The sequence below is a fragment of the Neorhizobium sp. DAR64860/K0K1 genome, assembly GCF_050500205.1.
Taxonomy (GTDB): domain Bacteria; phylum Pseudomonadota; class Alphaproteobacteria; order Rhizobiales; family Rhizobiaceae; genus Neorhizobium; species Neorhizobium soli.
Map to the genome: position 1 here is coordinate 2,501 of NZ_CP191459.1, position 115,343 is coordinate 117,843.

Here is a 115,343-nt window from a genome sequence, read left to right on the forward strand (position 1 = left end):
TTCTGAAGAAATAAAAGTTTGCATCACTTTTAGGAGTGCTGCCTGTTCTGCAAAATTGTGAAGAGAAGATTGATCTGGATGCTTCCAGGTATTTTTGGGTTTTGACCCAAAGATGTCCGAGCCCGGTTCTGATGATACCAAGGATGACCTAGCCGGTCGGATCTGGAGGAAGAGCTGGAGTAGGTAGGAAGCATGTCACTCTGGTCGGTCGTTGTTGGTGTTTTGGGGCTTGGCCCTAAACCACCTCTGACGACTTATTGATGTCCGTTTGCTAACCGCGCGGACCCGGATTTAATCTCGAGAAGCTGGTCTTAAAGATCAGGACACAAGTGAACCGCTCGGCGTGGTTCCAATAAAGTGGCCTGATCGAACACGTTGATGGCATCATGAGAAGGTTGGGTTGTAAAAGGTAGCCCTTCCGCTTGCTCCTCTGGGGTGAGCTATATTGATGAGCATTGGCAATGAGAACGATGAAGTGTTTTAAGGGCATTTGGTGGATGCCTTGGCATGCACAGGCGAAGAAGGACGTGATACGCTGCGAAAAGCCGTGGGGAGCTGCGAATAAGCTTTGATCCATGGATCTCCGAATGGGGCAACCCACCTTAAATACCTAGAAAGTTTAAGTCGTCTTTCGGGACGGTTTAGATTTCTAGGTATTGTTAATAAGGTATCTTGTCTTGAATACATAGGGACAAGAAGCGAACTCAGGGAACTGAAACATCTAAGTACCTGAAGGAAAGGACATCAACCGAGACTCCGTAAGTAGTGGCGAGCGAACGCGGACCAGGCCAGTGGCAATGTTGAATAAAGCTGAACAGGTTGGAAAGCCTGGCTAGAGTGGGTGATAGCCCCGTAAGCGTAGAACAGACATTGTCCTTGAGTAGGGCGGGACACGTGAAATCCTGTCTGAACATGGGGAGACCACTCTCCAAGCCTAAGTACTCGTGCATGACCGATAGCGAACAAGTACCGTGAGGGAAAGGTGAAAAGCACCCCGACAAGGGGAGTGAAATAGAACCTGAAACCGGATGCCTACAAGCAGTCGGAGGGCGCTCTTTTTAGTAAGGGGCCTGACGGCGTACCTTTTGTATAATGGGTCAACGACTTAGTGTATCTAGCAAGCTTAAGCCGGTAGGTGTAGGCGCAGCGAAAGCGAGTCTGAATAGGGCGATTTAGTTAGATGCATTAGACCCGAAACCGAGTGATCTAGCCATGAGCAGGCTGAAGGTTGGGTAACACCAACTGGAGGGCCGAACCCGCATCTGTTGCAATAGATTGGGATGACTTGTGGCTAGGGGTGAAAGGCCAATCAAACTCGGAGATAGCTGGTTCTCCGCGAAATCTATTTAGGTAGAGCGTCGACCGAATACCCTCGGGGGTAGAGCACTGGATGGGCTATGGGGACTCACCGTCTTACTGATCCTAACCAAACTCCGAATACCGAGGAGTACTAGTCGGCAGACACACGGCGGGTGCTAACGTCCGTCGTGAAGAGGGCAACAACCCTGACCTCCAGCTAAGGTCCCCAAGTCATGGCTAAGTGGGAAAGGATGTGAGGATCCCAAAACAACCAGGATGTTGGCTTAGAAGCAGCCATCATTTAAAGAAAGCGTAACAGCTCACTGGTCTAAATAAGGGTCTTTGCGCCGAAAATGTAACGGGGCTAAAGCCATGCACCGAAGCTGAGGATATGCACGCAAGTGTATGTGGTAGCGGAGCGTTCCGTAAGTCTGTGAAGGAGGACCCGTGAGGGCCTCTGGAGATATCGGAAGTGCGAATGTTGACATGAGTAACGATAAAGGGGGTGAGAGACCCCCTCGCCGAAAGACCAAGGGTTCCTGCTTAAAGTTAATCTGAGCAGGGTTAGCCGGCCCCTAAGGCGAGGCAGAAATGCGTAGTCGATGGGAACCACGTTAATATTCGTGGGCCTGGTGGTAGTGACGGATCGCGTAAGTTGTACCTCCTTATTGGATTGGATGTGCAGCGGGGCGGTTCCAGGAAATAGCTCCACCGTATAGACCGTACCCGAAACCGACACAGGTGGTCAGGTAGAGCATACCAAGGCGCTTGAGAGAACTATGTTGAAGGAACTCGGCAAATTGCACGCGTAACTTCGGAAGAAGCGTGACCCCTTTTTACGCAAGTGGAAAGGGGTGGCACAGACCAGGGGGTAGCGACTGTTTATCAAAAACACAGGGCTCTGCGAAGTCGAAAGACGACGTATAGGGCCTGACGCCTGCCCGGTGCTGGAAGGTTAAAGGGAGAGGTGCAAGCTTTGAACTGAAGCCCCAGTAAACGGCGGCCGTAACTATAACGGTCCTAAGGTAGCGAAATTCCTTGTCGGGTAAGTTCCGACCTGCACGAATGGCGTAACGACTTCCCCGCTGTCTCCAACATAGACTCAGTGAAATTGAATTCCCCGTGAAGATGCGGGGTTCCTGCGGTTAGACGGAAAGACCCCGTGCACCTTTACTATAGCTTTACACTGGCATTCGTGTCGGCATGTGTAGGATAGGTGGTAGGCTTTGAAGCGGGGACGCCAGTTCTCGTGGAGCCATCCTTGAAATACCACCCTTATCGTCATGGATGTCTAACCGCGGTCCGTTATCCGGATCCGGGACAGTGTATGGTGGGTAGTTTGACTGGGGCGGTCGCCTCCGAAAGAGTAACGGAGGCGCGCGATGGTGGGCTCAGACCGGTCGGAAATCGGTCGTCGAGTGCAATGGCATAAGCCCGCCTGACTGCGAGACTGACAAGTCGAGCAGAGACGAAAGTCGGTCATAGTGATCCGGTGGTCCCGCGTGGAAGGGCCATCGCTCAACGGATAAAAGGTACGCCGGGGATAACAGGCTGATGACCCCCAAGAGTCCATATCGACGGGGTTGTTTGGCACCTCGATGTCGGCTCATCGCATCCTGGGGCTGGAGCAGGTCCCAAGGGTTTGGCTGTTCGCCAATTAAAGCGGTACGTGAGCTGGGTTCAGAACGTCGTGAGACAGTTCGGTCCCTATCTGCCGTGGGTGTAGGAATATTGACAGGATCTGTCCCTAGTACGAGAGGACCGGGATGGACATATCTCTGGTGGACCTGTTGTCGTGCCAACGGCATAGCAGGGTAGCTATATATGGAAGGGATAACCGCTGAAGGCATCTAAGCGGGAAACCCACCTGAAAACGAGTATTCCCTATCAGGGCCGTGGAAGACGACCACGTTGATAGGAGGCGTGTGGACGTGCAGTAATGCATGAAGCTTAGCCTTACTAATAGCCCGATTGGCTTCATCGTTCTCATTGACTATGCTCATCAAGGTGCTGCGCACCTCGATGATGACATCTGTTTTGTCCTGACGCGTGAAAAACGCTCCGGACGGGCCGCCGAACGTTCGGCGACGGCCTCTGGCCTTGCGGAGCTACGCTCCGACAAACCAGACGGCAAACAAAGACGTGTTCAATTAAGACAAACGGGGGTTCGCCTCCGCCAGCTTCTCGATAAAGCGTTGCAATGGTCGCCCATTGCCACGCATACATTGCCCTTAATCGACCTGGTGGTCATTGCGGGGTGGCTGCACCCGTTCCCTTTCCGAACACGGCCGTGAAACACCCCTGCGCCAATGGTACTCCGTCTTAAGACGCGGGAGAGTAGGTCGCTGCCAGGTCTATTAAAGGCAATGCCATCCATAAGGATGGACCAAACAATCTTCTCACACATAACAAACCGGCCCCTGGCCAAACCAAGGGCCGCTCCCAAAGCGGCCTTTTGTCGTTGCTGGGGTTTAACGAAATAATGGGACGTTCGGTCTGTAGCCGGTGCGTCCCTGACAGGAGACAAATCCTAAAGGATTTGCTCCGGCACAGGCATCACAGCTTCGCTGTGATGCAGACGCGAAATTTGGCAACGCCAAATTCGCTTGGCGCGGGGTGGAGCAGCCCGGTAGCTCGTCAGGCTCATAACCTGAAGGCCGCAGGTTCAAATCCTGCCCCCGCAACCAAATCATCAGTATCGAAAAACACCCGTAGCCATAAGCTGCGGGTGTTTTGCGTTTGTAGCCTGACCGAACCGCATCGACGGCCGATACGCCGTGTCCGCCAAAGACGGGTGACGCCGGATGCGATCGGGTTGTTACCAGCGTTCCGGCTGTCTCGATTGATGCCTTGCAAGGCTGGGGCGTGTTGTGGCTAACAGTCCCGCCCCTTAGACCGTATTGCCGGCACGTGTATCGCGTGTCTTCACCAAGCTCCAGATAACGCCGGAGGCGATGATCGCGAAGGTGATACCGAGCGAGAGTGAAGCGGGAAACTTTTCGAGACCCAGGAGGTCAGCGACGAAGATTTTCGAGCCGATGAAGATCAGCACGATTGCGAGCGCCGGCTTCAGGTATCGAAAGCGATGGATCATCGCGGCGAGTGCGAAATACAGTGCGCGCAGACCGAGGATCGCGAACACATTCGACGTGTAGACGATGAACGGATCGGTCGTGATCGCAAAGATCGCAGGGACGGAGTCGACCGCGAAGATCACGTCGGCGATTTCGACCATGACGAGCGCCATGAACAGCGGCGTCATGAACCAGACCACTTTGCCGGTCGTGGGATGGGGCTTCTTGACGAAGAAATCCTGACCGTGGTGCTCTTCCGTAACGTTAAACCTGCGCCGCATGAAGCCGACAATGGGATTGTTGCCGATCTCGGGTTCCTTGTCGCCGATCAACAGCATCTTGATGCCGGTGATGACGAGGAAGGCGGCAAAGAGATAGAGGACCCAGGAAAAGTTCGACACCAGCGTCGCGCCAAGTCCGATCATGATGGCGCGCAGAACGATCACACCCAGCACGCCCCAAAAGAGGACGCGGTGCTGGTATTTGCGCGGCACTGCGAAGAAAGAGAAGATGAGCGCGATCACGAAGACGTTGTCCAGCGCCAGCGTTTTCTCGACTACGAAGCCCGTTAGGTAGTTCATCCCCTGCTCACCGCCGAGCTGCCACCAGATCCAGCCGCCGAACGCAAGACCGAGCGCGATATACATCGAAGACAGGATCAGGCTCTCGCGGACACCAATCTCGCGGTTGTCGCGGTGAAGAACGCCGAGGTCCAAGGCCAAAAGGGAAACCACGATCGACAGGAAACCGAGCCACATCCAGACGGGCTTGCCCAGCCAGTCTACGAAGAAGAATGCAAAGTCCATGTGAACACTCCAGCCGGTCGTTCACGGTGGATGCGGCGTCCGACATCGCGAGAGGACCGGCAGCTCTCGCCAGAGGGGCCCGGACAGGGGCACAAGGAGTAAACCGCGGGCGCAGGACCCGCGGTAGCGGATGGAACTGGATCGCGATCAAGAGGGCTTGCGCGTTTCAGTCGGAGCGCCGCGATGGCCTTTCGAGGTCAAAGCCAGTTCCTTCTTCGACCTCCTCTTTGATCAAAGACTGAACTGGCGATCCCATCGTCATTGCGCCAATTGATTGTTGAAATCGTCTCGATAGTGATCGACTATTGAGCATGCCGTTTCGCCCCAGTCTTCGCCAACTCGAATATGTCGTCGCGCTTGCTGAATGTGGTCATTTCGGAAAGGCCGCGAAGCAATGCCATGTCTCGCAACCAACACTCTCCGTTCAAGTGGGGATCGTGGAAGAAAATCTGGGAGTCCAGCTGTTTGAGCGGACGTCGGCAACGGTTATCCTCACGCCGGTCGGGGAACGTTTTGTGCATGGTGCCCGCGTAGCGCTTGCCGCTATGGGCGATCTGCTCGAGACCGTCGCAAAGCACAGCGCAGCGCTTGGCGGCGTCATCAGGCTGGGCACGCCGCCGACTTTCGGGCCGTATTTCCTGCCCAGGTTCCTACCGTCCTTGCATAAACAATACCCCGATCTGAAGATCTACATCGTCGAAGATCGTCCTGCTGCGATCGAAACCGCTGTCGCGGAAGGAACGCTCGACTGTGGCCTCGGCCCCTTATTCGGCGAGCGGCCCCTGATGTTCGTGCCGATCGGCAGGGAGCGGCTGCTGCTGGGCGTTCCCGCTGACCATCGGCTTGCAAAACGTCGGGCTGTCTCCGTTCAAGAGCTGAAAGGCGAGCGTCTGCTGGCGCTTGGAAGCGGACACCAGTTGCTCGAGAGCGTTCAGCGACTGGCGAAGGCGTCCGGCGCGACTGTCATTGACGACTATGCCGGTACCAGCCTGGACGCGATCAGACAAATGGTGTCGATCGGCATGGGCTGCTCGCTGTTTCCCGAACTCTACGCGCAGGCGGAGTTCCGCAACGCAGAAGACGTTCATCTCCTGGAAATCGAGGGCTGGAGTGAGACCCGTCAGGTCGGCATCTGTTTCAGGTCAACCAGCGGCCGGGTGGCGCATTTTCAGGAACTTGCCAGAAGGGCGACAGACGCTGCATTGGAGCTCGGGATCGGCTGACGCGCCGGCGGTCCTTTCTGCTCAGCAAGTCATTCTATTGGCCGCGAACCTTGCAGCAGCCAGTTTAAGCTCAGGCAGAACTGCGCGCGACCAGTCGGCACTCCACCTTCAGCTGGTCGTGATTGCTGGTCAGCCCGCCAGCCATATCGGAAAGCAGCTCGACGGCCATTACGCCCATCTCGAACATCGGGAGATGGAAGGTTGTCAGCGGCGGCATCGTGAACTGGGCAATGTCTCTGTTGTCGAAGCCGACGACGGAGACATCCTCCGGGACAGACTTGCCGAGTTCGTTCAGCGCTTCGATACAGCCGAGCGCCATGAGGTCGTTCGCGCAGAATATTCCGTCCGGGGGATCCTTCAGCTTCATCAGCGCATGCGTCTTTTCGTATCCGGACGGCGGTTCCCAGTTGCCATAGTGCACGAGGTCGGGGTCGTAGGAGAGATCGTTGCTGGCAAGAGCCTGCTTGTATCCGCGCAAGCGGTCGCGCGGATTGTCGAGACCTTCCTGGCCGTTGATCAGGGCTATCCGCTTGCGCCCGGCGCTGATCAGCCGTTCCGTCGCCGCCCGGCCGCCGGCGACGTCTCCCGGCAGAATGGACGGAAGCCGACGCTCTTGATCGTAGCAGTTGACCAGCACAGAGGGGACCTTCAGAAGCGGTTCCGGCGGATCGATCTTGCGGGTCAAAATAGTGCCGAAAATGTAGCCGATAAGTGCCTGTCCGTCACAGATCGAAAAGATGCCGCCATCCGGGTCCTCGCCTTTGCGGAAGACGCCAAGTGTGACGATAATCCCGAGCTCGAGTGCCTTTTCGCGGGCACCTTCGTAGGCAAGGGCCATCCATGGATCGGTGGTCAGTTCGTCGACGGCAAAAACGATTACCTTGTTGGCGGGCGCACTGCCGGGTCCGGAACTTGCTGATGACTTGTTCGAGAGACGATAGCCCAACTGATCCGCCGCGTCGAAGACCCGCTTGCGGGTGGCTTCGGTGAACCGGGCGCCGGAACTGCCATTGAGAATGAGGGAAACGGTCGCCTGAGATACGCCTGCCAGCGCGGCCACGTCCATCATCGTCGGTTTCAAGGCATTCTCCATGTCGGACACCGTGGTTTCCGGGGTATGGTGCCGTGTCAGGATCGAAAGTGCCGGACACGGTCGAAGGCTACGGCAACCACAATGAAGGTACCTATGAACATTCCTTGCCAGAATGTCGAGATGCCGAGCAGGATCAGAGAGTTGCGAATAACTTCTATCAACAGTGCTCCAACGACCGCACCGAGCGCATTGCCTTCGCCACCGGCCAGATTGGCACCACCGATGACGGCCGCGGCAATCACTGTCAGCTCCATGCCTTGGCCGAGATTGGTGGTCACGCTGCCGAGCCATCCAGCCATCAGAATGCCGGCGAGCCCGGCGGTGAGAGCCGACACTCCATAGATACTCACCTTCATGCGCCGCACGGGGATGCCTGTCAGGATGGCGGCGTTCTCATTGCTGCCGATCGCAAGCAGATGCTGCCCCCATCGGGTCCACCTGAAGACCAGCGACATTACAAGGGCTAGCGCAGCGAGGACGTACAGGGGGTGGGGTATGCCCAGCGTCGAGCCGCCGCCGACCCAGATCAGCAGGTCGTGGTCGGGGCCGAAATTCCAGATCATCTTGTTGTCCGACAGGACCATGGCCAGGGACCGAGCGGCCGAAAGAGTGCCCAAGGTGACGACGAAGGGTGGCATTCCGGCATAGGCGACAAGCACGCCGTTCAGTACGCCCACAAGGAGGGCTGCAAGCAGCGCAAGAGGAAATGCGAGGAGGAAGGGCATGCCACCCTCCATGGTGACGCTGATCACCATGGCACTCAACACGACGGTTGAGCCGACCGACAGATCGATGCCGCCCGAGGCGATTACGGTCGTCATTCCGATCGCGATGATTCCGACGAAGGCGAAGTTGCGCGCAACATTGAAGAGATTGCGCTCCGTTGCAAAGCTGTCCGTTAGAATGCTGAGCGCGAGGCAGGCAAGGACCGCAGCGATAAAGACCCAGAACAGCTGCCGGCTCGATACGCGTGAGATCCAGCTTCGATGCTCGCTGCGGGCAATCACGTCATCCAATGTGGTCATGGCGATCTCCTTTCAAGCGGCTTCGATGGCGCCGGTGATCAATCCTGTCACTTCTTCGGGCGACGACTGATCGGCACGTTTGCTGGCGACGAGTTCGCCGCGCCGCAGCACCGCAATCTTGTCCGAAACACCGAAGACGTCGGGCATGCGGTGGCTGATGAGAATGACGCTGATGCCGTGATCACGCAGCCTGCGAATGACATCGAGAACCTCGGCCACCTGGCGGACGGAGATTGCAGCGGTCGGCTCGTCCATGATGACGATCTTGGGCTCGGATAGCAGCGTACGGGCGATCGCAACCGCCTGGCGCTGGCCACCGGACATGCGGCGCACCAAATCGCGTGGTCTCGTTTCCGATTTCAGTTGCCGGAACAGCTCCGCTGCGACGCGGTTCATCTTGGCATAGTCGATGTAGCGCAGCGGCCCGAGGCTGCGCATGGTCTCTCGCCCCAGGAAGACATTGGAGGCAGCCGAGAGATTGTCGCACAGCGCAAGGTCCTGATAGACGACCTCGATGCCGTGTCGCTGTGCGTCGCGTGGGTTGTGAAAGGTCACCGGTTGGTCATCAACGCGGATCTCTCCTGTCGATGGTGGGAAGTTGCCGGCGATAATTTTGACAAGCGTCGTCTTGCCGGCGCCGTTGTCCCCCATCAGTCCCAGAACCTCCCCTGGTTCGACGGTGACACTGACACGCGACAGCGCCTGTATTGCGCCGTAACTCTTTGAAATTGAATGCAATGAAAGCCGTGACACGCTCCGCCCTCCCTCGGCTGATCCCACGATGGCATTCTGTTGGCACCATAGCCTGCAGGTTGCCGGCTCGTAAACCGGTATCAATAATGCTTGACTTAATATTATAACCAAATATTAATTATTCAACCTGAAAGCGAAAAGGGGGCGGTGATGCGGTTGCTCGTGACGGGCGCCACCGGAAAGGTGGGCCAAGCCTTCCTTCCCGCCTTCCTTTCCAATCCGCGCTTTGCGAAATGGAATGTCGTCGCGCTCTGCAACAACCGCGCCCTGGAACCCGGTCCCCGTGTCTCCGTCGTGAAGGGGTCCATGGCAGATCCGCAGATTGTCGGGAAGGCGCTCGGAGGTGTGACGCATGTGCTGCACTTGGCTGCCGTGAAAGAGAAGCCCGATCAGGCCATCGATGTTGCTCTCAAGGGGCTCTACCTCCTGCTGGAGGGTTTCAGCCGTTCGGCTGCGAAACAGCAGTTCATGCTGCTGAGCGGTGATTGTGTCGTTGGGCACATTTTTCATGGTTACAGCGCACCGATCACGGAGCAGTCGCCGAGGCGAGCCTATCGCGGTGTCTATGCCCTGACCAAGGTGCTGGAAGAGACCATGGTGGAACAGTTCGGGATCCAGGAGGGTCTCAACTGGACCACGCTTCGCGCTCCGTGGATCATGGAAAAGGACGACTTCCGCTACGCAATGGAGGTCGGTCCTGATCAGTTCGGCGGGCCGCCGTGGTCGGCGATGATGGGAGCGGATGATCTCGACGCGCTCGGGAAGAACCGGGCCGTACCTGCCATGCGGGATGGTCGCGGCGCCTATCTCAAGCGCAGCTTTCTTCATGTCGATGATCTCGTCAACGCGATGATCGTCGCGCTGGACAATCCGGCCGCGTATGGAGAGCTGTTCAACGTCGCCATGGACCAGCCGGTCGACTACGGCGCGCTGGCCGATATCCTGGAGGCTTCCGGCGATCGGCAGCGCCGCGACATCCCGACACCGTTTCACAGCAACTGGCTCGACAATTCAAAGGCCCGGATGGTTCTCGGCTGGCAACCGGAAATCGATGTCGAAGGACTTGTCGAGCGTGCCTGGAGCTACAGGCGTGCAGGAAATGATCCGCGCATCATTTGGTATCCCGGCTGAGCAGGAGGGTTTCGCCGGCGATTTAGAGGAGGAGAAAGGCAATGAAAACAAGATATTTGGCATTCACTGCAATACCTATTCTCATGTTGCTGGCCGGCGAGAGCGCTGCGGAGAGCAAAAAGACACTCGCCATCGTCGTCAAAGGACTCGACAATCCGTTCTTCGAACAGATCAATCTGGGCTGCAAGAAGTGGCTGACGGAAAATCCGAAGAGCGAATACGAGTGCCTCTATACGGGACCGGCCTCTTCGGCCGACGAAGCGGGTGAGGTCCAGATTGTCGACGATCTGCTGACGCGCGGTGTTGCAGCGATTGCAATCTCGCCGTCGAACGCGCCGGCCATGGCGAACCGCGTGCGCCAGATCGCGCCGCAAATTCCCGTCATGACCGTCGATGCGGACTTCCTCGAGAAAGACCATGATCTGCGCAAGACCTATCTCGGCACCGACAACTATCTGATGGGTGTGAAGATGGCCGAGCAGACGAAGAAGCTGAAGGCGAAGGGTGGCACGGTGTGTCTGCAACTCGGCAATGTTGGTGCCGCCAACATCAATGCGCGTGCCCAGGGTTTCCGTGACACGATTGCGGGAGCCAAGGACGTGAAGCGGCTGAGCGGACAGAACGGCTGGACTGAAATCGAGGGATGCCCCGTCTATACCAACGACCAGGCGGACCTAGCCAATCAGCAGATGTCGGATGTCTTTACAGCCCATCCCAAGCTCGATGCCTTCATCCTGATCGGCGGGTGGGCACAGTTCGCGCCACAGGCCTATACCCAGGTCACCGACCAGGTCATGAGCAAGCTGAAGTCGAAGGAACTGGTGATCGTGGCGGGGGATACGCTGCCACCGCAGACCCAGGCTTTCCGCGAGGGCCGCAGCCATGCGCAGATCGGTCAACGGCCCTTCGAGATGGGCTACAAGGCACCCGACGTGATGATCAAGCTGATCAAGGGCACGAAGGTGGATGATCCGCTGTTTACCGGCCTCGACATCTGCAACGGCGAAGATCCCGGTTTCTGCAAGACCAACTGACGGCGCCGTGGCGCCCATGGCGCAGCCGCTGAAACGGACCCGATAACCGGGCTGAGAGGCTTTGCATGGCTCGGTTGTCGCCCTTCAACCTGGAGCAGCCCTGGAGGAGTGGGTTGCGGGAGGACAAGATGAAAAGGATTACGATCACGGCCCTCGTGGCCATGGCGACCATGGTGGCTATGCCAGCGGTCGCTGCAGAGAAAAAGGCTCTCGCCTTCGTTGTCAATGCCGCTTCCGATTTCTGGAAGCTGGCCGAGGCAGGGGTCAAGGCGGCGCAGACCGAGCTTCCGGATTTCGAGTTGCAGTTCCGTTATCCCACGCAGGGCACGGCTGCACTGCAGAACGCCCTGATGGATGACCTCGTGGCTGCGGGGACCGACGCAATCATGATCTCGTCGGCTGACCCGAAGAATTCCGTCGATGCCTTCAACCGCATCGCAGCGCAGGTTCCGCTCTTTACGACGGACAGCGATGCGCCGCAGTCGAAGCGCATCGCCTATCTGGGTTCGTCCAATACCCAGGCCGGCATCCAGGCGGGGGAAATCGCGGTCAAGGCGTTGCCCAAGGGTGGTAAATGTATGGGTTTTGTCGGCTTCCTTGGCGCTGATAACGCCAGGGAGCGGATCGACGGTTTTCGCCAGGCCGTGAAGGGCAAGTCGATCGAACTCGTCGATGTGCGGGGCGATGACGTCGATTTCGCCCGCGCGCGGTCCAATGTCGACGATGTCCTCGCGGCAAATCCGGACATTACCTGCATGGTGGGCTTTTATTCCTACAATCCACCAAAGATCTATGAAGCGTTGAAAGCGGCCGGAAAGCTCGGAAACATCACGGTCATCGCTTTCGATGAAGATCCGATCACGCTCGGAGCCGTGCGGCAAGGCCAGTTTGCAGGCACGGTCGTTCAGGACCCCTATCAATGGGGCTACCAGGGGATGAAGCTGATGGCGGCGTACCTGGAGGGCGACAAGTCGAAAGTGCCGGCAGATGGATTGATCATCGTGCCGACCAAAGTCATCGACAAGGCGAATGTCGATGCGTTCGAAAAGCAGCTCAAGGCGCGGATGGGCGGGTAATACGCGCCTTGACGCGGCCAGCGCGGATCTTTCGGGCTGCGCGCTGGCCCTCAACGCATTCGAGGTTCACGCCAGATGATAGCTGCCGCCCGCATATCTCTTGATCTCATCGGCATCACCAAGGTCTATCCAAGCGCTGTGGCGCTCAATCAGGTGTCGCTCGGCATCCGGGGCGGTGAAGTTGTCGGGTTGATCGGCGAAAACGGTGCTGGAAAATCCACGCTCATGAAGGTGCTTGGGGGCACGATCGTGCCCGATGAAGGTGAGATCGTCATCGATGGGAAGACGGCGTCCCATCTGACACCCTCCGAGGCCTTGGCCCGTGGCATCGCGTTCGTGCACCAGGAGCTCAACCCATTTTTCAATCTCGATGTGGCGGGCAACGTTCTCCTGGGCCGTGAGCCGCGTAGCCGCCGCTTCGGTTTTATCGACCATGCGGCCATGGCCGAGCGGGTGAAACCACTGCTCGACATGCTGGGCGCTCGCTTTCAGCCATCCACCCAGGCTTCGGAACTTTCGCTGGCGGACCAGCAGCTGATGGAAATCGCCAAGGCGCTCTCGACCAATGTCCGCCTTCTGATCCTCGACGAACCGACATCGAGCCTCACGCTTGCGGAAACCCAACGGTTGCTCGATGTGGTGCGCCGGTTGCGGGCAGATGGAGTGGCCATCCTGTTTATTACCCATCGCCTCGCTGAAGTCGAAGCCGTCGCAGACCGGGTGGTCGGGCTCAGGGACGGTCGAAATGCCGGGGAGCTCCGAAGCGGCAGCATCAATCGAGATGCCATGGTGCGATTGATGATCGGCCGCGATGTGACGCAATTCTACACGCCCCCGCATGTAAGGCAGGGGCCGGTGGTGCTTCGGACACGAAATCTCAGAACCGAAGCCTATCCGCAGGCCCCGGTCGATCTCGAGGTTCGAGGCGGGGAAATTCTCGGCCTTGCCGGTCTGGTCGGCGCAGGTCGGACGGAACTTGCGCGCGCGATCTTTGGCATCGATCCCGTCCAGGGCGGTCGTGTCGAGATGAACGACAAGCCGATCGCATCCGGGTCGGTGCCGGCAGCAATCGCCGCCGGCGTCTGTTTGGTGCCGGAAGACCGCAAGGGTGAGGGACTGTTCCTCGACTTCTCTCTTTCTGAAAACGTGGTGATGCCGAACCTTTCGGCGATCGCGACCGCTGGCTTCGTCGATCGCGGGGCCGAAATGGAGATCGCCGATCGATCCCGCAGCCGGCTATCGATCCGTGCGCCGCGGCTCGACCGTGCGGTCAGCGAATTGTCGGGCGGCAACCAGCAGAAGGTCGTTCTGGCAAAGTGGCTCGGTCTCGATCCCAGGCTCATCATTCTCGACGAGCCGACGAGAGGCATCGATGTCGGAGCGAAGGCTGAGGTTTACCGCCTCATGCGCGATCTCGCGGAGGGCGGAGCCGCGGTGCTGATGATCTCGTCCGATATGGAGGAAGTCATCGGTGTCTCGACGCGCGTGGCGGTGATGCGGCGCGGGGCCATTGCCGGCATCCTGTCGCGGGCGGATCTGTCCGAAGAAGCGATCCTCAGTCTGGCGGTCGGATAGGAGATTGGCATGCACAAGAAAGACATCGGCCTTGCCGTCCTCGTTCTGACCGTGGGCGCCATCGTGACACTGGTCAATCCGCGTTTCATTTCACCGGTCAATCTTGCCAACACAGCCAATCTGATTGGACTGTTCGGGCTGTTTTCGATTGCCGAGGCCTTCGTCATCGTCACCGCAGGGATCGAGCTTTCGATCGGCTCCGTCATCGCCCTTCTCGGCGTCATCTTCATCGACCTGATCGCCTCGCATGGCGTTCCCTGGCCTGTCGCCTTTGCGATCGTGCTTGTCCTGTCGGTTGTGATCGGATTGTTGCATGGCTGGCTCATTACACGGCTCAAGCTGCAGCCCTTCGTCGTCACACTCTGCGGTCTGCTGATCTACCGAGGCATAGCGCGCTTCTATACGAGGGACGGGACGGCCGGCTTTACCTTCGGGACGGATCTTCCCATGCTCGAATATCTGTTCGTCGGACGAACAGCGGGCGTTCCCCATTCCGTCATGGCTTTTGCCGTGTTTGCGGTGCTTGCATGGTTTCTCCTGCATCGAACCGTTTTCGGACGTCATCTTCTGGCCGTCGGAAAGAACGAGGAGGCGGCTCGTTATTGCGGGATCAATACAAAGCGCGTGATCGTCACGGCCTATGTTCTCTGTGCCTTTCTGACAGGCGTCTCGGCCATTTTCTTCGCCATGTACACTAAGTCCGTCCAGCCCTCGTCGCATGGGAATTTTTACGAGCTCTATGCCATCGCGGCTGCGGTCCTCGGCGGATTTTCCCTGCGGGGTGGGGAAGGCTCGATCGTCGGGGTGGTGCTCGGGGTCGTGTTGCTTCAGGTCCTCCAGAACCTCGTCAACCTGCTCGGCATTCCCTCATCGCTCAATTTCGCGGTCATGGGTGCGGTCATTCTCGTGGGTGTTATTGCCGATACGCAGTTCCATGCCTATCGGCAAAGGCGACATCATCAGGCGACCCGCTCTGCCTTGGCCGAGGTTTCCCGCATCCCGTCGGCAAACGGATGACGGATAGGTCGTCGACGATCGACACAGAGCTGGTCCCGGATGCTGGAAATGATCAGGATGGCAGGAGCCTGAAGTCCGCGCCTTCCGGCAGGAGCTGCCCGCCATCGACGACGATGGTGGTGCCGGTCACATAGCTCGCATCGTCGGAGGCGAGAAACAGGAAGGCATTGGCAACGTCGCGCGGCGAGCCGAGGCGGGCGAGCGGAATTGCGTCCTCCATGTTCTTGATGAAGGCGGCGCTACGATGCAGCTGGATCGCTTCCGTCAATATGTTGCCGGGCTCGACGCCATTGACATTGATGCCATAGGACGAGAACTCCAGCGCCGCTGAGCGAATGAAGCCGTTGATGCCAGCCTTGCTCGCCGCGTAGTGGCCGTGGCCCGGGCTTGTAACATGCGGGCCGGTGATGGATGACGTAAACAGGATCCGCCCCGAGCCCTGCTTTTTCATCGGCGTCAGCGCGGCGCGTGCGGCGTTGAAGCATCCACGCAGATTTACCCCCATCACGCTGTCCCAGTCTTCCGGAGACGTATTCTCGATGAGCTGCCACGGATAGATGCCGGCGTTCTGGACGATGATGTCGAGCCGCCCGTGACGTTCGAGTGTGAACTCGACCGCGGCAACGGCGTCTTCCATCTTCGAGATGTCGGTGCGGACGAAGTCGATGCCGAGATCATCGGCTGCCGCCTTGCCGTCGTCGGCCTCGGAATCAGCCAGCACCAGCTTTGCGCCTTCCTCCTGGAAGCGGACGGCGATTGCCTTGCCGATGCCGCGCGATGCGCCGATGACCAGCGCCACCTTGTCTTTCAATCTGTCTGTCATGCGAGCCTCTGGCGGAGCCTTTGTTTGAACGTATCGAGTAGAACCGCTGCAAGCACCAGGAAGCCGTGGATGACCTGGGTATAGTTTGCCGGCAGACCCATCAGGTTGATGGCGGTGTTGATGGACGAGAGGAGCAGCACTCCGGCGTAGACGCCGGGCAGCGCACCGACACCGCCCTTGAGGCTGACACCACCGATGACGACTGCCGCAAAGGCGTTGAACAGCAGCCCAACGCCGAGGTTTGCCGTGGCGCCTGATGTGCGTATGGCAAGCAGCCATCCAGCCAGGCCGGCAATGGCGCCTGCAAGTACAAAGGCGATGATCAAGTTGCGGGTGACGCGAATGCCGGCGCGGTAAGCGGCGGTCTCGTTCCCGCCGATCATTACCAGGTGCCGGCCGAATGGCGTCTTGGCCATCAGCACCGAAAAGACCACGAAACAGGCAATCGCAATCCAGGCTGACAGCGGAATGCCAGCCACGCGCTCGATGGCGAACCAGCGGATGGCCGGATCCAGATCCTGGGCGGAGCGCCCGCCGGAAACCGCCAGCACGATGCCGCGCACCCAAATGAAGGAGGCAAGCGTGATGATGAAGGCGCTCATCTTCAGTTTCACGACAAGGAAGCCGTTGAAGAGACCGATCAAAGCGCCGATCCCGCAGGCAACGAGCAGTGACGCTGGGATCATCAGCCATTGCGGTGAGAGCTTGATCCCCATGCCGATCCCTGCCGAGCAGAAAAGGATGCCGACCGCCATGGCCGCCAAAGCGGCAACGGATTCTACCGAAAGGTCCATATGGCCGGCGATGATCACCAGAGCCAGGCCGATCGACATCACGCCCAGCACGCTCGACGCTTCGATGATGTTTGTGAAAATGCCGATCTGGAAATAGTTCGGGATCAGGGCCGAAAACAGGGCAAGCACGACGATGAGCATGAACCAGACGAGGTTATCGAGTACAGATTCTAGACTTTTGCGCGTACGGGGCTTCATGCGGCAAATCCGGACTTGAGGGAAGGAGTCCGGGGTCTTTCGACCCCGGATGAAGGGTTGTTATTCGACGGATTTGATCGAGGCTGTCGGCGCTTTCATGTTGCCCCAGAAGGCCGGGTTGTCGACATTCTCCTTGGTGATCGCCGCACCCGGGATCTTGATGTTCGGCCCCCAGGCTTCCTTCGTCACGACCCCTTTCAGGCCAAGCACGTCATAGTCGCCGGCCTTAATTTCCTGCTTGCCGACGATCTTGTCCATGAACATGGCAATGGCTGCCGCCTGGGCATAAAGCGGTTGCTCGACTTCGGTATTGAGCCAGCCCTTGCGGATCAGATCGAGGCCGACGGGAGCGCCGTTCGAGCTCATCATCATGACGTCACCTGGCTTCTTGCCGGCTGATTCCAAAGAGGCGACGGCTGCAACCGAAAGATGGGCTGCATGCAGGAAGATCAGGTTGATATCGGGATTGGCCAGCATCTGATCGGAGACGATCGTCCCTGCATTGCTGGCTTCCCACTGCATGGCGGGCACAGAGATGATGGTCACCTTCGGGAAGGCCTTCATCTTCTCTTCGAAGCCCTTCTGGATATCGAGCGTGTAGGGATCGCCAGGGTCGCCCAGAACCTGCAGGATCTTGCCCTTCACGTCGCCATTCTTCGCCTTGAGCATCGCTTCAGCCTGTTGCGCGGCAACATGGCCGATCTCGATCGTCCCGGCGACCGAGGTGAAGTCTGACACGGTCGAGGTGACCTGACGGTCGAACTCGACGACCGGAATACCGGCCGCACGGGCTGCCTCGATGGATGGTTTCAATGCGTTGAAGTCGACAGCGGCGAGGATGATCGCCGCCGGCTTCAAGGCGATGACATCGTTCATCTGCGACTGCTGTGCGTCTGTCTTGTTGTCGGCGTTAAGGGTTTTCATCTCGTAGCCGGTCTGCTTCAGAAACATTTCTAAAGCGCTGACCGAGCCGGTCTGGAATTCGTCGAGCAGTGTCGGCACAAGATAATAGACCGTACCCTTGGACTGTGCGGCCGCCGTTGTGAGCATTGAAAGGCCGAGCACCAAAACGCTCAGCAAGCTTAGCATTATTCGTCTCATGATCGTTCTCTCCAGTTTTACGCCGGACCCCTTGTCATTGTTTACCCACCGGTCCGGCGCCGGTGAGGGTTTGCCCTGTGATCATTTCGATCACTGCATCCGGGCTTGTCTTGGTTCTGTCGACATCGCCGGCGACGACGCCGTGGCGGATGACGACGATGCGGTCTGCGACCTGAAAGGCCTGCTGCATGATGTGGGTGATGATGACGACACCGATGCCCTGGCTGGCGACATGGCGGATCATGTCCAATCCCCGCCGCGTCTGTTCGACCCCAAGTGCGGCGAACGGCTCGTCCAGCAAGAGGAGCTTGCCACCCCAATGGGCAAAACGGTTGAGCTCGATCGCCTGCCGCTGGCCGCCGGACAGATGCTCGACCTTGGTGCGCATGGAGGGAATGCGGGTGCCGGCACTGGTCAGTGCCTTGGTCGTGATTTCCTCCATCGCACGCTCATCGAGGAAGGGGATGCCCGCGATCTTGCGGGTGATCTCGCGGCCCATGAAGAAATTGGCGACGACGTCCACATTGGTGCAGAGAGACAGGTCCTGGTAGACCGTCTCGATGCCGGCTGCCTTGGCCTCGGCAGGCGTCTTTGCCTCGAACTCTTCGCCTTCGAAGAGCATCTGACCTGACGTGGGTTGCAGACCACCCGAGATGATCTTCACAAGCGTGGACTTGCCTGCGCCGTTGTCGCCAAGAAGGGCGACCACTTCTCCCTTTCCGATCGAGAAACTGATGCCCTTGAGCGCTTCGATCGCGCCGAAATTCTTGCGGATATCATTCAGGACAAGCAGTTTTTCGGTCATTCGACAGTCCCCTTCTCTGAAGTCTCGAACATCTGGCCGAAGCGCGGCGACAGGACGCCGAAAACGGCTAGCGCGGCTGCGCCTCGGAGTGCCGAATGCTGGCAGTCACTGGCGACGACGACACGTGGATGCGGGCGGTTGGTGCGGGCGGAAACCGAATTGCTCAGGCCGTCCGCCAGTGCGGCAAGCTGCTCGATCAAAGACTGCGGCGCCAGGCCACCGAGCACGACAGTCTCTGGATCGAAAAGGTTCTCGATCGTGCGGATGGCATTGCGAAAGATCGGCGCGATCTCGCGGACCCATTCGGCTTCGGGCAGGCCGCGCCGCGTGAAGGCCTCGAGCGAAAGATAGCGCTCAAGGCAGCCATTGTTGCCGCAGGGGCAGGGCTCGCCATCGGGAACGGCGGGGATATGGCCGATTTCGCCGGCATTGCCCCAGGCGCCGCGCATCACTGTCCCGTCATGCATCATCGCGCCGCCAAGGCCGACGCCGAAGAACAGGTAATAGTAATCCGAAATCTGTTGGCCGAGACCGTAGAGCTGCTCGCCGAGCGCCGCTGCCGCCATGTCGTTTTCCATAAAGGCCGGCAGACCTGTCGCCTCTGTGAGGCGGGAATTGATGTCGACGTCTTTCCAGCCGGTCATCGTTGTCGGGCCAACGAAGCTGATGGATTCCACGTCGAACGGCCCGGGCAAAGCCAGTCCGGCGCCCAGCAGGCGGCCGCGGCATGGGCTTGCCTTGAGTTCGTCCACCATCTCGCCAATCAGAGCGAAGGCTTCGTCCGGCGTCGGGTTGGACGCGCTGCGGTGGCGGCTCTCGACGACATCACCGCGCAGATTGACCAAGGCAACGTCGATGCCAAGCGGCGTCAGGTGAATGCCGACCGCATGCCCACCCTCCGGATTGACGGTCAGCTTCGAGGGCGGAATACCGCGGCCCCGAGGCTTTTCGCGCACCGAGACGATGAGCTCTTGTTCTTCGAGTTCCCGGACAATGGTAGAGACAGTCTGTACGGTGAGGTGAACCCGTTCGGCAATTTCGCCACGCGTCGTCGGACCAGTCAGGCGGATCGCTTCCAAGACGATCCGTCTGTTGTAGGGCCTTCCGGATTCCTGGTTGGTACCGCGCAGCGCCATTTCGAATGTCTCCGAATGACGAAAGTGTGTCAGCGGTCACGTATTTAGTCAAATGGTTTTCAAAAAAGAAAAATACGCGCGCGAAGGGCCCGATCGCGCTGACGTTGCAAAGGCTGATCTGACGGTTCGCGCGCGCTTTCCGCGAAACTCTTAAAGAGTTCGCCTCACCCTCGGAGCCAGGAATCATGACCAGCGCCTGATCAACTTGAGCACGAAAGCGGCATCCTCCGCCGGTAGGTCGCGCTACGTCACGGGGGTCATACCCGCAAGCCGGCCGGGTGGGCACGCCAAACGGGAGGCGTTTGGCAAAAGCCTATGCCGTCGCCTCCAACGGTGGAGCGAGAGGCGAGAATATCGCCCGGCTGCGATCGACCATGTATGACGCTGTATGGGAAGGGGCATCCCGGGCAAGTTGGATCACCGCTTCGAGGATGAACCTGACTTTTTCCTCGGAATGGAGAACGCTCAGATTGAGCCGGGTGAAACCCGGTTTCTCGATTTCGTTGCCGTTCCGGATCGATTGCCTGATCCGCTCCGAATGCTCGTCATCGATCGACAGAAGCCGGTGGACATAGGGGCCGGCGCAGGCGCAGCCGCCGCGTGCCTGTATGCCGAAGCGATCGGAAAGCATGCGGGTGATCAGCTGCTGATGCACATAGCCACCCTTTCCATCCCTGAGGCGAAACGAAAAGATCGGCAGTCTCGACATGCTCATCGAGCCCAACAGCTCGATCTGGGGAATGCCCTGCCAAGCCTCGAGTGCGCGCGCGGTGAAATCCTCGTTCAGGCTCGCAATTCTCTCGAGGCCGATTGCGTGCTTGACCAAGAAGGCGAGTGCAGCGCGGATATCGCCGATGACGTTGGGGGTTCCGGCTTCTTCGCGCGCTTCGATATTGTCGCTGTAATCGTGGCCCGTCGGGGAGACGAATTTGACGGTGCCGCCGCCTGGCCAAGAGGGTTTTGTAGTGACGACTGCATCGCGTCTGACCACGAGGATACCGGAGGCACCGGGGCCACCGAGGAATTTATGGGGCGATACGACGATGGCGTCGATCTCGGCGCCTTCAGCCGGTGTCATCGTGATTGGGATATAGGGACCTGCGCCGGCGAAATCCCAGAGGATCTTTGCGCCTGCCGATTTTGCGAGCCGGGTGACCGCTTCGATATCCGTCAGGATACCGGTGATGTTCGATGCGGCCGAAAACGAGCAGATCGTCAGAACGTCCCTGCTGTCCTCAAGAGCCTTTTCCAGGAGGATGAGGTCAGGGCCTCCATCGCAACCTTCCTGAATTTCGATGATCTCAGCGCCGCTTTCCCGCCAGGGGAGGATGTTCGAATGATGCTCGTAGGGGCCGATGATGACGCGGGCGGGTTTGCCGGTAGTGACCGCATCCTCGACGCCGAGCAACTTGACCAGGCGGTTGATGCCGGCCGTTGCACCGGATCCGGCAAAGATCACCGCGTGGCGGCTGTCGGCGCCACAGCATTCGGCGATAGTGGCACGCGCTTCACGGCGCATGCGGGTCATCATCGCTCCGCAAAAGGACGCTTCCGTATGGCTGTTGGCATAGTAAGGCAGGACCTCTTCAAGAACGAAGGTTTCCACCTGCCGGAGCGCCCGTCCTGACGCCACATAATCGGCATAGATGAGATCCTTCAGGCCGTATGGCCCGTCCACCTTGGCGGACGCGCCAATCATTCCCGAGGTCAGTGCTGCAATCGGATCGGCGCCAGCCAGACTGCGACGAAATCCCTGAAGAGCAGTTTCGGGTTCGGTTCGTGGCATGCAGTCAGCCAGCTGGCGCATTGTCGATCTCCTTGACGAGTTGACTGCGATTATAAACTGAAGCAGGGTCTGAATTCTTCACCGTATTTGCGCTGATTTTGCCAGGAACTGTGTCACATGATCGATAAAGACCTGAATTTCGATGAAATCGATCTACGGATCCTCACAAGCCTGCAACGCAACTCGGCCTTGTCGCAGCGTGATTTGGCAGAGCTTGTCGGGCTTTCGCAAAATGCATGCTGGCGCAGGCTGCAGCGTCTGCAGGCCAGCGGGATCATCGGCAATTCGCGATCCGAGATCGATCTCGACCTGCTGGGGTTCGATCTGACGGTCATTGTGATGATTCGCACACGCCACCATTCCAAGGAATGGGCCGACGATTTTCGCAGTCATGTGGATCGCCTGCCGGAGGTGATCGACTTTTACAGGATCGGGGGAGATTGGGATTATCTGATCAAGGTCGTGACCCGCGGAATATCCGGGTATGACGCATTTTATCAGAAGCTCATCACGAATTTCGATCTTGCGACGGTGACGGGCTTTTTCGCGATGGAGGCGATCATTCGCAACCGTGCACTGGATCTCAGCCGAATGAACCGATGAGACCTGGTTTGGTTTCCAGCCATATTTGGCGGCACAACCGATGGATTAACCCGCAGAATGTGCCTAGCCCACCCTAAAGCAGGCTAGGCGCTTTTTATCGTCGCTTAGAGAACCGAGACGTTTTCAGCCTTCGATTTACCGGTCTTGCGATCCTGTCCGACTTCGAAGCTGACCTTGTCACCTTCGCGAAGCGAGCCGCCGCGCTGCAGAGCAGAAACGTGAACGAACACGTCCTGGCCGCCATTCTCAGGCGTGATGAAGCCGAAGCCCTTGTCGTCGTTGAAGAATTTAACCGTACCTGTCGCCATGAGAAACCTGTTTCCTATGTAATCCGCGAAATTGCGATGGGCAAACTATAGCGCCACCGCTTCACTATCAACCCCAGCACCATGAACACCGTGATGCCCGGCCCGTATCAACGCCAAATTTTCTTGCCACCGACTACGCAAAGTATCTTAAGCATTGATATCTCTGGCGAGCAAGCCTGCCGCGACACCTAACTCCGTTATCTTGATCGGATATTGGTCGCATAGCGGGCAATAAGCCGTATAAACCAGGGGGTTGCCGCCGACCCGACGCTGTAAACGATGCTAGAATTTGAGGAAGCCCATGACCAAAAGCACGACGGTTTTCACCAATGCCAGGCTGGCGGAGGGCGTTCTGCGCGATATTCACGTCGAGTCGGGCCGGATATCTGCGATTGAAGCAGCAGGCTCGGTTACTCCTTCTGCCGAGGTCATCGACATCGGCGGCGAGTTGCTGGTTCCGGGTCTTGTCGAAGGGCACATCCATCTGGATACGAGCTTCTACGGCGATAAATGGATGCCGCATCGGCCCTGCACCAACGGTTTCGACGTGCAGGAGCGGGTCACCTTCCAGGCGGAGAACATGGCTGCCGCGGCGCCGATGGACAAGCGGGCCCACGATCAGCTCGATCTCTGCATCGCCAATGGCACGCTTTCCATGCGCAGCCACGTGATGGTCGATGGTTCGGTCGGGTTAAAATCGCTGGAGACGATCCTGGCGGTTCGCGAGGACTATAGGGATGTGATCGATCTCCAGCTGGTGGCTTTTCCGCAGAGCGGCATCCTCAGGAGCCCCGGCACACCGGCGCTGCTGGACGAGGCCATCGGGCTGGGTGCCGATCTGGTCGGCGGTCTCGATCCAGCCAGTTTCGATCGTGACGTCACCGGCCATCTCGATGTGGTCTTCGGCGTTGCCGAAAAGCACGGTGTCGATATCGACATTCATCTCCACGATTCCGGCAGCATGGGCGCGTTTACCATCGAGGAGATTTGCGCCCGCACGGTGGCGCTCGGCATGCAGGGCCATGTCGCGATCAGCCATGCCTATGGGCTTGGAGATCTCGACGCTGACGCGGCGCGCAAAATTGCCGCAACGATTGCGAAAAGCGGCGTTTCGATCATGACCAATGCGCCGGGCAACCACAATTTCCCGCCGGTCGCTCTGTTGCGGCGAGAAGGCGTCACCGTGTTCAGCGGCAGCGACAATATTCGCGACAGCTGGTGGCCCTATGGCGATGGCGACATGCTGCACCGCGCGGAAATCATCGGATATCGCTCGGGCTTCTACACCGACGACGAACTGACAGCCGCCTTCGACATCGTCACTTCGGAAACAGCCAAGGCGCTGAGGATAGAGGGCTATGGCATCAAGATTGGCGCGCAGGCGGATTTTGTGACGCTTTCGGCTGCCAATATTCCGGAAGCGGTCGTCGCTTTCCCCCGCAACAGGCGTGTGTTCAAGGGTGGACGTCTCGTTGCCCAGGGTGGCAAACGGGTCTGATTCGCTTTGAGATCGGTGACGGAGGACGGCTTGAAACCGTAACTCCGCCGATCGGGATGGCGGGCATGGTGTTCTTCGTCCACATCATTATACCGGTCGAACAGCCGGAGTCGGACAGGCCTTTGCTATTACCGGAGGTCCTGACGCGAATTACCCTGCAGCTCGTTCGATACTGAGAGGAGATTTCATGACATTCAATGCCGAAACCAAGGGCGTTTACGCCATTGCCGCGACACCGTTTCATGAGGATGGTTCGATCGATTTCGATTCCGTCGATCGGCTGACCGATTTCTATGAGGAGAGCGGCTGCACCGGCATTACCATTCTCGGCATCATGGGAGAGGCGCCGAAGCTGGAGGCGGATGAAAGCCGGGCGATCATCAAGCGGGTGGTTTCCCGTGCCAAGGTGCCGATCATCGTCGGCGTGTCGGCGCCCGGTTTCGCCGCCATGCGGTCGCTCGCTCGCTCCTCCATGGACATGGGTGCCGCAGGCGTGATGATCGCGCCGGGGCAGGGCGCCAAGACCGACGACCAGACCATCAATTATTTTGCAGGCGCCGTGGAAGCGGTTGGTGAAGACGTGCCATGGGTGCTGCAGGACTATCCGCTGACGCTCAACACGGTGATCGCAACCAGCGTGGTCGCCAAGATCATCACCAACCATCCCTCCTGCCTGATGCTGAAGCATGAGGACTGGCCGGGTCTTGAAAAGATTTCCAGGCTGCGCGCGATGCAGAAGGCCGGAGAGTTGCGGCCGTTCTCCATTCTCTGCGGCAATGGCGGCATGTTCCTCGATTTCGAGCCGGAGCGCGGCGCCGATGGGGCAATGACCGGCTACGGTTTCCCGGACATGCTGACCGAGCTGATCGGGCTTTTTGCCGCTGGCAAACGCGACGAGGCGCATGACCTGTTCGACGCGCATCTGCCGCTGATCCGCTATGAGCAGCAGCTCGGCATCGGTCTCGCGGTTCGGAAGCACGTGCTCAAGCGCCGTGGCGTGATTGCCTCCGATGCGCAGCGCAAGCCCGCCCAGATGCTGACGCCGGCCGCCAAGGCAGAAGTCGATTATCTGCTCGCACGCCTCGCCAAACACGACAAGCGCGCAGCACTCTGACATCGGACGGAGCGGGATATCCCGTACCCGCTCCTTCCTCCGCCCGATTTTCCATGGATGAGGCTGGCTGCTGCCTATCGGCCGCGTTCCGTGGTAGGTCTTGAGCCCCAAGATTCGGTCAGCGACGGAAAAACAGCATGCATTGCAAACTCATCGGCGTTCCCCTTCAGGATGGAGCATCCCAGCTCGGTTGCGAGATGGGGCCGAGTGCGTTGCGCACCGCAGGCCTTGCCGGCGCGCTCGCCGACCTCGGGCATCAGGTGAGCGATCTCGGCAATCTGGCGCTGCCGCCGGTCTCTGATATCACCCATCCCAACCCGGCGGTTCGCCGACTGCCTCAGATCGTCGCCTGGGTCGAACTGCTGACCAAGATCGCCCACCGCGAAAGTGCCGAGGGCATGCCGATCTTTCTCGGCGGCGATCACGCAATGTCGGCCGGCATCGTCGCGGGCCTGGCACGCACCGCGTCGGAAAAGCAGCGCCCGCTCTTTGTTCTCTGGGTCGATGCGCATACGGATTTCCACACGCTGGAAACGACCGGCAGCGGCAACCTGCACGGCGTTCCCGTTGCCTATTTCACGGGACAACCGGGCTTTGAAGGCTATTTCCCGCCCCTGACGCATCCGGTCGATCCGGCCAATGTCTGCATGATCGGCATCCGTAGCGTCGATCCGCAGGAGCGCTCGGCGATCAACAAAAGCGACATCACGGTGCATGATATGCGCGCGATCGATGAACATGGTGTGGGTGCCGTGCTGCGCTCCTTCATTGAAAAGGTCGAGGCCGCGGGCGGCCTGCTGCATGTCAGCCTCGATGTGGATTTCCTCGATCCTTCGGTCGCTCCCGCCGTCGGAACCACGGTGCCGGGTGGCGCGACATTCCGCGAGGCGCATCTGGTGATGGAAATGCTGCATGACAGCGGTCTCGTCACGAGCCTCGATCTGGTCGAGCTCAACCCGTTCCTCGATGAACGGGGCCGTACCGCCACCCTGCTGGTGGATCTGACCGCCAGCCTGATGGGCCGCACCGTGCTTGACCGCCCGACGCGGCGGTTCTGACGGCTCGTCAGATGAGCATGCTGGCGCCACGGTCGAGATAGGTATCGAGGAACTGGTCGAGCCGCGGATGGCGGGGTTTGGCAAAAACCTCCGAGGGCGGGCCGGAAAACAGCAGCTTGCCATGGTCGAGGAACGAGATCTGCTGGCCGACGGTCGCGGCAAAACCGATCTCGTGGGTCACGACGACCATGGTCATGCCCTCTTCGGCCAGATCCCGCATCACTTTCAGCACTTCGCCCGTCAGTTCCGGGTCGAGCGCTGATGTCGCTTCGTCGAACAGCATGATCTTCGGCTCGAGTGCGAGGGCCCGGGCGATCGCGACGCGCTGCTGCTGGCCGCCGGACAATTGCGACGGGTAATGCCCGGCGCGGTTTTCCAGGCCGACCTTGCGCAGCTGCGCCATGGCCTTTTCCTCGGCGTCGGCTTTCGAGAGCTTCCGGACGATCTTCAGGGCTTCGCTGACATTGCCGAGCGCCGTCATGTGCGGCCAGAGATTGAACTGCTGGAAGACCATGCCGGTTTGGGCGCGGACAGTGCGGATCTGCGCCGGGGGCAGTCGTTCGCGCTTGCCGTCGGGCTTTTCGAAAAAGCCGAGCGCCTCGCCGTTGATGGTGATCATGCCGCTGGTTGATTCTTCCAGGAACGCCAGGCATCGCAAAAGCGTGCTCTTGCCGGAGCCGGAAGGGCCGATCAGGCAGGAAACCTTGCCCTCGGGTATTTCGAGATTGATATCCTGCAGAACGGTCGTCTCTCCGAACCGCTTGACCAGGTTGCGGATGGTGATGGCGGGTAGGGTCATGCTTTCAAAAACCTCAAACGGGAAAGCCGGTATTCGGCGGCGCGGCCAAGCCGGTCGGTCAGCTCGACAAGTGCCCAGTAGACGACAGCGAGAATGAAGATCGCCTCGAGATAGGCATATTGCTGCGAGCCGATGGCGCTGACGGTGGCCGTCAGTTCCGGCACGGTGATGATCGACAGAACGGCGGATTCCTTCAGCAGAATGACCGAAAGGTTGACCGCCGGCGGCAACACGATCAGCGCCATTTCCGGGATCTGGATGCGGCGGATCGTCTGCAGGCGTGTCATGCCAAGGCAGCCGGCGGCTTCCACATGGCCAACAGGAACGGCGGCAAAGCCGGCGCGGAAGATCTCGCTGTAATAGGCGGCACTATAGACCGTCAGACCGATGAGGCCGCAGGGGATCGGATCCAGCATCAGGCCGACGAACGGACCGCCGTAGTAGAGAAGAAAGATCTGGATCAGGAAGGGCGTGCCGCGCAGTACTTCGACAACGGAGCCCAGGACTGCGTTGGTGGCGAACCCACCGAAGCGGCGGGCGGTTGCCACGAGAAAGCCGATGACGACGCCACCGGCAATGCCGGCGATCCAGAGCAGAAGCGTGACGAACAGCCCGCTGCCGAGTTCGGGCAGCTTTTCGATGATGACCTGAGGATTGAACATCATGCGGAGGTCCTCGCCATGGATCTTTCCGCGTAGCGACCGAGAAGCGCGATCGTCGAGCAGATCACGAAATAGACCAGTCCGGCACTGAGGAAGATTGGGATCGGCTGGTAGGTGCTGGAGGCCAGATCCTGTGCCATCTTTGTCAGCTCGATGATACCGACGACAGACACAAGCGACGATGCCTTCAGGATCATGATCGATTCGTTGACCAGCGTCGGGAGGGTCAACCGAAGAGCGATTGGGACCTGGATCCGCGCAAAGATCTGAAGCGGATTGAAGCCCGTCACCTCAGCTGCCTCGATCAACCCTTTCGGCACGCTGGAGAAGCCGCCGCGCAGGTTTTCCGCCTGATAGGCCGCGGTGCAGAGCGACAAGCCGATAATCGCCGCGACGATGCTTGGCACGTTGAGGCCGATCGCCGGCAGCAGCGTGTAGATCAACAGCAGCTGGACAAGCAGCGGCACGCCGCGGAAGAAGCTGACGAACAGTCTTGCAGGAGCCGAGTAGATCGTCTTGCCGGACAGGGTCGCGGCCGAAAGCAGGATCGCGATGACGAATCCGATCGCAATCGAGACCAGGCTGATGCCGATGGTCGACACCGCCGCCTGCAGGAGAAGCGTGAATAGTTTGAACGTCATCTGTCGTCACGTCTCGCCCGGGGGATGCGGCGGGCGGATGGAGCAGTGGGTGAAGCGGGCAGGACAGGAGCTGTCCTATCCTGCCCGTTCGCAAGGTGTCTTAGAACGCAGGTTCTTTCACTTCGTCCGGCGTATCGAACGTTGTGCCGAACCACTTTTCCTGCAGCTTGGCGAGGCGCCCGTCCTTCTTCATCTTGATGACTTCGGAATTGACGTATTCGACGAGGCTCGCGCTGTCGGCGTCCTTCTTGCCGATGAAGCCGAAATAGGCCTTCTTGCCGAAGGCGGGCGTCACCACTTCGAAGACGCCGGCGCGCTGCTTTGCGACGAAGGCAATGTTCGGCAGCGAATTTGCGACGGCGACGATACGGCCGGCAGCCAGATCCGCGTAGGCGTCGTTGAAGGAAACGTATTCGCGGGCGGTCACCTTGGTCGGAAGAGTCTCGGAATATTGCTGCAGCTGAGCAAGCTGCGCGGTCGCCTTGCCGGCGCCGACGGCCTTGCCGGCAATGTCTTCAGGCTTGGTGATCGATGTATCGCCGGCTTTCTTCAGGATGGCGACGGTGGCTTCAGCGATCGGCGCGGTCATCTTGAAGCGTTCCAGGCGTGCCTTGGTGATGGTGGCAGGGCCCGCGACGAAATCGAACTTGCCGGCTTCCAGCGCCGGGAAGACGCCATCCCAGGGAAGCTCGACCCATTCGATCTTGACGCCGAGATCCTTGCCGAGTTCTGCGAAGAAATCGACGTTGAGGCCCGTATGCGTGCCGGCATCGATAAAGTCGAAAGGAGCAAAAGCGGTTTCCGTGCCGACCTTCATGACGCCGGCCGCCTTGATGCGGGCAAGCGCGTCATCTGCGGCATGGGCGGAAAACGCCGTGGTTACGAGAAGCGCGGCGCCGACGGCGGCCTTCAGCAGATGTCTCTTCAGCATTGGTGATGTCTCCACGTTATCGGCATACGCGTGCCGATTGCTGTTCCCGTTTATTGGCTCGGCGGCGTGAACCGGCCAAGCATGGAAGCAAATAGACAGAGCTTCGGAAACAGAGTCAACGCGCTTTCGCACTGCAATATAGAACCTGGGTAAGTGCGCAGATACTGATCGATCAGCCGATCGCGAGCGCGAGTTTCAAGCCGAGGCCCTGCTTTTCCTGCAGGTCGAGATCGGCTTCGATATGATCGATATGGTGCAGCATCAGAGCTGCTGCCCGTTCGCCATTGCCGTCCTTGAGGGCGTCGAGAATGGCGAAGTGCTCGTTATGGCCGCAGCTCGATACGCCCGAACGGCCGTAAAGCGCAATCACCAGTGACGAGCGGGCTATCAGTTCGTCCATGAAGCGCTGCAGAATGGAATTGCCGGCGACGGAAGCCAGCATCAGGTGGAAATCACCGGAAGCCTTGATCTCGGCGCGTCGTGCGGCCGGACCGCGCTCGGTCATGTAGCGCTCTTCTTCCTGAAGCTGGCGCCGGAACTCTTCGATGTCATCCTGGGTGATCCGCTCGAGCGCCGCCGCGACTATGCCGGGCTCGATCAGCCGGCGCGAGGCAAAGATCTGGCGTGCTTCGTCCGGCGACGGATTGGAGACGAAGGCGCCGCGGTTTCGCTCGGTCTTTACCAGGCCTTCGAAGGTCAGCATCTGCAGCGCGGCGCGGGCGACGGTGCGACTGACATCGAACAGCGAGCCGACTTCGGCTTCCGAAAGCTTGGTTCCCGGCGCCAGGCGACGGTCGATGATCGCGTTGCGCAGCGCTTCGCGTATCGCCATAGACCGGTCTTCCGGCGTCGTCTCGCTGAGAATGATCTGCTCGCTGATACTCATCACCACATCCCGTTAATCTCCATTACTCCAGACAAATAGAGATTGCCAGAACGGATGTCTTCGATCCACGGCAAGGATTGCATACGATTTGCGCATGGGATCGGCATCGATCGCATGATTTTTGCGCATTGCACGCAAACGGTTCTTTCAGCGCAAACCGATGTTCCAGTGCGGTCAAAGGGTTACCGGAACTGGCACGGCGGATGCATCTCATTTCGCAAGCAGGGAGCCACGAATGAGCAAAGCCGCCGAAATCGATATCGCCTCCGTCACCAAGACCTATGGGACGACGACAGCGGTCCATGCGATCAGTCTCAAGATCCCGGCCGGCACCTATTGCTGCCTGCTCGGTCCGTCCGGCTGCGGCAAGACCTCGACGCTGAGAATGATCGCCGGCCACGAGAGCATCACGTCGGGCGACGTGCGGCTCGGCAACACGGTGGTGACGGATCTTCCGCCGGCCAAACGCGGCACGGCGATGATGTTCCAGTCCTACGCGCTGTTTCCGCATCTCGATCTGGTCGATAACGTCGCCTTCTCCCTGAAGATGAAGGGCGTCGACAAGGATGTCCGCCGTGCCAAGGCGATGGACCTGCTGCGGCTGATGCAGATGGAAGGCTATGCGACACGCCGCCCGGCCCAGCTATCAGGCGGTCAGCAGCAGCGCGTGGCACTGGCGCGTGCGCTGATCACCGATCCCGAAGCCCTGTTGCTCGATGAGCCGCTTTCGGCGCTCGATCCGTTTTTGAAGATCCGCATGCGCGCGGAGTTGAAGAAGCTGCAGACCTCGCTCGGCATCACGTTCGTGCATGTGACGCACAGCCAGGAAGAGGCGATGGCGCTTGCCGATATCATCGTCATCATGAACGACGGCCGCATTGAGCAGGCGGCTCATCCGCGCGTCGTGTTCGAAAAGCCGGCGACGGCTTTCGTCGCGAAGTTCATGGGCGACCACAACGTCATTTCCGGTCGCGTCACGAAGAGCGATGGCCAGGAACTGATGCTGTCGGTGCCGGCCGGTGCCGATTTTCTCGCCGTCGGAGACAATGGCGACCTCACCGATCAGGCCGATATCGCCATCCGCACCGATCATGTCCGGATCGGCCAGCCGTCCGAGACGGGCCTCGGCTTTACCGGCTCGATCACCAATATTGAATATCGCGGTTCCTCGGTGAAGCTGTCGGTCAACGGCGCCGGCATCGAGGATTTTACCGCGATCCTCTCCGACACCGATTTTTTCGCCAATCCGGTCAAGGTCGGAGAGGCGATCCCCCTATGCTGGGGCCGGGAGGACGCCATTGTCCTCGGGCGCCTCAAGCACTGATCCCGCTCACAATAATCAACTAGAGGAGAACATGGGAATGACTGAAATCAAAAAGACCGCAAAGGGACTTTCGCGCCGCTCGCTGCTGAAGACCGCATCTGCCGCTGCCGGCCTTGCTGCCGGCTCAGGCGCCATTACCGGCTTCCCGACCATCTGGGCGCAGAACCCGATCACGATCCGCCAGTTCGGTACCGGCGTTTCGAACCTCAATGCGATTGCTGAAAAGTGCAAGGCCGATCTCGGCATCACGCTCGAGATGACCGCAACCGACTCGGATGCCGCGGCCCAGCGCGCCGTCACGCAGCCGAATTCCTACGACATCGCCGACATCGAATACTGGATCCTCAAGAAGGTCTATCCGGCAGGCGTCATCCAGCCGATGGATGTGAAGAAGCTGAAATATTACGACAAGGTCGTGCCGCTGTTCAAGAACGGCAAGCTGAAGCCGGACAGCGTGATCGCCCAGGGCACGGCGCCGCATACGGTCGGCTTCGTCGAAAAGGCGGGCGACAAGAAATTCGCCAAGGAAGAGACCCAGTGGTTCACCATGATGCCGACGATCTACAATGCCGATACGCTCGGCATTCGTCCGGATCTGGTCGGCCGTGAGATCACGACCTGGGCCGATATCATGGACCCGAAGTTCAAGGGCAAGACGTCGATCCTGAACATTCCGTCGATCGGCATCATGGATGCCGCGATGATCATGGAAGCCATGGGCAACATCAAGTATGCCGACAAGGGCAACATGACCAAGGCCGAGATCGATGCGACCATCGATTTCCTGATCAAGGCCAAGCAGGCTGGCCAGTTCCGCGCGTTCTGGAAGTCGTTCGACGAAAGCGTCAACCTGATGTCGTCGGGCGAAGTCATCATCCAGTCGATGTGGTCGCCGGCCGTTGCCGCTGTCCGCTCCAAGGGCATCGCCTGCAAATATCAGCCGCTCAAGGAAGGCTATCGCTCGTGGGGCGGCGGTCTCGGTCTTGCCGCGCATCTTTCCGGCGCCAAGCTCGATGCGGTCTATGAATATATCAACTGGTACACATCCGGTTGGGTCGGCGCCTACCTCAACCGCCAGGGTTACTATTCCGCCGCCATGGACACCGCCAAGGAACACATGTCGGCCGACGAGTGGGGCTACTGGATCGAAGGCAAGGCAGCCCAGGGCGATATCGTCGCGCCCGATGGCAAGGTCATGGAAAAGGCCGGTGCGGTTCGCGACGGCGGTTCCTTCGAGGAGCGCATGGGCCATGTGGCCTGCTGGAATTCGGTGATGGATGAGGACCGTTACATGGTTCGCCGCTGGAACGAGTTCATCGCGGCGTAACGGCAGGTACGACATGTCCCCTCCCCTTGTGGGGAGGGTTAGGGAGGGGCCTTTCTTCAAAACCCCTCCCGGCCTGCCGGCCACCCTCCCCACAAGGGGGAGGGGGACTTGCGGCACCGCTCCATCTTTCGACGAAGGCAGGAAACACCGATGGCGACGATCACATCCGCGGACGCGGTGAAACCGGAAATGCCCAAAGCCCGCAGCTTTCGCATCCCGCTCGGCCTCGTCTCCTATCTGCAGGCGACGCCGCTGACTCTGATCCTTGGTTTCTTTCTGGCGCTTCCGATCCTGATGATCGTGATCGTCAGTTTCTGGGATTACGATTTCGCCCAGATGTATCCCGACTTTCTGACCATGAACTATGTGGAGACGCTCGGATCCTGGGTCACCTGGAAGACCTATCTCAACACGCTGAAATTTGCGGCCATCGTCTGGGCGATCACGCTTTTCGTTGGATTCTGGGTCGCCTATTTTCTCGCCTTCCACATTCGCACCTCGGCGATGCAGATGGTGCTGTTTCTGGTCTGCACCGTTCCCTTCCTGACATCCAACATCATCAGGATGATTTCGTGGATCCCGGTTCTCGGGCGAAACGGGTTGATCAACAGCGCGCTCGTCAGTGCCGGCATCGTGCCGGAGCCGATCCAGTGGCTGCTTTATTCTGACTTTGCCGTGGTGCTTGCCATGGTGCATCTCTACACGCTGTTCATGGTGACGCCGATCTTCAACACGCTGATGCGCATTGATAAATCGCTGGTCGAAGCGGCGCGTGATGCCGGTGCCTCGTCCTTTCAGATCCTGACCAACGTCATCATTCCGCTGGCCAAACCCGGCATGGCGATCGGCACGATCTTCGTGGTGACGCTGGTGATGGCCGACTTTTCCACCGTGCAGGTCATGTCCGGTGGGCAAAGCGCGTCGGTGGCGCTGATGATGAAGAACCAGATGTCGCTGCTGCAATATCCGGCTGCTGCCGCCAACGCGGTGGTTCTTCTGGTCCTCGTTCTCTTGATGGTCGCGGGCATCCTGCGCATCGTCGATATCCGCAAAGAACTGTGAAGATGGGGGAGCTTTGAGATGCACAGCGACAAGCGCGGCCGTGAATTCTATTTCCTCGCCCTATTCTTCGCCATCTTCGTGCTGTTTCTCTACGGCCCGCTGTCTGCGGTGCTGATCCTGTCGTTCCAGGGACCGAACGGTGGCCTGACGTTCCCCTTGAACGGCGTTTCCACCCGCTGGTTCGTCAACCTGTTCGAGACCCAGGCGGTCGGCGATTTCGGCGGTTCGTTCCGCCGCTCCACAGCGCTCGGGGTGATGGTGATGATTGTCACGGTCGTCGTGGCGCTTCTGGCTGGTCTTGCCTTTCGCCGCAAGTTTGCCGGTGCGACGGCTCTCTTTTATCTGGCGGTCGCCAGTCTCGTCGTGCCGTCGATCATCGTCTCGCTCGGCATCGGTGTCGTCTTTCAGCAGTTCGGGCTCGAACCGTCCTGGTACACGTCTGCCTTCGGCGCGCATCTGACATGGACCCTGCCGTTCGGCGTGCTGATCATGTTCGCGGTGTTCAACCGCTTTTCGCCCGCCTATGAGGAGGCTGCGCGCGATCTCGGCGCCTCGTCCTGGCAGACTTTTTCCAATGTCGTGCTGCCGATGATCGCCCCCAGCCTTATCGGCGTCGGGCTGTTCGGCTTCACGCTTTCCTATGACGAGTTTGCCCGCACGCTGATGACGGCTGGCACGTACAATACGCTGCCGCTCGAGATCTACGGCATGACCACTAATGTCACGACGCCGGTGCTCTATGCGCTGGGGACGGTGACGACGGTGTTCTCGTTCCTGGTCATTGCCGGAACGCTCGGCTTGATCGTCTATATCAACCGTCGCCGCCTGCGGAGCTGATGCCACGCGATGCGCATTCTGATCGTCAACCCCAATACAACGGCCAGCATGACGGCGACCGTTGCCGACAGCGCCGCCCGCGTTGCCAATTCCGGCACGCAGATCGAGGCCGTCACATCGTCCATGGGGCCGGTGTCGATCGAGGGCTATTATGATGAGGTGTTTGCGGTCCCCGGCCTTTTGGTCGAGCTTGCCAAGGGTGAAAAGGCCGGTGCCGACGCGGCGATCATCGCCTGTTTCGATGATACGGGGCTCGATGCGGCGCGGGCTCTCGCAAACATCCCGGTTATCGGCATCTGCGAAGCGGCGCTTTCTGCCACCGCCTTTATCGCGCAACGCTTCACGATCGTGACGACCATGGAACGCTCGCGCCTGCCGCTCGAACATCTCGTCCATCGCTATGGCATGTCCGGCCGCTGCAAGGTGCGGGCCGCCGATATTCCGGTCCTGTCGCTGGAAGATCCCACATCCAATGCGCGCGAGCGCCTCCGCTTAGAAATCGCGCTAGCCTTGAAGGAAGACAAGGCCGAGGCGATCGTGCTCGGTTGCGCCGGCATGGCCGACCTTACCGCAGAGCTGCGGGCCGAATTCGGGGTGCCGGTCGTGGATGGTGTCGCGGCTGCCGTCAAACAGGCGGAAATGCTGGTGGCACTCGGCCTGTCGACAGCTAAAAACGGCGCCTATGCGACGCCGGTCAACAAGCCGTATGCGGGGCTTCTCGAGGGTTTTGCGCCTAGCAGGCTTGCGACGCGATGACAGGCTCAGCCGTCATCCGGACGCTGGCACTTTCGGAGCTCGAATGCCTTCTCGACTGGGCGAGAGCGGAAGGCTGGAACCCCGGGCTTGCCGATGCGGCGGCTTTCCATGCGGCGGACCCCGATGGTTTCTTCGGCTGTTTCGTCGATGGCGTGTTCGCATCAGGCATTTCCGCGGTGCGATACGGCAACGACTTCGGCTTTATCGGCCTCTATATCGCGCATCCCGATTTTCGCGGGCAGGGTATGGGCCGGCGTGTATGGGATGCCGGGATGGCCCATATCGAGGGCCGGACGATCGGTCTCGATGGCGTTGCGGAGCAACAGCAGAATTATCGCAGCATGGGGTTCGAGCCGTTCTACGAGACTATACGCTGGAGTGGCCGCCTCAGGGGTACCGCCGTCGCCGGCGTGACCGATGTCAGCGTCGGTAATTTGCCGGCTATCATCCACTACGATCGCAGCGTCTTCCCGCAAGTCCGCAAAGCGTTTCTTTCCGAGTGGCTGAAGCCGCCGAGGTCGACGAAGGTCCTGATCGATGATGGAGAGATCAGAGGATATGGCGTCTGTCGCAGATGTAACGACGGTTTTAAGATCGGTCCGCTTTTCGCCATGGGTACGACCGAAGCCGTCACGCTGCTGCAAAGCCTCGTCGCGGAAACCGAAGGCGAGACTGTCCATATCGATGTGCCGGCGCCGCAGCAGGGATTTTCGGACTATCTTTCAGAAGCCGGATTCCAAAAAGGTTTCACCACGGCCCGAATGTATCGCGGCCTGCCACCGAGTGCGCGGACAGCCGATATCTTCGGGGTCACGACGTTGGAACTCGGGTAGAATCCGGGAAGCGCAGCTCGGCGGTCTTGTTGCCTGGCACGTTCTCCGCAGCATCCAGCGACGTGCGGATGCGGATTTTGCCGACGTCGATCACATGACGCATCGCCGACATCGCCTTTTGCGGATCGCGGGACGCGATGGCATGGGCGATGCGCAGATGGTTGGAGGCGACTTCGTCGATCATTTCCGGCGACGCGGCCGGTGACGACAGCTGGAAGGAAATCGCCAGTGCCGCCTCGATCAAAGCGCTTGCCGAACGCATGAACGGATTGCCCGACATGCGGGCAATGGCCAGGTGGAATTCGAGATCCACGTTGGCGATCGATTCCGGCGTGTGGTTGAGATTGTCGAATTTGGCAGCGATCGCGTAAAGCGAAACGATGTCGTCGCTCGTTGCCCTCAAAGCCGCCGCCGCCGCCGCTGCCGGCTCAAGCGCGGTGCGCATTTCGGCCAGATGCTCGATGAACTCGTAGTCGAGACTCGTCTCGAAACGCCAACTCAAGACATCCGCGTCGAAGAAATTCCAGCTCGAACTGTCGAGGACGCGGGTACCGACCTTCGCCTTGGCTTCGACCAGCCGCTTGGCAGACAGCGTCTTCATCGCCTCGCGCAACACCGTGCGCGATACGCCGAACCGTGCGGAAAGCTCGGTGTCGCCGGGCAGGAGAGAGCCTTCGGGGAACGTGCCGGAAACGATCCCGCGGCCAAGCCCAGCGACCACCGTTGCGTGGTTGCTACGGCGCTTTCGCCCGTTAATCGTCGTTTCCAGCAAACTCAAACTAGATCTCCTTAAGCCGACTCTCGGCCAATCGCCGGTTTGAATACCAGATGATACCGCGCTGCAACACAATGAACACGAAAAGAAGAATGCCGATAACGATCTTCGTCCACCAGGATGACAGTGTTCCATCGAATACGATGTAGGTCTGTATCAGACCCTGGATAAGAATGCCGACGAATGTGCCGGCCACAAGCCCGACGCCGCCGGTCAAAAGCGTACCGCCAATCACGACAGCTGCAATCGCATCGAGTTCGACTCCGACGGTCGCCAGCGAGTATCCCGACGAGGTATAAAGCGTGTAGGCGATGCCGGCGAGGCCAGACAGGAAGCCTGACAGCGCATAGATGCCGATCGTCGTGGAGCCGACCGGAACGCCCATCAGTTCCGCCGACTGGATATTGCCGCCGATCGCATAGACATTCGCGCCGAACCGCGTTCTTCCGGCAATGAACCCGCCGATGATGAAGACCAGCAGCATCAGGATCGCCAGCGCCGTCAGCCGCCCGCCGCCGGGAAAGCGGAAGTAGAAGCCCTGGATCGCGTCGATCATCTCATGGCTGATCGGCACTGACGCTGTGGAAATCAGGTAGGCGGCGCCGCGTGCCAGGAACATGCCGGCCAGCGTCACGACGAAAGGCGGAATGCCGAGATAGCGGATCATCGCCCCCATCAGGCTGCCAAACAGCGTGGAGATGACAAGGACGGCTAAGAAGGCAGTCAGCGGGTGCAGGCCGAGCGAGCCGACGGCAACGGCCACGAAAACGCTTGTGAAGGCGATGACCGAGCCGATCGAGAGATCGATGCCGCCGGACAGAATGACGAAGGTCATGCCGACAGCGGCGATGCCGAGAAACGCATTGTCCGTCAGCAGATTGCCGATCACCCTCGTCGACAGCATGTTTGGAAACTGCAGGATGCAGAGCCCGTAGGCTATGACGAAGATTGCAAGCGTCGTGACAAAGGGAAGGTTGCGGGTGTGAATCATCTTGCCGCTCCTTCAACCTTGGAAACAGGTTTCTGACTGGCTTTCGGCTGCGACCTCAGGAAGCCGAGCATGGTGATCACGGCGGGGGATTGCAGTGTCAGCACAATGATGATGATGCCGGCCTTGATGATGAGGTTGAATTCCGGCGGGAAGCCGGAAACGAGAATGCCGGTGTTGATGGACTGGATGATCAGCGCGCCGATCAGCGACGCCGTGATCGAGAAGCGGCCGCCGTTCAGCGACGTGCCGCCGATGACGACCGCGAGGATCGCATCGAGTTCAAGCCAGAGGCCGGCATTGTTGGCATCGGCGCCACGGATATCGGCGGTCACGATCAGCCCGGCGACTGCAGCACAAAGGCCTGAGATTCCATAGACGAAGAACAGCAGGAAGCGGGCTTTGACGCCGGCAAGCGTTGCGGCACGCCGGTTGATGCCGGTTGCCTCGATTAGAAAGCCGAGTGCCGAGCGGCGCACGAGCAGGCCGACGAGTAGGCCGGTGCCGAGCCACAGGAAGATCGGGATCGGAATGCCGGCGAAGGAGCCGGATCCGAGCGCTGAAAACGAGTCGTCATTGAAGGTAAGGATGACGCCCTCTGTGATCAACTGGGCAATGCCGCGTCCCGCAACCATCAGGATGAGCGTCGCAATGATCGGCTGGATATCGAGGAGGGCAACGAGAATGCCGTTCCAGAGACCGCAAACGAGGCCGATGCCGAGCGATACGACGATGACGACCGGGATCGGATATCCATCGGCAATCAGCGTTGCGGCAACGGCGCCGCAGATGGCGATGACGGCGCCGATCGATAGATCGATCCCGCGGGTCGCGATGACCAGCGTCATGCCGATGGTCAGAAGGGCCACCGGTGCGGCGCGCACCAGAATGTCGATCAGGCTGCCGTAGACCCTGCCGTTCTGGACCGAGATCGTCAGGAAGCCGGGCGCTATCGCCGTGATCATCCCGAGGATGATCGCAAGCGCAATCAGCTGCGGCGCAAGTCGCTTGAGACGACGGGTTATCGGGTTCATCAGGCGGCCTCCGTCCGGTTCGGTGCGGCAATCGCCTGCATGATATTGTCGGCGTTGACGTCGCTGCCGGTGAGTTCCGCCACGTGGCGGCGGTCGGAAAGAACAATGACCCGATGGGCGATCGCTGTGAGTTCCTCAAGTTCGGAGGAAATCACCACAAGCGACATGCCTTCGGCGCACAGCCGCTCGATCATTTTCAGGATTTCCGCGTGGGCGCCGATATCAATGCCGCGGGTTGGTTCGTCGAGGATCAGAAGCCGTGGTTCCGTCGCCAGCCAGCGCGCAAGGATCGCCTTCTGCTGGTTGCCGCCGGAGAGGAACTTGATCGGACGCTCGGCGTCGGCGGGGCGAATGTCGAGAGATTTGATAAACCCTTCAGCTAGGGCCCGGCGCTCGCGCGACGAAATCGGTTTTGCCCAGCCCTGTCGGGCCTGCAGTGCCAAAGCGATATTGTCGGCCACGGAGAGATCGCCGATGATGCCGTCCGTCTTGCGTTCTTCCGGACAGAAGCCGAACCCATTCGAGATGGCCGCGACCGGCGAGGAGAGAGCAATCTCTTGGCCGTCGATGCTTGCCGTACCGCTGTCGGCACGGTCGATGCCGAAAAGGAGGAAGGCCGTTTCGCTGCGGCCAGACCCGAGAAGTCCGGCGACGCCGACGACTTCGCCTGGGCGGATGTCGAGATCGAACGGGGCGACACTGCCGCGTTTTCCGTAGCCGGCGAAACGAATGGGCGCCTCGCCGGTCGGGGCGACGGTTTCTTCGTGGGCCTGATGCTCGCGGGTGATGTGCTGCAGCTCGCGGCCGAGCATCATCGAGATGAGTTCGAGGCGAGGCAGGTCGGCCAGCGCGCGGCTTCCCACCAGTTTGCCATTGCGCAACACGGTGACCCGGTCGGCCACCGCATAGACCTGGTTCAGAAAGTGCGTGATGATGATGATGCCGAGACCTTGTTCGCGCAGCCTGCGCAGCACGACGAACAGCATTTCGACTTCCTGGCTGTCGAGACTTGCGGTCGGTTCGTCGAGAACAAGCACCTTGCCGGAAAGGTCGACGGCACGGGCAATCGCGACGATCTGGCGGATCGCGACGGAATAGGAGGAGAGAAGCGCATCGACGTCGATATCGAGGCCGTATCTCGCGAGAAGCGCTTTCGCGCGCCGACGCATCTCGCGTCGGTCGATGAAACCGAAGCGGCTTGGTTGGCGACCGAGGAACAGGTTTTCGGCCACCGTGAGGTTTTCAAGAAGATTGACTTCCTGATAGACGGTGCCGATGCCGAGTGCCTGCGCTTCCGCGACGTTGGCCGGCGTCACGTCATGGCCATCGAGCCGCATCTCGCCGCGGTCACGCGTGTAGACACCTGTCAGGATCTTGATCAACGTGGATTTGCCGGCGCCATTTTCGCCAAGCAGCGCGTGGATTTCGCCCCGCTGCAGCGTGAAGTCCACGCCCTCAAGCGCGGTGACGCCGAGAAAGGATTTGCCGATGCCCCTTGCTTCCATGAGCGGGTCATCGAGACGTTCCCGGTTTGTGGCGGAGAACGAATTTTCTGAGGAAGTCTGTATGTCTGTCATGCTCCAGCCCGCATAAGTGGAGGCCGGGACAGCTCTTGAAAAAGCTGCCCCGGTTGAAAACTGCCCGGCTCGGTCGCGAGCTAGATCGGGCGGCGGGAGATCAGTAGCCGAGGCCCTTCTTGGCTTCGTACACCTTCATCGGGTCATCAGAAGCCGTGTACAGCTTCGATTCTGTCTGGATCCACTTTGGTGGTTCCTTCTTGTCCTTCAGGTAGGCTTCGAGTGCGTCGAGCGCGGGGCCTGCCATGTTCGGCGTGAGCTCCACAGTCGCGTTTGCTTCACCCTTCGACATAGCCTGGAAAATATCCGGAACGGCGTCGATCGAGACGACCTTGATGTCGGTGCCCGGCTTCAGCCCGGCTTCCTTGATGGCCTGGATCGCGCCGACGGCCATGTCGTCATTATGAGCGTAAACGGCGCAGATGCCCTTGCCGCCGCCTTCTGCCTTGATGAAGCTTTCCATGACTTCCTTACCCTTGGTGCGGGTAAAGTCACCGGTCTGCGAACGCGCGATCTTGATGTTCGAATGCGAGGCAATAGCCTGTTCGAAACCCTTCTTGCGGTTGATGGCAGGTGAGGAACCGGTGGTTCCCTGCAGTTCCACGACCTTGCAGTCCTTGGAGCCGACATCCTTCACCAGCCAGTCGCCTGCAACCTTGCCTTCAAAGGTCTGGTCAGAGGTGACGGCCGTCAGGTAGAGATCTTTCGGTGCATCGATTTCGCGGTCGAGAAGGATGACAGGGATCTTTTCTTCCTTGGCTTCCTTCAGGACTGCGTCCCAGCCGGTGGCAACGACAGGTGCGATCAGGATCGCATCGACGCCCTGGGCGATAAAGCCGCGGATTGCCTTGATCTGGTTTTCCTGCTTCTGCTGCGCATCGGCAAACTTGAGGGTGATGCCGCGCTTTTCGGCCTGCTGCTTCGTCACTGTCGTTTCGGCAGCGCGCCAGCCGGATTCAGATCCGATCTGCGAGAAGCCGATTGTCAGGGATTTTGCGGAAACGCTCGACGCTAGGCATGCGGTAACAACGGCGGTAGCCGCCCATAGTGCTCTCTTCATCTTAAATCCTCCCAGAGATGATAAGAAAACTGACGGTCGAAGGTTTGGCATATAATCATACTTTTGCAAGACGCAAAATTGCGAAAAATCACGCTTTCGAAACGCGATTTTGCGAGATCCTCATTTATCTATATGATTCCACTCGCTATTTAGAATTCTCCCTTGTTTACGATGATGGCACTCTGAAGCCATCTCGTTCTTGACAGTACGTCCCGTTATCCAATAGTCGTATTAATGACGCATCGGATCGTGATCTGATGGGAGGGGTTGGCGCGGTTTCGGGAGACACTGCGCTTCAATATTATCAGACTTATCGGATGGCAGGGCATATGTTGCGAATTCTTCAGGTTGCGAGCTTGTCTGGCGATGTTCAGGTTGTCGCCTGGAGCGGAGATACTCCGCGCGTCGTCAATGGCGTTTCCTCAACCTACGAGCTTGCCCAGAAGGCCATTGCAGCAGGCCTTAGCCTGGCGCAGCAGATCGAAGCACTCGGGCTCGGTGATGAAGTCGACCTCGACGTTGCCGCGCAGAGCGGACGTCTTGGTCTGCCGGTCTCGCATCCCGATCCAGCCCACTTCATCGTCGCCGGCACCGGCCTCACGCATCTCGGTTCCGCCGATGGTCGCGACAAGATGCACAAGGCAGCGCAGTCGGAAGAAAAGCCGACCGACTCCATGCGCATGTTCCTGATGGGCGTCGAGGGCGGCAAGCCGAAGGACGGCGAAGTCGGTGCTCAGCCGGAATGGTTCTACAAGGGCAATGGAACGCAGCTGCGCGCAACCGGCGAAGATCTCGTTTCTCCCTCGTTCGCGCTCGATGGTGGCGAGGAGCCGGAACTGGCGGCGATCTATCTGATCGGCCCCGACGGCACGCCGTTCCGCCTCGGCTTTTGTCTCTCCAACGAATTTTCCGATCACGTGACCGAGAAGGGCAACTATCTCTGGCTTGCCCATTCCAAGCTGCGCCAGGCAGCGCTCGGACCGGAGCTTCTGGTCGGCGAACTGCCTGATCATGTCGAAGGCACGTCGCGCATCCGTCGTGGTGACGAGGTGATCTTCGAAAAGCCGTTCCTGTCGGGCGAAGCGAACATGTCGCACTCGATCGCCAACCTCGAATACCACAATTTCAAATACGACCTGTTCCGCCAGCCGGGCGACCTGCATGTCCATTTCTTCGGCACGGCGACGCTGTCGGTCTCGCATGGCATCAAGACCGAAGCCGGCGATGTGTTCGAGATCGATGCGGCGCCGTTCAAGCTGCCGCTCGTGAACCGTCTGGCTGTGGCGGCGGAAACGACTGTCGCGATCAAGGCGCTCTGAGGTGGCCATGACCCCCATTCGTCTCGCTATCGTCGGACTTGGCAAGATTGCCAGGGACCAGCATCTCGGCGCAATCGAAGCGACCGACGGGATCGATCTCGTCGCAGTCGCCAGCCGCAACGCCTCGCTCGAAAATGTCGCGTGTTTTGCCGATATTCACGAGCTGCTGGCCTCCGGCGTCGAAATCGACGCCGTCTCTCTCTGTACGCCGCCCCAGGGCCGGTTCGAGCAGGCAAAGGCGGCGCTTGAAGCCGGCAAGCATGTAATGCTCGAAAAGCCGCCGGGCGCAACGCTTTCGGAAGTCTTTGCGCTGGAAACGCTGGCGAGAGAAAAAGGCCTCAGCCTGTTTGCAACATGGCATTCCCGCGCTGCCGCGGCTGTCGAGCCTGCACGGGCGCTGATGGCCGAGCGGACGCTGAAAAGCGTTTCGGTCGAGTGGAAGGAAGATGTTCGCCACTGGCATCCGGGTCAGGCGTGGATTTGGGAACCGGGCGGTCTCGGCGTTTTCGATCCCGGCATCAATGCTCTGTCGATCGTCACGCGGATCATGCCCGAAACGTTTCATCTCGTGCGCTCCGAATTGACCTTCCCGGCCAATCGTGCCGCGCCGATCGCTGCAAGCCTTGCCTTCGAAACGAAAAGCGGCTTGCCTGTGGCGGCCGAATTCGACTGGCGTCAGACGGGGCCGCAGACCTGGGACATCCGGGTCGAGACCGAAGAGGGCACGATCGTCCTCACCCACGGCGGCAGCCGCCTGATCGTCGACGGCGAGGCGCAGATCGTCGAGGAAGATCGCGAATATCGCAATCTGTATCGGGATTTCGTGGCGCTCGTCACCAAGGGTGACAGCGATACGGATTTCTCACCGCTGGTGCATGTGGCGGATGCCTTCATGCTTGGCCGGCGCATTGAAACTGAAGCATTCGAGGACTGAAGATGAGCAATTCGGAAAACGCGCCCTCAAGTGAAATCGCCGAAACCGGAGAGCGCCGCCAGGACGCGCGCAAGCTGCGGTCGCGCGCCTGGTTCGACAATCCTGACAACGTCGACATGACCGCGCTCTATCTCGAGCGCTACATGAACTTCGGTCTCAGCCAGGCCGAACTTCAGTCGGACCGGCCGATCATCGGCATCGCCCAGACCGGTTCGGACCTGTCGCCGTGCAACCGCCACCACCTCGAGCTTGCCAACCGTCTGCGCGAAGGTATTCGCGAAGCGGGCGGCATCGCCATCGAATTTCCGGTGCATCCGATCCAGGAAACCGGCAAGCGCCCGACCGCGGGCCTTGACCGCAACCTAGCCTATCTCGGCCTCGTCGAAGTTCTCTACGGTTACCCGCTCGATGGCGTCGTGCTGACGATCGGCTGCGACAAGACCACACCAGCCTGTCTGATGGCTGCTGCCACCGTCAACATTCCAGCCATCGCCCTGTCGGTCGGCCCGATGCTGAACGGCTGGTTCCGCGGTGAACGCACCGGTTCCGGGACGATCGTCTGGAAGGCACGCGAACTTCTGGCCAAGGGCGAGATCGATTACGCGGGCTTTGTGAAGCTTGTCGCGTCTTCGGCACCATCCACCGGCTATTGCAACACAATGGGCACGGCAACGACGATGAATTCGCTGGCCGAAGCGCTGGGCATGCAGCTGCCGGGTTCGGCCGCCATCCCGGCTCCTTACCGTGACCGCCAGGAAGTCTCGTATCTCACTGGCCTTCGCATCGTCGAAATGGTCAGGGAAGACCTGAAGCCTTCGGATATTCTGACCAAGGACGCTTTCATCAACGCCATCCGCGTCAATTCCGCGATCGGCGGCTCGACCAATGCGCCGATCCATCTGAACGCGCTCGCCCGCCATACCGGCGTGGAACTGACGGTCGACGACTGGCAGACCTATGGCGAGGAAGTGCCTCTCCTGGTCAACCTGCAGCCAGCCGGCGAATATCTCGGTGAAGACTATTACCATGCCGGCGGTGTTCCGGCTGTTGTCAACCAGCTGATGACGCAGGGCCTCATCAACGAAGATGCGATGACGGTGAACGGTAAGACGATCGGCGACAACTGTCGCGGTGCGATCATCGAGGACGACAAGGTCATCAAGCGTTACGACGAACCGCTGAAGGCACGCGCCGGCTTCCGCGTTCTGCGCGGCAACCTGTTCTCTTCCGCCATCATGAAGACCAGCGTTATCTCGCCTGAGTTCCGCGAGCGTTACCTCTCCAATCCGAACGATCCGGAAGCCTTCGAAGGCCGTGCGATCGTGTTCGACGGTCCGGAGGATTATCACCACCGCATCGACGATCCATCGCTCGAGATCGACGAGCATTCGGTTCTCTTCATGCGCGGTGCCGGTCCGATCGGTTATCCGGGCGCTGCCGAAGTGGTCAACATGCGCGCTCCCGATTACCTTCTGAAACGGGGTATCAGCTCGCTCGCCTGCATCGGTGATGGACGCCAGTCCGGCACGTCGGGCAGCCCGTCGATCCTCAACGCGTCTCCGGAAGCGGCAGCAGGTGGTGGTCTTGCACTTTTGAAGACCGGCGACCGTGTGCGCATCGATCTCGGTCGCGGCGAAGCCAACATCCTGATTTCGGATGATGAGCTTGCACAACGTCGAAGCACTCTGGACGCCGAGGGCGGCTATCGCTATCCGAAGCACCAGACGCCGTGGCAGGAAATCCAGCGCGGCATCGTCGGGCAGATGGAAACCGGCGCGGTTCTCGAACCGGCTGTAAAATACCAGCGCATTGCGCAGACCGAAGGTCTGCCGCGCGACAATCACTGACCTGAAAAAGGTCGTGAGGGGAGGCGGGGAGCCTCTCCCGGATAATACGGCAGCTTAATTGTGAGCTGCTTGAAACGGAGGAGTTACTTATGAAAATTTTGAAACTCATGACCACGGTTGCAATTTTCGCAGGTGTCGCGCTCGCGTCGCCTGTGTTTGCTGCAGACAAGGGTCTCGTCGGCGTCGCGATGCCGACCAAGTCTTCTGCCCGCTGGATCGCCGATGGCGACAACATGGTCAAGGTTCTGAAAGAACGTGGCTATGACGTGGACCTTCAGTACGCTGAAGACGATATCCCGAACCAGCTGTCGCAGATTGAAAACATGGTCACCAAGGGTGCCAAGGTTCTCGTGATTGCATCGATCGACGGCACGACACTGTCCGACGTTCTGCAGCAGGCTGCCGATCAGAAGATCAAGGTCATTGCCTATGACCGCCTGATCCGCGAAACACCGAATGTCGACTATTACGCGACCTTCGACAACTTCCAGGTCGGCGTTCAGCAGGCAACCTCGCTGGTAAAGGGTCTCAAGGCCGATACCGAAAAGGGCCCGTTCAACATCGAACTGTTCGGCGGTTCGCCGGACGACAACAACGCCTTCTTCTTCTATAACGGTGCGATGAGCGTCCTTCAGCCGCTGATCGACAAGGGCACGCTCAAGGTCGGCTCCGGCCAGACCGGCATGGACAAGGTCGCGACCCTTCGTTGGGATCCGGCAACTGCCCAGTCTCGCATGGACGCCATCCTGTCCTCGACCTATTCCGACAAGAAGCTGAACGGCGTTCTGTCTCCCTATGACGGTATCTCGCTCGGCATCATCTCGTCGCTGAAGGGCGTCGGCTACGGTTCCGGCGACATGCCGATGCCGATCGTCTCCGGTCAGGATGCGGAAGTGCCTTCGGTCAAGTCGATCATCGCCGGCGAACAGTATTCGACGATCTACAAGGACACGCGCGAACTCGCGAAGGTCACCGTAGACATGGTCGATGCTGCCATGAACGGCAAGGAACCGGTTGTCACCGACACCAAGACCTATGACAACGGCAAGAAGGTCGTTCCGTCCTACCTGCTCAAGCCAGTTGTCGTCGACAAGACGAACTGGAAGGTCCTCGTCGATACCGGCTACTACCAGGAATCGCAGCTCAAGTAAGTCTCTGGCCGCGCGGCGCAAGCGTCGCGCGGCTTCCTATTCCAGGAGTTCTCATGCTTGATCCTGTATTGTCGGCGGATAAACCGCCTATTTTGGAAATGCGCGGCATTTCAAAAAGTTTTGGCGCCGTTAAGGCGCTTTCGGACGTGAGCTTTACCGTCAAGGAAGGCGAGATTCACGCCCTTGTCGGCGAAAACGGAGCCGGCAAGTCGACGCTGATGAAGGTGCTTTCGGGCGTGTACCCGCATGGTTCCTACGAAGGCTCGATCCTGTTCGACGGCGAGGAACGCCACTTCCGCGACATCAACGATTCCGAAAAGCTCGGTATCATCATCATTCACCAGGAGCTCGCGCTCATCCCGCTGATGTCGATTGCCGAGAACATCTTTCTCGCGAACGCGCCATCCAAGTACGGAGTGATCGACCGCGATGCTCGCTACATCCGCACCAAGGCCCTGCTCGCCAAGGTCGGTCTCGTTGCCGAGATGCCCGAAACCCTCATCACCAACCTCGGTGTCGGCAAGCAGCAGCTGGTCGAGATCGCCAAGGCACTGTCCAAGGACGTGCGCCTGCTGATCCTCGACGAGCCGACCGCTTCGCTCAACGAAACCGACAGCGCAGCCCTGCTCGAACTCCTCAAGGAATTCCGCCGCAACGGCATTACCTCGATCATGATCAGCCACAAGCTGAACGAGATCTCGGAAGTTGCTGATCGCATCACCGTGCTGCGCGACGGTCGTACGGTCGGCACGCTTGACTGTCACGAAGGTCCGGTCGACGAGGACGAGATCGTCCGTCGCATGGTGGACCGCGATCTCGAAAGCCGTTACCCGAAGCGCGAGCCGAAGATCGGCGAGGTGATCTTCGAGGTCGACGACTGGTCCGTCCACCATCCGCAGCATTCGAACCGCAAGGTGGTCAAGAACGTGTCCATGAAGGTCCGGGCCGGCGAAGTCGTCGGCATTTCCGGCCTGATGGGATCCGGCCGCACCGAGTTCGCGATGAGCGTGTTCGGTCGCGCCTATGGCCGCGATATTTCCGGCACCGTGAAGATCCATGGCAAGCCAGCGGATACCTCGGACGTGCACCGGGCGATCAAGGCGGGCCTTGCCTATGTCACCGAAGACCGCAAACATCTCGGGCTGATCCTGTCTGAGGACATCCGCAAGAATGTCTCGCTCGCGCATCTGGGCGGCGTTTCGTCACGCGGCGTGATCGACGACATCCGCGAAATGAAGGTTGCCCAGGAATTCCGCGACCGTATGCGGATCCGCAGCCATAACGTCTACCAGGAAACCGGCAAGCTTTCCGGCGGCAACCAGCAAAAGGTCGTGCTGTCCAAATGGCTGTTCACCAACCCGGACATCCTGATCCTGGACGAACCCACACGCGGCATCGATGTCGGCGCCAAGTACGAAATCTATTCCATCATCAACGAACTTGCGGATGCCGGTAAGGCAGTCATCGTGATCTCGTCCGAAATGCCCGAGCTCATCGGCATCTGCGACAGGATTATGGTCATGCACGAGGGCGAATTTGTCGGCGAAGTCGCCGGCGAAGAGGCAACGCAGGAAAATATCATGCGCGCTATCATGCGCCGCAAGGGGAGATAATTATGAGCACTCCGCAGGAAGCAATTACCGCTCCCAAGGCGGCGACAGGTTTCTGGAAGGAAAATCTTCGTGACTACGGGATGCTGATCTCGCTGGTCGTGATCGTCATTTTCTTCCAGGTCGCAACGGGGGGCGTTCTGCTGAAGCCGCTCAACATCACCAACATCGTTCTCCAGAACAGCTATATCGTCATCATGGCGCTCGGCATGCTGATGGTGATCGTGACCGGCCACATCGACCTTTCGGTCGGTTCGGTCGCCGGTTTCGTCGGCGCGGTCGCGGCGATGCTGATGGTGCAGTACAGCTTCGACTTTGTCACGGCGAGCATCATCTGCCTCGTGCTCGGTGGCGTGATCGGCGCAATGCAGGGCTATTTCGTCGCCTATTTCAGGATTCCGTCCTTCATCGTGACGCTTGCCGGCATGCTGGTCTTCCGCGGGTTCATGATCGCGGTCCTTAGCGGCCGATCGATCGGTCCCTTCGATCCGACCTTCCAGAAGCTTTCTTCCGGCTTCATCCCGGAACTGATCTCCTCGACGGGCGGCCTTTATCTGACGTCCTTCATCATCGGCCTGGTACTGGCCGCCCTGATGGTCTGGCAGAACTTCAGAAGCCGCGCACGGCGTGTCGAGCATGGCGTCGAATCCGAACCGATGGCTTTCTTCATCGGCAAGAACATCCTTGTCATGGCTGCCATCGGCTATGTCGCCTACCTGATCTCGTCGCACCGCGGCCTGCCCAACGTGCTGATCATCATGGCCGTGCTGATCGTCGCCTACGGCTTCTTCACCAACCGCACGATCATCGGACGGCAGATCTATGCGGTCGGTGGCAATGCCCGCGCAGCCGAACTGTCGGGCATCAAGACCGTGCGTCTGGTGTTCTGGACCTTCGTCAACATGGGTGTGCTGGCAGCGCTTGGCGGCCTCGTCGTTGCCGCTCGCCTCAACAGCGCGACCCCGAAGGCCGGCACGGGCTTCGAGCTCGACGTCATCGCGGCCTGCTTCATCGGCGGCGCCTCGGCTTACGGCGGCGTTGGCAAGGTCACGGGTGCCGTCATCGGCGCCTTCCTGATGGGCGTGATGAACAACGGCATGTCGATCCTCGGCATCGGCATCGACTATCAGCAGGTCATCAAGGGTCTGGTTCTGCTCGGCGCCGTCTGCGTCGACGTCTACAACCAGCGCCGTTGAGCCCTCATCACAGAGAGACAGCGAAAGGCGGGAGCTTCAGCTTCCGCCTTTTTTATTGCGACGCCGATGCGCTAAACCCTTATTGAAAGTAGGCGAGCGCCTACGTAATGAGGGCGGCAACACAGACATATTATTGCCGCGATCGGGTCGCCTTAGCTGCCCGGCTCGTTCGGGGAGAAATCCCCGGCAATGCTTCAACAACCGGCATGACCATTGATGTCCACAGATCAGCAGAAGACGGGCCTCCGCGAGACGTTTGAAAACTATCGCGGCTATCTCGTTCCCTTCATCATCCTCGTGGTCTTCGGCTTCACGACGTTTGCGATCTACGATCTGACGACCGAAGTCAGTTATGACGACGTGCTTGCAGCGCTTGCGGCCACGAAGGCATCGTCCATCCTTCTCGCGATCTTCTTCACCGCGCTGAGTTTTGTTGCCCTGACCGGATACGACCTCAACGCACTCTCCTATATCGGCAAGAAGCTGCCACCGGTGCCGGTCGCGATGACCGCGTTCAGCGCCTATGCGGTTGGCAACACAGCCGGTTTCGGTGCCTTGAGCGGCGGCGCGATCCGATTCCGCGGTTACTCGCGGCTGGGCCTCAGCCCCGACGACATCGGCCGCGTGATCGCCTTTGTCACGCTCGCCTTCGGGATCGGCCTGCTTGGGGTGACTGCGATCGCATCGCTTGTCACGGCGCCTCGGATCGGCAGCCTGCTCGGCATCGGCGAGGGCTGGGTGCGCGGCATTGCGGTTGCGATCATCGTGGTGCTCTCAGCGCTTGTCGTTGCCGGCTGGAATGGCCGCGAAGTGGCATTGGGCAGGCTGAAGCTGCGGCTTCCCGATACGAAAACCTCGTCGCAGCAGTTCCTGATCACGGCGCTCGATATCGCAGCCTCAGCGTCGGTTCTTTACGTGCTTCTGCCGCAGACGGATATCGGCTGGCCGTCGTTCCTGGCGATCTATGCCACAGCTGTCGGAGCCGGCGTTCTCAGCCACGTTCCGGCGGGGCTGGGCGTGTTCGAGACGATCATCGTTGCGGCGCTCGGAAGCACTGTCGATATCGATCAGGTTCTCGGCAGCCTTGTTCTCTACCGGGTCATCTATCACGTGCTGCCGCTTCTGGTCGCGACGCTGTTCGTGATCGGCATGGAGGTGCAGCAGCTTTCCAACCATCCGGTCGCCTCGACGCTGCGCAAGCTGGAATTCCGTCTGGCGCCGCTTCTGCTTGCCGCATTCGCGATGATCGCCGGTGCCATGCTGGTATTTTCGGGCGTCACGCCAACGCCGGATTCGGATCTCGATTTCCTCTATAACTATCTGCCGCTGCCGGTCGTCGAAGGTGCGCATTTTCTGTCCAGCATTCTCGGCATCGTTCTTTTTGCTTCGGCCCGCGGTGTTAGCCAGAGGCTCGACGGGGCGTGGTGGACGGCAACGGCTTGTACCGCGCTGGCTTTGCTGCTCGCCTTCGTGCGTGCGGTCGCGGTGTTTGAAGCGATCTTTCTGGTCATTCTGCTCGCCGGCCTGTTGCTCAGCGCCCGGCAGTTCACCCGTCCGGCGTCACTCCTCCGGCAGGTGCTGACGCCTGCATGGGTCGTGGCGATGCTGGTGCTGGTGGCGGCAGCGATAACAGTTCTTCTGTTCGTCTATCGCGAGGTGGATTACAGCCGCGAGCTCTGGTGGCAGTTCGAGTTTTCGGCAGAAGCGCCGCGTGGGCTTCGCGCGATCCTGGGTGTGGCGATCGTTGCGGGCACGATCGCGATTGCCAGCCTGTTGCGCCCGGCTGCGACCCGCACGGCGCACTCCACGCCGGAGGAGCTGGAGCGGGCGGTCTCGATCGTTCGGCAGCAGGACGTCGCGGACGCGAATGTCGTACGCATGGCCGACAAGCGGTTGATGTTTTCCGCAAACGGCAAGGCTTTCATCATGTACGGCATTCAGGGTCGTTCCTGGATCGCCTTGTTCGATCCGGTCGGCCCGGCAGAGGAAATCCCCGAACTGGTCTGGAGCTTCGTGGAAGAGGCGAGGGCCCAGGGCGGACGGGCCGTCTTCTACCAGATTTCGCCGGCGCTTCTGCCTTACTGCGCCGATGCCGGCATGCGAGCCGTCAAGCTCGGAGAACTGGCGATCGTCGATCTGGAGCGCTTCGATCTCAAGGGAAGTCGTCTCGCCGGTCTGCGCCAGGCCGTCAACAAGGGTCTTCGCGAAGGGCTCGAATTCGACGTGATCGAGCAGGCGGATGTGATGGGCTCGATCGAGGATCTGCGCCGCGTGTCCGATACCTGGCTCGCAGCCCATGAGACACGCGAAAAGACGTTTTCGCTCGGTGCCTTCCAGGATGCCTATGTGGCATCCCAGCCGGTGGCGGTGCTGCGCACGCAGGGAAAGATCGTCGCCTTTGCAACGCTGTCGCTGACGGAGACGAAGCAGGAGGCAACCGTCGACCTTATGCGGTTTGCGCCGGATGCGCCGAGAGGCTCGATGGATTTCCTGTTCGTCCGCTGCATGGAATATCTGCAGGCCGCCGGCTACCGGACCTTCAACCTCGGCATGGCGCCGCTTTCCGGCATGGCACAGAGGGAAGCCGCCCCTGTCTGGGACCGGATCGGTAGCGTGATCTTCGAACACGGCGAGCGGTTCTACAATTTCAAAGGCCTGAAGGCATTCAAAACCAAGTTTCACCCGCACTGGGAACCGCGCTATCTTGCGGTGGCAAGCGTCAGTCCTGCCATCGCGATGGTGGATGCGACGCTGCTGATTGGTGGGGGCTTGAGAGGAGTGGTCGGAAAATGATGATGCTGTCCCGAATTCTCGCCGTCGGCATTCTGCTGGCCGGTGCCGGTTTCGCCTCCGCTCAGCAGCCTGCTTCCGAGCAAACCGGTTCGCAGACGGATGACTACAAGACCGGCATGATCGTCTCGCCGCATATCACTCTGCCCGCCGACAAGGATCTGAAGGCGATGGTCTTCCTGATCTCGAAGGGCGCAGGCTGGGGTGCCGAGGAAGAAAGCCAGGCCAAGGCGCTTGTCGATCAGGGGGCGGCGGTGGTCGGTATCGATTACCCGTCCTACATCGCGTCGCTTGCCAAGGATGACGGCGACTGTATCTACATGGTCTCCGATATCGAAGACCTGTCGCAGCAGGTGCAGCGCCGGATCGGCAATGCCAGTTACCGGCATCCGATCATTGCCGGCATCGGGGATGGCGCAGCGCTTGCGCTCGGCATGATCGCGCAAAGCCCGTTTGCGACAATCTCGAAAGCCATCGCAGTCGATCCGACGGCCGGCATTCCGCTCGAAAAGGTTCTCTGCACCCCCGCGACCAAGGAAAAGGCCGCCGACCGGACGATCTACGGCTTTACCGATGGAAAGCTGCCGGCCGACGTGACGATCGGCTTGACCGATGCGGCCGATGCCGCCGGCAAGGACCACGCCACCAGCCTCAAGGCCGGTTGGCCGGATCTTGAGCTCAAGGACGTATCCGGGCCTGCAACTGAAGCGCTCGCAGATCTCCTCGACACGGCGATTGAAGGTGATGGCAATAGCGATCAACTCGATCTGCCAGTAACGGTCCTGGACACGAAACCGACACTCGACACGATGGCGGTTGTCTATTCCGGCGATGGCGGATGGCGTGATATCGACAGCGAGCTCGGCGGTTATCTGCAGGCCCAGGGTGTGCCTGTGGTCGGGGTGGATTCGCTGCGGTATTTCTGGAAGGAACGCACGCCGCAGGAAACGGCGGATGATCTCGTCAAGATCATCGACACGTACCGGCGCCAGTGGAACGTGAAAAACGTGGTGCTGATCGGCTATTCATTCGGAGCCGACATCCTGCCGGCGACCTTCAACGTTCTGCCGGCTGCGACCAAAGCGAGGGTGAAACAGATGTCGCTGCTGGCGCTGTCGAAAGAGGTCGATTTCGAGATCTCCGTTACCGGTTGGCTTGGTGTTGCCGGTGAGGGCAAGAACGGCGACAGCATTTCCGATATCGCCAAGATCGATCCGCATGTCGTGCAGTGCCTTTATGGTACCGACGAAGACGACGATCCGTGCCCGACGCTCAAACCGCAGGGTATCGAGACGGTCGGCATCGAAGGCGGACACCATTTCGATGAAGATTACGAGGGGCTTGGAAAGCTCATTCTTGAGAGCCTCCACAAGCGGCTGACCAAGTAGAAGCCGTTTTCCCGCGAAGAAATCACACTCCCGTGAGCTGGTTCGTGAGTTGGGGCTTGATTTCTGCGGCTCCCAAGATAAATCTCAGCGCACCAGGACCGGGCCCCTCTGGCAGTTCGAATGAACTGTGATGTCGGACTGGATTGTTCAACTTCAGGTGCCTGGTGTTTGTGGGGGTCGTCAGTCGACCTTGACGGCAATCGAATGGATAGCGGTGTAGTTCCGCCGGTAATTCGTCGCCCCTCTCCACGACATAGGTGCTCCGTATTGAAAGATCGGGTACCAAATGATGGAATTCTTTACGCCGGAGGCACTGTCCGCCCTCGCGCAAGTAATCATGATCGACCTTGTCCTGGCGGGTGACAACGCAATCGTCATCGGCCTGGCCGCTGCCGGCCTGCCCAAGGACCAGCGCGCCAAGGCGATCCTGATCGGTATCATTGCCGCCACCGTGCTGCGTATCGGCTTTGCGCTTGCCACGACCCAGCTTCTGCAGATCGTCGGCCTGCTTCTTGCCGGTGGTGTCCTGCTTCTGTGGGTCTGCTGGAAGATGTGGCGCGAGCTGCGCACCCCGCACAGCCATGAGGACGATGCCGAAAATGTCGTCTCGAAGGCCGTCGAGGAAGGCGAGAACGCGTCCGTCAGCGGTGCGCCACGCAAGACCTTCGCCCAGGCTGCCTGGCAGATCGTCATCGCCGACGTTTCCATGTCGCTCGACAACGTTCTGGCCGTTGCCGGTGCCGCACACGAACATCCCGAAGTGCTGATCTTCGGCCTCATTCTTTCGATCGCCTTGATGGGTATCGCGGCAAGCTTCATCGCCCGCCTGCTCAACAAGCATCGCTGGATTGCTTATGTCGGTCTGGTCGTCATCCTCTACGTTTCGCTGGAGATGATCTACCGCGGCGTTCTGGAAGTCATGCCTTACATCAACGGCTGAGTGCACAAGACCCTGCGGCGGTTTTTCCGCCGCGGGGTCCCTCAGGCAAAGCGGGCGCGCAGTCGCGTCAGGCTGGCCTGAACGGGCTTTGAAAGCCCAATGATCGCTTGTCTCGCGGCAGGCTCAACTGTTCTTGCGATGATCATCGCGACAGCCAACAATCCCCCAATCAACAAAGCCAGAATGGCGAAGCGATTGTCCGACGTGCCGAAATTGGCAAAGGCGGCATAGCCGATATTCTGATGCAGCAGGTAAAGCGGATAGGTGAGCCCGCCAAGCGAGATCGCGAGCCCTCTCTTGATCGGCAGTGTCGGCGCGTAGATCGCGATCGTCACGGCCGCAAGCGCCAGCGGCCCCATCGCGGCCAGGCCCGCGGTATTTCTCCCGAAACCGTACAGGGAAATGAATTCCGGCTCCGTTATGAACGGTGCAGCAATGGCCCAGCCGGCTGCGAGGCTGAGCACTGCAAAGCTTGCCCGGGAGTTTTCCAGTCGCGTCCGAAACAGCGCCAATCCGAAGGCAAAATAGCCTGAATACTGGGTGATCAGCAGTTTCTGCAGCACGACGCTTTGCAGCGCTGTCTCGTTCAGCACCGAAATGGCAAGCCAGACCGTGACGATGAGACGCCAGTGCGACTTCAACAGGCCTGTTGCGAGAGCGACGAAGATCCAGCCGTAGAAGATGATCTCGTAGGCGATCGTCCAGTATGCTCCGTCGAGGAAGGGTTGGCCGAATACGCGCGACAGGATCACGAGATGGGCCAGCCATTGCCGCACCGTCGGGGCACTGAGCGCCGGGACCGGCCAGATCGACAGGACGACGGCGGTGATGGTGGCGCAGACGACGAATGTCGGCCAGAGCCTTGCAAACCGTCCAGCGGCAAAATCAAAGGCCGATCGACCTTCTGCCGACATCATGATGACGTAGCCGGAGATGGCAAAGAAGATCAGCAGGCCGATATCGAACCACTTGGCTATCGGCGCGAGCTCCGGAAAGCCGATCCCGGCGCCTTCTCCGGTGATCCGCATGCGAAAACCGTAGTGGAAGAACAGGACGAGCAGGGCCGAGACCAGCCGGAGCAGATCGAGGTTCAAGAGCCGCACAGGCTTTGCTTCCGTCATCACAGCCTCCCGGCAACCGCAACATCGCTACAGCGTATCGCGGCCGCGTTGGGAAAGCGTGAATGAGGCCGGCTGCTCTTGCCGCTTTACCGGAATGTGGCTCCCAGCCTCTATCGGGAAGTCCGTTCTCGTCTATAACCGATTGATCGCGGTTATCCGGAGCGGGGGGCTCATGACGGTTTTTCTTTGCAATGCCTGTAGCACATCCTATCCCGATCGTGCCGAACCACCCGCATCTTGCCCGATCTGCCTCGACGACCGGCAATATGTCCCGGCTTCCGGCCAGGCGTGGGTTTCCGCTGAAAAGCTTGCGCAGGGGCATGCCAATAGCTGGCTCGAACTCGAGCCTGGCCTCCTTTCCATCCGTACCGTTCCCGCGTTTGCTATCGGCCAGCGGGCGCTTCTGGTGCAGACACCGTCCGGAAACATTCTCTGGGATTGTATCGCGCTCCTCGACGACGCGACGAAGACGCTGGTCAAATCGCTGGGCGGGTTGAGCGCCATCGCGATCTCCCATCCGCACTATTACTCAACCATGCAAGATTGGGCCGAGGCCTTCGATTGCCCGATCTATATCCACGCTCTGGACAGCCAGTGGATCCAGCGTCCGTCCGATCACGTCCGCCTGTGGGACGAGGATGCGCTCGTCCTGTCTTCTTCCGCGACGCTTGTACATGCCGGCGGTCATTTCGCTGGCGGAACTGTGATGCACTGGACAGCGCCGGATGGAACAGGCGTGCTCTTGGCCGGTGACATTGTGCAGGTGACGCCGGGGGCCGACCGGGTTTCGTTCATGTGGAGCTATCCCAACATGATGCCGCTCAGCGCAGCTGAGGTGGCGGATGTCGCGGAACGGCTGGCGGCCTGGCCGTTCGAGCGGATCTACGGAGCCTTCGCCAAACAGGATATCCGCGGCAACGGCCAGGCGATCGTCGCGCGCTCGGCAAAAGACTATATCGCGCGGATTTCAGCCAGCGCAGGTTGACGCTCGTTCATCCATTCCGCGCTGGCTCTGATACCACCCAGCGGGAAGACGTGGATCTGCTCGATCAAGCTTTGCGGGTTGCGGGCCTTGTAGTCGGCGATTTCAGTCAGGAATTCGGTCGGCTCGTAGGGTACCAGGAGTTTGGAGATGTCCATGGCCCGCTTCTGGATGACGCTGATCGACGGGCCGACACCGCAGGTGAGGGCGAATTTGATCAGCGTCTGAAGCTTGGTCGGTCCCGCGACGCCGAGATGGATCGGCATGCGGACGCCGGCTGCAGCGATCCGCTCCGCCCACAGGATCACCGGCCGCGAATCGAAGGCGAACTGGGTGACGATCGCGAGCTTCGCATCGGTGCTTTCGGAATAGATCTGCTTGAACTTCAAGGCTTCGTCGACAAGCTTGGTCGTGCCGTCGAGGTCGATATCCCTGTTGCCTTCGGGATGGCCGGCGACATGCAGGCGCTTGAAGCCGTGACGGTCGAAGATGCCGGTCTCGATCAGCTGCAGCGAACTGTTGAGAGCGCCAGCAGGACGCGACAGACCGCCGCCGAGGACGAGCGCCTGGTCCACACCTGCCTCGGTGTGATATCTGCTTACCCAGTCGTCGAGCATGGCGCGGCTCTCGATGCTGCGGGCCGGAATGTGCGGCATGACCTCGAAGCCATCTTCACGCAGCCGTTTGGCCGTCTTCACCATATCGTCGATTGGTGTGCCGTCGATATGGGCGATATAGACCCGAGTGTTTGCGGGCAGCAGCGTCGTGAAGTCGTCGATCTTGGCCGCGGTGCGCGGCATCACCTCGATCGAGTATCCCTCGACCAGGGACTTGAGCGAGGCGGGCTCCGGCGCTTTGTCCTGCTGCCTGCCTCTGAACAAGTTCAACAATGCCATGCCGCTACTCCCACCCTGCCACAATGACGCTCGCCGCTTTCCGGCGAACTGGCAGAGGTTTCTTCTTGCATGACTTCTGATGCGAGAGATTTCTCTCTGCGTCAACTTCAAGCTCAATTCCGTGCTAATGCCGACAGCTGCCGGCATTATCAGTGCATCTTAGGCGTTCAAGCGGCCGAGGCAGCCTTCTTCTTAGCAATACGAGCGCGGATCGATTCGACATCGGCGCGCGGCGTCGCCTTGAACAGGGTCTGGGTGTATTCGTGCTTCGGCGCCGAGAACACTTCTTCGCGCGTTCCGTATTCGACCGCCTCGCCGAAATACATCACCATCACCTCGTCGGCGATGTAGCGCACGACGGAAAGGTCGTGGCTGATGAAGACGTAGGTGAGGTTGAACTCGTCCTGCAGGTCGGCCAGCAGGTTAAGAACCTGTGCCTGAACCGAAAGATCGAGCGCCGAGACGGGTTCGTCGAGCACGAGAAGCTTCGGGTTCATCATCAGCGCACGGGCGATCGCTATGCGCTGGCGCTGGCCGCCGGAGAACATGTGCGGATAGCGGTTGTAATGTTCCGGACCGAGGCCGACCTTGATCAGCATCTCGGTTGCGCGGTCGCGCCGCTCGGATGCCGGCATCGACGTGTTGATCGCCAGCGGTTCGCCCAGAACGTCGCCGATCTTCTGGCGCGGGTTGAGCGAACCATAGGGGTTCTGGAACACGATCTGCACCTTCTGGCGCATTTCTGATGTCAGGTGGCCCGGACGCGTATCCATCTTCTGGCCGTCGATGATCAGTTCGCCGGCCGTCGGTTCGTCGATGAAGGTGATCATGCGGGCAAGCGTGGACTTGCCGCAGCCGCTTTCGCCGACGATTGCCAGCGTCTTGCCGCGTTCCAGCTTGAAGGAGACGCCCTTGACCGCATGGACGGTCTTTTTCGGCTTCATGAAGCCTGCCGGCAGTTCGTAGTCGCGCTTGATGTCGCGCACTTCCAGCATGATGTCGGTGTTGGTCATATCGGTCATGCATTCACTCCCGAAGGCTGGTCCGGATTGCCGTCGAAAAAGGCGGAGACGGTGGTCAGTCGGTCGCCCGTCGCGTTTTCCGGCAGGGCTGCGAGAAGCGCCTTGGTATAGTTGCTCTGCGGGTTTTCAAACAGCGAAAGCACGTCGGCTTCCTCCATCTTGCGGCCCTTGTACTGCACCACGACCCGGTCGGCGGTTTCGGCGACGACGCCCATGTCGTGGGTGATCATGATCAGGCCCATGCCAGTGCGGGTCTGCAGGTCCATGATCAAGTCGAGGATCTGCTTCTGGATGGTGACGTCGAGTGCTGTCGTCGGTTCGTCGGCGATCAACAGCTTCGGGTCGCAGGCAATCGCGATGGCGATCATCACGCGCTGACACTGGCCGCCAGACATCTGGTGCGGAAAGCTGTTCAGCCGTTCCGCGGGGTCCGGCAAGCCGACCAGCTTGAACAGTTCGATGGCGCGGGCGCGGCGGGCTTGTCTGTCGAGGCCGAGGTGGATGCGCAGCACTTCCTCGATCTGGAAGCCGACCGTGAAGCAAGGGTTGAGGCTTGCCACCGGCTCCTGGAAGATCATCGCGATATCCTTGCCGATCAGCTTGCGACGATCGGCAGGGCTCAGTTTCTGGAAGTCCTTGCCTTCAAACAGCATGCGGTCGGCGGTGATCTTCGCCGTCCACGGCAGAAGCCCCATGACGGCCAGCATCGAAACGGACTTGCCGGAGCCGCTTTCGCCGACGATGGCGAGCACTTCGCCCTTTTCGACCGTGATCGAGACGCCGTCGACGGCCCGGAACCAGCCGGTCGCGGTTTCGAACTCAACGGTGAGATTGTCGATTTGCAGAAGCGCCATGATCAGGACCTCTTCAGTTTCGGGTCAAGCGCATCGCGCAGGCCGTCGCCCATCAGGTTGATGGCAAGAACGGTGATGAGAATTGCAAGGCCGGGGAAGGTGACGACCCACCAGGCGCGCAGGATGAACTCGCGTGCTTCGGCCAGCATCGTGCCCCATTCGGGCGCCGGCGGCTGTGCGCCCATGCCGAGGAAGCCGAGTGCTGCTGCATCGAGGATCGCGTTCGAGAAGGACAAAGTCGCCTGGACGATGAGCGGTCCGGTGCAGTTCGGCAGGATGGTGCGGAACATCAGACGGATCGGACCGGCGCCGGCGATGCGGGCAGCGGTGACGTAATCCTTCGTCTTCTCTTCCATGACGGCGGCGCGGGTCAGTCGCACGAAATGCGGCTGCAGGGTGAGCGCGATGGCGATCATGCCGTTGGTGAGGCTGGGCCCGAGGATTGCGACCAGAACGAGCGCCAGAAGCAACGACGGAAACGCCAGGATGATGTCCATCAGGCGCATGATCACCGTATCGATCCAGCCGCGATAGTAGCCTGCGATCAGGCCGACGAGAATGCCGCCGAGCAGCGACAGCGTCGTCACGAACAGGCCGATGAACAGCGAATACTGCGCGCCGTAGATGAGGCGCGAAAGAATGTCGCGACCGACGGGGTCTGTTCCGAGAAGAAAGCTCCAGCTGCCGCCTTCGGCCCATACCGGCGGCCGCAGCACGGCGTCACGATACTGTTCGAACGGTGAATGCGGGGCAATCACCGGAGCGAGGACGGCTACGACCACGAGAGCGATGAAAACGAACAGGCCGATGACGGCACCGCGGTTTTCGGAAAAGTAGAACCAGAACTCCTTGAGCATCTGGCGGCGCATCTGCCCGGTCGTGACGATCTCTGGCGTCTTGGCGGTTATTGCATCTGCCATGGGATTTTTCTCCTTCTTATCTCGGCGGATCAGTGGCGGATACGGGGATTGATGAGGCCGTACATGAGGTCGACGATGAGGTTGACCGTCATGATGATCGCCGCGATCAGAAGCAGGCCACCCTGGATGACCGGGTAGTCGCGACGGAAGACGCTATCGACCATCCACTTGCCGATGCCCGGCCAGGAGAAGATCGTCTCGGTCAGGATCGCGCCCGCAAGCATGACGCCGATCTGCAAACCGATGGTGGTGATGACCGGGATCATCGCGTTGCGCAGGGCATGCACGCCGACGACGCGGAACGGCGACAGGCCCTTGGCGCGGGCTGTGCGCACGTAGTCTTCGGACAGCACTTCCAGCATGGCCGAGCGGGTCTGGCGGGCGATGACGGCAAGCGGGATGGTGGCAAGCACGATCGACGGCAGCGCCAGATGGCTGATGGCCGAGGAGAAGGCACCCTTTTGCCCGGACAGCAGCGAGTCGATCAGCATGAAGCCGGTGACCTGCGGGAAGTAGAACATAAGCGAGATGCGACCCGAAACCGGGAACCACTGCAACGTGCCGGAAAACAGAATGATCAGAAGCAGGCCCCACCAGAAGATCGGCATCGAATAGCCGACCAGCGCGATGCCCATCAGACCCTGGTCAAAGATCGAACCCCGCTTCATGGCGGCGATGACGCCGGCGGGAATGCCGAGCGCAACGGCGATGATCATTGCGCAGATGGACAGCTCGACGGTCGCTGGAAACAGCGCCCAGAACTGGTCGAGGATCGGCTTCTTGGAGACGATCGAGGAGCCGAAGTCACCCGTCAGCACGCCGCCGAGATAATCGAAATACTGGATGACCATCGGGCGGTCCATGCCAAGCTGGGCGCTGATCTGCGCATGCCGCTCGGGCGACATGACGCGCTCGCCGGACAACAGCATGACCGGATCGCCCGGCAGGAGCCGGATGAAGGAAAAGGCGATGATCGAGACCCCGAGGAAGGTCGGGATCAGCACGGCGAGGCGCCGCAGTAGCAAACCAAACATTGTAAGCCTTTGTGGAAGGGGCTCCGGTCGATTTCAGACCGTGTCAAGCCACGAACCGAGCCATTTCGGCGTCGCGCCGCATTTTTGGGCGTCTCATAAGAAAATGCCGCGGGAAACGCAACGCTCCCCGCGGCAAAAAGTTGTGATTAGGCTGGATTACTCAGCGATATCGACGGTCTCGAACGTAAAGTCGCCAAGCGGGCTCTGGGTAAAGCCGGTCACACCCTTTGCCATCGGGACGATAGCAAGCGAGTGATCGAGGGTTGCCCAAGGTGCTTCCTTCTTGAAGACGACCTGCGCCTGCTCATAAAGCTTGGTGCGCTCGGCCATGTCGGACGTGACCTTGGCCTTCTTCACCAGTTCGTCGAACTCCTTGTTGCACCACTGAGCGCGGTTGTTGCCGCCGACGGCGTCACAACCAAGCAGGGTGTCGAGGAAGTTGTCCGGGTCACCGTTGTCGCCGGTCCAGCCGAGCATGGCAGCACCGTCGCGGTCCTTTGCCTTCGAACGCTGCAGGTATTCTGCCCATTCGTAGGAAACGATCTCGACCTTGACGCCGATCTTGGCGAAATCGTCCTGGATGATTTCAGCGGCGCGGCGCGCGTTCAGCATGTAGGGACGCGAAACCGGCATCGCCCAGACCTTCATGGAGAGGTCCTTGACGCCAGCATCGGCCAGCATCTTCTTGGCGGCTTCGAGATCGTATGTGTCGTCCTTGACGGAGTTGTTGTAGGACCACATCGTCGGCGGGATCGGGTTGGTTGCAGGCGTTGCCATGCCCTGGAAGACGGCGTCGACGATCGCGTTCTTGTTGATCGCCTTGTTGAGCGCGATGCGCACTTCCGGCTTGTCGAACGGAGCCTGGGTCGTGTTGTAGGCGAGGTAGGCGATGTTGAGGCCTTCCTGCTCCAGAACCTGAAGGTTCGGGTCCGACTTCATCGACTGGACGTCAGCGGCGTTCGGGAAAGGCATCAGGTGGCATTCGCCGGCCTTGAGCTTCTGGTAACGAACGGCAGCGTCGCTGGTGATCGCGAAGACGAGGTCGTCGATCTTCGGCGCGGTGCCCCAGTAATCGGCGTTCTTCTTGAAGCGGATGATGGCATCCTGCTGGTAGGCGACGAAGGTGAACGGACCAGTGCCAACCGGGTTCTGGTTCAGCTGTTCCTTCTTGCCGTCCTTGTCGAGGCTGTCTGCGTATTCCTTCGACAGGATCGAAGCGAAAGGCATGGCCAGGTTGGCGAGGAAAGGTGCTTCCGGACGGTTCAGCGTCATCTTCACGGTCAGGTCATCGACCTTTTCGATCGACTTGATAAGCTTCGGGAAGCCCATGCCGTCGGCATATTCCCAAGAAGCGCCGTTGATGTACTTGTTCCAGGCGTTCTTCTCGTCGATCTGACGACCAATGGAGAAGATCACGTCATCGGCATTCAGCGCGCGCGTCGGGGTGAAGAATTCCGTGGTCTGGAACTTCACGTTCGGGCGCAGCTTGAATGTGTAGACGGTGCCGTCGGACGAAATGTCCCAGCTCTCGGCAAGACCGGCTTCCGGCTGCGTCGTGCCAGGCTTGAATTCGAGCAGGCGGTTGTAGATCGGGTGGGCCGAAGCGTCGAACGTCGTGCCGGCGGTGTACATGCCGGGGTCGAAGCCTTCTGGCGAACCTTCGGAGCAATACACGAAGGTCTTGGCGTTCGCAGCGCCTGCGAAAATTGTTGCCGACAGCAGGGCTGTGGCAAGGGCGAGCTTGTATTTCATATCGGTCTCCCAATGACCTTGAGCCGGCTAACTGCCAGGCTAGGCCGTGTTTTGAATTTGATGATACGCTTACGTGCGCGTCAATCCTGCTTGTGTGTCTCACCTCCTGGTCGCAAATCTTTTGTTTGCTGACCGTATTCTTCAGTCTTCGACGGATCTCCGATACCTTTTCGGCACTCAACCCATGTTTTCTCGAATTGACGACGGATTTCCAAGTATTCGGCTTTCATGAGCATGAACTCACGGCGTCGGCCTTATTTACGCAAAATTGTTATCGTCTTCTGCGGTATCCTTGGTCTTCCTGTGACGTCGGGCGCGAGCATAGCGATTATGATGCACTTGTCGAGATACCAAGTTTCACGCGTTGCGTTGCCGAGCGCAGCGTGTTGATTTTTTCAGCCGCGCTTATTTTTTAAGCTGCCGGTCCATTGTCATTGGGCGGGAAACGGTTAGGGTTTGGCGCCTTCAGGACCGAATGCTTGATCGAGGCGCATATTATGACGACCGTAAATTCCAATCTTCCCCACATCTTAACTCTTATCGACCGCAGGACCGAGGTTTTCCGGGAGCTGTCCGACCGCGTCTGGGAGACGCCGGAAACCTGCTACATGGAAACCCTGTCCGCGGCAGCGCATCGGGAAATGCTGGAAACTCAAGGGTTCCGGATCACCGATAACGTGGCCGGCATTCCGACCGCGCTGATCGGCGAGGCTGGGGAAGGTGGACCGGTGATTGCCTTTCTCGGGGAGTTCGACGCTCTTGCCGGGTTGAGCCAGAAGGCGGGCGAAACCGCTTACGATCCGATCACTGCCGGCGCAAACGGCCATGGCTGCGGCCATAATCTTCTCGGTTCCGCCTCGCTTCTTGCCGCAACGGCTCTCAAGGACTGGCTCGAAGCCAACGGAACGCCGGGACGCGTGCGCTATTACGGCTGCCCGGCGGAAGAGGGCGGGGCTGCCAAAGCGTTCATGGTGCAGTCCGGTGCGTTTGAAGATGTCGATATCGCCATCAGCTGGCACCCCAGCAATTTCGCAGGCGTCCAGCGCGAGACATCGCTTGCCAACTGCCGTGTCGATTTTACCTTTACCGGGCGTGCGGCGCATGCCGCGGCGGTTCCGGAACTTGGCCGCAGTGCGCTCGATGCCGTCGAGTTGATGAGTGTCGGCGTCAACTATATGCGCGAGCACATGCCATCCGATTGCCGGATCCACTACGCGGTTCTCGACAGCGGCGGCATTTCGCCGAACGTCGTCCAAGCGCATGCCAAGGTTCGCTACGTCATTCGTGCACCCGAATTGCCGGGCCTGCTGCCTCTGATCGAGCGGGTCAAGAAGGTCGCGGAAGGTGCGGCGCTGATGACCGAAACGAAGGTGGAAAGCACGATCCTTGCCGGCGTTTCCAACCTCGTCGTCAACACACCGCTGATGGACGCGATGCAGGATGTCTGGGAAAGCCTCGGCCCGCCGCCTTTTAATGCCGCCGACCAGGAATTTGCGGCCAAGATCCGTGCAACGCTGACGCCGGAGGATATCGCGGCGAGCTGGCGCCAGGAGCGGCTTGACGAACGCGATGTTCCGCTGGCGGATTTCGTGCTTCCAGCGCATGGCGAGCTTCGTCAGATGGGCGGCTCGACCGATGTCGGCGATGTCAGCTGGGTGGTGCCGACCGTTCAGGCCTATGGCGCAACGCTTGCCATCGGAACCCAGCTTCATACATGGCAGGTCGTCGCGCAAGGCAAGAGCGAGCTTGCTCACAAGGGCATGGTGTCCGTTGCCAAGGCGATGGCCGCCACGGGTCTTGTGGCGCTGGAAAGCGAGCAGCTGCGCGAGGCCGCCTGGGCGGATCTGAGGAAGCGGCTGAAGGGCCAGGCCTATATCAGCCCGATGCCTGCCGGTACCGAGCCGCCGGTCGCCGCAATGACGGTGAAGTGAACACGTAAGCCGTCGTGTCAACTATTTCGAACGGAGAAGTTCTTGGACAGTGTTTTGCGCTGTCCAAGATCGGCGTTTCGCCGTAAGAATACGCCAAAATCAGTCAGGTGCAGAGGAGGCCCTTCGTGACGGTACAGCCCAATTCCATGGAAGCCCGCGACAAGGCTTATCACATGCACTCCTACACGAACGCCCGCGCTCTGGAGCGCGACGGTGCGCTGGTGATGGAACGCGGCGAAGGCATCTACGTCTACGACAACAACGGCAAGAAATACATCGAAGGCATGTCCGGCCTCTGGAGCGTCGCTGTCGGCTTTGGTGAAAACCGGCTGGTCGAGGCCGCCACGCGGCAGATGAGCAAGCTGCCCTATTACCATACGTTCACATCGCGGGCGAACAGCCCGTCGATCGAGCTTGCCGAAAAGCTGGTGCAGATGGCGCCGGTGCCGATGTCGAAGGCGTTTTTCACGAATTCGGGTTCGGAAGCCAACGATACGGCCATCAAGATGATCTGGTACCGGTCGAACGCCATGGGCAAGCCGGAGAAGAAGAAGATCATCTCCCGGATCAAGGGCTATCACGGCGTGACCGCCGTTTCCGCGAGCCTGACCGGTCTGCCGAACAACCACCGGTCGTTCGATCTGCCGCTGCCCGGCATCTTCCACACATCCTGCCCGCATTACCGCGCCTTCAAGCTCGAGGGCGAGAGCGAGGCTGCCTTCGTCGAACGGTGTGCCAAGGAACTCGAGGACCTGATCCTGCGCGAAGGCCCCGAAACCGTCGCAGCCTTTATCGGCGAGCCGGTGATGGGTGCTGGCGGCGTGATCGTGCCGCCTGCCGGTTACTGGCCGGCCATCCAGGCCATCCTCAAGAAATACGACATCCTGTTCATCGCCGACGAAGTGATTTGCGGCTTTGGCCGCACCGGCAACATGTTCGGGACGCAAACCTTCGATCTGCAGCCGGATTTCATGACGCTGTCGAAGCAGATCTCCTCGTCCTACCAGCCAATCTCGGCGCTTCTCATCAACGAGAACGTCTACGCCCCGATCGCGGACGAATCCGCAAAGATCGGCACGTTCGGACACGGCGTCACCGCCGCCGGCCACCCGGTCGCGGCGGCCGTTGCGCTTGAGAATATCGCGATCATCGAAGAGCGCGATCTGGTCGGAAACGTCCGGGCGCTTGCGCCAAAATTCCAGTCGCGCCTGAAGGAACTCGAAGGTCATCCGCTGGCGATCGAAGCGCGCGGCATCGGTCTCATCGGTGCACTCGAACTTGCTCCGCGCGAAGGGTTTGCCACCGGTCAGCTCGGCCCGAAACTGTTTTCGATCATGGTCGAGAAGGGGCTGATCAGCCGTGCGATCGGCGACTCGCTGGCGCTTTGCCCACCTCTCATCATCAATGAGTCACAGCTGGACGTGCTGTTCGACACATTCGAAGCGTCGCTCGACGTGCTGAAAAAGCAGCTCGACGCCTGATGTCATCAGGAGCCGGGCTAACCTTTGTCCGGCTCCGATTGCCCAAAGCGATGGGGTGCATATATTCGCCTCATGCTTGACCTCTTCCATACCTATTGGCCGCACATCCTGTTCGTCTTTTCGCTCGTTGCCGGCACGGCGGCCGCGATCCATGCGGCCATGACGAAGGAAGAGGTGCGCTCGGCGATTGGCTGGGTCGGCATCATCGTCCTGTCGCCCATCATCGGCGCGTCGCTCTATATGCTTGCCGGCGTCAATCGCATCCGCCGAACGGTCATCAGTGACCGCCGCGCGCTGTTGCAGGGCCGCGAGTGGGCACATTTTGCCTCCTACGACGCGACAGATGCACTGATCATCAAGGATTTTGGTCACCGGTTCCGCGCGATGAAGACGCTGGGAGACCGGGTGACTTCCCATCACCTCACATCCGGAAATTCGATTCTTTCGCTGGATACCGGCGACGCCGCCTATGCCGCCATGCTGGGTGCAATCCGCAAGGCGAAGAAGAGCGTCATTCTGGAAACCTACATCTTCGATCGGGACAGGATCGGACGCCAGTTTGTCGAGGCCCTGATTGCTGCGGTAAAGCGGGGTGTGGAAGTGCGTGTGCTGATCGATGCGGTCGGCGCCCGCTACTCGGTTCCAAGCGTACTCGGCATGCTGCGCGATGGCGGCGTCGGGGTCAGCGTCTTCAACGGCAACGTCATCGTCGGCTTGCGGCTGCCTTACGCAAACCTTCGAACCCATCGCAAGATCCTGGTCGTGGATGGCCGCGTCGCGTTTACCGGCGGCATCAACATTCGCGAAAGTTTCTCGAGCGAATTCAATGGCGATGGGTTTTCGCTCGATACGCATTTTAAGGTTACCGGGCCATTGGTGGCCGACCTTTTTGCCGTTGCCGCAGCCGACTGGCAGTTCACCACGGGCGAGACATTGGAAGATGATGCGTGGGAGCTTGTCGCGCCCGCAGCGGAACCCGGCAAGGCGGTCATTGCCCGGGTCGTTTCGACCGGACCGGACCGTAGCGTCGAGACCAACCACAAGATGCTGATGGGCGCATTTTCCGTCGCCCGGTCATCGATCCGCATCGTGTCGCCCTATTTTCTGCCGGACCGGGAGCTGATTACCGCGCTGGTTACGGCGGCAAGGCGCGGTGTGCGGGTTGATATCGTCGTGCCCGGCGCGAACAACCTGACGCTTGTCGATCGGGCGATGACGGCGCAGTTCGACCAGATGCTGAAGAACTACTGCCGTATCTGGCGGGCAAGCGGCGCCTTCAATCATTCCAAGCTTCTGACCGTCGACAGCCGCTGGTCCTACGTGGGGTCTTCCAATCTCGATCCGCGTTCGCTGCGGCTGAATTTCGAGGTGGATCTGGAAGTGCTGGACGAGGCTTTTGCGCGAACTTTGGAACGAAGGATAGACTTGATGATTTCCTCTTCGACCGAGGTGACGCTTCACAGCCTGAGATCACGGCCGTTTCCCGTTCGCCTGATCGAGAAAGTTCTTTGGTTGGGATCGCCCTATCTTTAAATCGGCAAGACCGAAGCGCGATATCATGCATCAGAAACGTCCCAACCTTCCGGCCAGCATCCTGGCATCGATCAAGGCCCGCAAGAACCGCGGCGAAGGCGTTCATTCCGTGCATGACAGAGACAGCGGCATGCTGATCGCCTCCTACAACGTGCATAAATGCGTCGGCATCGACCGCAAGTTCGATCCGGCCCGTATCGCTCACGTGATCCGCGAAATCGGCGCGGATGTGATTGCTCTGCAGGAGGCGGACAGCCGGTTTGGCGAACGTCGCGGACTGCTTGATCTTGGCTGGATGGAGCGTGAAACGGGGCTGCTTCCGGTGCCGATCTCCGGCGTCGCCAAGGCGCATGGCTGGCACGGCAATGTGATCTTTTTCCGCGAAGGTCTCGTCCGCGACGTGCATCAGGTCAAACTGCCGGGGCTGGAGCCGCGCGGGGCGCTGATCACCGAACTCGAGATGAAGGATGGCAGCACACTTCGCGTGATTGCGGCGCATCTTGGTCTTCTCAACCGGTCGCGTCAGCAGCAGGCGCGCATGCTGCTCGACATCGTCGGCTCCCGCGACGAGCATCCGACAGTGCTGATGGGCGATCTCAACGAGTGGCGGCTGGGTGACCGCTCGGCGCTCAACACACTCGCTACCGTATTCGGCCTGCCGCCGGCGGTTCCAAGCTTTCCGTCGCGCCTGCCGGTGCTGGCACTCGATCGGATCATGGCGAACCGGCCGGGCCTGATTGAGAGGGTCGTGACCCATGACACGCCGCTTGCGCGGCTCGCGTCCGACCATCTTCCAATCAAGACGGTGGTGAAACTCGGTTCAACGGCTGAAGGATAGCGGCATTTGTCGGCCGTCGGCATCTTTACGCCTGCAGCATCGGCGAATAGGTTCGGGGTCTCGCCTGTTCGTCCCCAAGGATTTCCCGATGACCGATATTGCTATGATCGAAGCCGCGCGCGGCCGTCTTTCCGGCCATGCCCGCCGCACGCCGCTTCTGTCCTCGTCATTTCTGGATGACATCGCCGGGCGGCGCATCTTCGTGAAACCCGAATGCCTGCAGCAGACCGGCTCGTTCAAGTTCCGTGGCGCGTGGTCGGCAATTTCGTATCTTCCGGCGGACGTTCGCGCGAAGGGCGTTATCGCCTTTTCGTCCGGGAACCATGCGCAGGGCGTGGCGCTGGCGGCCAGGATGCATGGCATTCCGGCCGTCATCATCATGCCCGCCGATGCGCCGCGCATCAAAATTGAAAACACGCGGGCCTACGGCGCCGAAGTGGTGCTCTACGATCGCGCCAGGGAGGATCGTGACGAGATCGGCCGGCAGCTTTCGAGCGAAAGAGGCCTGACCCTCATCAAGCCATTCGACGAACCGCTTGTCATCGCCGGGCAGGGGACGGCAGGTCTGGAAATCGCCGAACAGGCTGCGGAAGAGGGGATCACGCAGGCCAGTGTTCTGGTGCCGACCGGCGGGGGCGGCTTCATATCCGGGATTTCGCTGGCGCTCGAAGCACGTGCACCAGGCTTTACCGTGCATCCCTGCGAACCTGAAGGCTTTGACGATGTGACCCGTTCGCTTGCGAGCGGAACGATCCAGAAGAACGCCACACAATCAGGTTCGCTCTGCGACGCGATCGTCACGCCGCAGCCTGGCACGATTACCTTTCCGATCATGTCGCGTCTCTGCGGCCCGGGCATAGTGGTGACGGAAGATGAAGCGCTGCATGCGGTGGCGCTTGCCTTCAACCGTCTGAAGATCGTCGTTGAACCGGGCGGCGCGGTTGCGCTGGCGGCGGCGCTTTTCCATGGCGAGAGCCTTGGCGAGACGGTGATTGCGGTCTGCTCGGGCGGCAATATCGACCCGGACGTTTTCCGCCTGGCGCTCGACAGGTTTGCCGCCTGAGGTCTCGTTTTAGGCCGCAGGCATAATAAACCGTTAACCGGCACGTTGGGGCGTTAAGAAAAAAGTATTTTCCAAGGAACGTGGTGCTCAGGAGAAAGTTATCTCTATCAGCTTGGTAGAGTTAAGCTAAACTACATGGGAAGAGACACAAAACCGGGAGGTTCGCATGCAGCCGATCCAGCATCATACTCGGGCATTCCCTCACCGCGCCCCGGGCGTCGTCAGCAGGTGGCAGTGGGTAGCATATGCAGGCCTTGTGACTGCCGCCTTCGTGTTCATCGGGGCAGTCACGCTCGGTATTCTCGCCTGACACGTTTCCGAAATTCAAGGTTTCAATAGCAACGAAGCCTTCCGATCCGCGCCCGGATCGGAAGGCTTACTGTTTCAGCCCTGTGTCGTCGGCAGATAGGCTTCTGCCAGTTCCACCCAGAAATTTGTCCCGATCGGCAAGGCGTCGTCGTTAAAGTCGAATTTCGGATGATGGAGCGGGGGATCGTTCTTGGTTCTTGCGGTGCCTAAGAAGAAATAGGTGCCTGGCCTCTCCGCAAGGAAATAACCGAAGTCCTCGGCGCCCATCATCGGCCGTTCGATTTCGGCAAGGTTTTCCGGGCCGACAACCTTCTTCGCCAGGTCCCTGACAAAGTCCGTCTCCGCTTTGTGGTTGACGGTCGCGTCGTAGCCGCGGGTATATTCGATTGTCGCTGTCATGCCGTAGCTTGCCGCCTGGCCAACTGCTACACCGCGGATCCGTTCCTCCAGCTTTTCTCGCACGGCAGGGTCGAAGGACCGGATGGTGATAACCATTTCTGCCCGCTCCGGAATGACATTGCTGGCGATGCCGGCGTTGAACGCGCCGACCGTGACGACGGCCGGATCGAGTGGATGGATGTTGCGGGAAACGACAGTCTGCAGCGCCATGATGATGCTGGCGCCGGCGACGATCGGGTCTGCGGCATCCTGCGGTTCGGCACCATGGCCGCCGCGGCCGTTGACGACGATACGGCATTCGTCGACCGCCGCCATGATAGGCCCTTCTTTGACGAAGATCTTGCCGAAGGGCAGGCTCGGGTCATTGTGCAGGCCGAAGACGGCGTCGCAGGGAAAGCGATCGAACAGTCCGTCCTCCATCATCAGCCTGGCGCCGCCGAAATTTTCTTCGGCCGGCTGGAAGATCAGATTGAGTGTGCCGTCGAAGTTTTTGCGCTGTGCGAGTATCTTTGCGGCACCCAGAAGCATGGCGGTATGGCCATCGTGACCGCAGGCATGCATGACGCCCTTGTTGAGGCTGGCGTAGTCCGCGCCGGTTTCTTCCTCGATCGGAAGCGCGTCGATATCGGCGCGAATGCCGACCGATCGATCGCTCGATCCGTTCTTCAGGGTCGCAACGATGCCGGTCTTGCCGAGGCCGCGGGTGACGGCGTAACCGAATTCCTCAAGCTTTGCCGCGATATAGTCCGAAGTGGTGAATTCTGAGAGGCCAAGTTCGGGATGCTGATGCAGAAAGTGGCGGGTTGCCACAACTTCGCTCATGTCGTTGGTAAACTTGATCGTCATCGTTCCATCACCCTATCTGCCTGCAAACGCGTCCAAGCTGCTCACTCGTATCGTTCACGTTTAGCAGTGCCATCATCGTTCAGGCAAATGAACAGCCTCGCATTCAGCATTTATTCAGGCTGTTGGCCCTAGAGCCGACAATGTCTTACTGCGTGAGCAGATGCGATAGCGATTGATCCACGATTTGCAATATAAGGATCGCTCTCTATCTCATGCTTCGCATCTTAGTTCGTGAAACGAAATTCATTCAGAAGTTCATCCATGTCCCCTGATATTCAGCCTTCGGCTTCTACCCGCGAAACGGAAAGCAAGCAGATCGATCATAACGATTCGATCCGCGCGACGTATTTTACGGCTGATGATCTTCGGCAATGTGGAGAAACGCTGGGTCGGCAAGGTGCAGCCGATCTGCCGGGCTTCATGAAATTCGAGTTTTTCACGCGCCACGCGGAAAACGAGAAGGAAATTCTGAGGGTCTATCGCGCCGCCGCGCAGGATGTCGATGCGGGTGCTTCGATCACGCCTGCCGCGGAATGGCTGCTCGACAACTATTACATTGTCGAGGAAGCGATCCAGGAAGTCCGCCGCGACTTCCCGAAGAAATTCTTCAAGCAATTGCCGACGACCAAGATCGGCAGCCAGGAAATCCCGCGCGTTCTCTCGCTGGCATGGCTTTATGTGGCGCACACCCACAGCAGCATTTCGCGCGAAACGCTGGCCGAGATGGTCGAGGGTTACCAGACCGACGAGCCGCTCGAGATCGGCGAACTCTGGGCGCTGCCATCGTTCATCCGCTTCGTTCTTATTGAGAACCTGCGTCGTATCGCCAGCCGCGTTGATCGCTCGCGCAACATGCGTCGCCGCGCCAACGATGCCGCCGACGAGATCATTCGTCTCAACGACGAGACTGCCGGTGCCGAGCTCCTGAAGAGCCTCGAAGGCCTTACCGACGACAACACGTTTACCAGCCAGTTCCTCTATCGCCTGCGCAATGCCTCGCAGAATTCCGGCTTTGCCATCGAATGGCTGGAGAAGCGGCTGGTCGCGTCCGGCAAGGCTGTCGAAACCGTGATGCAGGCGGAACAGAGCCGCTTGTCGTCCGGCAACGTGACGATGGGCAACATCATCAAGAGCCTGCGCCTGATCGACGATACGGAGTGGAGTGTCTGGTTCGAAGAGGTCTCGCAGATCGACAAGATCTTCCGCGAGCACACGGATTACGAAGCGCTCGATTTCGGCTCGCGCAATGCCTTCCGCAGCCGCATCGAAAAGATCGCCCGCGTTTCCAAGCGCAGCGAAGCCGAGGTGACCCAGGCTGCCGTTGATCTTGCGATCGCAGCACGGGCGCAAAATCCGGACGAGCGCGAAACCAATATCGGCGCCTTCATCGTCGGGCGCCGCCGCAAGGAGCTGGAAACGGCCGTCGGCTACCAGCCGCCGCTTCTGCAGCGGGCTGTGCGCGCTTACCGCAAGCTCGGCTGGTTCGCCATCGGCGGCCCGGTTATGCTTCTCACCTTTCTGGCGCTCGCCGTTACCGGCTATTTCCTCGTGGCGGCTGCCATTCCGCTGGTGGTCGTCTTCTTCCTGCTTCTGATGTTCGCGCTGCCCGCGTCGGAAGGCGCGACCGGTCTGTTCAATACGGTCGTGACCTATTTCGTCAAACCGGCCCGGCTTGTCGGATACGAATACAAGGAAGGCATTCCGGAGGAGGCGCGCACGCTGGTTGTTGTGCCTTGCCTGATCGCTGACCGCGACACGGTCGATGAACTCGTTCGCAATCTGGAAGTCCATTATTTGGCCAACCCGAAGGGCGAGATCTATTTCGCGCTCCTCAGCGACTGGCGCGATGCCAAGTTCGAGGAACAGGAAGCTGATCTTGAAATCCTCGAATATGCCAAGCGCGAGATTGCAGCGCTGAACACCCGCTACATGGAAGAGGCGGGGACGCGCTTTTACCTCCTGCACCGCCGCCGCCTGTTCAACCCGAACGAAGGCGCCTGGATGGGTTGGGAGCGCAAGCGCGGCAAGCTGCACGAACTCAATCTTCTGCTCCGCGGCGATCGTGACACGACCTATCTCCAGGGCGCCAACATGGTGCCGGAGAATGTCCAGTATGTGATGACGCTCGATGCCGACACCCGCCTGATCCGCGATGCGGTGACCAAGCTGGTCGGCAAGATGCATCACCCGATCAACCGTCCCGTCATCGATCCTGATACGCATCAGGTCGTGCGCGGCTACGGTCTGATGCAGCCGCGCGTGACGCCGTCATTGACGACCGGCAAGGAAGCCTCGGTCTTCCAGCGCGTGTTTTCGGTCGGCCGCGGTCTCGATCCCTATGTCTTTGCGGTCTCCGATGTCTATCAGGACCTGACGGCCGAAGGCTCGTTCACGGGCAAGGGCCTCTATCACGTCGACGCGTTCGAGACGTCCCTCAAGGGCCGTATCGAAGAAAACGCCGTTCTCTCGCACGACCTTCTCGAAGGCTCGTTCTCGCGCTGCGCGCTCATCACCGATGTCGAGCTGGTCGAGGATTTCCCGGTTCGCTACGAGGTCGAGGTCTCGCGCCAGCATCGCTGGGCGCGTGGCGACTGGCAGCTCCTGCCTTACATTCTTGAAGCCAAGCGGGGCGTCAGCGCCCTTGGCCGCTGGAAGATGCTCGATAACCTGCGCCGGTCGCTGACCCCGATCGCATGGTTCTTCGCCTCCATCCTCGGCTGGTACTTCATGGATCCGCTCGGTGCGCTGATCTGGCAAATTCTGCTGATCTTCTCGCTGTTCGTGGCGCCCACCATCTCGCTTCTCACCAACCTTCTGCCGCGCTCCAGCGACAATGTCACGAGCGCCCATTTCTATTCGGTCTGGTCGGATGTGCGCTCCACCAATGCGCAGGTGGCGCTCCGGATCGTGTTCATCGCCGATTCCGCTTGCATCATGACCGATGCGATCGCCCGTTCGCTCTATCGCCTGCTCGTCAGCCGCAAGCTGATGCTGGAATGGAAGACCGCGGCCTCGATCCAGTCGGGCGCCCAGGGCAGCCCTACCGATTACTACCGTGCCATGTGGCATGCGCCGGCGATTGCCGTTCTCTCGGTAATCCTTGCGGCACTGCCGGGCGACAACGCGTTCCTGGTCGGCATTCCGTTCGCCATCCTGTGGATCTTCTCGCCGCTGGTTGCCTGGTATGTCAGCCAGTCTGCCGAGACGGAAGACAAGCTGTTCGTGCCTGAGAACGTCTCGGTCGAGCTGCGCAAGATCGCGCGGCGGACCTGGCGCTATTTCGAAACCTTCGTCACGGCCGAGCAGAACTACCTGCCGCCTGACAACTACCAGGAAAAGCCAAATCCCTCGATCGCCAAGCGGACGTCACCGACCAATATCGGCGTCTATCTTCTGTCGATTGTCTCAGCACGGCATTTCGGCTGGATCTCGTTTACCGAAACGATCGAACGGATCGAGCAGACGCTTGCGACCGTCGAGCGTGCGGACAAGTTCCGCGGCCATATGTACAACTGGTATCACACCGATACCCTGAAGCCTCTGATGCCGCGCTATGTGTCGTCGGTCGACAGCGGCAATTTCGCGGGCCATCTGATCGCCATTTCGTCGGCCTGCCGTGTCTGGGCGGAAGCGCCTTCTGCGCATCTGCAGGGCAATCTCGATGGTCTCGGCGATGTCGTCGGCATTCTCGAAGAAACGCTGAAGTCGCTGCCGGACGATCGCAAGACCGTCCGTCCGCTGCGCCGCCGTCTTGAGGAGCGTATCATCGGCTTCTCAAACGCGCTCGCCGCCGTCAAGCGCGAGCACGAGTTTGCCTCGATCCGCATCATCAACCTGTCGGTGCTTGCCCGCGACATCCAGAAGCTGTCGCACAATCTCGATCATGAGGTGCGTTCCGCGCAGAGCGAGGAAGTGACCAAGTGGGCAGCGTCGCTGGTTGCCGTCTGCGAAGCGCATATCGGCGACAGCACGTTCGACAACGGCAATATCGAGGAACTGCGCGACCGTCTCGCCGTGTTGCGTGACCGTGCCCGCAAGATCGCCTTCGGAATGGACTTCAAGTTCCTGTTCCGCAAGGACCGCCGCCTTCTGTCGATCGGCTACCGGGTCGAAAGCAACGAGGTCGACGAGGCCTGCTACGACCTTCTCGCGTCCGAAGCGCGTCTCACCAGCCTGTTCGGGATCGCAAAGGGTGATCTGCCCACGGAACACTGGTACAAGCTTGGCCGTCACGTCGTGCCGATCGGCGCGCGCGGTGCGCTCGTCTCTTGGTCGGGTTCGATGTTCGAATACCTGATGCCGCCGCTCGTCATGCAGGAGCGTCAGGGTGGTATCCTCAACCAGACCAACAACCTGATCGTCAAGGAACAGATGAACCACGGCCGCCGTCTCGGCACGCCATGGGGCATTTCGGAAGCCGCGTTCAACGCGCTCGATCATCAGATGCACTATCAGTACACCAACTTCGGTGTGCCGACGCTGGGTCTGAAGCGCGGTCTCGGCCAGAATGCCGTTATCGCACCCTATGCCTCGATCCTCGCCAGCCAGTACGATCCGATCGCGGCCGTCGAAAACCTGAACGAGTTGCGCAAGCTTGGCGCGCTCGGCATCTACGGCTTCCATGATGCGGTCGACTTCACGCCGACCCGCGTGCCGGAAGGCAAGCGCTGTGCGGTCGTCTACAACTACTATGCCCACCACCATGGCATGTCGATTGCAGCCGTTGCCAACGTCGTCATGAACGGTCTGCTGCGCGAACTCTTCCACGCCGATCCTGTAATCGAAGCGGCGGAACTGCTGCTGCAGGAAAAGGCACCGCGCGATATTCCTGTGATGAGCGCCAAGCACGAGGAAAAGCCCGGCACCGGCGGCGGCGAGCTGCTGCGTCCGGAAATCCGCACGGTCACCAACCCGGCCACCAAGGACCGCGAACTGGTTCTGCTCTCCAACGGCCATTACTCGCTGATGCTGACGGCGACCGGTTCCGGCTATTCGCGCTGGAACAACCTTTCGGTTTCCCGCTGGAAGGCGGATCCGACCGAAGACCGCTGGGGGCAGTTCATCTTCCTGCGCGACACGACATCCGGCGAGTGGTGGTCCACCACGGCCGAACCGCGCCGCGCCGAAGGCGAGCAGACCAAGACGGTGTTCGGTGACGAAAAGGCCGAATTCCACAAGACGGTCGGCGAACTGACCAGCACGGTCGAAGTCATCGTCGGCACCGAACACGATGCCGAAGGCCGTCGCGTGACGTTGCTCAACATGGGCGACGAGGACCGCTTCATCGAAGTGACCTCCTACATGGAGCCTGTGATTGCCGGCGACGATGGCGACAGTGGCCATCCCGTGTTCTCGCGCATGTTTATCCGCACCGAGATCGGCAAGCGTGGCGACGTCATCCGCGCCTGGCGCAACAAGCGCGATCTCAGCGATCCCGACATGATCGTGGCACATCTTGCCGCCGACAATGCCGGGTCTTCGCGCCCGACCGAATACGAGACAGACCGTCGCAAGTTCCTCGGCCGGGGTCGCACGCTGTCGGAAGCAGCGGCTTTCGATCCGGGTGCGTCGCTGTCCAACACCGACGGCTTCACGCTCGATCCGATCCTGTCGCTGCGCCGCGCAGTTCGTGTGCCGGCGGGCAAGAAGGTCAGCGTTATCTTCTGGACGATCGCCGCGCCACGGCGCGAGGATCTCGACAAGGCGATCGAACATTATCGTCATGCCGAAACCTTCCAGAACGAACTGACCCAGGCCTGGACCCGCACGCAGGTGCAGATGCGCCATCTCGGCGTTACCTCGCAGGATGCCGCGGCCTTCCAGCATCTCGCCCGCTATCTGGTCTATCCGGACATGCAGCTTCGGGCCGATCAGCCGACGCTGAAGGCCGGCATGCAGGCACAGTCGGGGCTGTGGCCGTCGGCGGTGTCCGGCGACCTGCCGATCTTCACGCTGCGCATCAATGACGAAAACGACATGCCGGTTGCCAAGGAAGCTATCCTTGCGCAGCAGTACCTGCGCTCGCGCGGCGTTGTGTCTGATCTCGTCATCTTCAACGAGCGGGCAACCGAGGGTGCCCAGGAAGTACAGACGTCGATCGAACACATGTCTGCCCGCATGGGTCAGGAAGGTGGACGCCAGCACGTCTTCACGCTGCGCCGCGACCTGATCGAAGGTGCCGGCGCCGATGGTCTGATTGCCGCGTCCCGCGTCGTGCTTCATGCGCGCAACGGCCGCATCAGCGATCAGTTGAACCGGACCAGCACGATCTTCGCCCCGCCGAAGGATCAGGAGATCGAGGTTGATCGCCGTCCGCTGCTGAACGGCGAGATCTACGCTGCTCCCGTCGAGACCAGCGAAGGTCCGGCCGGCGTCGAATTCTGGAACGGTTTTGGCGGCTTCTCCGCTGATGGCAGCGAATATGTCGTGCGCCTCAACGGTGGTCAGTCGACGCCGCATCCGTGGATCAACGTCATCTCCAACGACAATTTCGGCTTCCACGTTTCCGCGGAAGGCGCAGGCTTTACCTGGGCGCAGAACTCGCGCGACTACCAGATGACGCCGTGGACCAACGATCTCGTCATCAACCGTCCCGGTGAAGGCTTCTACGTGGCCGATATCGACAAGGGCACCGTGGTCACGCCGTTCGCGGCTCTGTCGCGTCGTCCCGAAACCGTGTTCGAAACCCGTCACGGCCTCGGCTATTCGGTGTTCTCGACCGAGGAAGATGGCGTCAAGCTGTCGCTGACCCAGACGGTGGACCGCAACCGGTCCGCGAAGCTTTCGCATATGAAGCTTCGCAACACCGGTTCGGAAACGAAGAAGCTGCGCATCTACGGCTATGTCGAATGGCTGCTGGGCACCAATCCTGCCAAGACCTCGCCATTCATCCTGTCCAGCCGTGACGAGGCGACGGGCACGCTGTTTGCGACCAACCCGTTCAGCATCAACTTCTCGCGCTTTGCCTTCCTCGGCATGCACGAGACACCGTCGGGCTTTACGGCAAGCCGTCGGGAGTTTGTCGGCAAGTTCGGTTCGGTTCAGTTGCCGGCAGCGGTCGTTTCCGGTTCAAGCCTCAGCGGCTCGCTCGATCTCGACGGCGACCCGTGCGGAGCACTTGCCTACGACGTCGAACTGGCGCCGGGTGAAGAAACCGAAGTCACCTTCTTCCTCGGCGATGCTGCAACGAAGCAGGAGGCGGAAAGCCTTGCACTGGCGCTTCGCGGCGACCGGTTCGAGGATATCCTTTCGGAGAACCGCAGCTTCTGGAGCGGTTTCACCGGCCGCCTGAAGATCACGACACCGGACAAGTCGCTCGACAACATGGTCAATCACTGGCTGCCCTATCAGGCACTCGGTTGCCGCATCATGGCCCGTACCGCCTTCTACCAGGCATCGGGTGCCTTCGGCTTCCGCGACCAGTTGCAGGATACGCTCGCGTTCCTGCTGCATGAGCCGTCGCTTGCCCGCAAGCAGATCCTCAATGCGGCGTCGCGGCAGTTCCGCGAAGGCGATGTCATGCACTGGTGGCTTCCCAACACCGGCGCCGGTGTTCGCACGACGATCTCCGACGACGTGGTGTGGCTTGCCTACGCGATCCACCAGTATGTGTCGGTGACCGGCGATCTGTCGATGCTCGATGAGAAGCTGCCGTTCCTCACCGGACCGATGCTGGAAAAAAACAAGCACGACGCCTTTATCCAGCCGGAGATCTCCAACGAGGTCGCCGATCTGTATGAACACGCAGCGCGCGCGCTCGATCTCGCAGTTGAGCGGACCGGAGACCTGGATCTTCCGCTCATTCTCGGTGGCGACTGGAACGACGGGATGAACCGTGTCGGCATGGCCGGTCGTGGTCAGAGCGTCTGGCTCGGTTGGTTCCTGGCGGCTGCGCTTCGAAACTTCCTGCCCTATGCGGAAGCCCGCAAGGATCGTTCGCGTGCCGATCGCTGGAGCAAGCATATCGATACGCTGAAGGCTGCGCTGGAATCGGATGGCTGGGACGGTGCGTATTACCGCCGCGGTTATTTCGACGACGGTTCTCCGCTCGGCTCGGCCAAGAGCGACGAATGCCGCATCGATTCGCTCGGCCAGTCCTGGAGTGTGCTGTCTGGCGAAGGCAGGCCGGATCGTTCCGAGCAGGCTATGAACGCGGTCATGGACAAGCTCGTGGACGAGGATGCGGGTATCATCCGCCTCTTCACCCCGCCTTTCCAGGACACGCGCAGGGATCCGGGCTACATCAAGGCCTATCCACCCGGCGTGCGTGAAAACGGTGGCCAGTATACCCATGGTGCAATCTGGGTCGTGCTCGCGCTCGCCCGGCTGAAGCGCGGCGACGATGCCTGGAAGTGCTTCCAGATGCTCAACCCGATCAACCATGCGCTTGACCGGAATGCCGCCGAAACCTACCGCGTCGAACCGTACGTGGTTGCAGCCGACGTCTACGGTGCCGGCGACTATCAGAGCCGCGGCGGCTGGACCTGGTATACGGGTTCCGCCGGCTGGCTCTACCGCGCCGCGGTCGAAGGCATTCTCGGCATTCGTCGTGCCGGCGACACGCTGTATGTCGATCCGGTCCTGCCAAGCGGCTGGGATGGCTTTACCGCCGAACTTACCCTCGATGGCGTCACCCACGAGATTGTGGTCAAGGACGGCAAGGCGTCGATCGGTGGCGTCGCTGTCGATCCGGTCAACGGCTTGAACCTTGCGGCGCCAGCGACCAGCGCATTGCCGGCTCCGCCCGCAGAAAGCTGATCCCACCGGACGTCGAACGTCCTGATGGCATCCCAAACAGAAACCCCGCTTCCAGCAATGGCAGCGGGGTTTTTTGTTGGTTTGTGCCCGGTGAGGAGACGTGTCGGCCGATCCGGGGGAGGGGCGATGTCCTGCTCTGATGTCCACGTATCGTGCCAGCCGATCGGGATGCCGCTCACAATGCGCGGCATGGATCCCTGCAGGAACAGGTCGGGACCCAACCCGCGCGCCGCTCACGCGCTTTGTATGGCAAGCACTTGCAAAGCCGCGTAGGCAGAAGCTCACGCGAAAAAGCGGTGCTCCCGCATTACCTCACAAAAAACCCCCGCCTCCATTTCTGGAGGCGAGGAGTCTGATGTTCGATCGGTATAAGTGGTCGAGAGCTTAGGCGTGCTCGGCGGGTACCGGGAGCTTGTGGCCTTCCTCGTCCTCGTCGATGACGATGCCGCTGGCGGTGAGGAGCGACGTAAAGCGGCCGCCGCTGCGGCTCAGCTGGTCGTAGGTGCCCATTTCGGCAATCCGCCCACCCTCGAGGAAGATGACCTTGTTGGCGTCGCGGATGGTGGAGAGCCGGTGCGCGATGATGAACGTGGTGCGGTTCTGACGCAGCTTGTCGATCGCCGCCTTCACGCGCTGTTCCGTCTCCACATCAAGCGCCGAGGTTGCTTCGTCGAGAACGAGGATCGGTGCGTTTTTGAGGATCGCACGGGCGATGGCAATACGCTGGCGCTCTCCGCCCGACAGGCGGTTGCCACGCTCGCCGACCGTCGTGTCGTAGCCATTGAGACGCGTTTCGATGAATTCGGCCGCAGCGGCCGCTTCTGCCGCCCGGACGATGTCTTCCCACGTTGCACCTTCTCGTCCCAGCTGGATGTTGTCGCTGATCGAGCGGTTGAGCAGGCCCGCGTCTTGGAACACGGTCGCGATGGAATGGCGCAGTGACTTGCGAGTGATGGTGCCGATATCGACGCCGTCGATCAGAATCTTGCCCTGCTGCGGATCATAGACCCGCTGGAGGAGATTGATCAGCGTCGTCTTGCCGGCACCGGTCGGGCCGACGATCGCAATCGTTTCCCCCGCTTGCGCGATGAACGATACGTCGTGAACGCCCTGGCTCGTGTTGGAGAAGCCGAAGGAGACGTCGCGGAACTCCACTTCGCCCCGGACCGTATCTCCCAGATCGCGTGCATCCGTCGGTTCGGCGCGCTCCTCGACGGAATCTTCCAGAACGAAGAAATCCTCGAGCTTGGCGCGGGCTTCGAAAATCTGGGTTGCGAACTGGCGCAGAAGATCGAGGCGGCCGATCAGAAGGTTGGCGAAGCCGATAAAGGCGACGACGTCACCGACGCGGATCTTGCCCTGTTGCACCAGCATAGTGCCGATCACAAGGATCACGCCCATCGAGACCGTCGATGCCGTGCGGTTAAGGCCACCGGCCAAAGCCCACCAGTCCAGCACCGGATACTGCGCCTTCAGCAGATCCTTGGTGTAGTTCTTGAGGGCCGAAGTTTCGGCTTCGATGCGGTTGTAGCTGTGAATCACAGAGACGTTGCTGATCGAATCGCTGACATGGCTGAAAACCTGGTGGTAATGGGTTTCGACCGCGGCCTGGCCTTCCTTCGTGCGCTTCATCACGGCAACGCCGATGATCCAGTAGAAGATGCTCAGAATGAGAAGCACGATGCTGAGGCGCCAATCCATCGAGATGGCGGTCGGGATCAGCAGCAGGATTGCAACGGCGGTCGCGAGATGCGTTCGCATGAATTCCAGCCACAGACCGAACAGGCTTTCGGAGGCACGCAGCAGCGTATGTAGCGCGTTCGACGTGCCGCGCTGGTGGTGCCAGGACAGCGGCATTGAAATGATGCGTCCGAAGGCTTCCGTCAGCAGCGAAGCGCGGCGCCCGTGGGCCAGACGGTCGGCCTCGCGTGCAACGAGCACGAATGCGACGGTGTTAAAGACCCCGAAGCCTGCCCACAGAAGCAGAACGTTGGTGACGTCACTCTTGGAGGAGATCGCGTCGATGATTCGACCGAACAGAATCGGTTCGGCAATCGTGATGATGGCCAGAATAATGTTGGCGACGACGACCGCGGCGACCCGCCAGCGGTTCTTCGTCAGATATTGCAAAGCTCGGGCGTAAACTTGGAAGAGCGTCAACGGGCGCAACTCCTATTGAAGTGCAGGCATGAAACGATTGGCAGCATAGTTATGGCAAGGACAGGGCGAATCCGAGACGAACCTAGCCGGTGAACTTCTTTTCCGAAAATAATCCAGTGAGAGCAAGGGTTCGCCCGTAGTTAGGTTACCGATGCGGTATGCTGATGCCGATCCTGATCGCTGCGTCAATCACAAGATTTCGGCATGTACGTGGTATAAATGATAACTATGTTAAGCGGGCGGTCGGGTTCTATGCCGGCGTCGGTGTTTTATAAGAATAAAGCCGATCGTCGGGGAGACGGTCTGGGGGCGAATTTGAGCATCCAATTTGTTGTGCAGTTGCTTGTATTGGTTGAAGAGGCACGAACGACGAAGGAAGTGGCGAACAATCTTGCGTCACTCCTCAAAACCTACGGTTTCGAATTCTATGCAATCGTCCTGAGAAAAGGGCAAACGGATCCCGAGGGAATGACCTTGATCTCCCGCTGGCCGGACAGCTGGGTCGAGGTCTATCGCGCGCGCAAATATACCGTCATCGACCCTGTCATGCGGATGCTGAATGCGGCCCATCGCCCGTTCCGCTGGCGCGATTCGATCCTTGCCCTGAAGTCCGATCCGCATCGTTCGCGGATGGACCGGATGATGCAGGAAGCGGGCCGCCATGGTCTCGACGACGGCTACGTGTTTCCGATCCATGGACGCAACGGATTTCTCGGCAACATGATCATCGGCGGCAAACCGATCGATCTATCGCCGACCGAGATCTCACTGTTCGACACGGCCGCCAAGCGCATTTTCTGGAGACTGCTGGAGATCGCCGGCGACGCGACGGCGCTCGAGGCCTCGGCCAGACTGGATACCCAGCTCACCCGTCGCGAGATGGAAGTCATGGCGCTCCTTGCCGACGGCATGACATCGCACGAGATCGCGCGTTCGCTCGACATTTCCAACCACACGGTCGACTGGTATATCAACGGCCTCCAGGAAAAGCTGAAAGCGAAGAACCGACAGCATGTGGTGGCCATGGCATTTCGCCATGGGCTGGTGACCTGAAGCGTAAGTGACGCCGGCTATCGACTAAATAGCCCTTGCCTAATGCGGGAGATGTTGATCTCTTGCGGTGCACCATTCGAGGCACCTGGGGAGGCTTGTCTTGCCGATATCGAAAATTCTCGTCGCCAATCGCTCCGAAATCGCCATCCGAGTCTTTCGTGCCGCCAATGAGCTCGGCATCAAGACGGTGGCGATCTGGGCGGAAGAAGACAAGCTCTCGCTGCACCGGTTCAAGGCGGACGAAAGCTATCAGGTCGGTCGCGGTCCCCATCTGGACAAGGATATGGGCCCGATCGAGAGCTATCTTTCGATTGACGAGGTAATCCGGGTTGCCAAGCTCTCGGGCGCCGATGCGATCCATCCAGGTTACGGCCTTCTGTCGGAAAGCCCTGAATTCGTCGATGCCTGCGACGCGGCGGGCATCATCTTCATCGGCCCGCGTCCGGATACGATGCGCCAGCTCGGCAACAAGGTGGCGGCGCGCAATCTTGCCATTTCGGTCGGCGTGCCGGTGGTACCCGCAACCGAACCACTGCCTGACGACATGGATGTCGTGGCGAAGATGGCCGAGGAGATCGGCTATCCGGTCATGCTCAAGGCATCCTGGGGCGGCGGCGGTCGCGGCATGCGGGCCATCCGCGATCCGAAGGACCTCGCCAGGGAAGTGGTCGAGGCCAAGCGCGAAGCGAAAGCGGCCTTCGGCAAGGACGAGGTCTATCTCGAAAAGCTGGTCGAACGCGCCCGCCATGTGGAAAGCCAGATCCTTGGCGATACCCACGGCAATGTGGTGCACCTGTTCGAGCGCGACTGCTCGATCCAGCGGCGCAACCAGAAGGTCGTGGAACGCGCCCCGGCGCCTTATCTTTCCGAGGACCAGCGGGCCGAACTTGCCGCCTATTCGCTAAAGATCGCGGGCGCCACCAATTATGTCGGCGCCGGCACGGTCGAATATCTGATGGATAGCGACACCGGCAAATTCTACTTCATCGAGGTCAATCCGCGCATCCAGGTGGAACACACGGTGACCGAAGTCGTCACCGGTATCGATATCGTCAAGGCGCAGATCCACATCCTCGACGGCTTTGCCATCGGCACGCCGGAATCGGGCGTACCGGCCCAGGAGAACATCCGGCTGAACGGCCATGCGCTGCAGTGCCGCATCACCACCGAGGATCCCGAGCACAATTTCATTCCGGATTACGGCCGCATCACCGCCTATCGCTCGGCGTCGGGTTTCGGCATCCGTCTCGATGGCGGAACATCATATACGGGTGCGATCATCACCCGTTTCTACGATCCGCTGCTGGTCAAGGTCACCGCCTGGGCACCGCAGCCGCTGGAAGCGATCGCCCGCATGGACCGGGCGCTGCGCGAGTTCCGCATCCGCGGCGTCGCGACGAACCTCACCTTCCTCGAAGCGATCATTACCCACCCGAAATTCCGCGACAATTCCTATACGACGCGGTTTATTGATACGACGCCCGAACTGTTCGAACAGGTGAAGCGCGCCGACCGCGCCACCAAGCTTCTGACTTATCTTGCCGACGTCACCGTCAACGGTCATCCGGAAACCAAGGGTCGTCCGGCACCGTCGGCAAAGGCCGCAAAGCCTGTTCTGCCCTATATCAACGGCGATATTCCCGCCGGTACCAAGCAGAAGCTGGATGAGCTCGGCCCGAAGAAATTCGCCGAGTGGATGCGGGGCGAAAGCCGCGCCCTCATCACCGACACGACGATGCGTGACGGCCACCAGTCGCTGCTCGCCACCCGCATGCGGACCTATGACATCGCCCGCGTGGCCGGGGTCTACGCACGGGCTCTGCCGAACCTGTTCTCGCTGGAATGCTGGGGCGGTGCCACCTTCGACGTGTCGATGCGGTTCCTGACCGAGGACCCGTGGGAGCGGCTGGCGTTGATCCGCGAGGCGGCGCCGAACATTCTCCTGCAGATGCTGCTGCGCGGCGCAAACGGCGTCGGCTACAAGAACTATCCCGACAATGTCGTCAAATACTTCGTCCAACAGGCCGCAAAGGGCGGCATCGATGTCTTCCGTGTGTTTGACTGCCTCAACTGGGTGGACAACATGCGCGTCTCGATGGATGCGGTGAACGAGGAGAACCGGCTCTGCGAAGCCGCGATCTGCTATACCGGCGATCTCTTGAATTCGGCGCGCCCGAAATACGACCTCAAATATTACGTCGCACTGGCGGAAGAGCTCGAAAAGGCCGGCGCCCATATCATCGCGCTGAAGGATATGGCGGGCCTGCTGAAGCCTGCTGCCGCCCGCGTCCTGTTCAAGGCATTGCGCGAAGCGACCTCGCTGCCGATCCATTTCCACACGCATGACACGTCGGGCATCTCGGCTGCGACCGTGCTTGCAGCCGTCGATGCCGGCGTCGATGTCGTTGACGCGGCCATGGATGCGCTGTCGGGCAACACGTCGCAGCCCTGCCTCGGTTCGATCGTCGAAGCGCTGTCGCGAACGGACCGCGATACCGGGCTCGATCCGGAATGGATCCGCAAGATCTCGTTCTACTGGGAAGCGGTCCGCGGCCAGTATGCGGCCTTCGAGAGCGATCTCAAGGGGCCGGCCTCGGAAGTCTATCTGCACGAAATGCCGGGTGGCCAGTTTACCAACCTCAAGGAACAGGCCCGTTCGCTCGGTCTCGAGAGCAAGTGGCACAAGGTCGCCCAGACCTATGCCGACGTGAACCGGATGTTCGGCGATATCGTCAAGGTCACGCCGTCGTCCAAGGTGGTGGGCGACATGGCGCTGATGATGGTCAGCCAGGATCTGAACGTGGCCGACGTTGAAAACCCGGCCAAGGACATCGCCTTCCCGGATTCGGTCGTGTCGATGCTGAAGGGCGATCTCGGCCAGCCTCCGGGCGGATGGCCGCAGGCGCTCCAGAAAAAAGCGCTGAAGGGCGATCAGCCCTATACGGACGTTCCCGGTTCGCTGCTGGCGCCGGCTGATCTCGATGCCGAGCGCAAGACGATCGAGGACAAGCTGGAGCGCAAGGTCGACGACTTCGAGTTCGCCTCGTATCTGATGTACCCGAAAGTGTTCACCGACTTCGCCCTGGCGTCGGAGACCTACGGTCCGGTCTCCGTGTTGCCGACGCATGCCTATTTCTACGGGATCGCGGATGGCGAAGAGCTGTTTGCCGATATCGAACGCGGCAAGACGCTTGTTATCGTCAACCAGGCGACGAGTGCGCCGGATGCGCAGGGCATGGTCACCGCCTTTTTCGAACTGAACGGCCAGCCGCGCCGCATCAAGGTGCCGGACCGGGCCCATGGCGGAAGCGGTTCGGCTGTGCGGGCCAAAGCGGATATCGCCAATCCCCTGCATTTGGGCGCGCCGATGCCGGGCGTGATTTCCCGCGTCTTCGTGGCGGCGGGTCAGGCGGTCAAGGCCGGCGACGTGCTGGTGTCCATCGAAGCGATGAAGATGGAAACCGCGCTGCATGCCGAAAAGGACGGCACGCTTGCCGAAGTGCTGGTCAAGGCCGGCGACCAGATCGACGCCAAGGATCTGCTCGTCGTCTACGGGTCCTGACGGGTCAAACTCTTGACGACTCAGGCGCCCGTCGGTCCGTCTGATCCGTCCGCAGGTTGAGCGAGGCGATAGCGCCTCGCCGCCAGCCGCTCGCTGGCGACGATCAGCAGTCCGGCGCAGAAGATCAGCGCGGCACCGGCGGCGACATTGCTTGCGGGAATGTCCTGCCAAATGGCGTAGCCCAGCACGAAAGCCCATATCAGCGAGGAATATTCGAACGGTGCGAGCACGGAGACCGGCGCCCGTCGCATCGCCTCGAACAGCGTCGCCTGGGCGGTGCCGCCGAGAATGCCGACCAAAGCCAGAAGCGCGCCGCTTTTCAGATCCACCGGCTGCCATGTCAGCACGGCCATGACGAAGGTCATCACCACGAAAAACGCGTTGGTGAGGGTCATCTGGACAAGGGTCTTCTCGCTCATCGCCGTCTTGCGCAAGAGAACGCTGCCGATGGCCCAGAGGATTGCTGCAAGCAGCGCGAGACCGACCGGTACCGAAATCGTCAGCCCGGTCGGATCTGCGGCGATTACAACGCCGACGAAGCCGAGGATGATCGCCACCCAGCGGACCGCGGGCACCTTTTCGCGCAGAACCGGAATGGCAAGCAGGGTGGCGACGATCGGATTGGCGTAATAGATCGTCGTCAGTTCGGCCAATTGCAGGGACTTGGCTGCGGTGTAGAAAGAAACCCATGCGGCGAGAAGGATCACGCTGCGCACCATCATCGGCCGCACGATCGGCGAGCGGACAACGCGCGGGATGAAACCGCGTCCCCCGATGACGAGGCAGGCGATCAGAACCGTCAGGCTTCGGAAGAATATGATCTGCCAGACGCCGACATCGACCACCAGCAGCTTGATCACCGCATCATGAAGCGTGAACACGAAGTAGGAGGTACTGACGAGAAGAATGCCGCTGCCGATGCTGGATTTCAAGAAAGTCACACGCCGGATACCGACGCCTCATATCATTGCATATCCGAATGCTTAAGGCGTTCTGCAGCGATTGCAATCAGCTTCGTCGCGCTACATCCGTCGTTGCTAAGGGGTGACAAGCGTGAACCGGAGACATAAATCGTGAAACTCATGCTGAGCGCGGAAGATTGCAATCTAAATCGATTTAAATAAATCTCAGCGCCTGGAGGAAGCAACCTGATGAACGATTTGTCTTCGCCGGCGGAAGCCAAGACCCGACGTGCTTTCATCACACCGGAGCGGATCGGCGTATCGCTGCTGTTTCTGATGAACGGCTTCATGATCGGTGCCTGGGCGCCAAAGATCCCTGAATTTGCGGCACGTCTGGAGCTGAGCGAAAAGTCGCTCGGCGTGATGATCCTGATCTTCGGGCTAGGCTCCATCGTGATGATGCCGATCGCCGGCAGCCAGATCGCAAGGTTCGGATCGAGCATCGTCTCCAAGGTCACCGCGGTCCTGCTGACGCCGACGCTTCTTCTCCTGTCGCTGATTGGCAGCATCTGGAGCGGAGCGGTTGCGTTGTTTCTGTTCGGCGGCCTGATCGGCGCAATGGATGTGGCAATGAATGCCAATGCCGTTGCGACTGAAAAAGGCATGCGCCGCGCGATCATGTCATCCTGCCACGCGTTCTGGAGCCTCGGCGGTCTGCTCGGCGCCTCGACCGGTGGCTTTCTTCTTGAACGGATCGGCGTTCTTCCGCATGCGCTTTTCGTAACCGTCGTCGCCGCCGTCATGATCGCCGTCGCCTGGAAAATGGTGCTTCAGGATGCGCCGCATCCGGAGGAGAGGGCGGCCGGTGCCGGACGCCGCCTGCCGTCGTCACCGCTTCCCTGGCTGCTCGGAATCATGGCGCTGTTCTGCATGATCCCCGAGGGATCCATTCTTGATTGGGGCGCTCTCTACATGCGCAACGAGCTTTCGGCGTCGCTGACACTGTCCGGCTTTGCGTTTGCGGCTTTCTCGTTCACGATGGCGGCAATGCGTTTTGCAGGCGATCTCATCCGCGACCGGTTCGGTGCCGTCAATACGCTTCGGGTCTGCGGCGTCATCGCCATGCTGGGCATGCTGACGATCGGTTTTGCGACCAGTTCGACGATGGCCATTGCAGGCTTTGCTCTCGCCGGCATCGGCATTTCCAACATCGTGCCGATCCTGTTTTCCGCGGCCGGCAATCTGCCGGGCATGGCGGCGGGCGTCAGTTTGTCCGTGGTCACCACCATGGGCTATTCCGGAATTCTCGTTGCACCTTCGGCAATCGGCTTTATCGCTGAGCATACGGGACTTGGCAGCATTTTCGCGGGATTGTCGGTGCTGATCCTGGTGACGCTGCTTCTCTCAAGCCTTGCCCGGCACGCGGACGGAGCGCATCACTGACCCAACTATTCATGGCCGCTGGTTGACAAGCCGGCGGTCATACGCCACCTGAAAGACGGTTTATGCCCCCAGTTAGCCCCAGGGCAAAGGCAACGAGACGATCCCATGAACGCACCGATTGACTATAATCCGAAGCCCCGCCGCGCCACGGTTGCCGTCGATGTCGGCGGTGTGATCGTCGGTGGTGGTGCGCCCGTCGTCGTCCAGTCGATGACCAATACCGATACGGCGGATGTGGATGCGACCGTCGCCCAGGTCGCGGCGCTCTACAAGGCAGGCTCCGAGATCGTCCGCATCACCGTCGATCGCGACGAGAGCGCTGCTGCCGTGCCGAAGGTGCGCGAGCGTCTGCTGCGCCTTGGCCTCGACGTGCCGCTGATCGGCGATTTCCACTATATCGGCCACAAGCTTCTGGCCGATCATCCGGCCTGCGCCGAAGCGCTGGCGAAATACCGCATCAACCCAGGCAATGTCGGTTTCAAGGACAAGAAGGACAAACAGTTCGGCGACATCATCGAGATGGCGATCCGCTACGACAAGCCTGTCCGCATCGGCGTCAACTGGGGTTCGCTCGACCAGGATCTTTTGACGACGCTGATGGACCGCAATTCCGAAGCCGGTTCGCCGCTGTCTGCCCGGCAGGTGATGCATGAGGCGATCGTCCAGTCGGCGCTGATTTCGGCGGAGCTTGCCGAAAACATCGGCCTGCCGCGCAACCGTATCATTTTGTCCGCAAAGGTCAGCCAGGTGCAGGATCTGATTGCCTGCTATTCGATGCTGGCCGAGCGCTCCAACCACGCGCTGCATCTGGGCCTGACAGAGGCCGGCATGGGCACCAAGGGCATCGTCGCCTCGTCGGCTGCTATGGGCTACGTCCTGCAGCACGGCATTGGCGATACGATCCGTGTGTCGCTGACACCGGAACCGAATGGCGACCGCACCCGCGAAGTGCAGGTTGCACAGGAAATCCTTCAGGTCATGGGGTTCCGCCAGTTCATTCCGGTGGTCGCCGCTTGTCCCGGTTGCGGGCGCACCACGTCGACGGTGTTCCAGGAACTTGCCCAGAACATCCAGAACGATATCCGCAAGAACATGCCGATCTGGCGCGAAAAGTATCCGGGCGTCGAAGCCCTGAACGTCGCCGTTATGGGCTGCATCGTCAACGGTCCCGGCGAAAGCAAACATGCCGATATCGGCATCTCGCTGCCCGGCACTGGCGAGACGCCTGCCGCCCCGATCTTTATCGACGGTCAGAAGGCGATGACGCTGCGCGGCCACAATATCGCTCAGGATTTCGAAAAGCTGGTGATCGATTACATCGAGAACCGCTTCGGCCAGAAAACCGCCGCCGAGTAAGCGTCATTCCCGGATAGGGATAATTCCTTATCCCGGCTGCCGCTGCCTCTCCTCGCTATTGCCGTATTTCATGGTAAATGAGAGGTACTACGGACGACGGGGAAACTGATTCATATGTTGAAAAAAATTGCTATCGTCGCAGCTTGCGCGACGTATCTCTCTGCCTGCACGACGACCGATCCCTATACGGGTCAGCAGAAAATGTCGAACACGGCTGGTGGCGCTGCCATCGGTGCCGGTCTCGGCGCGGTCGGCGGTCTGTTGATCGGCGGCGGCAACAAGGGCCGCAATGCGCTGATCGGCGCTGCGATCGGTGGCCTCGCCGGTGGCGCCATCGGCAATTACATGGACCGCCAGGAAGCCGAACTGCGCCAGCAGCTGCAGGGAACCGGCGTATCGGTGACCCGCAACGGCGACCGCATCATTCTAAACATGCCGTCGAACATCACCTTTGCCACCGATCAGGATCAGGTGATCCCGCCGTTCTATGCCACGCTCGATTCGGTTGCGATCGTACTCAACAAGTTCGGCAAGACCTATATCGACGTCAACGGTCACACGGATTCGACCGGCAGCCTGCAGCACAACCAGGCGCTTTCGGAACGCCGTGCCGTCTCGGTCGCCAACTATCTCGGTGGTCGCGGCGTCGATCAACGCCGTGTCTCGACCATGGGCTACGGCCCGTCGCAGCCAGTCGCTTCCAACGCCTCGCCGGATGGTCGCGCCCAGAACCGCCGCGTCGAAGTCGCGATCGCGCCGATCGAGCAGGGCTGAGTTCGCTTGAAAGTAGACGAGCCGGTCAGATCCGGCTCGTCAGCAGTTTCACGCCGGCAATGCTGTAGAAGACGGCCATGGTGCCTTCGATCCAGCGCCGCGCGGCCTTGTAGCCGCGAAGCGCGTGGCGGGTCGAAAACAGAACCGCATATCCGGTGAAGATGACCAGGCTCGAGCTCGAGCAGATGCCGACGATCAGCATGATCGCCGAAGGTGGTGCATCCGCGGGCAGGCCGAGCGAAATGATCGCCAGCCAGCCGAAGATTGCCTTCGGATTGGTGACGTGGATGGCATAGCCGCGCAGCCAGAGTTGCCTTGCCGTATAGGACGTCCTGCTCTCGCTCGATGCGGTCTCGATATCCGGGGTCCGCGCCGAGCGGTATGCCTTCCAGGCGAGATAGATCAGATAGAGCCCGCCGAGAACCTTCATGATTTCGAGCGCGATCGCGTAGCTGCGCAGGACTGCGGCGAGCCCTAGTGCGGCAGCGCAGGCCCAGGTCAGCGAGCCGCAGAAGACGCCCAGTGCCAGGATCACGCCGTTGCGACGGCCATGCGAAATCGCCATCCCGATAATGGCGAAATTGGCAGGTCCGGGGCTGAGGACGGCGATGAGATAGGCGAGATAGGCTGGCCAGATATAGGGCAGGTAGGCGAATACATCCGGCATACTTTACTCCTCGGGTCTGATCCGGGAGGCTTGCCGTTTTCCCGTCTCGTCAGTTCTGACGGCTGGCGATAAAGTGCGCCGTCTGCTGCAGAATAAATGCCTTTTCGCCGTAGGGCGCAAGCAGGTCGACGGCCTCTGCCGTCAGCGCATCGAGCTTCTCTTCCGCCCAGCCTGTGCCATGCATGGCAACCAGCGTGCCCTTGCCGCGGGCGGCATCCTTGCCGGTCGCCTTGCCCATGGTCTCGGCATCGGAGGTTATGTCGAGAAGATCGTCGGCAAGCTGGAAGGCAAGACCGATGACCTGGCCGAATTTTCTGAGGCGCTGACGGTGCTCCGCGTCTGCGCCAGCGATGATCGCACCTGCCTCGCAGGCGAACCGGATCAGTGCGCCGGTCTTCATCGCCTGCAGCGTGGTGATGCCTGCCTCATCCGGTGCCGATTTTTCGGCAGCTAGATCGAGCGCCTGGCCACCCACCATGCCGCCGGAACCGGCAGCACGGGCAAGGGCCAGAACAAGTTCCGTCTTCGCGCGGTCCGGCAATGCGGTCTCAGGTGCTGCGATAATGTCGAAGGCGTAGGTCAGCAGGCTGTCGCCGGCCAAGATCGCGGTCGCCTCGTCGAATGCCCTGTGTACCGTCGGCTGGCCACGGCGAAGGTCGTCGTCGTCCATGGCGGGAAGGTCGTCGTGGATCAGCGAATAACAGTGGAGACATTCGAGCGCCGCGCCGATGCGCAGGGCAGCCTGTTCGTTGCCATCAAGCAGAAGGGCACTTTCGCGCAGCAGAAACGGCCGCAACCGCTTCCCGCCATTGAGCGAGCCGTGGCGCATCGCGGCCATCAGATGGGCCGGGCGCGTGACCTCGTCGGGCAGCGTTTCGTCCGAAAGAAGCGACACAAGCAGCGCCTCGGTGGCGACTGCGCTGTCTTTCAACCGGCTTTCGAATGCAGGATCGGTCGTGTTCATGCCGGGCTGTTTGGCATGAGGCGACGATACAGGCAATGTCGATTTACCAGCATTGCCGAAGTTTCAGCCGGTGGACTGGCCTTCGAAAGCGCCACCGGCTATGAAACTTTAAACGGGCGGGTAGAAGCACCTTGGATATCGCACCTGAACAGCATGCCGAAGAAGACGAACCCGTGAGGCCCGCACGACGGTTTCGCCTGCCTAACACCACGTGGCTCCGGCGCGTCATCCTGTTCGTCATTGCGCTGGTGGTGCTGCCCTATCTTCTCATCCCGGTCTATGCGCTGCCATTCACGCGGCCGGTGTCCACCCTCATGCTGTCGGAACTGTTTCTTCTGCGCGGGTATGACCGCCAGTGGGTTGATATCGAGGACATCTCGCCCAATCTCGTGCGGGCCGTGATGATGTCGGAGGACGGCCAGTTCTGTTTCCACGGCGGCGTCGACTGGCGCCAGATGCGCGGCGTCGTGCAGGATGCACTGGACGGCGAGGCAACGCGTGGCGCGAGCACCATTCCGATGCAGACGGCCAAAAACTTGTTTTTATGGAACGGCCGCTCCTTCATCCGTAAAGGGCTGGAACTGCCGCTGGCGCTGGCTGAGGATTTCATTTGGCCGAAATGGCGGTTGATGGAAATCTATCTCAACGTCGCAGAATGGGGACCTGGTATCTACGGGGCTGAAGCGGCGGCGCAGTATCATTTCAAGGTGCCAGCCGCCAAGCTGAGTGCCCGTCAGGCCGCGTTGCTCGCCGTCGCACTTCCCAATCCGCATACGCGGGTCGCCAGCAAGCCCGGCCGCGGAATGCAGCGGCTGGCGGGTGTCGTGGAACGGCGCGCCCGCGCATCCAGCGATTACATCAAATGCATTTATGGGTGACGTCAAAACTAAGCGTTAAACGTCCCTCATGTCATCTGTCAGTATCGACGCTGGCGTAAGAGCGCGTCGAGCACGCTTTGTGAGTGCGTTTACGCAGAAAGTGGACCGCCGATGGATGCCAGACTGATTTCGCCCGATCTCCTCAAATACTCGGCGACGCACAATCCAAAACCGCCGCCGCGGCTCGGAACGCGTTACGGACGGCGAGGCGGCTTTCTGCCCGAGCCCGGCAACACGATCGTCTGCCATCTGGAAAAAGGATCGGCAACGCAGGCGCTGCTTGTGTCGGCACGCGCGCGCTATCTCGAGATGCCGGAAGCTGAGCGTTTTCTTTTCACGCCGATCACCAGCCTGCACATGACGCTGTTCCAGGGTGTCATCGAGCATCGCCGCAAGCCTCGCTTCTGGCCGGACGATATGCCGCTCGAAACGCCGATCGAGGACATGACGGAAATCATGGCGGCTCGGCTCGAAGGTTTCTCGACGCTGGATCCGTTCCAGGTCACCGTGAAAAGCGCCAAGCCGTCGGGTCTCGTGGTCGAGGGGAGGTCCGAGAATGATTGCAGGGCGATGAAGGCCTGGCGCGATGCGCTGGCGCGGCTCCTCGGTTATCGCCATCCGGATCACGACGACTATGCGTTTCACATTACCTTTGCCTATGTGATCGAGCGCCTGTCGGATGCAGCGCTGCCGGCCTGGCAGGCGATGCTCGACGAGGTGACTGCTGAGATCAAGCGCGCGGTTCCTGTTCTGGAATTGCGGCCGCCGGCATTCTGCTCGTTCGAGGACATGAACCATTTCCACGAACTGATGATTTTCGATTCCGAGACCTGATGGAAATTGCGCCGATGGAAAAACTCGTCCTCTATATCGCAAATAAGAACTATTCGTCCTGGTCCTTCCGGCCCTGGATTGCGCTGACCGCTGCCGGCGTTCCTTTCGAGGAAGTGCTAATCCCGTTCGATTATCCGGCAGGCAATCCACGCTACAAGACGATCTCGCCCAATGCCCAGGTGCCGGTTCTGCATCATGGCGACGTGCGCGTCTGGCAGTCGCTGTCGATCATCGAATACGCAGCCGAGCTGTTTCCGGAAAGCGGGATCTGGCCGACGTCAGCTGCGGATCGTGCCGTCGCTCGCTCCATCTCGATGGAGATGCTGTCTGGCTTTCGGGCGCTGCGCAATGCCTGCCCGATGAATTTTCGCCGGCCGAAGCGCCGCATCGATCTCCCCGACGGGGTGATGGACGACGTCGCGCGGATCGAAACCATCTGGCGGGAACTGCGGGCAAAATCCGGCGGTCCGTTCCTGTTTGGCGACTTTACCGCAGCGGACGCGATGTTCGCGCCGGTCGTCAATCGCGTTGCGGTCTATGATCTGGTAGACGACGCCGACACGCTTGCGTATATGGAAGCCATGACGTCGCATCCGGCCTGGGTTTCATGGCAGGAAGCGGCCCTTCAGGAGACAGCAATCGTCGAAGAAGACGAGGCCTGAGGTGTTTCGGCGTGGTTTGCGAAAAAATCCCGCCAATATCCCTGCAGGGACTGGTCAAGTACCCGGTTGGCATGTATAAGCGCGCCAAATTTCCGAGATCGAGACATGGAATGTTCGGCCTCAGTTCCGGCCGGAAATCCCTGTTTTGCACGAAGTGGAGTAACGAAAATGGCTGTACCTAAAAGAAAAACGAGCCCGTCGAAGCGCGGTATGCGCCGCTCTGCTGACGCTCTCAAGACCCCGACATTTGTCGAGGACAAGAACTCCGGCGAACTGCGCCGTCCGCACCATATCGATCTCAAGACCGGTATGTACCGCGGCCGTCAGGTTCTGACGCCGAAGGAAAGCGCATAAGCTTTTCTGATGATTGCTTGAAAGGCCGGCTTTGCCGGCCTTTTTTGTTGCGCGCTCGGTAAGGCGCGTTTCTTCCCGCAGCAGGTGCCGTTCAGGTGCTCATGCTGTCGAGACGACCCTGAAGCGCGCGGAGCTGCTCCTTCAGTTCGTCGATGTCCTTGGCTTCCGCCTTCTTGCCCGATGGTGGGGCGGACTGGTGCGGCGTCGCGGCACCGGCAAAGGGCGCGAACATCTGCATGGCCTGACGGAACATGTCCGTATTGCGCCGCACCTGTTCTTCCATCATCTGCATCGGAAGGTGCAGGTTCTTGGCGATCGGCGTGTCGCCAAACGCACTCGTCATCTGCTCGCGCATCTGCACCTGCTGGTCCGTAAACGTCTTCATCGAGTGTTCGAGGAAGGTCGGCACCACCATCTGCATCTGGTCGCCGTAGTAGGAAATCAGCTGTCGCAAGAAGGACACCGGCAGAAGCGTGTTTCCCGTCTTGGACTCCTGCTCGAAAATGATCTGGGTCAGAACCGAGTGCGTGATGTCCTCGCCCGTCTTGGCATCCTGAACCGTAAATACCTCGCCCTTCTTGACCATTTTCGCCAAGTCTTCGAGCGTCACGTATGTGCTTGTTCCGGTGTTGTAGAGACGCCGGTTAGCGTATTTCTTGATCGTCACGTCACCTTCGGTCTTTGCCATGATTTCCCTCCACTTCGCCATTCGCGCGATTATTAGTGCTTGGCATCTTCTCCCGCCTCGAATGTAAGCTTAAATTGGCGCAACTGACAATCGATTTGTGCGCCGCGATGGATCACCATGCTGCGCAGCAAATCGATGAAAAACCGGGTGTTTCGGGCGAAAACCGGGCGTTTGACAGGGCGCTCAGGCTTTGCCAGTCTCGGTGCCAAGAAACGGAAAGAGGAGACATCATGTCCAATCCATCCATCGTTATCGCAGCCGCAGCAAGAACGGCCGTCGGCTCCTTCAACGGCGCATTTGCAAACGTGCCCGCACACGAACTTGGCGGCTCGGTAATCAAGGAGGTGCTGGCGCGCGGTGGCGTGGAGGCGGGGGAAGTGGACGAAGTCATCATGGGGCAGGTCCTGCCTGCCGGCGAGGGACAGAACCCCGCCCGCCAGGCAGCGATGAAGGCCGGGGTGCCGCAGGAGGCGACGGCCTGGGGCGTCAACCAGCTCTGCGGTTCCGGTCTTCGTGCGGTCGCACTGGGCATGCAGCAGATCGCGCTCGGCGACGCCAAAATCATCGTCGCGGGAGGCCAGGAATCCATGTCGATGGCCCCGCATTGCGCACATCTGCGCGGCGGCGTGAAGATGGGTGATTTCAAGATGATCGATACGATGATCAAGGATGGCCTGACCGACGCGTTCTACGGCTATCACATGGGCATCACCGCTGAAAACATCGCCCGACAGTGGCAGTTGTCGCGCGAGGAACAGGATCAGTTCGCGGTGTCCTCGCAAAACAAAGCGGAGGCAGCGCAGGTTGCTGGCCGCTTCAGGGACGAGATCGTTCCCTTCCTGATCCAGACCCGCAAGGGCGAGTTGCGCGTCGAGAACGACGAATACATCCGTGCCGGTGCGACTTTGGAGGGGATGGCGACGCTTCGGCCGGCCTTCGACAAGGAAGGCACAGTGACTGCCGCCAACGCATCCGGCCTTAACGATGGCGCCGCCGCAGCGTTGCTGATGACGGAGGAAGAAGCCGGTCGTCGTGGCATTGCGCCGCTCGCGCGCATCGTCTCCTGGGCCACCGCCGGCGTCGATCCGCAGATCATGGGAACCGGCCCCATCCCGGCTTCGCGTCGCGCGCTGGAAAAAGCCGGTTGGAAAATCGGCGATGTGGATCTGATCGAAGCGAATGAGGCGTTTGCCGCACAGTCCTGCGCGGTCACGCGGGATCTGGGCCTCGATCCGTCGCTCGTCAACGTCAACGGCGGAGCGATCGCCATCGGTCACCCGATCGGTGCGTCGGGTGCGCGAATTCTCAATACGCTGCTGTTCGAAATGAAGCGCCGTGGCGCGAAAAAGGGGCTTGCGACGCTCTGCATCGGGGGCGGTATGGGCGTCGCCATGTGTCTGGAAGCGCTCTAGCACTGGGTGGCAGCTGCCCACGTTATCGGCGTGAGCAGCTCCGTTACGCTGACGGCGGCGACGGTATGAAAGGAAGTTTACATGGCGCGTATCGCGTTGATTTCAGGAGGCACGCGCGGCATCGGGGCTGCGATCAGCACTGCCATGAAAGCGGCAGGCTATTCGGTCGCCGCAAATTTTGCGGGCAATACCGATAAAGCCGCTGAGTTTCACGCGGCGACGGGCATTCCGGTGTTCCAGTGGGACGTGTCGGATTACGATGCCTGCGTGAAGGGCATCGCTGAAGTCGAAACGCAGCTCGGGCCTGTCGACGTCCTCGTCAACAATGCCGGCATCACCCGAGACGGCATGTTTCACAAGATCACGCCACAGCAGTGGAAGGAGGTCATTGATACCAACCTTTCCGGCCTTTTCAACATGACCCATCCGGTGTGGCCCGGCATGCGCGAGCGCGGCTTCGGCCGCATCATCAACATCTCCTCGATCAATGGCCAGAGGGGCCAGATGGGGCAGGTGAACTATTCTGCCGCCAAGGCTGGCGATCTCGGCTTCACCAAGGCACTGGCTCAAGAGGGGGCCTCGAAGAACATCACCGTCAATGCGATCTGCCCCGGCTATATCGGAACCGACATGGTGCGTGCCATCCCGCAAAAGGTGATGGATGAAAAGATCATCCCGCAGATACCTGTCGGACGGTTGGGCGAACCGGAAGAAATCGCCCGCTGCGTGCTGTTTCTGGCCTCTGAAGAAGCCGGATTCATTACCGGGTCTACGCTCAGCGCAAATGGCGGTCAGTATTTCGCCGGGTAAGCGGATACAAAAAAACCGGCGCACATGGGACGCCGGTTTCTATTCTGCGACTAAACGCAGGACTTAGCGGCAACGCGCTTCGTATGTACGGCCATAACGGTCGCGATAGACGCAGTAACCGTTGCGCTTCTGCGATTCGCCGATAGCAGCGCCAACCAGACCGCCGCCGACAGCGCCGACTGCAGCGCCACCCCAGCTGTTGGTCACAGCGCCACCGATAACGGCGCCCGAAGCAGCACCGATTGCAGTGCCCTTTTCAGTGGATGTGCAGGATGCCAGCATTCCGACGAGAGCGCCGACGAGCAAAACTTTTTTCATGTCACTTTCCTTCCCTTGGTAACGTGCGGCTTCGCCGCTTTTAGATCCTGCCCATCAGCAGGAGGATGATGATAATCAGCACAACGAGGCCGAGACCGCCGGACGGACCATAACCCCAGTTCCGGCTGTGCCCCCAATTCGGCAGCGCGCCGATCAAAAGCAAAATCAGTACGATAAGAAGGATGGTTCCGAGCATAGGCTTGTACTCCGCTGACCTACCGGCTCGACATGTCCGGTTGGGATTGCCGAGAAAACGTAGCATGGGAACTTTTGTTCCACTCACCACTAGCTCGCCCGTGAAGTGTGGTTAACGGGTTACACTTTCGCCATGCGTCGGAAAGCCGGGTAATGTTCGAAACAGATCGAGAACGCTCCGGAATCCGCAATCGTCGCCGATTCGTTCACGTTTGTTCGAACGAAACTGGCTTGCGTATCGTACGCATATTGATCCTGGAAATCGTGGTCTCGCCTTGTCGAGGATAACATATCAGCTTGCGTTTATCGTCGAGCATGGCCATCTGATAATGCGATTGCGTTTCCGTGGAGGATCGCATCGGCGGATAAGCAGGAACTGGCTTTGCATTCTCAGCCCATGATTCTCAGCGGCCGCGGCGTCACGGCCGTGCTAGGCCCCACCAATACCGGCAAGACCCATTATGCCATCGAGCGCATGGTTGCGCACGGTTCCGGCGTGATCGGTCTGCCCCTTCGCCTGCTTGCACGCGAGGTCTATACGCGTGTCGTGGAGAAGGTCGGTTATCACAATGTCGCGCTGATCACGGGCGAGGAAAAGATCACGCCGCATATGGCGCGCTTTTCCGTCTGCACCGTCGAGGCGATGCCGCGCGAGACAAAGGCCGCCTTCGTCGCCATCGACGAGGTACAGCTGGCCGGCGATCTCGAGCGCGGGCACATCTTCACCGACCGCATCCTGCATCTTCGCGGACGCGAGGAGACGTTGCTGCTGGGCGCCGGCACCATGCGGCCGATCCTCGAACGGCTGCTTCCCGGGATCACCGTGGTCGAACGGCCGCGCCTCTCGCAGTTGTTTTATGCCGGCCAGAAAAAGATCACCCGCCTGCCGCAGCGTTCCGCCATTGTCGCCTTCTCCGCTGAAGAGGTCTATGCGATCGCAGAACTGATCCGCCGCCAGCGCGGCGGTGCGGCCGTGGTGCTTGGCGCCTTGAGCCCGCGGACCCGCAATGCACAGGTCGCTCTCTATCAGGAAGGCGATGTGGAATATCTGGTCGCAACCGATGCGATCGGCATGGGCCTCAATCTCGATGTGGATCACGTTGCCTTCGCTCAGGACCGCAAGTTCGACGGCTATCAGTTCCGCAATCTCAATCCGTCCGAACTGGCGCAGATTGCCGGGCGTGCCGGCCGCCATGTGCGCGACGGAACCTTCGGCGTGACCGGACAGGTCCAGCCTTTCGACGACGAACTGGTCGAGCGGATCGAAGGTCATCATTTCGAGCCGGTGAAAGTGCTGCAGTGGCGCACGAAAAGCGTCGACTATTCCTCGCTTGCCGCTCTGCGCGCCAGTCTCGACCGGCCGCCGACCGTGGCGGGTCTTGCCCGCGCGCTGCCGGCAATCGATATCCAGGCGCTCGACTATCTGTCGCGCTACTCAGAAATCCGCGATACGGCGACAACGCCGGAGCGGGTGGAAAAATTGTGGGAGGCCTGCGCTCTGCCGGACTATCGGCGGATTGCCCCTGCGCAACACGCAGACCTCATTTCGACTCTTTTCTCGGATCTTGTGCGCTTCGGCACGGTGAACGAGCAATTCATGGCAGAACAGGTTCGCCGGGCCGACCGGACCGACGGAGAAATCGACACCCTGTCGGCCCGAATCGCGCAGATTCGTACCTGGACCTATGTTTCGAACCGGCCTGGCTGGCTTGCCGATCCGACACACTGGCAAGAAAAGACACGGGAAATCGAGGATAGGTTGTCGGACGCGTTACATGAACGGTTGACGAAACGCTTTGTTGATCGCAGGACATCTGTGCTCATGAAGCGCCTAAGAGAGAATGCGATGCTGGAAGCTGAAATCAGTGTGAATGGGGATGTCTTCGTCGAAGGCCATCATGTGGGGCAATTGGCTGGATTCCGATTCACGCCTATAGCCGGCACGGAGGGTCCCGATGCGAAGGCCGTCCAGGGTGCCGCGCAAAAGGCGCTTGCGCTGGAGTTCGAGGCACGCGCCGCGCGGCTTTATGCATCCGGCAACAACGACCTTGCTGTCGGCTCGGACGGTTCCGTGCGCTGGCTCGGCGAACCTGTCGGCCGGCTTGCGTCAAGCGACCATATCATGCGCCCGCGCCTGATCCTGCTTGCCGACGAGCAGTTGACCGGCAATGCCCGCGAACACGTCGTTGCGCGCATCGAGCGTTTCGTGAACCATCACATTGCGACCGTGCTGAAGCCGCTGGACGATCTGTCGCGCGCTGAAGACCTGCAGGGTCTCGCCAAGGGCCTGGCCTTCCAGCTGGTCGAAAACCTCGGCGTCATGTTCCGGCGCGATGTTGCCGAAGACGTGAAGACGCTCGATCAGGATGCGCGCGCTTCGATGCGCCGCTACGGCATCCGCTTCGGCGCCTACCATGTGTTCATGCCGGCACTGCTGAAGCCTGCTCCGGCCGAGCTTATCACGCTTCTCTGGGCGCTGAAGAACGACGGCATCGACAAGCCGGGTTACGGCGATCTTATTCCGGCGCTTGCTGCCGGCCGCACATCGGTCGTCGCGGATCCTGCTTTCGAGCGTACCTTCTACAAGCTCGCCGGTTTCCGCTTCCTCGGCAAGCGTGCCGTTCGTATCGACATTCTCGAGCGTCTGGCCGATCTCATCCGTCCGCTGCTGCAGTGGAAGCCGGGCTCCAGCCCGCGTCCGGAAGGCGCCTATGACGGTCGCCGCTTCGTGACGACGACAGCCATGCTGTCGATCCTCGGCGCAACGCCTGACGATATGGAAGAAATTCTGAAAGGCCTCGGCTATCGCGCCGATGCCGTGAAGCCTGAAGAGGCGCAGGCATTCCTGGCTGGCCAAGAGCCAGCTGCGGCTGCCCCTGCCACGCCAACGGCTGCAGCAGACGAGGCCGCACCGACTGCCGAAGGCGATCAGGTCGAAGCAACTGAAGCAACCGAAGCTTCCACTGAGGTTGTGGCGCCTGCTGAGGCTGCTGCTCCTGCAGAAGACGCTGCGAGTGAAGAAGCTGCGGCGCCTGACGTCGCCGCTTCCATGGAAGCTGAAACCGTTGAGGCACCTGCAACGGCCGAGCCGGACGCTCAGGCCGAGACAGCCGCCTCGACTCAATCTGCCGCTGCCGTTGAACCCGAAGAAGCAAAGCCTGTTCTCCTGTGGCGCCCGGGTGGCGGTCGCGAGAACAGCCAGCGCCAGGGTGGTCGGCCACAGCAGGGTGATCGCCGTGGTAACGGCCAGGGTCAGCGCAATGCCGGTGCTGCCTCAGCAGGCCGCACCCAGGAAGCCCGCCCCCAGGGCGAAGCCGCTCCCAAGGAAGGCCGTCGCGATGGTCGTCGGGATGGCGAGCGCCGTGACGGTGGTCGTCCGAACCGCGACAACAACAACCGTCGGCCTGAAAACCGGGGCGATCGTCCCGAGCGCGGAGATCGTAACGATCGTCCGGACCGTAACAAGGGACCGCAGCCCGCTCGCTTTGAGGCCAAGCCACCGCGCAAGGAAAAGCCGATCGATCCGGATTCGCCCTTTGCCAAGCTTGCTGCTCTCAAGGAGCAGATGAAGAAGTAGGCGAATGGTTGAAAAAGAGCTGCATGCAGGTTCGCGACAGCGCATCGACAAGTGGCTCTTTTTCGCGCGCATGGCAAAGTCACGCTCCATCGCGCAGTCGCTGATCCAGTCCAACTGCATCCGCATAAACGGCGCGCTGGTTTCTCAACCGAGCTATCAGGTCAAGACCGGGGACCGCCTCGACATCAAGCTGGAACGGCGCGATGTGGTTCTGGTCGTCAAGTCCGGTGGTGATCGGCGGGGTCCATTCGAAGAGGCGCGGCTTCTCTACGAAGATCTGACGCCGCCTCCGGAGGAACGCCAGAAGTTGACGGCGTTCGAGCAGGCGCAACGCCTGCCGGGCTCCGGGCGTCCGACGAAGAAGGAAAGGCGTGAGACCGAACGCCTGTTTCCCGAAGCGGGCGAAAACTAGGTTTAGAAAATCCGCCCCCAAGACCCGGTTTTTACGCACGGTTTATTCTTGCGCAGTTGCAGCAAAGGCATTAGGTGACACTCGAAAAGCATGACTTCCTTGAGTGCTGAAGTCTGCCGGCTTTTCGCCTGCCGCACCTTTCGTCGGCAGCGTGCCGCAATCTGCGATATTCGGAGTTTCGCATGACATTCGTCGTGACAGACAATTGCATCCGCTGCAAATACACAGACTGTGTCGAAGTGTGCCCGGTCGATTGCTTCTACGAAGGTGAGAACTTTCTGGTCATTCACCCGGACGAATGCATCGATTGCGGCGTCTGCGAGCCTGAATGTCCGGCTGAGGCCATCAAGCCTGACACGGAACCAGGTCTCGACAAGTGGCTGAAGGTGAACTCCGACTTCGCGCAGATCTGGCCGAACATTACCGTGAAGCGGGATCCGCTTCCGGAGGCCAAGGAAATGGACGGCGAAGAAGGCAAGTATGAAAAGTACTTCTCGGCGGAGCCAGGTTCCGGCGATTAAACCTGGATGGTGACGGTGCGCCCGTCACCCGCTCGAATCAGCTGTCTTTTGGTTGGGCACTGTCCGACTGTCACGCGGCTTGCAAGAATAAAAGCAAATTATTGATTTCCGCACTTTTTTGTGGTAGAGCTTACTCACTGTTCCACAAGGTGGCACTCGCGTGCCCGAAAAACATCACGAAAGAAACAGATCGCTCCCCGCGTTCCCCGTGACATTGCAACACTTTGATGTTGTCGTCGCCGTTTCGCGAGTTGGTCTGTTTTTGCGCGCGTTGTCGGATCAGTATGGAGTGACCCGACGGTTTCCCCCGTCTCATCCGGGCCTGACAGACCCGGTTTCCCCAGACCCGATAAAACGGGTGAGTCAAAGGGAGTTTGTGAATCGAATGACGACCCAACTGAAAAAGAATTCTCCCGCACGCCAGGGCTTTAGAACTGGTGAATCGATTGTTTATCCTGCGCATGGCGTCGGCACGATCACCTCTATCGAAGAACAGGAAGTCGCGGGCATGAAGCTCGAGCTTTTCGTGATCGATTTTGAAAAGGACAAAATGCGCCTGAAGGTTCCGGTCGCCAAGGCCTTGAGCATCGGCATGCGCAAGCTCTCCGAGACGGATTTCGTCGAACGTGCATTGAAGGTGGTTCAGGGCAAGGCCCGCGTGAAGCGCACGATGTGGTCGCGTCGCGCACAGGAATATGATGCCAAGATCAATTCCGGTGATCTGATTTCCATTGCAGAAGTGGTGCGCGATCTTTTCCGCGCCGAAAACCAGCCCGAGCAGTCTTATTCCGAGCGTCAGCTGTATGAAGCGGCGCTGGATCGCATGGCGCGCGAAATTGCCGCCGTCAACAAGATGTCCGATACGGAAGCTGTTCGCCTGATCGAGGTCAACCTTGCCAAGGGTCCCAAGCGCGGCAAGACAGTCGAGGAAGATGAAGCTCAGGAAGAAGAAGCAGCCTGATTTTGTCTCTGAAAGACAACACCAAAAACCCGGCCTAGTGCCGGGTTTTTTGTTGGAACCTTTACAACACAAGCGCGTTAACCCGCCGGAACGGCGAATTTAATGCTGCATCGTGCTGCGTGTTCTCCGTCCTGACCAATAGCGGGGCGATTGCCTAACCGGTCCAAGACCTCCGCGAGACACTTGAGGGACATCGGCAGAAATTCGCAAAAATCAAGGCTGGAATATCGGTAATCCCGCAATTCAGCGTTTTTTTTGGTTCTGCCCTTTGTCGATCACGGCACCACGGAGAACACTATGACAGCCATGTCCGCAGAACGCACAATGATCAAGATAGCGATGTCGGCTCCGTATCTCGCCCGCGAGGAAGAGCGTGATCTGGCAATCCGTTGGAAAGACCGCCAGGATCAGGGCGCTCGAAACCAGATTGCACTCGCCCACATGCGTCTCGTCATCGCGATGGCGTCGAAATTCCGTGGGTTCGGTCTACCCATGAGCGATCTCGTTCAGGAAGGTTATGTGGGATTGCTCGAGGCTGCGGCAAGGTTCGAACCGGCCCGCGATGTCCGCTTTTCCACATACGCCAGCTGGTGGATCCGTGCCTCCATGCAGGACTATATCCTGCGCAACTGGTCGATCGTTCGCGGTGGTACGAGTTCAGCCCAGAAGGCGCTGTTCTTCAATCTGCGCCGCCTGCGCGCAAAACTTGCCCGCGGCGACTCCAACCTCACGGCTCAGGCCATCCATGAGGAAATTGCCGTCGCACTCGGCGTCAGCGTTTCCGACGTGCAGACCATGGATGCCCGCCTCTCCGGCAATGACTCGTCGCTTCAGGCTCCAACGATTTCCGGTGATGCCGACAGTGGCGAACGCCTCGACATGCTGGCCAGCGGCGAACCACTGCCGGACGAACAGGTCTCCGGCATGATCGATGGCGAGCGTCGGCTGAAATGGCTGCAGGGTGCTCTCACCAAGCTCAACGACCGCGAAAAGATGATCATCCGCGCCCGCAGGCTGACGGATGACGGTGCGACGCTGGAAGCGCTGGGTGCCAAGCTCGGAATTTCCAAGGAGCGTGTGCGGCAGATCGAAAGCCGCGCGATCGAGAAGCTGAAGTCGGCACTTGTCACCGCAAATCCGCAGATGGCGCTTGTGTCCTAAACACACTGTGCCCGCGCCGCTCTGGCGGTCGCGACATCTCGATACGATGCTTCAAAGCGCGCAGGCCCTTGAGACGGCCTCCGCGCTTTGAAGCTTTTATACAAGCCTCATTCGGAAATGATTTTGACCTTTTGGCCCGGTGACAATGTCGCGCCGACCGGAATGGCGTTGATCAGCTTGAACAGGTCCAGCTTGCGGTCGGTGCCCATCATCCGGCTTGACAGCGATGCCATCGTATCTTGCGGCCCGACGCTCACGACGCGGACGCGGAGCGGCTTCAGCGACGCGATTTCAGGCTGTGTCATGCGGCGGAAGCTGTTGCGCAGGATTTGCGCGGTCGTGTCGAGCGCGGGACTGCCCTTCGGAACCGCCGTCAGGAACCGGAAGATCTGATCATTGACCTTGATCACGGTCACATCGAAATCCCAGCGTTCGGCAGAGGCGCGTGCGGTTGCGGCCGGCAGGCCGTTGACGGTTGTTTCCCGCACGGTTTCCGGCTGAAGGCCGGCTACCCAGCCACTGGTCAGGTAATTCGGCAGGCTGCTGGTGTCGCCAGCGGCGACGCCGTCGAAACGGATCGCGGTCTCGCCTGGTCCCGTCGCCAACACGGCTTCGACCTTGTTGTCGATGCGGAAGTCCGGCGGAACGTCGAAGCGTATTCCAAGGCCCCCGTGCAGGAAGGTCTGGCCTCGGACATAACCCTCCTGGGGGCTGTCGCCATAAAGAAGACCGTCGATGCCGGCGAGGAAATAGTCGCGACCCTTGTCGCCGACGCCTTCCTGGCCGAAGTTGCGGGCATGCCTGCGGGCCAGGTCGACGCGCTGGGCGGAATTAGGGTGGCTGGACAGGAAGTCCAGGCTCTGGTCGCTGTCGGGATCGACAGCCGAGTAGCGCGCATAGGCCGCCATCGAATCGAGGAAGCGCGCAGCGGCGTAAGGGTCGTAGCCAGCTTCGCCCAGCATCCGCACACCGATCACGTCCGCCTGCAGTTCCTGTTGGCGGGAGAAAGCAGCGAGCCTCAGCTTGCCGCGGGCAAGCGCCTGCTTGCCGGCGATGTCGCTCGATAGAACTTCGGCAACCACCCGGCTGGCGATGACTTCGGCTTCTTCGCGCCGCTGGCGTTCGATGCCGTGGTTGGCGGTGACGTGGCCCATCTCGTGCGACAGCACGGCCGCGACTTCCGAAGCGTCGTTGGCGAGCGCCAGCAATCCGCGGGTGACATAGAGATAGCCACCGGGCAGGGCGAAGGCGTTGATCGCCGGGGAATTGAGGATAGTGATCCGGAAGGACTGCGTCGGATTTTCCGAAACGGCGGTCAGGGCGCCGGCAATCCGGGCGACCAGCCGTTCGGTCTTGGCGTCACGATATTCGCCGCCGTAGCTTGCCACGATGCGGGGATGCTCGCGCGCACCCATCTGCGCCCGCGGATCGTTCTTTTGAACTTCGTCGACGATCTGCGGCGAGTCCGATGGCGAGACGTTCGGCGTGTAGGCCTGATCGAACACGGATTGGCAGCCTGCGAGTGCTGCACTTGCGAGCAACACGACGGCAAAGCGTCTCCAACGGCGCGGTGCGCTGGTCTGCCCGGTCCTGCCGGGTGTCGCGTCCTCGCGTGTTTTGATCCGTGTCTTCTGCACCGTCAGTCCTGTTCACCTTCGCTTCGTACCGATTTTCGCATCGCATGCACAGATAAAAGAGATAGGTTCAGCCGGCGCGTTTGCAATTGACTTCTGATAAACCAAGGCGATGACATCGCCGCAAGACCAAATTGTGGCACTGCGATAACGTTGGTTTTCGCCTGTCTCTATTCGTGACGACGCTCCGTCGACTGGCCTCTAGCGGGCGTAAGGAATAGCCGTGTTTGCGGCGGAGTTGACGATGGTGCCATCGTCGACAGCGACCACCACGTCAGCAAGCTTTTGAACCTCGGCGCGGTCGTGGCTGACGATCACCACCGTATTGCCGGTTTCGCGGTGCAGGTCCAGAAGCAGCGACGCCATCGAAGACCTGAGTTCGGGATCAAGCGCCGCAAACGGCTCGTCCATCAGCAAAACGGGTCTCTTTCGCACCAGTACCCGCGCGAAGGCCGCGCGTTGCCGCTCGCCACCGGACAGCGTTCCCGGTTTGCGCGTCTCGAAGCCGGCAAGCCCGACGCGGTCGAGTGATTGCGATATCCTCATCCTGTCCTCACGCGAAAGCCTCAGGGACGGATCGACGCCCAGGCCGATATTGGTGAAGAGATCGAGATGGGCGAACAGGTTGTTGTCCTGGAATACCAGGGAGATCGGCCGCTTTGAGGGGTGCGCGTGGGTCACGTCCTCGCCGGCGATCAGGATGTGGCCCGACTCCGGTATCTCGAAACCTGCGATGAGGTTCAAGAGAGTCGATTTTCCTGAGCCCGACGGGCCGGTCACGGCGGTAATCGCGCCGTCGGTCATCGCTATATCGAAGCTGAACCGTTTGGTGCCGAGTTGCAGCGCAGTCTTTTCCAGGCGGATGCTGTCAGCCATCGTATTCCCTTCGGCGGCTCAGACTTCCGAGGATCGTGAGCGCCAGACATATCATCCCGAGAAGCAAGGCAAGCCCATCGGCGTCGTTGGTTCGGTAGCTGGAGAGCCTGCTGTAGACGAGCCAGGGCAGAGTCGTCAGTTCCGTGGAGCCGAACAGGGCGACGGCTCCGAGATCGCCGAGCGAAAGCGCCATGGCAAAGGAGAGTGCCGTCAGGACAGGGCCGATCAGGAAGGGCAGGTCGATCCGCCGCAGCCTCGAAAAGCCTGTTACGCCAAGGCTCGCTGTCAGCCGTGCCGTCTGCCGCCGATGATCCTCGATTGCCGGTTCCAGCACCCGCATCACGAAGGGCAGCGCCATCAGCATGTTGATCGCCGCGACCAGTGCTGGGGCAAAACGCGAGACATCTCCGAACGGGCGAAGCAGCAGGAACCAGCCTGTCCCGATCACGACCGGCGGCACCAGGAGCACCAGCGACGACGTAGCACCCAGCATCGCCGCCAGTCCGCGCGCCGGGATACCGGGGTGGCGGAGATCTCTGATGGCAATGCGCGCATGAATGATCGCCAATGCGACGCTGACGGCCAGAAGGCCGGACAAGAGCGCGATCGACAGGCTTGTATAGGCCGCGTTGAGGAAGGCGGGGCTGGAGGCCAGTCGCCAGAGATCGGCCTTAAGGCCGGCAATAAAGATCGAGGCGAGCGGCAGGATGAGAAACAGAGTTGCTGCGAGGATGGTTGAGCCGTCCCAAGCCCTAGCGCCCCATGTCCGTCCATCGAAGCGGCGGGTCGCGCGGCCGGCAGTGACATGCGAGCCGTCGGGGGCGGGGAGAAACGCGAGTGCCGCGAGGATCAGCCCCGTCACAGCGATCTGCAGCACCGCCAGTCCGATGGCGCGGGGCGGATCGAAGTCGAAGCGCAGCGACTGGTAGATCGCCACTTCCAGCGTCGTCGCCGCCGGCCCGCCGCCCAGGATCAGGACCAGCGTGAAACTGGTGGCGCAGAGCATGAAGATCAGCCCGGCAATGCCCGGCGCGACCCGGATCAGGGCCGGCCCCTCGATGAAGCGGAAGATCGACAGGGGCTTCATGCCGAGGCTGGACGAGAGTGGCCAGTATTCCGCCGGCTGCCGCTCGAGCGCCACGAGAAACAGCCGGGCGGCCAGCGGCAGGTTGAAGAAGACGTGCGCCAGAAGAATGCCGGTCAGCCCGTAAATGCTGATCGGCTGCTCCAGTCCCAATGTCGATAGGAGGCCGTTCACCGCGCCCTGGCGGCCCCAGATGCCGATCAGACCCAGCGCACCGATCAGAACCGGCAGGCCCATCGGCAGCGCCATCAGCCGCACGATCCAGACACGGCCCATGAAATTCGGTCGTCTTGCCAAAGCAAGTGCGACGGGCAGTGCCAGGCATACGGAGAACAGGGTCGAGAGCGCCGCTTGCCACAGCGTGAACTGCAGGATGCGGCCGGTATAGGCCGAGAACAATCGCCCCTGCGTTTCAGGGGCGTCCCAGGACAGCAGGGCCGAGACCGCGATGCCGACGAAAAGCGCGATCGCGCCGAGGCTCAGCACCCCGCCGGAAATCCCTCGTCTTCGCTCGGCAGCGGTCAGCAGCATACCCGGTTCAGCCGATCAGTTCATGCTCATGGCGTTGAGCCATTCGTCGATCCATGCCTGGCGGTTCTTCGCGACTTCGTCAGATCCCATCAGGAATGTCTTTTCCGGCTGAACCAACTTGCCGAAAGCGTCTGGCAGCGGTTGCGACGTCTTCGTCACCGGCATCATCCAGTTGGTGGTAGGGATCACATCCTGGAAGCCCTGCGACACCATGAACTTCAGGAAGTCACGGGCGAGATCCTTGTCACGGGCGCCCTTCAGCATGCCGGCCACTTCGATCTGAACGTAATGTCCCTCGGAAAAAGCAGCCGCCTGGTAACGGTTCTCGTTCTCCTCCACCATGTGGTAGGCAGGCGAGGTCGTATAGGACAGCACCATCGGCACTTCGCCCTTGGTAAACAGGCCGTAGGCTTCAGACCAGCCGGGGGTGACGGTCAGGATGCGGCCCTTCAGCTTTGCCCAGGCTTCCGGCGCCTTGTCGCCATAGACGGATTTCATCCACAAAAGCAGGCCGAGGCCGGGTGTCGAGGTGCGCGGATCTTCGATCGCGATCTTCTGCGACGGATCGCCTTCCACCAGTTCCTTCAGGCTCTTCGGCGGGTTCGTGATGGTCTTCGTGTCGTAGACGACGGCGAAATGACCGTAGTCATAGGGCAGGAACGTATCATCGGCGTAATTGCCGGGAACGCTGATGCCGCCATTCCCGGACGATGCCTGCAGTCCATGCGGTTCGAACAGGCCGGTGGCCTTGGCCTCGGAAATCAGGTTGGTGTCGAGCCCGAGCGCGATATCGGCCTTGGTCGTCTCACCCTCCAGCTTCAGCCGGGTCAGAAGTGCGACGCCATCGGCGACAGCCACGAATTCGACCTTGCAGGCGCAGGTCTTTTCGAAAGCCGCCTTCACCTTGGGGCCGGGGCCCCAGTCGGCGGTGAAGCTTTCATAGGTGTAGATGGTCAGCACCTTGTCCTCGGCCCTTGCGGCCGGTGACAGGATGATGGTGGCCGCAGCCACGGTGAGCGATAGCAAGAGTTTGCGCATCAACGCCTCCTTCAAAATCAATCTACAAGGGGAATAGGCGCTGATCGTGAGCCGTCTAATCCCTCCGCCGGTGTTAGCCGGATCAGGTTCCGCGGGTTGGCTGAAAGCCTCTCAGCCGCACGTTACCGCGCAGCACCCCGTTAGAGCGGGAGTAGATGTAACGGTGAAGGAATTGTCTGGCAAGTGGTGTCGAACCGCTGCCGTCTTGCGTTCAGGGCCAAGGACCGAGGGGCATCGTGCGATAGCAGTCTCGATAGAAAGAAAGCCGCCCGGCGTGCCGGACGGCTTTCTTGCTAGTAGTTCTTTGGCAACAAGGTTCACGCGTTGAGCGCGTAGCCTGACTGGGAGTCGTTGCGGAATATCTTGAGGTCACGCGGCACGATCGCCATGCCGCCGAGACGGTTGGCGATAGCATAGTCGATTGTCTGCTCCACCACATGCGGCATGACAGGCTTGGTCAGAACGCCGAGCGATCCCTCGACGCCGTCTTTCACGTCTTCCGGATTGGCCGTCATGAAGATGACCGTCAGGCCGTATTCGGCAGCGAGTTCGCGTCCGATTTCCGGACCGGTCCGGCCGTCGGAGAGATTGACGTCGACCAGCGCTATATCGGCGTATGCACCGAGCGACAGGGCGTGCTTGCGGGCGCTGGCAAAGCCTGCAACCTTGAGACCCATGCTCTCGACAGTCTCGGCAACATCAAGCGCGATCAGGAATTCGTCCTCGACGATCAGAACGCGCTGTTCCATTGCATCACTCGCCAGCCGACGACGCATCACATTAGTCAGCATTGGACATTCCTAACCGTTTTGTTTCCATCTGGTCGGCATGTCGGCATTCATACCGCACTACGCATTTCGACCACTTGATGGATGCCGAACGTCACCGGGGAATGTTTGTTCCGGCTCGCGACAAATAAAACGGTGGATATTTATTTATTAAGTATAGGAATTCTTTAACTATCCTTCAATCTGTTCTCGTAGCATCTCAAGCTCCAGCCATTCTTCTTCCATTTTGGCGACACGATCGCGTAGTTTTGCCGTCTCTGCGGCGAGCTTTGAAAACGCCGACGGGTCTTTGGCGAAGAGTTTGGGATCGGCCATCTTCCGTTCGGATGTAGCGATCTCGTCCTGCGCCTTGGCCATGTCCTTGGGGAGGTTTTCCAGCGCGAACTTCTGCTTGAAGGAGAGCTTGCCCTTTGCCTTGGTCGCAGCCGGAGCAGTGCTGTCCGTTTTCGCCTTTTCCGCCTTATCGGCGCGGCGCTTTTCGTCGGCCATGCCTTTGCGCTGCTGCAGCATGTCGGTATAGCCGCCTGCATATTCGATCCAGCGGCCATCAGGGGCATCCGGGTCTGTCGGGGCGATCGTCGAGGTCACGGTGCGGTCGAGAAAGTCGCGGTCATGGCTAACGAGAATGACGGTGCCGGCATAGCCCGCGACGATTTCCTGCAAGAGGTCCAGCGTCTCGATGTCGAGGTCGTTGGTCGGTTCGTCGAGGATCAGAAGGTTCGACGGCTTTGCCAGCATGCGGGCCAGCATCAGCCTTGCGCGTTCGCCACCGGAGAGGTTCTTGATCGGCGTGCGGATCTGTTCCGGCTGGAACAGGAAGTCCTTCATGTAGCCCGCGACATGCCGCTGTTCGCCGTTGACCAGCAGCGTCTCGCCGCGGCCGTCGGTCAGATAATGCGACAGCGTGTCGGCAGGATCGAGGTCCTCGCGCTTCTGGTCAAGCGTGGCAATTTCGAGATTGGTGCCGAGCTTGATCCAGCCGCTGTCGGGAGCAAGCTGACCCGTCAGCATCTTGAGAAGCGTCGTCTTACCAGCGCCATTCGGACCAACCAGGCCGATCCGGTCGCCGCGATGAATGCGGGTCGAGAATGGCGCAACGATCGGCTTGTCATAGGTCTTGGTGATGTTTTCCGCTTCCACCACCAGCTTGCCGGACTCGCGCCCTTCGGCGACGGAGGCCTGAACGGAGCCCTGCGGTCCCTTGTGGCCGCGGTAGTCGGCACGCATGCTCTGCAGCTCGCCGACGCGGCGCATGTTGCGCTTGCGCCTTGCGGTCACGCCGTAGCGCATCCAGTGTTCTTCGCGCTCGATCGCCTTGCCGAGCTTGTGCTGCTCGATCTCTTCCTCCTCGAGAACCTGATCCCGCCAGGCTTCGAAATGGGCGAAACCGCGCGACAGGCGGCGGGACGTGCCGCGGTCCAGCCAGACTGTGGCGTTGGACACCTTTTCGAGAAAGCGACGGTCATGGCTGATGACGACGAGCGCGCTGCGGGTCTTGCGCAGCTCGTCTTCCAGCCATTCGATGGTCGGCAGATCCAGATGGTTGGTCGGCTCGTCCAGCATCAGAATGTCAGGTTCCGGCGCCATGACGCGGACAAGTGCTGCGCGTCGCGCCTCGCCACCGGAAAGCCTGACCGGGTCTTCCTCTCCTGTCAGGCCGAGATGCTCCAGCAGATAGGTGACGCGGTAGAAATCGTCGCCAGGTCCAAGCCCCGCTTCCGCATAGGCCTGCACGGTTTTGTAACCAGCAAAATCCGGCGCCTGTTCGAGATAGCGGATCGTCGCATTGGGGTGCCGGAAAACCTCGCCCGACTGCGCTTCCACCATGCCGGCGGCGATCTTCATCAGCGTCGATTTGCCCGACCCGTTGCGGCCGACGAGGGAGATGCGGTCGCCGGGCTCCACCTGCAGCGCAGCTCCGTTGAGAAGCGGCGTGCCGCCGAAGGTTAGAACGATATCGTCGAGTTTCAGAATAGGCGGTGCCATGCGGCGTCTATGCTCCGGAAAAATCGTTTGGACGGGCAAGGATCATCGCCCTGCCGTCACGTAAATGGAATTGGACCGGCCCTTCTGCAACGTTGGACACGGTGCGGGAGGAACCGAAGGGCAGCGCGTAATCCTTGAGTGGATAGCGCGCGCCGAGAATGTCGAGGCCTGCAAGGCCGGTAAAACCGATGACGGAAAACAGCGCGCCCTTCGGCAGGTCGAGCGTCATCGTGCCGGTGAGAAACGGCACAGCCTCTTCCTCGCCGGATGTCAGAAGAACGTCATGGCCGCGTTCGGCAAGGCTCATCGCATGCAGAAAATGCTGGAGCGCGTGGTCGGATCGTTCGCCGCCCAGTGCGCCGATCAGGATCAACCGCGTCGCGCCGCGTTCGATCGCTTCAGCCGTCGCAATCTCGCCGTCCGTCTCGTTCTTTTCAGGCGGATAGGTCCGGCGCTCGACATCCGGAAAGCGCTCGATCAGGGCGGCGTCGGAGGAATCGAAGTCGCCCACCCAGAGCTCCGGCATCACACCCAGCGCCTCTGCATGGCGCATGCCGCTGTCGGCCGCAATGAAGCGGCTTGCGGCAACTGCCTTTTGCAGTCGGTCGGTTACGGTGAGGTCACCGCCGAGCAGGATCGTGAAGGTCGAGTTGGCCATTGCCCATGCCCATATCCTAAAGCGGCTCGCAAGGGAAAGGCGCGTGTCGCACTGTTCGTGCGAAAGCGGTCATTTTTGCTGCCATTGACGGCGGGCGTGGCAGGGATTATTTGAAAAGTCGAAATTCCGTGGTGATTTGGCCGGCCGGCTTGCAGCCACGTAAAAAAAGTCGCTAAAGGGCCGCGAGAAGAGTTTCAAAAACTTCCCACGGGCCGGCTGCGATTCTTCGTGCCGGCTTTTTGTTTTTGGGTTGAAGAGATGCCGATCAAGATCCCCGATACGCTGCCTGCCTTCAACACGCTCGTTTCCGAGGGCGTGCGCGTGATGACCGAAACGATGGCGGTCAGGC

Annotated in this window: 93 protein-coding genes, 1 tRNA gene, 2 rRNA genes and 2 riboswitches (1 of these 98 cut by a window edge); of the genes, 53 read left to right on the plus strand and 43 right to left on the minus strand. The window is 60.1% G+C overall.

Features of this window, described 5'->3' with window-relative positions; genetic code table 11:
• Positions 1–469: 469 nt before the first annotated feature.
• The 3 genes from ACQY1J_RS04665 (at position 470) to ACQY1J_RS04675 (ending at position 3,986) form a co-directional block, all read left to right on the plus strand.
• Positions 470–3,283, plus strand: a 23S ribosomal RNA gene (locus tag ACQY1J_RS04665).
• Positions 3,284–3,538: 255 nt separating this feature from the next.
• A 5S ribosomal RNA gene (gene rrf / locus ACQY1J_RS04670) occupies positions 3,539–3,653 on the plus strand.
• Between the two features lie 256 nt (positions 3,654–3,909).
• Positions 3,910–3,986, plus strand: a tRNA-Met gene (locus ACQY1J_RS04675).
• 203 nt (positions 3,987–4,189) lie between these two features.
• Here ACQY1J_RS04675 and ACQY1J_RS04680 read toward each other — a convergent pair.
• Positions 4,190–5,179, minus strand: a complete 990-nt coding sequence (locus ACQY1J_RS04680; RefSeq protein WP_430250822.1) for a TerC family protein — start codon at positions 5,177–5,179, stop codon at positions 4,190–4,192.
• A gap of 311 nt (positions 5,180–5,490) precedes the next feature.
• On the opposite strand from ACQY1J_RS04680, the gene ACQY1J_RS04685 reads away from it, so the two are divergent.
• Positions 5,491–6,402: a LysR substrate-binding domain-containing protein gene (locus ACQY1J_RS04685; protein ID WP_430250823.1), complete on the plus strand. Its 912-nt coding sequence runs from the start codon at positions 5,491–5,493 to the stop codon at positions 6,400–6,402.
• A gap of 70 nt (positions 6,403–6,472) precedes the next feature.
• On the opposite strand, the gene ACQY1J_RS04690 is transcribed toward ACQY1J_RS04685, so the two are convergent.
• The 3 genes from ACQY1J_RS04690 to ACQY1J_RS04700 are packed head-to-tail and all read right to left on the minus strand — an operon-like array spanning position 6,473 to position 9,303.
• Positions 6,473–7,495, minus strand: coding sequence for a LacI family DNA-binding transcriptional regulator (locus ACQY1J_RS04690; RefSeq protein ID WP_430251857.1), 1,023 nt, complete (start codon positions 7,493–7,495; stop codon positions 6,473–6,475).
• 35 nt (positions 7,496–7,530) lie between these two features.
• Positions 7,531–8,520 carry an ABC transporter permease gene (locus ACQY1J_RS04695; RefSeq protein WP_430250824.1) on the minus strand — a complete coding sequence of 330 codons (990 nt, stop codon included), beginning with the start codon at positions 8,518–8,520 and terminating at the stop codon, positions 7,531–7,533.
• 12 nt (positions 8,521–8,532) lie between these two features.
• Complete coding sequence (locus ACQY1J_RS04700; protein WP_371816223.1) at positions 8,533–9,303, minus strand: ATP-binding cassette domain-containing protein; 771 nt, start codon at positions 9,301–9,303, stop codon at positions 8,533–8,535.
• Positions 9,304–9,423: 120 nt separating this feature from the next.
• On the opposite strand from ACQY1J_RS04700, the gene ACQY1J_RS04705 reads away from it, so the two are divergent.
• The 5 genes from ACQY1J_RS04705 to ACQY1J_RS04725 all read left to right on the plus strand — a co-directional run bounded on the left by ACQY1J_RS04705 (position 9,424) and on the right by ACQY1J_RS04725 (position 15,106).
• On the plus strand, positions 9,424–10,404 hold the full coding sequence (locus ACQY1J_RS04705; protein WP_430250825.1) for an NAD-dependent epimerase/dehydratase family protein: 981 nt from the start codon (positions 9,424–9,426) through the stop codon (positions 10,402–10,404).
• A gap of 41 nt (positions 10,405–10,445) precedes the next feature.
• Positions 10,446–11,438 carry a sugar-binding protein gene (locus ACQY1J_RS04710; protein ID WP_430250826.1) on the plus strand — a complete coding sequence of 331 codons (993 nt, stop codon included), beginning with the start codon at positions 10,446–10,448 and terminating at the stop codon, positions 11,436–11,438.
• Between the two features lie 128 nt (positions 11,439–11,566).
• A complete protein-coding gene (locus tag ACQY1J_RS04715) occupies positions 11,567–12,514 on the plus strand; it encodes a sugar-binding protein (protein ID WP_430250827.1) in 948 nt (315 codons plus the stop codon).
• Positions 12,515–12,589: 75 nt separating this feature from the next.
• Positions 12,590–14,089 carry a sugar ABC transporter ATP-binding protein gene (locus ACQY1J_RS04720; RefSeq protein ID WP_430250828.1) on the plus strand — a complete coding sequence of 500 codons (1,500 nt, stop codon included), beginning with the start codon at positions 12,590–12,592 and terminating at the stop codon, positions 14,087–14,089.
• A gap of 9 nt (positions 14,090–14,098) precedes the next feature.
• A complete protein-coding gene (locus tag ACQY1J_RS04725; protein ID WP_430250829.1) occupies positions 14,099–15,106 on the plus strand; it encodes an ABC transporter permease in 1,008 nt (335 codons plus the stop codon).
• A gap of 52 nt (positions 15,107–15,158) precedes the next feature.
• Here ACQY1J_RS04725 and ACQY1J_RS04730 read toward each other — a convergent pair whose 3' ends face one another.
• The 6 genes from ACQY1J_RS04730 to ACQY1J_RS04755 all read right to left on the minus strand — a co-directional run bounded on the left by ACQY1J_RS04730 (position 15,159) and on the right by ACQY1J_RS04755 (position 21,770).
• Entirely contained in the window at positions 15,159–15,929 is a 771-nt protein-coding gene (locus ACQY1J_RS04730; protein WP_430241692.1) for an SDR family oxidoreductase, read from the minus strand.
• Positions 15,926–16,921 carry an ABC transporter permease gene (locus ACQY1J_RS04735; protein ID WP_192085572.1) on the minus strand — a complete coding sequence of 332 codons (996 nt, stop codon included), beginning with the start codon at positions 16,919–16,921 and terminating at the stop codon, positions 15,926–15,928. The genes ACQY1J_RS04730 and ACQY1J_RS04735 overlap by 4 nt, the downstream gene beginning before the upstream one ends.
• 60 nt (positions 16,922–16,981) lie before the next feature.
• On the minus strand, positions 16,982–18,022 hold the full coding sequence (locus tag ACQY1J_RS04740; protein WP_062581491.1) for a sugar ABC transporter substrate-binding protein: 1,041 nt from the start codon (positions 18,020–18,022) through the stop codon (positions 16,982–16,984).
• A gap of 34 nt (positions 18,023–18,056) precedes the next feature.
• Entirely contained in the window at positions 18,057–18,827 is a 771-nt protein-coding gene (locus tag ACQY1J_RS04745) for an ATP-binding cassette domain-containing protein (protein WP_062462050.1), read from the minus strand.
• Positions 18,824–19,963: an ROK family transcriptional regulator gene (locus ACQY1J_RS04750; RefSeq protein WP_209902456.1), complete on the minus strand. Its 1,140-nt coding sequence runs from the start codon at positions 19,961–19,963 to the stop codon at positions 18,824–18,826. The genes ACQY1J_RS04745 and ACQY1J_RS04750 overlap by 4 nt, the downstream gene beginning before the upstream one ends.
• Positions 19,964–20,276: 313 nt before the next feature.
• Positions 20,277–21,770, minus strand: a complete 1,494-nt coding sequence (locus ACQY1J_RS04755) for an aminotransferase class V-fold PLP-dependent enzyme (RefSeq protein ID WP_430250830.1) — start codon at positions 21,768–21,770, stop codon at positions 20,277–20,279.
• Positions 21,771–21,866: 96 nt separating this feature from the next.
• Here ACQY1J_RS04755 and ACQY1J_RS04760 point away from each other — a divergent pair, with 96 nt between their 5' ends.
• Positions 21,867–22,352 (plus strand): Lrp/AsnC family transcriptional regulator, encoded by a 486-nt coding sequence (locus ACQY1J_RS04760; RefSeq protein WP_430250831.1) that lies wholly within the window; start codon positions 21,867–21,869, stop codon positions 22,350–22,352.
• Between the two features lie 104 nt (positions 22,353–22,456).
• Here the strand turns inward: ACQY1J_RS04760 and ACQY1J_RS04765 are convergent, their stop codons facing one another.
• Positions 22,457–22,660, minus strand: a complete 204-nt coding sequence (locus ACQY1J_RS04765) for a cold-shock protein (protein ID WP_012760580.1) — start codon at positions 22,658–22,660, stop codon at positions 22,457–22,459.
• A 301-nt stretch (positions 22,661–22,961) separates the two neighbouring features.
• Here ACQY1J_RS04765 and ACQY1J_RS04770 point away from each other — a divergent pair, with 301 nt between their 5' ends.
• The 3 genes from ACQY1J_RS04770 (at position 22,962) to rocF (ending at position 26,330) form a co-directional block, all read left to right on the plus strand.
• On the plus strand, positions 22,962–24,158 hold the full coding sequence (locus tag ACQY1J_RS04770) for an amidohydrolase family protein (protein WP_430250832.1): 1,197 nt from the start codon (positions 22,962–22,964) through the stop codon (positions 24,156–24,158).
• 187 nt (positions 24,159–24,345) lie between these two features.
• Positions 24,346–25,272 carry a dihydrodipicolinate synthase family protein gene (locus ACQY1J_RS04775; protein WP_174197215.1) on the plus strand — a complete coding sequence of 309 codons (927 nt, stop codon included), beginning with the start codon at positions 24,346–24,348 and terminating at the stop codon, positions 25,270–25,272.
• 137 nt (positions 25,273–25,409) lie between these two features.
• Positions 25,410–26,330 (plus strand): arginase, encoded by a 921-nt coding sequence (gene rocF, locus ACQY1J_RS04780; RefSeq protein ID WP_430241702.1) that lies wholly within the window; start codon positions 25,410–25,412, stop codon positions 26,328–26,330.
• A gap of 7 nt (positions 26,331–26,337) precedes the next feature.
• On the opposite strand, the gene ACQY1J_RS04785 is transcribed toward rocF, so the two are convergent.
• The 5 genes from ACQY1J_RS04785 to ACQY1J_RS04805 all read right to left on the minus strand — a co-directional run bounded on the left by ACQY1J_RS04785 (position 26,338) and on the right by ACQY1J_RS04805 (position 30,249).
• On the minus strand, positions 26,338–27,129 hold the full coding sequence (locus tag ACQY1J_RS04785) for an amino acid ABC transporter ATP-binding protein (RefSeq protein WP_113165627.1): 792 nt from the start codon (positions 27,127–27,129) through the stop codon (positions 26,338–26,340).
• On the minus strand, positions 27,126–27,794 hold the full coding sequence (locus ACQY1J_RS04790; protein ID WP_209902446.1) for an amino acid ABC transporter permease: 669 nt from the start codon (positions 27,792–27,794) through the stop codon (positions 27,126–27,128). The genes ACQY1J_RS04785 and ACQY1J_RS04790 overlap by 4 nt, the downstream gene beginning before the upstream one ends.
• Positions 27,791–28,432, minus strand: a complete 642-nt coding sequence (locus ACQY1J_RS04795; RefSeq protein ID WP_062462075.1) for an amino acid ABC transporter permease — start codon at positions 28,430–28,432, stop codon at positions 27,791–27,793. The genes ACQY1J_RS04790 and ACQY1J_RS04795 overlap by 4 nt, the downstream gene beginning before the upstream one ends.
• Before the next feature lie 100 nt (positions 28,433–28,532).
• On the minus strand, positions 28,533–29,363 hold the full coding sequence (locus tag ACQY1J_RS04800) for a transporter substrate-binding domain-containing protein (protein ID WP_062581505.1): 831 nt from the start codon (positions 29,361–29,363) through the stop codon (positions 28,533–28,535).
• A 172-nt stretch (positions 29,364–29,535) separates the two neighbouring features.
• The gene (locus ACQY1J_RS04805; protein ID WP_430250833.1) at positions 29,536–30,249 is read right to left on the minus strand and encodes a GntR family transcriptional regulator; all 714 of its coding nucleotides are present in this window, start codon (positions 30,247–30,249) and stop codon (positions 29,536–29,538) included.
• A 235-nt stretch (positions 30,250–30,484) separates the two neighbouring features.
• Here ACQY1J_RS04805 and ACQY1J_RS04810 point away from each other — a divergent pair, with 235 nt between their 5' ends.
• The 6 genes from ACQY1J_RS04810 (at position 30,485) to ACQY1J_RS04835 (ending at position 36,388) form a co-directional block, all read left to right on the plus strand.
• Positions 30,485–31,573, plus strand: a complete 1,089-nt coding sequence (locus ACQY1J_RS04810; RefSeq protein WP_192077900.1) for an ABC transporter ATP-binding protein — start codon at positions 30,485–30,487, stop codon at positions 31,571–31,573.
• Between the two features lie 37 nt (positions 31,574–31,610).
• A complete protein-coding gene (locus tag ACQY1J_RS04815; RefSeq protein ID WP_430250834.1) occupies positions 31,611–32,900 on the plus strand; it encodes an ABC transporter substrate-binding protein in 1,290 nt (429 codons plus the stop codon).
• Between the two features lie 150 nt (positions 32,901–33,050).
• Positions 33,051–33,962, plus strand: coding sequence for an ABC transporter permease (locus ACQY1J_RS04820; RefSeq protein ID WP_209902442.1), 912 nt, complete (start codon positions 33,051–33,053; stop codon positions 33,960–33,962).
• An 18-nt stretch (positions 33,963–33,980) separates the two neighbouring features.
• Positions 33,981–34,799: an ABC transporter permease gene (locus ACQY1J_RS04825; protein WP_430250835.1), complete on the plus strand. Its 819-nt coding sequence runs from the start codon at positions 33,981–33,983 to the stop codon at positions 34,797–34,799.
• Positions 34,800–34,808: 9 nt separating this feature from the next.
• On the plus strand, positions 34,809–35,555 hold the full coding sequence (locus ACQY1J_RS04830; protein ID WP_430250836.1) for an aspartate/glutamate racemase family protein: 747 nt from the start codon (positions 34,809–34,811) through the stop codon (positions 35,553–35,555).
• Positions 35,552–36,388, plus strand: coding sequence for a GNAT family N-acetyltransferase (locus tag ACQY1J_RS04835; RefSeq protein ID WP_430250837.1), 837 nt, complete (start codon positions 35,552–35,554; stop codon positions 36,386–36,388). Before ACQY1J_RS04830 ends, ACQY1J_RS04835 begins: the two co-directional genes overlap by 4 nt.
• Here ACQY1J_RS04835 and ACQY1J_RS04840 read toward each other — a convergent pair.
• From ACQY1J_RS04840 to ytfQ, 5 genes are all read right to left on the minus strand, one after another.
• Positions 36,366–37,166 carry a FadR/GntR family transcriptional regulator gene (locus ACQY1J_RS04840; RefSeq protein ID WP_082471960.1) on the minus strand — a complete coding sequence of 267 codons (801 nt, stop codon included), beginning with the start codon at positions 37,164–37,166 and terminating at the stop codon, positions 36,366–36,368. The two genes, ACQY1J_RS04835 and ACQY1J_RS04840, sit on opposite strands and share 23 nt — an antisense overlap.
• Before the next feature lies 1 nt (position 37,167).
• Complete coding sequence (gene yjfF / locus ACQY1J_RS04845) at positions 37,168–38,154, minus strand: galactofuranose ABC transporter, permease protein YjfF (RefSeq protein WP_082471961.1); 987 nt, start codon at positions 38,152–38,154, stop codon at positions 37,168–37,170.
• Positions 38,151–39,185, minus strand: a complete 1,035-nt coding sequence (locus tag ACQY1J_RS04850; RefSeq protein ID WP_430250838.1) for an ABC transporter permease — start codon at positions 39,183–39,185, stop codon at positions 38,151–38,153. Before ACQY1J_RS04850 ends, yjfF begins: the two co-directional genes overlap by 4 nt.
• Positions 39,185–40,690: a sugar ABC transporter ATP-binding protein gene (locus tag ACQY1J_RS04855; protein WP_430251859.1), complete on the minus strand. Its 1,506-nt coding sequence runs from the start codon at positions 40,688–40,690 to the stop codon at positions 39,185–39,187. The genes ACQY1J_RS04850 and ACQY1J_RS04855 overlap by 1 nt, the downstream gene beginning before the upstream one ends.
• A gap of 172 nt (positions 40,691–40,862) precedes the next feature.
• The gene (ytfQ, locus tag ACQY1J_RS04860) at positions 40,863–41,822 is read right to left on the minus strand and encodes a galactofuranose ABC transporter, galactofuranose-binding protein YtfQ (protein WP_062581523.1); all 960 of its coding nucleotides are present in this window, start codon (positions 41,820–41,822) and stop codon (positions 40,863–40,865) included.
• Between the two features lie 329 nt (positions 41,823–42,151).
• Between ytfQ and araD1 the strand changes: the two genes are divergently transcribed.
• The 9 genes from araD1 (at position 42,152) to ACQY1J_RS04905 (ending at position 54,997) form a co-directional block, all read left to right on the plus strand.
• Positions 42,152–43,141, plus strand: a complete 990-nt coding sequence (gene araD1, locus ACQY1J_RS04865) for an AraD1 family protein (RefSeq protein ID WP_430250839.1) — start codon at positions 42,152–42,154, stop codon at positions 43,139–43,141.
• Position 43,142: 1 nt separating this feature from the next.
• Entirely contained in the window at positions 43,143–44,075 is a 933-nt protein-coding gene (locus ACQY1J_RS04870; RefSeq protein ID WP_156461874.1) for a Gfo/Idh/MocA family protein, read from the plus strand.
• Positions 44,076–44,077: 2 nt separating this feature from the next.
• Positions 44,078–45,922 carry an IlvD/Edd family dehydratase gene (locus tag ACQY1J_RS04875; RefSeq protein ID WP_062581527.1) on the plus strand — a complete coding sequence of 615 codons (1,845 nt, stop codon included), beginning with the start codon at positions 44,078–44,080 and terminating at the stop codon, positions 45,920–45,922.
• An 89-nt stretch (positions 45,923–46,011) separates the two neighbouring features.
• Entirely contained in the window at positions 46,012–47,073 is a 1,062-nt protein-coding gene (chvE, locus tag ACQY1J_RS04880) for a multiple monosaccharide ABC transporter substrate-binding protein (protein ID WP_062462113.1), read from the plus strand.
• Positions 47,074–47,126: 53 nt separating this feature from the next.
• Entirely contained in the window at positions 47,127–48,686 is a 1,560-nt protein-coding gene (mmsA, locus tag ACQY1J_RS04885; RefSeq protein ID WP_430250840.1) for a multiple monosaccharide ABC transporter ATP-binding protein, read from the plus strand.
• 2 nt (positions 48,687–48,688) lie between these two features.
• A complete protein-coding gene (gene mmsB / locus ACQY1J_RS04890; RefSeq protein ID WP_062462120.1) occupies positions 48,689–49,879 on the plus strand; it encodes a multiple monosaccharide ABC transporter permease in 1,191 nt (396 codons plus the stop codon).
• A 216-nt stretch (positions 49,880–50,095) separates the two neighbouring features.
• The gene (mprF, locus tag ACQY1J_RS04895; protein WP_192085610.1) at positions 50,096–52,672 is read left to right on the plus strand and encodes a bifunctional lysylphosphatidylglycerol flippase/synthetase MprF; all 2,577 of its coding nucleotides are present in this window, start codon (positions 50,096–50,098) and stop codon (positions 52,670–52,672) included.
• The gene (locus ACQY1J_RS04900; protein WP_430250841.1) at positions 52,669–54,057 is read left to right on the plus strand and encodes a virulence factor family protein; all 1,389 of its coding nucleotides are present in this window, start codon (positions 52,669–52,671) and stop codon (positions 54,055–54,057) included. Before mprF ends, ACQY1J_RS04900 begins: the two co-directional genes overlap by 4 nt.
• 286 nt (positions 54,058–54,343) lie before the next feature.
• Entirely contained in the window at positions 54,344–54,997 is a 654-nt protein-coding gene (locus ACQY1J_RS04905; RefSeq protein WP_062462125.1) for a TerC family protein, read from the plus strand.
• A gap of 41 nt (positions 54,998–55,038) precedes the next feature.
• Here the strand turns inward: ACQY1J_RS04905 and ACQY1J_RS04910 are convergent, their stop codons facing one another.
• Positions 55,039–56,118 (minus strand): acyltransferase family protein, encoded by a 1,080-nt coding sequence (locus ACQY1J_RS04910; RefSeq protein ID WP_430250842.1) that lies wholly within the window; start codon positions 56,116–56,118, stop codon positions 55,039–55,041.
• Between the two features lie 172 nt (positions 56,119–56,290).
• On the opposite strand from ACQY1J_RS04910, the gene ACQY1J_RS04915 reads away from it, so the two are divergent.
• Positions 56,291–57,103 (plus strand): hypothetical protein, encoded by an 813-nt coding sequence (locus tag ACQY1J_RS04915; protein ID WP_062581532.1) that lies wholly within the window; start codon positions 56,291–56,293, stop codon positions 57,101–57,103.
• Here the strand turns inward: ACQY1J_RS04915 and ACQY1J_RS04920 are convergent.
• The 6 genes from ACQY1J_RS04920 to ACQY1J_RS04945 all read right to left on the minus strand — a co-directional run bounded on the left by ACQY1J_RS04920 (position 57,070) and on the right by ACQY1J_RS04945 (position 63,578).
• Positions 57,070–57,996: a methylenetetrahydrofolate reductase gene (locus tag ACQY1J_RS04920; protein ID WP_430250843.1), complete on the minus strand. Its 927-nt coding sequence runs from the start codon at positions 57,994–57,996 to the stop codon at positions 57,070–57,072. The genes ACQY1J_RS04915 and ACQY1J_RS04920 overlap by 34 nt on opposite strands.
• A gap of 167 nt (positions 57,997–58,163) precedes the next feature.
• The gene (locus ACQY1J_RS04925; RefSeq protein ID WP_062462611.1) at positions 58,164–59,009 is read right to left on the minus strand and encodes a dipeptide ABC transporter ATP-binding protein; all 846 of its coding nucleotides are present in this window, start codon (positions 59,007–59,009) and stop codon (positions 58,164–58,166) included.
• Between the two features lie 5 nt (positions 59,010–59,014).
• Positions 59,015–59,872: an ABC transporter ATP-binding protein gene (locus tag ACQY1J_RS04930; RefSeq protein WP_082471963.1), complete on the minus strand. Its 858-nt coding sequence runs from the start codon at positions 59,870–59,872 to the stop codon at positions 59,015–59,017.
• Between the two features lie 2 nt (positions 59,873–59,874).
• Complete coding sequence (locus ACQY1J_RS04935) at positions 59,875–60,792, minus strand: ABC transporter permease subunit (RefSeq protein ID WP_062462138.1); 918 nt, start codon at positions 60,790–60,792, stop codon at positions 59,875–59,877.
• 29 nt (positions 60,793–60,821) lie between these two features.
• Positions 60,822–61,826, minus strand: coding sequence for an ABC transporter permease subunit (locus ACQY1J_RS04940; protein ID WP_062462141.1), 1,005 nt, complete (start codon positions 61,824–61,826; stop codon positions 60,822–60,824).
• A gap of 156 nt (positions 61,827–61,982) precedes the next feature.
• The gene (locus tag ACQY1J_RS04945; RefSeq protein ID WP_062581538.1) at positions 61,983–63,578 is read right to left on the minus strand and encodes an ABC transporter substrate-binding protein; all 1,596 of its coding nucleotides are present in this window, start codon (positions 63,576–63,578) and stop codon (positions 61,983–61,985) included.
• A 497-nt stretch (positions 63,579–64,075) separates the two neighbouring features.
• On the opposite strand from ACQY1J_RS04945, the gene ACQY1J_RS04950 reads away from it, so the two are divergent.
• The 6 genes from ACQY1J_RS04950 to ACQY1J_RS04975 all read left to right on the plus strand — a co-directional run bounded on the left by ACQY1J_RS04950 (position 64,076) and on the right by ACQY1J_RS04975 (position 70,734).
• Positions 64,076–65,509, plus strand: a complete 1,434-nt coding sequence (locus ACQY1J_RS04950; RefSeq protein WP_430250844.1) for a M20 family metallopeptidase — start codon at positions 64,076–64,078, stop codon at positions 65,507–65,509.
• A gap of 125 nt (positions 65,510–65,634) precedes the next feature.
• Positions 65,635–66,990: an aspartate aminotransferase family protein gene (locus ACQY1J_RS04955; RefSeq protein ID WP_209902421.1), complete on the plus strand. Its 1,356-nt coding sequence runs from the start codon at positions 65,635–65,637 to the stop codon at positions 66,988–66,990.
• A gap of 72 nt (positions 66,991–67,062) precedes the next feature.
• Entirely contained in the window at positions 67,063–68,523 is a 1,461-nt protein-coding gene (locus ACQY1J_RS04960) for a phospholipase D-like domain-containing protein (protein ID WP_062462148.1), read from the plus strand.
• Positions 68,524–68,548: 25 nt separating this feature from the next.
• Entirely contained in the window at positions 68,549–69,361 is an 813-nt protein-coding gene (locus ACQY1J_RS04965) for an endonuclease/exonuclease/phosphatase family protein (RefSeq protein ID WP_092659200.1), read from the plus strand.
• Positions 69,362–69,449: 88 nt separating this feature from the next.
• The gene (locus ACQY1J_RS04970) at positions 69,450–70,424 is read left to right on the plus strand and encodes a threonine ammonia-lyase (protein ID WP_184654653.1); all 975 of its coding nucleotides are present in this window, start codon (positions 69,450–69,452) and stop codon (positions 70,422–70,424) included.
• A gap of 166 nt (positions 70,425–70,590) precedes the next feature.
• Complete coding sequence (locus ACQY1J_RS04975) at positions 70,591–70,734, plus strand: hypothetical protein (protein ID WP_156466580.1); 144 nt, start codon at positions 70,591–70,593, stop codon at positions 70,732–70,734.
• Between the two features lie 74 nt (positions 70,735–70,808).
• Here ACQY1J_RS04975 and ACQY1J_RS04980 read toward each other — a convergent pair whose 3' ends face one another.
• On the minus strand, positions 70,809–71,978 hold the full coding sequence (locus ACQY1J_RS04980; protein ID WP_430250845.1) for a M20 aminoacylase family protein: 1,170 nt from the start codon (positions 71,976–71,978) through the stop codon (positions 70,809–70,811).
• Positions 71,979–72,239: 261 nt separating this feature from the next.
• On the opposite strand from ACQY1J_RS04980, the gene ACQY1J_RS04985 reads away from it, so the two are divergent.
• Entirely contained in the window at positions 72,240–80,735 is an 8,496-nt protein-coding gene (locus tag ACQY1J_RS04985; protein WP_430250846.1) for a GH36-type glycosyl hydrolase domain-containing protein, read from the plus strand.
• 384 nt (positions 80,736–81,119) lie between these two features.
• On the opposite strand, the gene ACQY1J_RS04990 is transcribed toward ACQY1J_RS04985, so the two are convergent.
• Positions 81,120–82,895: a glucan ABC transporter ATP-binding protein/ permease gene (locus ACQY1J_RS04990; protein ID WP_430250847.1), complete on the minus strand. Its 1,776-nt coding sequence runs from the start codon at positions 82,893–82,895 to the stop codon at positions 81,120–81,122.
• A 315-nt stretch (positions 82,896–83,210) separates the two neighbouring features.
• Here ACQY1J_RS04990 and ACQY1J_RS04995 point away from each other — a divergent pair, with 315 nt between their 5' ends.
• Positions 83,211–83,948 (plus strand): helix-turn-helix transcriptional regulator, encoded by a 738-nt coding sequence (locus ACQY1J_RS04995; protein ID WP_062462620.1) that lies wholly within the window; start codon positions 83,211–83,213, stop codon positions 83,946–83,948.
• Between the two features lie 100 nt (positions 83,949–84,048).
• Positions 84,049–87,510 carry a pyruvate carboxylase gene (gene pyc, locus ACQY1J_RS05000; protein ID WP_430250848.1) on the plus strand — a complete coding sequence of 1,154 codons (3,462 nt, stop codon included), beginning with the start codon at positions 84,049–84,051 and terminating at the stop codon, positions 87,508–87,510.
• Between the two features lie 20 nt (positions 87,511–87,530).
• On the opposite strand, the gene ACQY1J_RS05005 is transcribed toward pyc, so the two are convergent.
• Complete coding sequence (locus ACQY1J_RS05005) at positions 87,531–88,442, minus strand: DMT family transporter (protein ID WP_430250849.1); 912 nt, start codon at positions 88,440–88,442, stop codon at positions 87,531–87,533.
• A 219-nt stretch (positions 88,443–88,661) separates the two neighbouring features.
• Between ACQY1J_RS05005 and ACQY1J_RS05010 the strand changes: the two genes are divergently transcribed.
• The 3 genes from ACQY1J_RS05010 (at position 88,662) to ACQY1J_RS05020 (ending at position 91,985) form a co-directional block, all read left to right on the plus strand.
• Positions 88,662–89,855: an MFS transporter gene (locus ACQY1J_RS05010; protein WP_174197189.1), complete on the plus strand. Its 1,194-nt coding sequence runs from the start codon at positions 88,662–88,664 to the stop codon at positions 89,853–89,855.
• A gap of 105 nt (positions 89,856–89,960) precedes the next feature.
• A complete protein-coding gene (ispG, locus tag ACQY1J_RS05015) occupies positions 89,961–91,211 on the plus strand; it encodes a flavodoxin-dependent (E)-4-hydroxy-3-methylbut-2-enyl-diphosphate synthase (protein WP_430250850.1) in 1,251 nt (416 codons plus the stop codon).
• 114 nt (positions 91,212–91,325) lie between these two features.
• A complete protein-coding gene (locus ACQY1J_RS05020) occupies positions 91,326–91,985 on the plus strand; it encodes an OmpA family protein (protein WP_062462176.1) in 660 nt (219 codons plus the stop codon).
• Positions 91,986–92,010: 25 nt separating this feature from the next.
• Here ACQY1J_RS05020 and ACQY1J_RS05025 read toward each other — a convergent pair whose 3' ends face one another.
• Both ACQY1J_RS05025 and ACQY1J_RS05030 read right to left on the minus strand, forming a co-directional pair.
• Complete coding sequence (locus tag ACQY1J_RS05025; RefSeq protein ID WP_062462179.1) at positions 92,011–92,652, minus strand: LysE family translocator; 642 nt, start codon at positions 92,650–92,652, stop codon at positions 92,011–92,013.
• Positions 92,653–92,701: 49 nt separating this feature from the next.
• Positions 92,702–93,616 carry a polyprenyl synthetase family protein gene (locus ACQY1J_RS05030; RefSeq protein ID WP_430250852.1) on the minus strand — a complete coding sequence of 305 codons (915 nt, stop codon included), beginning with the start codon at positions 93,614–93,616 and terminating at the stop codon, positions 92,702–92,704.
• Between the two features lie 131 nt (positions 93,617–93,747).
• Here ACQY1J_RS05030 and mtgA point away from each other — a divergent pair, with 131 nt between their 5' ends.
• The 4 genes from mtgA to rpmF all read left to right on the plus strand — a co-directional run bounded on the left by mtgA (position 93,748) and on the right by rpmF (position 96,344).
• On the plus strand, positions 93,748–94,494 hold the full coding sequence (gene mtgA, locus ACQY1J_RS05035; protein ID WP_184654645.1) for a monofunctional biosynthetic peptidoglycan transglycosylase: 747 nt from the start codon (positions 93,748–93,750) through the stop codon (positions 94,492–94,494).
• Positions 94,495–94,605: 111 nt separating this feature from the next.
• Entirely contained in the window at positions 94,606–95,328 is a 723-nt protein-coding gene (locus ACQY1J_RS05040; RefSeq protein ID WP_092659218.1) for a DUF1868 domain-containing protein, read from the plus strand.
• Positions 95,329–95,342: 14 nt separating this feature from the next.
• Positions 95,343–95,990 carry a glutathione S-transferase family protein gene (locus ACQY1J_RS05045; RefSeq protein WP_430250853.1) on the plus strand — a complete coding sequence of 216 codons (648 nt, stop codon included), beginning with the start codon at positions 95,343–95,345 and terminating at the stop codon, positions 95,988–95,990.
• Between the two features lie 168 nt (positions 95,991–96,158).
• Positions 96,159–96,344, plus strand: coding sequence for a 50S ribosomal protein L32 (gene rpmF, locus ACQY1J_RS05050; protein WP_062462189.1), 186 nt, complete (start codon positions 96,159–96,161; stop codon positions 96,342–96,344).
• Positions 96,345–96,435: 91 nt separating this feature from the next.
• Here the strand turns inward: rpmF and phaR are convergent, their stop codons facing one another.
• Positions 96,436–97,032, minus strand: coding sequence for a polyhydroxyalkanoate synthesis repressor PhaR (phaR, locus tag ACQY1J_RS05055; RefSeq protein ID WP_174197184.1), 597 nt, complete (start codon positions 97,030–97,032; stop codon positions 96,436–96,438).
• 230 nt (positions 97,033–97,262) lie between these two features.
• On the opposite strand from phaR, the gene ACQY1J_RS05060 reads away from it, so the two are divergent.
• On the plus strand, positions 97,263–98,444 hold the full coding sequence (locus tag ACQY1J_RS05060) for an acetyl-CoA C-acetyltransferase (protein ID WP_430250854.1): 1,182 nt from the start codon (positions 97,263–97,265) through the stop codon (positions 98,442–98,444).
• Between the two features lie 81 nt (positions 98,445–98,525).
• The gene (locus tag ACQY1J_RS05065; protein WP_430250855.1) at positions 98,526–99,254 is read left to right on the plus strand and encodes a beta-ketoacyl-ACP reductase; all 729 of its coding nucleotides are present in this window, start codon (positions 98,526–98,528) and stop codon (positions 99,252–99,254) included.
• 63 nt (positions 99,255–99,317) lie between these two features.
• Here the strand turns inward: ACQY1J_RS05065 and ACQY1J_RS05070 are convergent, their stop codons facing one another.
• Together ACQY1J_RS05070 and ACQY1J_RS05075 are read right to left on the minus strand one after the other, a co-directional pair.
• Complete coding sequence (locus ACQY1J_RS05070) at positions 99,318–99,572, minus strand: glycine zipper domain-containing protein (RefSeq protein ID WP_062462199.1); 255 nt, start codon at positions 99,570–99,572, stop codon at positions 99,318–99,320.
• Between the two features lie 40 nt (positions 99,573–99,612).
• Positions 99,613–99,768: a DUF3309 family protein gene (locus ACQY1J_RS05075; RefSeq protein WP_082471964.1), complete on the minus strand. Its 156-nt coding sequence runs from the start codon at positions 99,766–99,768 to the stop codon at positions 99,613–99,615.
• Positions 99,769–100,143: 375 nt separating this feature from the next.
• On the opposite strand from ACQY1J_RS05075, the gene ACQY1J_RS05080 reads away from it, so the two are divergent.
• From ACQY1J_RS05080 to ACQY1J_RS05100, 5 genes are all read left to right on the plus strand, one after another.
• Complete coding sequence (locus tag ACQY1J_RS05080; RefSeq protein WP_430251861.1) at positions 100,144–103,344, plus strand: helicase-related protein; 3,201 nt, start codon at positions 100,144–100,146, stop codon at positions 103,342–103,344.
• Positions 103,345–103,348: 4 nt separating this feature from the next.
• The gene (locus tag ACQY1J_RS05085) at positions 103,349–103,756 is read left to right on the plus strand and encodes an RNA-binding S4 domain-containing protein (protein ID WP_062462206.1); all 408 of its coding nucleotides are present in this window, start codon (positions 103,349–103,351) and stop codon (positions 103,754–103,756) included.
• Between the two features lie 182 nt (positions 103,757–103,938).
• The gene (gene fdxA / locus ACQY1J_RS05090; protein WP_062462209.1) at positions 103,939–104,277 is read left to right on the plus strand and encodes a ferredoxin FdxA; all 339 of its coding nucleotides are present in this window, start codon (positions 103,939–103,941) and stop codon (positions 104,275–104,277) included.
• A 385-nt stretch (positions 104,278–104,662) separates the two neighbouring features.
• A complete protein-coding gene (locus ACQY1J_RS05095) occupies positions 104,663–105,238 on the plus strand; it encodes a CarD family transcriptional regulator (protein ID WP_062462212.1) in 576 nt (191 codons plus the stop codon).
• Positions 105,239–105,535: 297 nt separating this feature from the next.
• Positions 105,536–106,399, plus strand: coding sequence for an RNA polymerase factor sigma-32 (locus tag ACQY1J_RS05100; protein WP_430250856.1), 864 nt, complete (start codon positions 105,536–105,538; stop codon positions 106,397–106,399).
• 107 nt (positions 106,400–106,506) lie between these two features.
• On the opposite strand, the gene ACQY1J_RS05105 is transcribed toward ACQY1J_RS05100, so the two are convergent.
• The 7 genes from ACQY1J_RS05105 to ACQY1J_RS05135 form a co-directional block, all read right to left on the minus strand.
• On the minus strand, positions 106,507–108,021 hold the full coding sequence (locus tag ACQY1J_RS05105) for a M48 family metalloprotease (protein WP_092660919.1): 1,515 nt from the start codon (positions 108,019–108,021) through the stop codon (positions 106,507–106,509).
• 213 nt (positions 108,022–108,234) lie between these two features.
• The gene (locus ACQY1J_RS05110; protein WP_430250857.1) at positions 108,235–108,909 is read right to left on the minus strand and encodes an ATP-binding cassette domain-containing protein; all 675 of its coding nucleotides are present in this window, start codon (positions 108,907–108,909) and stop codon (positions 108,235–108,237) included.
• Positions 108,902–110,524: a thiamine/thiamine pyrophosphate ABC transporter permease ThiP gene (gene thiP / locus ACQY1J_RS05115; protein WP_430250858.1), complete on the minus strand. Its 1,623-nt coding sequence runs from the start codon at positions 110,522–110,524 to the stop codon at positions 108,902–108,904. Before thiP ends, ACQY1J_RS05110 begins: the two co-directional genes overlap by 8 nt.
• A 15-nt stretch (positions 110,525–110,539) precedes the next feature.
• Entirely contained in the window at positions 110,540–111,577 is a 1,038-nt protein-coding gene (gene thiB, locus ACQY1J_RS05120) for a thiamine ABC transporter substrate binding subunit (protein WP_430250859.1), read from the minus strand.
• Between the two features lie 27 nt (positions 111,578–111,604).
• A riboswitch (TPP riboswitch) is annotated at positions 111,605–111,712 on the minus strand.
• A gap of 167 nt (positions 111,713–111,879) precedes the next feature.
• Positions 111,880–112,353 (minus strand): response regulator, encoded by a 474-nt coding sequence (locus ACQY1J_RS05125; RefSeq protein WP_062462225.1) that lies wholly within the window; start codon positions 112,351–112,353, stop codon positions 111,880–111,882.
• A 168-nt stretch (positions 112,354–112,521) separates the two neighbouring features.
• Entirely contained in the window at positions 112,522–114,336 is a 1,815-nt protein-coding gene (locus ACQY1J_RS05130; protein WP_430250860.1) for an ABC-F family ATP-binding cassette domain-containing protein, read from the minus strand.
• A gap of 7 nt (positions 114,337–114,343) precedes the next feature.
• A complete protein-coding gene (locus tag ACQY1J_RS05135) occupies positions 114,344–114,994 on the minus strand; it encodes a thiamine diphosphokinase (RefSeq protein WP_192085646.1) in 651 nt (216 codons plus the stop codon).
• Between the two features lie 118 nt (positions 114,995–115,112).
• Positions 115,113–115,190, plus strand: a riboswitch (SAM riboswitch).
• Between the two features lie 62 nt (positions 115,191–115,252).
• Between ACQY1J_RS05135 and metA the strand changes: the two genes are divergently transcribed.
• Positions 115,253–115,343, plus strand: the start of a protein-coding gene (gene metA / locus ACQY1J_RS05140) for a homoserine O-acetyltransferase MetA (protein ID WP_209902388.1). It continues 833 nt past the right edge of the window; 91 of the gene's 924 nt are visible here — the first part of the coding sequence; its start codon is at positions 115,253–115,255; its stop codon lies off the right edge, out of view.

Bases quoted from the DNA above. Each gene is read 5' to 3' on its own strand.
- ACQY1J_RS04740 (WP_062581491.1), bottom strand. From the start codon at position 18,022: ATGAGACGAATAATGCTAAGCTTGCTGAGCGTTTTGGTGCTCGGCCTT.
- ACQY1J_RS04975 (WP_156466580.1), top strand. From the start codon at position 70,591: ATGCAGCCGATCCAGCATCATACTCGGGCATTCCCTCACCGCGCCCCG.
- phaR (WP_174197184.1), bottom strand. From the start codon at position 97,032: ATGGCAAAGACCGAAGGTGACGTGACGATCAAGAAATACGCTAACCGG.
- ACQY1J_RS04925 (WP_062462611.1), bottom strand. From the start codon at position 59,009: ATGACCAACACCGACATCATGCTGGAAGTGCGCGACATCAAGCGCGAC.
- ACQY1J_RS04810 (WP_192077900.1), top strand. From the start codon at position 30,485: ATGAGCAAAGCCGCCGAAATCGATATCGCCTCCGTCACCAAGACCTAT.
- ACQY1J_RS04770 (WP_430250832.1), top strand. From the start codon at position 22,962: ATGACCAAAAGCACGACGGTTTTCACCAATGCCAGGCTGGCGGAGGGC.
- ACQY1J_RS05045 (WP_430250853.1), top strand. From the start codon at position 95,343: ATGGAAAAACTCGTCCTCTATATCGCAAATAAGAACTATTCGTCCTGG.
- ACQY1J_RS04725 (WP_430250829.1), top strand. From the start codon at position 14,099: ATGCACAAGAAAGACATCGGCCTTGCCGTCCTCGTTCTGACCGTGGGC.
- ACQY1J_RS04935 (WP_062462138.1), bottom strand. From the start codon at position 60,792: ATGGCAGATGCAATAACCGCCAAGACGCCAGAGATCGTCACGACCGGG.
- ACQY1J_RS05095 (WP_062462212.1), top strand. From the start codon at position 104,663: ATGACGACCCAACTGAAAAAGAATTCTCCCGCACGCCAGGGCTTTAGA.
- ACQY1J_RS05030 (WP_430250852.1), bottom strand. From the start codon at position 93,616: ATGAACACGACCGATCCTGCATTCGAAAGCCGGTTGAAAGACAGCGCA.
- ACQY1J_RS04835 (WP_430250837.1), top strand. From the start codon at position 35,552: ATGACAGGCTCAGCCGTCATCCGGACGCTGGCACTTTCGGAGCTCGAA.
- ACQY1J_RS04945 (WP_062581538.1), bottom strand. From the start codon at position 63,578: ATGAAATACAAGCTCGCCCTTGCCACAGCCCTGCTGTCGGCAACAATT.
- ACQY1J_RS04950 (WP_430250844.1), top strand. From the start codon at position 64,076: ATGACGACCGTAAATTCCAATCTTCCCCACATCTTAACTCTTATCGAC.
- ACQY1J_RS04920 (WP_430250843.1), bottom strand. From the start codon at position 57,996: ATGGCATTGTTGAACTTGTTCAGAGGCAGGCAGCAGGACAAAGCGCCG.
- mmsA (WP_430250840.1), top strand. From the start codon at position 47,127: ATGCTTGATCCTGTATTGTCGGCGGATAAACCGCCTATTTTGGAAATG.
- ACQY1J_RS04960 (WP_062462148.1), top strand. From the start codon at position 67,063: ATGCTTGACCTCTTCCATACCTATTGGCCGCACATCCTGTTCGTCTTT.
- ACQY1J_RS05040 (WP_092659218.1), top strand. From the start codon at position 94,606: ATGGATGCCAGACTGATTTCGCCCGATCTCCTCAAATACTCGGCGACG.
- ACQY1J_RS04690 (WP_430251857.1), bottom strand. From the start codon at position 7,495: ATGGAGAATGCCTTGAAACCGACGATGATGGACGTGGCCGCGCTGGCA.
- ACQY1J_RS04755 (WP_430250830.1), bottom strand. From the start codon at position 21,770: ATGCGCCAGCTGGCTGACTGCATGCCACGAACCGAACCCGAAACTGCT.
- ACQY1J_RS04825 (WP_430250835.1), top strand. From the start codon at position 33,981: ATGCACAGCGACAAGCGCGGCCGTGAATTCTATTTCCTCGCCCTATTC.
- ACQY1J_RS05125 (WP_062462225.1), bottom strand. From the start codon at position 112,353: ATGCTGACTAATGTGATGCGTCGTCGGCTGGCGAGTGATGCAATGGAA.
- ACQY1J_RS04775 (WP_174197215.1), top strand. From the start codon at position 24,346: ATGACATTCAATGCCGAAACCAAGGGCGTTTACGCCATTGCCGCGACA.
- ACQY1J_RS04715 (WP_430250827.1), top strand. From the start codon at position 11,567: ATGAAAAGGATTACGATCACGGCCCTCGTGGCCATGGCGACCATGGTG.
- ACQY1J_RS04915 (WP_062581532.1), top strand. From the start codon at position 56,291: ATGACGGTTTTTCTTTGCAATGCCTGTAGCACATCCTATCCCGATCGT.
- ACQY1J_RS04795 (WP_062462075.1), bottom strand. From the start codon at position 28,432: ATGACGTTCAAACTATTCACGCTTCTCCTGCAGGCGGCGGTGTCGACC.
- ACQY1J_RS04785 (WP_113165627.1), bottom strand. From the start codon at position 27,129: ATGACCCTACCCGCCATCACCATCCGCAACCTGGTCAAGCGGTTCGGA.
- chvE (WP_062462113.1), top strand. From the start codon at position 46,012: ATGAAAATTTTGAAACTCATGACCACGGTTGCAATTTTCGCAGGTGTC.
- ACQY1J_RS04830 (WP_430250836.1), top strand. From the start codon at position 34,809: ATGCGCATTCTGATCGTCAACCCCAATACAACGGCCAGCATGACGGCG.
- yjfF (WP_082471961.1), bottom strand. From the start codon at position 38,154: ATGATTCACACCCGCAACCTTCCCTTTGTCACGACGCTTGCAATCTTC.
- ACQY1J_RS05025 (WP_062462179.1), bottom strand. From the start codon at position 92,652: ATGCCGGATGTATTCGCCTACCTGCCCTATATCTGGCCAGCCTATCTC.
- ACQY1J_RS04730 (WP_430241692.1), bottom strand. From the start codon at position 15,929: ATGACAGACAGATTGAAAGACAAGGTGGCGCTGGTCATCGGCGCATCG.
- ACQY1J_RS04910 (WP_430250842.1), bottom strand. From the start codon at position 56,118: ATGACGGAAGCAAAGCCTGTGCGGCTCTTGAACCTCGATCTGCTCCGG.
- ACQY1J_RS04970 (WP_184654653.1), top strand. From the start codon at position 69,450: ATGACCGATATTGCTATGATCGAAGCCGCGCGCGGCCGTCTTTCCGGC.
- ACQY1J_RS04980 (WP_430250845.1), bottom strand. From the start codon at position 71,978: ATGACGATCAAGTTTACCAACGACATGAGCGAAGTTGTGGCAACCCGC.
- ACQY1J_RS04820 (WP_209902442.1), top strand. From the start codon at position 33,051: ATGGCGACGATCACATCCGCGGACGCGGTGAAACCGGAAATGCCCAAA.
- ACQY1J_RS04765 (WP_012760580.1), bottom strand. From the start codon at position 22,660: ATGGCGACAGGTACGGTTAAATTCTTCAACGACGACAAGGGCTTCGGC.
- ACQY1J_RS04850 (WP_430250838.1), bottom strand. From the start codon at position 39,185: ATGAACCCGATAACCCGTCGTCTCAAGCGACTTGCGCCGCAGCTGATT.
- ACQY1J_RS05135 (WP_192085646.1), bottom strand. From the start codon at position 114,994: ATGGCCAACTCGACCTTCACGATCCTGCTCGGCGGTGACCTCACCGTA.
- ACQY1J_RS04940 (WP_062462141.1), bottom strand. From the start codon at position 61,826: ATGTTTGGTTTGCTACTGCGGCGCCTCGCCGTGCTGATCCCGACCTTC.
- ACQY1J_RS04745 (WP_062462050.1), bottom strand. From the start codon at position 18,827: ATGACCGAAAAACTGCTTGTCCTGAATGATATCCGCAAGAATTTCGGC.
- ACQY1J_RS04760 (WP_430250831.1), top strand. From the start codon at position 21,867: ATGATCGATAAAGACCTGAATTTCGATGAAATCGATCTACGGATCCTC.
- ACQY1J_RS05065 (WP_430250855.1), top strand. From the start codon at position 98,526: ATGGCGCGTATCGCGTTGATTTCAGGAGGCACGCGCGGCATCGGGGCT.
- ACQY1J_RS04965 (WP_092659200.1), top strand. From the start codon at position 68,549: ATGCATCAGAAACGTCCCAACCTTCCGGCCAGCATCCTGGCATCGATC.
- ACQY1J_RS04930 (WP_082471963.1), bottom strand. From the start codon at position 59,872: ATGGCGCTTCTGCAAATCGACAATCTCACCGTTGAGTTCGAAACCGCG.
- ACQY1J_RS04695 (WP_430250824.1), bottom strand. From the start codon at position 8,520: ATGACCACATTGGATGACGTGATTGCCCGCAGCGAGCATCGAAGCTGG.
- rocF (WP_430241702.1), top strand. From the start codon at position 25,410: ATGCATTGCAAACTCATCGGCGTTCCCCTTCAGGATGGAGCATCCCAG.
- ACQY1J_RS04875 (WP_062581527.1), top strand. From the start codon at position 44,078: ATGAGCAATTCGGAAAACGCGCCCTCAAGTGAAATCGCCGAAACCGGA.
- ACQY1J_RS04900 (WP_430250841.1), top strand. From the start codon at position 52,669: ATGATGATGCTGTCCCGAATTCTCGCCGTCGGCATTCTGCTGGCCGGT.
- fdxA (WP_062462209.1), top strand. From the start codon at position 103,939: ATGACATTCGTCGTGACAGACAATTGCATCCGCTGCAAATACACAGAC.
- mmsB (WP_062462120.1), top strand. From the start codon at position 48,689: ATGAGCACTCCGCAGGAAGCAATTACCGCTCCCAAGGCGGCGACAGGT.
- ACQY1J_RS05070 (WP_062462199.1), bottom strand. From the start codon at position 99,572: ATGAAAAAAGTTTTGCTCGTCGGCGCTCTCGTCGGAATGCTGGCATCC.
- ytfQ (WP_062581523.1), bottom strand. From the start codon at position 41,822: ATGAAGAGAGCACTATGGGCGGCTACCGCCGTTGTTACCGCATGCCTA.
- ACQY1J_RS04815 (WP_430250834.1), top strand. From the start codon at position 31,611: ATGACTGAAATCAAAAAGACCGCAAAGGGACTTTCGCGCCGCTCGCTG.
- ACQY1J_RS05010 (WP_174197189.1), top strand. From the start codon at position 88,662: ATGAACGATTTGTCTTCGCCGGCGGAAGCCAAGACCCGACGTGCTTTC.
- araD1 (WP_430250839.1), top strand. From the start codon at position 42,152: ATGTTGCGAATTCTTCAGGTTGCGAGCTTGTCTGGCGATGTTCAGGTT.
- ACQY1J_RS04710 (WP_430250826.1), top strand. From the start codon at position 10,446: ATGAAAACAAGATATTTGGCATTCACTGCAATACCTATTCTCATGTTG.
- ispG (WP_430250850.1), top strand. From the start codon at position 89,961: ATGAACGCACCGATTGACTATAATCCGAAGCCCCGCCGCGCCACGGTT.
- ACQY1J_RS04680 (WP_430250822.1), bottom strand. From the start codon at position 5,179: ATGGACTTTGCATTCTTCTTCGTAGACTGGCTGGGCAAGCCCGTCTGG.
- ACQY1J_RS05100 (WP_430250856.1), top strand. From the start codon at position 105,536: ATGACAGCCATGTCCGCAGAACGCACAATGATCAAGATAGCGATGTCG.
- ACQY1J_RS05085 (WP_062462206.1), top strand. From the start codon at position 103,349: ATGGTTGAAAAAGAGCTGCATGCAGGTTCGCGACAGCGCATCGACAAG.
- ACQY1J_RS04855 (WP_430251859.1), bottom strand. From the start codon at position 40,690: ATGGAAGCAAGGGGCATCGGCAAATCCTTTCTCGGCGTCACCGCGCTT.
- ACQY1J_RS04905 (WP_062462125.1), top strand. From the start codon at position 54,344: ATGATGGAATTCTTTACGCCGGAGGCACTGTCCGCCCTCGCGCAAGTA.
- ACQY1J_RS05130 (WP_430250860.1), bottom strand. From the start codon at position 114,336: ATGGCACCGCCTATTCTGAAACTCGACGATATCGTTCTAACCTTCGGC.
- ACQY1J_RS04720 (WP_430250828.1), top strand. From the start codon at position 12,590: ATGATAGCTGCCGCCCGCATATCTCTTGATCTCATCGGCATCACCAAG.
- rpmF (WP_062462189.1), top strand. From the start codon at position 96,159: ATGGCTGTACCTAAAAGAAAAACGAGCCCGTCGAAGCGCGGTATGCGC.
- ACQY1J_RS04705 (WP_430250825.1), top strand. From the start codon at position 9,424: ATGCGGTTGCTCGTGACGGGCGCCACCGGAAAGGTGGGCCAAGCCTTC.
- ACQY1J_RS05110 (WP_430250857.1), bottom strand. From the start codon at position 108,909: ATGGCTGACAGCATCCGCCTGGAAAAGACTGCGCTGCAACTCGGCACC.
- thiP (WP_430250858.1), bottom strand. From the start codon at position 110,524: ATGCTGCTGACCGCTGCCGAGCGAAGACGAGGGATTTCCGGCGGGGTG.
- ACQY1J_RS04735 (WP_192085572.1), bottom strand. From the start codon at position 16,921: ATGAAGCCCCGTACGCGCAAAAGTCTAGAATCTGTACTCGATAACCTC.
- ACQY1J_RS04685 (WP_430250823.1), top strand. From the start codon at position 5,491: ATGCCGTTTCGCCCCAGTCTTCGCCAACTCGAATATGTCGTCGCGCTT.
- mprF (WP_192085610.1), top strand. From the start codon at position 50,096: ATGTCCACAGATCAGCAGAAGACGGGCCTCCGCGAGACGTTTGAAAAC.
- ACQY1J_RS04750 (WP_209902456.1), bottom strand. From the start codon at position 19,963: ATGGCGCTGCGCGGTACCAACCAGGAATCCGGAAGGCCCTACAACAGA.
- ACQY1J_RS04790 (WP_209902446.1), bottom strand. From the start codon at position 27,794: ATGATGTTCAATCCTCAGGTCATCATCGAAAAGCTGCCCGAACTCGGC.
- ACQY1J_RS05060 (WP_430250854.1), top strand. From the start codon at position 97,263: ATGTCCAATCCATCCATCGTTATCGCAGCCGCAGCAAGAACGGCCGTC.
- ACQY1J_RS05020 (WP_062462176.1), top strand. From the start codon at position 91,326: ATGTTGAAAAAAATTGCTATCGTCGCAGCTTGCGCGACGTATCTCTCT.
- ACQY1J_RS04800 (WP_062581505.1), bottom strand. From the start codon at position 29,363: ATGCTGAAGAGACATCTGCTGAAGGCCGCCGTCGGCGCCGCGCTTCTC.
- ACQY1J_RS04985 (WP_430250846.1), top strand. From the start codon at position 72,240: ATGTCCCCTGATATTCAGCCTTCGGCTTCTACCCGCGAAACGGAAAGC.
- ACQY1J_RS04805 (WP_430250833.1), bottom strand. From the start codon at position 30,249: ATGAGTATCAGCGAGCAGATCATTCTCAGCGAGACGACGCCGGAAGAC.
- ACQY1J_RS05075 (WP_082471964.1), bottom strand. From the start codon at position 99,768: ATGCTCGGAACCATCCTTCTTATCGTACTGATTTTGCTTTTGATCGGC.